Source organism: Glutamicibacter sp. JL.03c (genome assembly GCF_025854375.1).
GTDB lineage: Bacteria > Actinomycetota > Actinomycetes > Actinomycetales > Micrococcaceae > Glutamicibacter.
In genome coordinates this window covers 2,468,736-2,582,293 of record NZ_CP107575.1, presented here as the reverse complement: position 1 = coordinate 2,582,293, position 113,558 = coordinate 2,468,736, and the positions used below count along the sequence as shown (strand labels likewise).

General features: G+C 59.9%; 105 protein-coding genes, 4 tRNA genes and 1 riboswitch (2 of these 110 cut by a window edge). Of the genes, 67 read left to right on the top strand and 42 right to left on the bottom strand.

What is annotated here, in order from left to right; translation table 11 throughout:
- Window positions 1-460, top strand: the 3' portion of a protein-coding gene (locus OF385_RS11975) for a phosphoribosylaminoimidazolesuccinocarboxamide synthase (protein ID WP_264275560.1). 446 nt of this gene lie to the left of the window's left edge; only the last 460 of its 906 coding nucleotides appear in the window; its start codon lies beyond the left edge, outside the window; the stop codon is at window positions 458-460.
- Between the two features lie 82 nt (window positions 461-542).
- Here OF385_RS11975 and OF385_RS11970 read toward each other — a convergent pair whose 3' ends face one another.
- From OF385_RS11970 to OF385_RS11955, 4 genes are all read right to left on the bottom strand, one after another.
- Window positions 543-2,351 carry an ABC transporter ATP-binding protein gene (locus tag OF385_RS11970; protein ID WP_264275559.1) on the bottom strand — a complete coding sequence of 603 codons (1,809 nt, stop codon included), beginning with the start codon at window positions 2,349-2,351 and terminating at the stop codon, window positions 543-545.
- A gap of 2 nt (window positions 2,352-2,353) precedes the next feature.
- Complete coding sequence (locus tag OF385_RS11965) at window positions 2,354-4,171, bottom strand: ABC transporter ATP-binding protein (RefSeq protein ID WP_264275558.1); 1,818 nt, start codon at window positions 4,169-4,171, stop codon at window positions 2,354-2,356.
- A gap of 172 nt (window positions 4,172-4,343) precedes the next feature.
- Window positions 4,344-5,297, bottom strand: coding sequence for a metallophosphoesterase (locus tag OF385_RS11960; protein ID WP_264275557.1), 954 nt, complete (start codon window positions 5,295-5,297; stop codon window positions 4,344-4,346).
- Between the two features lie 135 nt (window positions 5,298-5,432).
- Window positions 5,433-7,865 carry a transglycosylase domain-containing protein gene (locus OF385_RS11955; protein ID WP_264275556.1) on the bottom strand — a complete coding sequence of 811 codons (2,433 nt, stop codon included), beginning with the start codon at window positions 7,863-7,865 and terminating at the stop codon, window positions 5,433-5,435.
- A 225-nt stretch (window positions 7,866-8,090) separates the two neighbouring features.
- Between OF385_RS11955 and OF385_RS11945 the strand changes: the two genes are divergently transcribed.
- Entirely contained in the window at window positions 8,091-8,567 is a 477-nt protein-coding gene (locus OF385_RS11945; protein WP_264275555.1) for a RidA family protein, read from the top strand.
- A 61-nt stretch (window positions 8,568-8,628) separates the two neighbouring features.
- Entirely contained in the window at window positions 8,629-9,543 is a 915-nt protein-coding gene (locus tag OF385_RS11940; RefSeq protein ID WP_413467994.1) for an NUDIX hydrolase, read from the top strand.
- A gap of 77 nt (window positions 9,544-9,620) precedes the next feature.
- Here OF385_RS11940 and OF385_RS11935 read toward each other — a convergent pair whose 3' ends face one another.
- The gene (locus tag OF385_RS11935; protein ID WP_022874282.1) at window positions 9,621-10,298 is read right to left on the bottom strand and encodes a Crp/Fnr family transcriptional regulator; all 678 of its coding nucleotides are present in this window, start codon (window positions 10,296-10,298) and stop codon (window positions 9,621-9,623) included.
- Between the two features lie 204 nt (window positions 10,299-10,502).
- Here OF385_RS11935 and OF385_RS11930 point away from each other — a divergent pair, with 204 nt between their 5' ends.
- Window positions 10,503-11,693 carry a MarP family serine protease gene (locus OF385_RS11930; RefSeq protein WP_264275553.1) on the top strand — a complete coding sequence of 397 codons (1,191 nt, stop codon included), beginning with the start codon at window positions 10,503-10,505 and terminating at the stop codon, window positions 11,691-11,693.
- 10 nt (window positions 11,694-11,703) lie between these two features.
- On the opposite strand, the gene aroQ is transcribed toward OF385_RS11930, so the two are convergent.
- Window positions 11,704-12,156, bottom strand: a complete 453-nt coding sequence (aroQ, locus tag OF385_RS11925) for a type II 3-dehydroquinate dehydratase (protein WP_264275552.1) — start codon at window positions 12,154-12,156, stop codon at window positions 11,704-11,706.
- Window positions 12,157-12,284: 128 nt separating this feature from the next.
- Entirely contained in the window at window positions 12,285-14,282 is a 1,998-nt protein-coding gene (acs, locus tag OF385_RS11920; RefSeq protein ID WP_264275551.1) for an acetate--CoA ligase, read from the bottom strand.
- 199 nt (window positions 14,283-14,481) lie between these two features.
- Between acs and nth the strand changes: the two genes are divergently transcribed.
- Together nth and OF385_RS11910 are read left to right on the top strand one after the other, a co-directional pair.
- The gene (nth, locus tag OF385_RS11915) at window positions 14,482-15,258 is read left to right on the top strand and encodes an endonuclease III (RefSeq protein WP_264275550.1); all 777 of its coding nucleotides are present in this window, start codon (window positions 14,482-14,484) and stop codon (window positions 15,256-15,258) included.
- The gene (locus tag OF385_RS11910; protein ID WP_264275549.1) at window positions 15,255-15,932 is read left to right on the top strand and encodes an NUDIX hydrolase; all 678 of its coding nucleotides are present in this window, start codon (window positions 15,255-15,257) and stop codon (window positions 15,930-15,932) included. The genes nth and OF385_RS11910 overlap by 4 nt, the downstream gene beginning before the upstream one ends.
- A gap of 11 nt (window positions 15,933-15,943) precedes the next feature.
- On the opposite strand, the gene OF385_RS11905 is transcribed toward OF385_RS11910, so the two are convergent.
- Entirely contained in the window at window positions 15,944-17,593 is a 1,650-nt protein-coding gene (locus OF385_RS11905; RefSeq protein ID WP_264275548.1) for a bifunctional 3'-5' exonuclease/DNA polymerase, read from the bottom strand.
- A gap of 87 nt (window positions 17,594-17,680) precedes the next feature.
- Here OF385_RS11905 and OF385_RS11900 point away from each other — a divergent pair, with 87 nt between their 5' ends.
- From OF385_RS11900 to OF385_RS11870, 7 genes are all read left to right on the top strand, one after another.
- Window positions 17,681-18,802, top strand: coding sequence for a hypothetical protein (locus tag OF385_RS11900; protein WP_264275547.1), 1,122 nt, complete (start codon window positions 17,681-17,683; stop codon window positions 18,800-18,802).
- On the top strand, window positions 18,799-20,049 hold the full coding sequence (locus tag OF385_RS11895; protein WP_264275546.1) for a TadA family conjugal transfer-associated ATPase: 1,251 nt from the start codon (window positions 18,799-18,801) through the stop codon (window positions 20,047-20,049). The genes OF385_RS11900 and OF385_RS11895 overlap by 4 nt, the downstream gene beginning before the upstream one ends.
- Window positions 20,043-20,711 carry a type II secretion system F family protein gene (locus OF385_RS11890; RefSeq protein WP_264275545.1) on the top strand — a complete coding sequence of 223 codons (669 nt, stop codon included), beginning with the start codon at window positions 20,043-20,045 and terminating at the stop codon, window positions 20,709-20,711. Before OF385_RS11895 ends, OF385_RS11890 begins: the two co-directional genes overlap by 7 nt.
- Entirely contained in the window at window positions 20,708-21,244 is a 537-nt protein-coding gene (locus OF385_RS11885) for a type II secretion system F family protein (RefSeq protein WP_264275544.1), read from the top strand. Before OF385_RS11890 ends, OF385_RS11885 begins: the two co-directional genes overlap by 4 nt.
- A gap of 141 nt (window positions 21,245-21,385) precedes the next feature.
- Window positions 21,386-21,568, top strand: a complete 183-nt coding sequence (locus tag OF385_RS11880; RefSeq protein WP_022874271.1) for a DUF4244 domain-containing protein — start codon at window positions 21,386-21,388, stop codon at window positions 21,566-21,568.
- 3 nt (window positions 21,569-21,571) lie between these two features.
- Entirely contained in the window at window positions 21,572-21,907 is a 336-nt protein-coding gene (locus OF385_RS11875; protein WP_264275543.1) for a TadE family type IV pilus minor pilin, read from the top strand.
- A complete protein-coding gene (locus OF385_RS11870) occupies window positions 21,904-22,317 on the top strand; it encodes an Rv3654c family TadE-like protein (RefSeq protein WP_264275542.1) in 414 nt (137 codons plus the stop codon). Before OF385_RS11875 ends, OF385_RS11870 begins: the two co-directional genes overlap by 4 nt.
- On the opposite strand, the gene OF385_RS11865 is transcribed toward OF385_RS11870, so the two are convergent.
- Both OF385_RS11865 and OF385_RS11860 read right to left on the bottom strand, forming a co-directional pair.
- On the bottom strand, window positions 22,318-24,648 hold the full coding sequence (locus OF385_RS11865; protein ID WP_264275541.1) for a DEAD/DEAH box helicase: 2,331 nt from the start codon (window positions 24,646-24,648) through the stop codon (window positions 22,318-22,320).
- Window positions 24,649-24,749: 101 nt separating this feature from the next.
- Window positions 24,750-25,406, bottom strand: a complete 657-nt coding sequence (locus OF385_RS11860; RefSeq protein ID WP_264275540.1) for a GNAT family N-acetyltransferase — start codon at window positions 25,404-25,406, stop codon at window positions 24,750-24,752.
- Window positions 25,407-25,569: 163 nt separating this feature from the next.
- On the opposite strand from OF385_RS11860, the gene OF385_RS11855 reads away from it, so the two are divergent.
- Entirely contained in the window at window positions 25,570-26,469 is a 900-nt protein-coding gene (locus tag OF385_RS11855) for a rhodanese-related sulfurtransferase (RefSeq protein WP_028268361.1), read from the top strand.
- A 70-nt stretch (window positions 26,470-26,539) separates the two neighbouring features.
- Here the strand turns inward: OF385_RS11855 and OF385_RS11850 are convergent, their stop codons facing one another.
- On the bottom strand, window positions 26,540-27,118 hold the full coding sequence (locus OF385_RS11850; RefSeq protein ID WP_264275539.1) for a GNAT family N-acetyltransferase: 579 nt from the start codon (window positions 27,116-27,118) through the stop codon (window positions 26,540-26,542).
- 73 nt (window positions 27,119-27,191) lie between these two features.
- On the opposite strand from OF385_RS11850, the gene OF385_RS11845 reads away from it, so the two are divergent.
- The 6 genes from OF385_RS11845 to proC all read left to right on the top strand — a co-directional run bounded on the left by OF385_RS11845 (window position 27,192) and on the right by proC (window position 35,146).
- Window positions 27,192-28,781 carry a methyltransferase gene (locus OF385_RS11845; RefSeq protein ID WP_264275538.1) on the top strand — a complete coding sequence of 530 codons (1,590 nt, stop codon included), beginning with the start codon at window positions 27,192-27,194 and terminating at the stop codon, window positions 28,779-28,781.
- 23 nt (window positions 28,782-28,804) lie between these two features.
- On the top strand, window positions 28,805-29,455 hold the full coding sequence (locus OF385_RS11840) for an ArsR/SmtB family transcription factor (protein WP_264275537.1): 651 nt from the start codon (window positions 28,805-28,807) through the stop codon (window positions 29,453-29,455).
- Window positions 29,456-29,603: 148 nt separating this feature from the next.
- On the top strand, window positions 29,604-32,363 hold the full coding sequence (gene topA, locus OF385_RS11835; RefSeq protein WP_264275536.1) for a type I DNA topoisomerase: 2,760 nt from the start codon (window positions 29,604-29,606) through the stop codon (window positions 32,361-32,363).
- A 32-nt stretch (window positions 32,364-32,395) separates the two neighbouring features.
- Window positions 32,396-33,415, top strand: a complete 1,020-nt coding sequence (locus OF385_RS11830; RefSeq protein ID WP_022874261.1) for a Ppx/GppA phosphatase family protein — start codon at window positions 32,396-32,398, stop codon at window positions 33,413-33,415.
- Window positions 33,416-33,474: 59 nt separating this feature from the next.
- Window positions 33,475-34,299: a sugar phosphate isomerase/epimerase family protein gene (locus OF385_RS11825; RefSeq protein ID WP_264275535.1), complete on the top strand. Its 825-nt coding sequence runs from the start codon at window positions 33,475-33,477 to the stop codon at window positions 34,297-34,299.
- A gap of 4 nt (window positions 34,300-34,303) precedes the next feature.
- Window positions 34,304-35,146 (top strand): pyrroline-5-carboxylate reductase, encoded by an 843-nt coding sequence (gene proC, locus OF385_RS11820; RefSeq protein WP_264275534.1) that lies wholly within the window; start codon window positions 34,304-34,306, stop codon window positions 35,144-35,146.
- An 84-nt stretch (window positions 35,147-35,230) separates the two neighbouring features.
- Here the strand turns inward: proC and OF385_RS11815 are convergent, their stop codons facing one another.
- Together OF385_RS11815 and OF385_RS11810 are read right to left on the bottom strand one after the other, a co-directional pair.
- Window positions 35,231-35,902, bottom strand: a complete 672-nt coding sequence (locus OF385_RS11815; RefSeq protein WP_022874258.1) for a potassium channel family protein — start codon at window positions 35,900-35,902, stop codon at window positions 35,231-35,233.
- On the bottom strand, window positions 35,895-37,328 hold the full coding sequence (locus OF385_RS11810; protein ID WP_264275533.1) for a TrkH family potassium uptake protein: 1,434 nt from the start codon (window positions 37,326-37,328) through the stop codon (window positions 35,895-35,897). The genes OF385_RS11815 and OF385_RS11810 overlap by 8 nt, the downstream gene beginning before the upstream one ends.
- Before the next feature lie 207 nt (window positions 37,329-37,535).
- Between OF385_RS11810 and OF385_RS11805 the strand changes: the two genes are divergently transcribed.
- The 5 genes from OF385_RS11805 (at window position 37,536) to OF385_RS11785 (ending at window position 41,495) form a co-directional block, all read left to right on the top strand.
- Window positions 37,536-38,705 carry an acetoin utilization protein AcuC gene (locus OF385_RS11805; protein WP_264277915.1) on the top strand — a complete coding sequence of 390 codons (1,170 nt, stop codon included), beginning with the start codon at window positions 37,536-37,538 and terminating at the stop codon, window positions 38,703-38,705.
- A gap of 102 nt (window positions 38,706-38,807) precedes the next feature.
- Window positions 38,808-39,245 (top strand): ArsR/SmtB family transcription factor, encoded by a 438-nt coding sequence (locus OF385_RS11800; protein ID WP_264275532.1) that lies wholly within the window; start codon window positions 38,808-38,810, stop codon window positions 39,243-39,245.
- A 189-nt stretch (window positions 39,246-39,434) separates the two neighbouring features.
- On the top strand, window positions 39,435-40,778 hold the full coding sequence (gdhA, locus tag OF385_RS11795; RefSeq protein WP_264275531.1) for an NADP-specific glutamate dehydrogenase: 1,344 nt from the start codon (window positions 39,435-39,437) through the stop codon (window positions 40,776-40,778).
- Between the two features lie 254 nt (window positions 40,779-41,032).
- The gene (locus tag OF385_RS11790; RefSeq protein WP_022874253.1) at window positions 41,033-41,257 is read left to right on the top strand and encodes a helix-turn-helix domain-containing protein; all 225 of its coding nucleotides are present in this window, start codon (window positions 41,033-41,035) and stop codon (window positions 41,255-41,257) included.
- A gap of 139 nt (window positions 41,258-41,396) precedes the next feature.
- On the top strand, window positions 41,397-41,495 hold the full coding sequence (locus tag OF385_RS11785) for a 30S ribosomal protein bS22 (RefSeq protein WP_005504750.1): 99 nt from the start codon (window positions 41,397-41,399) through the stop codon (window positions 41,493-41,495).
- A gap of 101 nt (window positions 41,496-41,596) precedes the next feature.
- Here the strand turns inward: OF385_RS11785 and OF385_RS11780 are convergent, their stop codons facing one another.
- Window positions 41,597-42,403 carry an HAD family hydrolase gene (locus OF385_RS11780; protein WP_264275530.1) on the bottom strand — a complete coding sequence of 269 codons (807 nt, stop codon included), beginning with the start codon at window positions 42,401-42,403 and terminating at the stop codon, window positions 41,597-41,599.
- A gap of 62 nt (window positions 42,404-42,465) precedes the next feature.
- Between OF385_RS11780 and OF385_RS11775 the strand changes: the two genes are divergently transcribed.
- Complete coding sequence (locus tag OF385_RS11775) at window positions 42,466-42,711, top strand: glutaredoxin family protein (protein WP_319019097.1); 246 nt, start codon at window positions 42,466-42,468, stop codon at window positions 42,709-42,711.
- Window positions 42,712-42,777: 66 nt separating this feature from the next.
- Window positions 42,778-43,413 carry a redox-sensing transcriptional repressor Rex gene (locus OF385_RS11770; protein ID WP_022874250.1) on the top strand — a complete coding sequence of 212 codons (636 nt, stop codon included), beginning with the start codon at window positions 42,778-42,780 and terminating at the stop codon, window positions 43,411-43,413.
- 94 nt (window positions 43,414-43,507) lie between these two features.
- Here OF385_RS11770 and OF385_RS11765 read toward each other — a convergent pair whose 3' ends face one another.
- Window positions 43,508-44,266 carry a hypothetical protein gene (locus OF385_RS11765; RefSeq protein ID WP_264275529.1) on the bottom strand — a complete coding sequence of 253 codons (759 nt, stop codon included), beginning with the start codon at window positions 44,264-44,266 and terminating at the stop codon, window positions 43,508-43,510.
- A 176-nt stretch (window positions 44,267-44,442) separates the two neighbouring features.
- Between OF385_RS11765 and OF385_RS11760 the strand changes: the two genes are divergently transcribed.
- From OF385_RS11760 to ccsB, 5 genes are read left to right on the top strand one after another with little or no spacing between them, the layout of a single operon-like run.
- On the top strand, window positions 44,443-45,105 hold the full coding sequence (locus tag OF385_RS11760; RefSeq protein ID WP_264275528.1) for a histidine phosphatase family protein: 663 nt from the start codon (window positions 44,443-44,445) through the stop codon (window positions 45,103-45,105).
- Between the two features lie 4 nt (window positions 45,106-45,109).
- The gene (locus OF385_RS11755; RefSeq protein WP_264275527.1) at window positions 45,110-45,733 is read left to right on the top strand and encodes a TlpA family protein disulfide reductase; all 624 of its coding nucleotides are present in this window, start codon (window positions 45,110-45,112) and stop codon (window positions 45,731-45,733) included.
- 8 nt (window positions 45,734-45,741) lie between these two features.
- The gene (locus OF385_RS11750) at window positions 45,742-46,497 is read left to right on the top strand and encodes a cytochrome c biogenesis CcdA family protein (RefSeq protein WP_028268355.1); all 756 of its coding nucleotides are present in this window, start codon (window positions 45,742-45,744) and stop codon (window positions 46,495-46,497) included.
- Window positions 46,497-48,125, top strand: coding sequence for a cytochrome c biogenesis protein ResB (locus OF385_RS11745; protein ID WP_264275526.1), 1,629 nt, complete (start codon window positions 46,497-46,499; stop codon window positions 48,123-48,125). The genes OF385_RS11750 and OF385_RS11745 overlap by 1 nt, the downstream gene beginning before the upstream one ends.
- Window positions 48,118-49,182, top strand: coding sequence for a c-type cytochrome biogenesis protein CcsB (gene ccsB / locus OF385_RS11740; RefSeq protein WP_264275525.1), 1,065 nt, complete (start codon window positions 48,118-48,120; stop codon window positions 49,180-49,182). The genes OF385_RS11745 and ccsB overlap by 8 nt, the downstream gene beginning before the upstream one ends.
- 147 nt (window positions 49,183-49,329) lie before the next feature.
- Here ccsB and OF385_RS11735 read toward each other — a convergent pair whose 3' ends face one another.
- Window positions 49,330-49,773: a PLD nuclease N-terminal domain-containing protein gene (locus tag OF385_RS11735; protein ID WP_264275524.1), complete on the bottom strand. Its 444-nt coding sequence runs from the start codon at window positions 49,771-49,773 to the stop codon at window positions 49,330-49,332.
- A 53-nt stretch (window positions 49,774-49,826) separates the two neighbouring features.
- On the opposite strand from OF385_RS11735, the gene OF385_RS11730 reads away from it, so the two are divergent.
- Entirely contained in the window at window positions 49,827-50,114 is a 288-nt protein-coding gene (locus tag OF385_RS11730; protein ID WP_264275523.1) for a DUF4229 domain-containing protein, read from the top strand.
- A gap of 111 nt (window positions 50,115-50,225) precedes the next feature.
- Here the strand turns inward: OF385_RS11730 and OF385_RS11725 are convergent, their stop codons facing one another.
- The 3 genes from OF385_RS11725 to OF385_RS11715 form a co-directional block, all read right to left on the bottom strand.
- Window positions 50,226-51,110, bottom strand: a complete 885-nt coding sequence (locus OF385_RS11725; RefSeq protein WP_264275522.1) for a 1,4-dihydroxy-2-naphthoate polyprenyltransferase — start codon at window positions 51,108-51,110, stop codon at window positions 50,226-50,228.
- A gap of 75 nt (window positions 51,111-51,185) precedes the next feature.
- A complete protein-coding gene (locus tag OF385_RS11720) occupies window positions 51,186-52,313 on the bottom strand; it encodes an AMP-binding protein (protein ID WP_264275521.1) in 1,128 nt (375 codons plus the stop codon).
- A gap of 28 nt (window positions 52,314-52,341) precedes the next feature.
- Window positions 52,342-53,304, bottom strand: a complete 963-nt coding sequence (locus tag OF385_RS11715) for a 1,4-dihydroxy-2-naphthoyl-CoA synthase (RefSeq protein ID WP_264275520.1) — start codon at window positions 53,302-53,304, stop codon at window positions 52,342-52,344.
- 136 nt (window positions 53,305-53,440) lie between these two features.
- Between OF385_RS11715 and OF385_RS11710 the strand changes: the two genes are divergently transcribed.
- Genes OF385_RS11710 through OF385_RS11700 form a run of 3 tightly spaced genes read left to right on the top strand, consistent with a single transcriptional unit; the run spans window position 53,441 to window position 56,335 of the window.
- Window positions 53,441-54,664: a thiolase family protein gene (locus OF385_RS11710; protein WP_264275519.1), complete on the top strand. Its 1,224-nt coding sequence runs from the start codon at window positions 53,441-53,443 to the stop codon at window positions 54,662-54,664.
- A gap of 1 nt (window position 54,665) precedes the next feature.
- The gene (locus OF385_RS11705; protein WP_264275518.1) at window positions 54,666-55,460 is read left to right on the top strand and encodes an enoyl-CoA hydratase/isomerase family protein; all 795 of its coding nucleotides are present in this window, start codon (window positions 54,666-54,668) and stop codon (window positions 55,458-55,460) included.
- A 2-nt stretch (window positions 55,461-55,462) separates the two neighbouring features.
- Window positions 55,463-56,335: a 3-hydroxyacyl-CoA dehydrogenase family protein gene (locus OF385_RS11700; protein WP_264275517.1), complete on the top strand. Its 873-nt coding sequence runs from the start codon at window positions 55,463-55,465 to the stop codon at window positions 56,333-56,335.
- An 80-nt stretch (window positions 56,336-56,415) separates the two neighbouring features.
- Here the strand turns inward: OF385_RS11700 and OF385_RS11695 are convergent, their stop codons facing one another.
- The gene (locus OF385_RS11695) at window positions 56,416-57,318 is read right to left on the bottom strand and encodes a serine protein kinase RIO (protein WP_264275516.1); all 903 of its coding nucleotides are present in this window, start codon (window positions 57,316-57,318) and stop codon (window positions 56,416-56,418) included.
- A gap of 140 nt (window positions 57,319-57,458) precedes the next feature.
- Here OF385_RS11695 and OF385_RS11690 point away from each other — a divergent pair, with 140 nt between their 5' ends.
- From OF385_RS11690 to OF385_RS11680, 3 genes are all read left to right on the top strand, one after another.
- Window positions 57,459-58,181: a tyrosine-protein phosphatase gene (locus tag OF385_RS11690; protein ID WP_264275515.1), complete on the top strand. Its 723-nt coding sequence runs from the start codon at window positions 57,459-57,461 to the stop codon at window positions 58,179-58,181.
- Window positions 58,182-58,296: 115 nt separating this feature from the next.
- Window positions 58,297-60,420, top strand: coding sequence for a phenylacetic acid degradation bifunctional protein PaaZ (gene paaZ, locus OF385_RS11685; protein ID WP_264275514.1), 2,124 nt, complete (start codon window positions 58,297-58,299; stop codon window positions 60,418-60,420).
- A gap of 680 nt (window positions 60,421-61,100) precedes the next feature.
- On the top strand, window positions 61,101-62,519 hold the full coding sequence (locus OF385_RS11680; RefSeq protein WP_413468156.1) for a carbohydrate-binding module family 20 domain-containing protein: 1,419 nt from the start codon (window positions 61,101-61,103) through the stop codon (window positions 62,517-62,519).
- A 55-nt stretch (window positions 62,520-62,574) separates the two neighbouring features.
- Here the strand turns inward: OF385_RS11680 and OF385_RS11675 are convergent, their stop codons facing one another.
- The 6 genes from OF385_RS11675 to OF385_RS11650 form a co-directional block, all read right to left on the bottom strand.
- A complete protein-coding gene (locus OF385_RS11675; RefSeq protein ID WP_264275512.1) occupies window positions 62,575-63,315 on the bottom strand; it encodes a nicotinamide mononucleotide transporter family protein in 741 nt (246 codons plus the stop codon).
- Window positions 63,316-63,507: 192 nt separating this feature from the next.
- Complete coding sequence (locus OF385_RS11670; protein WP_264275511.1) at window positions 63,508-64,125, bottom strand: TetR/AcrR family transcriptional regulator; 618 nt, start codon at window positions 64,123-64,125, stop codon at window positions 63,508-63,510.
- Window positions 64,126-64,157: 32 nt separating this feature from the next.
- Window positions 64,158-65,477: a phenylacetate--CoA ligase family protein gene (locus OF385_RS11665; protein ID WP_264275510.1), complete on the bottom strand. Its 1,320-nt coding sequence runs from the start codon at window positions 65,475-65,477 to the stop codon at window positions 64,158-64,160.
- 37 nt (window positions 65,478-65,514) lie between these two features.
- Window positions 65,515-65,955: a hydroxyphenylacetyl-CoA thioesterase PaaI gene (gene paaI / locus OF385_RS11660; RefSeq protein WP_264277913.1), complete on the bottom strand. Its 441-nt coding sequence runs from the start codon at window positions 65,953-65,955 to the stop codon at window positions 65,515-65,517.
- Window positions 65,956-66,069: 114 nt separating this feature from the next.
- The gene (locus OF385_RS11655; RefSeq protein ID WP_264275509.1) at window positions 66,070-67,083 is read right to left on the bottom strand and encodes a GNAT family N-acetyltransferase; all 1,014 of its coding nucleotides are present in this window, start codon (window positions 67,081-67,083) and stop codon (window positions 66,070-66,072) included.
- Window positions 67,084-67,103: 20 nt separating this feature from the next.
- On the bottom strand, window positions 67,104-69,257 hold the full coding sequence (locus tag OF385_RS11650; RefSeq protein ID WP_264275508.1) for a S9 family peptidase: 2,154 nt from the start codon (window positions 69,255-69,257) through the stop codon (window positions 67,104-67,106).
- 201 nt (window positions 69,258-69,458) lie between these two features.
- Between OF385_RS11650 and OF385_RS11645 the strand changes: the two genes are divergently transcribed.
- The 9 genes from OF385_RS11645 (at window position 69,459) to OF385_RS11605 (ending at window position 77,096) form a co-directional block, all read left to right on the top strand.
- Window positions 69,459-70,925 (top strand): ABC transporter permease subunit, encoded by a 1,467-nt coding sequence (locus OF385_RS11645; RefSeq protein WP_413467990.1) that lies wholly within the window; start codon window positions 69,459-69,461, stop codon window positions 70,923-70,925.
- A complete protein-coding gene (locus tag OF385_RS11640; RefSeq protein ID WP_061954893.1) occupies window positions 70,922-71,677 on the top strand; it encodes an amino acid ABC transporter ATP-binding protein in 756 nt (251 codons plus the stop codon). The genes OF385_RS11645 and OF385_RS11640 overlap by 4 nt, the downstream gene beginning before the upstream one ends.
- A 201-nt stretch (window positions 71,678-71,878) precedes the next feature.
- Entirely contained in the window at window positions 71,879-72,328 is a 450-nt protein-coding gene (locus OF385_RS11635; RefSeq protein WP_264275507.1) for a DoxX family protein, read from the top strand.
- Between the two features lie 141 nt (window positions 72,329-72,469).
- The gene (paaA, locus tag OF385_RS11630) at window positions 72,470-73,456 is read left to right on the top strand and encodes a 1,2-phenylacetyl-CoA epoxidase subunit PaaA (RefSeq protein ID WP_264275506.1); all 987 of its coding nucleotides are present in this window, start codon (window positions 72,470-72,472) and stop codon (window positions 73,454-73,456) included.
- Window position 73,457: 1 nt separating this feature from the next.
- Window positions 73,458-73,748, top strand: a complete 291-nt coding sequence (gene paaB, locus OF385_RS11625) for a 1,2-phenylacetyl-CoA epoxidase subunit PaaB (RefSeq protein ID WP_264275505.1) — start codon at window positions 73,458-73,460, stop codon at window positions 73,746-73,748.
- A complete protein-coding gene (paaC, locus tag OF385_RS11620) occupies window positions 73,745-74,605 on the top strand; it encodes a 1,2-phenylacetyl-CoA epoxidase subunit PaaC (protein WP_264275504.1) in 861 nt (286 codons plus the stop codon). Before paaB ends, paaC begins: the two co-directional genes overlap by 4 nt.
- Before the next feature lie 31 nt (window positions 74,606-74,636).
- On the top strand, window positions 74,637-75,134 hold the full coding sequence (gene paaD / locus OF385_RS11615; protein ID WP_264275503.1) for a 1,2-phenylacetyl-CoA epoxidase subunit PaaD: 498 nt from the start codon (window positions 74,637-74,639) through the stop codon (window positions 75,132-75,134).
- Window positions 75,131-76,291 carry a 1,2-phenylacetyl-CoA epoxidase subunit PaaE gene (gene paaE, locus OF385_RS11610; protein ID WP_264275502.1) on the top strand — a complete coding sequence of 387 codons (1,161 nt, stop codon included), beginning with the start codon at window positions 75,131-75,133 and terminating at the stop codon, window positions 76,289-76,291. Before paaD ends, paaE begins: the two co-directional genes overlap by 4 nt.
- Window positions 76,292-76,310: 19 nt before the next feature.
- A complete protein-coding gene (locus tag OF385_RS11605) occupies window positions 76,311-77,096 on the top strand; it encodes an enoyl-CoA hydratase/isomerase family protein (RefSeq protein WP_264275501.1) in 786 nt (261 codons plus the stop codon).
- Between the two features lie 133 nt (window positions 77,097-77,229).
- Here the strand turns inward: OF385_RS11605 and OF385_RS11600 are convergent, their stop codons facing one another.
- Window positions 77,230-77,682 carry an Lrp/AsnC family transcriptional regulator gene (locus OF385_RS11600; protein ID WP_022874216.1) on the bottom strand — a complete coding sequence of 151 codons (453 nt, stop codon included), beginning with the start codon at window positions 77,680-77,682 and terminating at the stop codon, window positions 77,230-77,232.
- A 224-nt stretch (window positions 77,683-77,906) separates the two neighbouring features.
- Here OF385_RS11600 and pdhA point away from each other — a divergent pair, with 224 nt between their 5' ends.
- The 4 genes from pdhA (at window position 77,907) to OF385_RS11580 (ending at window position 82,847) form a co-directional block, all read left to right on the top strand.
- The gene (gene pdhA, locus OF385_RS11595; protein WP_264275500.1) at window positions 77,907-79,070 is read left to right on the top strand and encodes a pyruvate dehydrogenase (acetyl-transferring) E1 component subunit alpha; all 1,164 of its coding nucleotides are present in this window, start codon (window positions 77,907-77,909) and stop codon (window positions 79,068-79,070) included.
- A gap of 1 nt (window position 79,071) precedes the next feature.
- Window positions 79,072-80,154, top strand: coding sequence for an alpha-ketoacid dehydrogenase subunit beta (locus OF385_RS11590; protein WP_264275499.1), 1,083 nt, complete (start codon window positions 79,072-79,074; stop codon window positions 80,152-80,154).
- A complete protein-coding gene (locus tag OF385_RS11585) occupies window positions 80,155-81,597 on the top strand; it encodes a dihydrolipoamide acetyltransferase family protein (RefSeq protein WP_264275498.1) in 1,443 nt (480 codons plus the stop codon).
- Between the two features lie 242 nt (window positions 81,598-81,839).
- Entirely contained in the window at window positions 81,840-82,847 is a 1,008-nt protein-coding gene (locus OF385_RS11580; protein WP_264277910.1) for a DUF3093 family protein, read from the top strand.
- Between the two features lie 8 nt (window positions 82,848-82,855).
- Here the strand turns inward: OF385_RS11580 and OF385_RS11575 are convergent, their stop codons facing one another.
- Window positions 82,856-83,719 (bottom strand): phosphatase PAP2 family protein, encoded by an 864-nt coding sequence (locus tag OF385_RS11575; RefSeq protein WP_264275497.1) that lies wholly within the window; start codon window positions 83,717-83,719, stop codon window positions 82,856-82,858.
- Window positions 83,720-83,799: 80 nt separating this feature from the next.
- Here OF385_RS11575 and OF385_RS11570 point away from each other — a divergent pair, with 80 nt between their 5' ends.
- From OF385_RS11570 to menD, 3 genes are all read left to right on the top strand, one after another.
- Window positions 83,800-84,795, top strand: coding sequence for an o-succinylbenzoate synthase (locus OF385_RS11570; RefSeq protein ID WP_264275496.1), 996 nt, complete (start codon window positions 83,800-83,802; stop codon window positions 84,793-84,795).
- 123 nt (window positions 84,796-84,918) lie between these two features.
- Window positions 84,919-87,024: a PhoX family protein gene (locus tag OF385_RS11565; RefSeq protein WP_264275495.1), complete on the top strand. Its 2,106-nt coding sequence runs from the start codon at window positions 84,919-84,921 to the stop codon at window positions 87,022-87,024.
- A gap of 147 nt (window positions 87,025-87,171) precedes the next feature.
- A complete protein-coding gene (menD, locus tag OF385_RS11560; protein WP_264275494.1) occupies window positions 87,172-88,869 on the top strand; it encodes a 2-succinyl-5-enolpyruvyl-6-hydroxy-3-cyclohexene-1-carboxylic-acid synthase in 1,698 nt (565 codons plus the stop codon).
- An 85-nt stretch (window positions 88,870-88,954) separates the two neighbouring features.
- Here menD and OF385_RS11555 read toward each other — a convergent pair whose 3' ends face one another.
- The 4 genes from OF385_RS11555 to OF385_RS11540 all read right to left on the bottom strand — a co-directional run bounded on the left by OF385_RS11555 (window position 88,955) and on the right by OF385_RS11540 (window position 92,953).
- Window positions 88,955-89,737: an amino acid ABC transporter ATP-binding protein gene (locus OF385_RS11555; RefSeq protein WP_264275493.1), complete on the bottom strand. Its 783-nt coding sequence runs from the start codon at window positions 89,735-89,737 to the stop codon at window positions 88,955-88,957.
- A 14-nt stretch (window positions 89,738-89,751) separates the two neighbouring features.
- Window positions 89,752-90,543: an amino acid ABC transporter permease gene (locus tag OF385_RS11550; protein WP_264275492.1), complete on the bottom strand. Its 792-nt coding sequence runs from the start codon at window positions 90,541-90,543 to the stop codon at window positions 89,752-89,754.
- A 111-nt stretch (window positions 90,544-90,654) separates the two neighbouring features.
- Complete coding sequence (locus OF385_RS11545; protein WP_264275491.1) at window positions 90,655-91,443, bottom strand: ABC transporter substrate-binding protein; 789 nt, start codon at window positions 91,441-91,443, stop codon at window positions 90,655-90,657.
- Window positions 91,444-91,615: 172 nt separating this feature from the next.
- Window positions 91,616-92,953 (bottom strand): isochorismate synthase MenF, encoded by a 1,338-nt coding sequence (locus OF385_RS11540; protein ID WP_264275490.1) that lies wholly within the window; start codon window positions 92,951-92,953, stop codon window positions 91,616-91,618.
- 290 nt (window positions 92,954-93,243) lie between these two features.
- Between OF385_RS11540 and OF385_RS11535 the strand changes: the two genes are divergently transcribed.
- On the top strand, window positions 93,244-94,341 hold the full coding sequence (locus tag OF385_RS11535) for a polyprenyl synthetase family protein (RefSeq protein ID WP_264275489.1): 1,098 nt from the start codon (window positions 93,244-93,246) through the stop codon (window positions 94,339-94,341).
- Between the two features lie 81 nt (window positions 94,342-94,422).
- Here OF385_RS11535 and OF385_RS11530 read toward each other — a convergent pair whose 3' ends face one another.
- From OF385_RS11530 to OF385_RS11520, 3 genes are read right to left on the bottom strand one after another with little or no spacing between them, the layout of a single operon-like run.
- Window positions 94,423-94,935, bottom strand: a complete 513-nt coding sequence (locus tag OF385_RS11530) for an HIT family protein (protein WP_264275488.1) — start codon at window positions 94,933-94,935, stop codon at window positions 94,423-94,425.
- Window positions 94,935-95,369: a hypothetical protein gene (locus tag OF385_RS11525; RefSeq protein WP_264275487.1), complete on the bottom strand. Its 435-nt coding sequence runs from the start codon at window positions 95,367-95,369 to the stop codon at window positions 94,935-94,937. The genes OF385_RS11530 and OF385_RS11525 overlap by 1 nt, the downstream gene beginning before the upstream one ends.
- A 19-nt stretch (window positions 95,370-95,388) precedes the next feature.
- The gene (locus tag OF385_RS11520) at window positions 95,389-96,792 is read right to left on the bottom strand and encodes a PucR family transcriptional regulator (protein WP_264275486.1); all 1,404 of its coding nucleotides are present in this window, start codon (window positions 96,790-96,792) and stop codon (window positions 95,389-95,391) included.
- A gap of 114 nt (window positions 96,793-96,906) precedes the next feature.
- On the opposite strand from OF385_RS11520, the gene OF385_RS11515 reads away from it, so the two are divergent.
- The 3 genes from OF385_RS11515 (at window position 96,907) to gabT (ending at window position 100,210) form a co-directional block, all read left to right on the top strand.
- Window positions 96,907-98,514, top strand: a complete 1,608-nt coding sequence (locus tag OF385_RS11515) for a sodium-dependent transporter (protein WP_264275485.1) — start codon at window positions 96,907-96,909, stop codon at window positions 98,512-98,514.
- Between the two features lie 2 nt (window positions 98,515-98,516).
- Window positions 98,517-98,669, top strand: a complete 153-nt coding sequence (locus tag OF385_RS11510; protein ID WP_022874198.1) for a methionine/alanine import family NSS transporter small subunit — start codon at window positions 98,517-98,519, stop codon at window positions 98,667-98,669.
- A 197-nt stretch (window positions 98,670-98,866) separates the two neighbouring features.
- Window positions 98,867-100,210 carry a 4-aminobutyrate--2-oxoglutarate transaminase gene (gene gabT, locus OF385_RS11505; RefSeq protein ID WP_264275484.1) on the top strand — a complete coding sequence of 448 codons (1,344 nt, stop codon included), beginning with the start codon at window positions 98,867-98,869 and terminating at the stop codon, window positions 100,208-100,210.
- 92 nt (window positions 100,211-100,302) lie between these two features.
- Here the strand turns inward: gabT and rarD are convergent, their stop codons facing one another.
- Window positions 100,303-101,241, bottom strand: a complete 939-nt coding sequence (gene rarD / locus OF385_RS11500) for an EamA family transporter RarD (RefSeq protein WP_264275483.1) — start codon at window positions 101,239-101,241, stop codon at window positions 100,303-100,305.
- Between the two features lie 258 nt (window positions 101,242-101,499).
- Here rarD and htpX point away from each other — a divergent pair, with 258 nt between their 5' ends.
- Complete coding sequence (htpX, locus tag OF385_RS11495) at window positions 101,500-102,378, top strand: zinc metalloprotease HtpX (RefSeq protein ID WP_264275482.1); 879 nt, start codon at window positions 101,500-101,502, stop codon at window positions 102,376-102,378.
- Window positions 102,379-102,501: 123 nt separating this feature from the next.
- On the opposite strand, the gene OF385_RS11490 is transcribed toward htpX, so the two are convergent.
- Window positions 102,502-102,990: a YajQ family cyclic di-GMP-binding protein gene (locus OF385_RS11490; RefSeq protein ID WP_022874194.1), complete on the bottom strand. Its 489-nt coding sequence runs from the start codon at window positions 102,988-102,990 to the stop codon at window positions 102,502-102,504.
- Between the two features lie 181 nt (window positions 102,991-103,171).
- Here OF385_RS11490 and OF385_RS11485 point away from each other — a divergent pair.
- Window positions 103,172-103,253: transfer RNA gene (locus tag OF385_RS11485), tRNA-Tyr, on the top strand.
- 136 nt (window positions 103,254-103,389) lie between these two features.
- A complete protein-coding gene (gene trxA / locus OF385_RS11480) occupies window positions 103,390-103,764 on the top strand; it encodes a thioredoxin (protein WP_264275481.1) in 375 nt (124 codons plus the stop codon).
- 22 nt (window positions 103,765-103,786) lie between these two features.
- Here the strand turns inward: trxA and OF385_RS11475 are convergent, their stop codons facing one another.
- On the bottom strand, window positions 103,787-104,749 hold the full coding sequence (locus tag OF385_RS11475; protein ID WP_264275480.1) for a DNA-3-methyladenine glycosylase family protein: 963 nt from the start codon (window positions 104,747-104,749) through the stop codon (window positions 103,787-103,789).
- A gap of 138 nt (window positions 104,750-104,887) precedes the next feature.
- On the opposite strand from OF385_RS11475, the gene OF385_RS11470 reads away from it, so the two are divergent.
- Window positions 104,888-106,252: a cystathionine beta-synthase gene (locus tag OF385_RS11470; protein WP_264275479.1), complete on the top strand. Its 1,365-nt coding sequence runs from the start codon at window positions 104,888-104,890 to the stop codon at window positions 106,250-106,252.
- A 25-nt stretch (window positions 106,253-106,277) separates the two neighbouring features.
- Window positions 106,278-107,435: a cystathionine gamma-synthase gene (locus tag OF385_RS11465; RefSeq protein ID WP_264275478.1), complete on the top strand. Its 1,158-nt coding sequence runs from the start codon at window positions 106,278-106,280 to the stop codon at window positions 107,433-107,435.
- Window positions 107,436-107,517: 82 nt separating this feature from the next.
- Here OF385_RS11465 and OF385_RS11460 read toward each other — a convergent pair whose 3' ends face one another.
- Window positions 107,518-107,934 (bottom strand): hypothetical protein, encoded by a 417-nt coding sequence (locus tag OF385_RS11460; protein WP_264275477.1) that lies wholly within the window; start codon window positions 107,932-107,934, stop codon window positions 107,518-107,520.
- Between the two features lie 306 nt (window positions 107,935-108,240).
- Between OF385_RS11460 and OF385_RS11455 the strand changes: the two genes are divergently transcribed.
- Entirely contained in the window at window positions 108,241-110,142 is a 1,902-nt protein-coding gene (locus OF385_RS11455; protein WP_264275476.1) for a DEAD/DEAH box helicase, read from the top strand.
- 113 nt (window positions 110,143-110,255) lie between these two features.
- Here OF385_RS11455 and thiC read toward each other — a convergent pair whose 3' ends face one another.
- Together thiC and OF385_RS11445 are read right to left on the bottom strand one after the other, a co-directional pair.
- Window positions 110,256-111,998, bottom strand: a complete 1,743-nt coding sequence (gene thiC, locus OF385_RS11450; RefSeq protein ID WP_319019093.1) for a phosphomethylpyrimidine synthase ThiC — start codon at window positions 111,996-111,998, stop codon at window positions 110,256-110,258.
- A riboswitch (TPP riboswitch) is annotated at window positions 111,994-112,103 on the bottom strand. Its footprint overlaps the gene before it by 5 nt.
- Before the next feature lie 176 nt (window positions 112,104-112,279).
- Window positions 112,280-112,351 (bottom strand) — tRNA-Thr (locus OF385_RS11445).
- 519 nt (window positions 112,352-112,870) lie between these two features.
- On the opposite strand from OF385_RS11445, the gene OF385_RS11440 reads away from it, so the two are divergent.
- Together OF385_RS11440 and OF385_RS11435 are read left to right on the top strand one after the other, a co-directional pair.
- A tRNA-Thr gene (locus tag OF385_RS11440) sits at window positions 112,871-112,942 on the top strand.
- A 47-nt stretch (window positions 112,943-112,989) separates the two neighbouring features.
- Window positions 112,990-113,063: transfer RNA gene (locus OF385_RS11435), tRNA-Met, on the top strand.
- Between the two features lie 123 nt (window positions 113,064-113,186).
- Here the strand turns inward: OF385_RS11435 and OF385_RS11430 are convergent.
- Window positions 113,187-113,558, bottom strand: the 3' portion of a protein-coding gene (locus OF385_RS11430) for a GTP pyrophosphokinase family protein (protein WP_264275474.1). 351 nt of this gene lie beyond the right edge of the window; the window shows 372 of its 723 coding nt (coding positions 352-723); its start codon lies off the right edge, out of view; it ends in the stop codon at window positions 113,187-113,189.

The following is a 113,558-nucleotide window of genomic DNA, read 5'->3' as shown; positions in this document are numbered from 1 at the left end:
CACCCCATCGGCGAAGGCCGAGGTAGGGGAGCACGACGAGAACATCACTTATGAGCAGACAGTTGAGCGCGTTGGCAGCGAAGTTGCCGAGGCCCTGCGCGAGAAGACCGTGGCACTTTACGAGCAGGCTGAGCAGATTGCCCGCGCCCGCGGGATCATCTTGGCGGACACCAAGGTCGAGTTCGGCGCAGATCCTGCCACTGGCGAGGTCACCTTGGGCGACGAAGTGCTGACCCCGGACTCCTCGCGTTTCTGGGACGCCACGGCGTACCAGCCAGGCCAAGCCCAGCCGAGCTTCGACAAGCAGTTCGTGCGCGACTGGTTGACCAGCGAGGCATCTGGCTGGGACAAGAACTCCGGCGAGCAGCCTCCGCGGCTGCCCGCTGAGATTGTCGAGAAGACCCGTGCCCGGTACATCGAAGCCTATGAACGCCTGACTGGCAAGAGCTTCACTGCCTAGTTCCGGCAGGACGCATCAAAGCAGCCCCTTGGCGGCTCAGAAATTCTCTGAGCCGCCAGGGGCTGCTTCTATCTGGGCTTGCCTAGACCAGCGAATCCGTCCACGCCTTGTGCAAGGCGGCGAAATGGCCATTATCGGCAATCAACTGCTGCGGGGTGCCATCCTCTGCGATCTTGCCATCGTGGACTACCAGGACGCGGTCAGCGATTTGAACCGTCGAGAGGCGGTGGGCGATGATCAGCGCCGTGCGATTGCCAAGCAACGTCTGCAGGCCGCGCTGAACCGCACGCTCCGAAGGGATATCAAGGGAGCTGGTCGCTTCATCCAGGATCAAGACCGCGGGATCTGCCAAGAAGGCGCGGGCAAAGGAGATCAGCTGTCGTTGTCCTGCCGAGACGCGTCCGCCGCGCTTATTCACATCGGTGTCGTAGCCCTCGGGAAGATCCAGGATGAACTCGTGGGCGCCCACCGCTAGTGCCGCGGCGTGGATGTCCTCCATCGAAGCACCAGGCCGGCCCAGGGCGATATTTTCGGCTACTGACCCGGAGAACAGGAATGCTTCCTGGGTCACCATGACCACATGCTGGCGCAGTTCCTTATTCGACAGCTCCTTGATCGGCACTGAATCCAGATTCAATGTGCCCGATCGCAGGTCGTAGAAGCGCGCAATCAGCTTGGCGAGCGTAGATTTGCCGGCACCGGTTTGACCCACAACAGCAACGGTCTGACCCGCTGGAATGTGCAGATCGAATTCCTCCATGATGATGGGGCCGTCACCGTAGCCGAAGACCGCATCCTTGAACTGCAGATCGCCGGACACCTTGCGAATGCTCTTGGGATGTTCTGGCTCAAGCACGGTGGGTTCTTCTTCCAGGAGTCCTGAGACCTTTTCCAAGGCTGCAGTTGCGGACTGCAAAGACGAGTAGAACATCGCAATGTGCTCAACGGGTTGGAAGAGCCGCTTGGAAGCCAGGAGGATGGCCACCATGGCACCGACTTCCATGGAGCCGTTCATGATGCGGAATCCGCCGTAGGCAAGAAGCGCCGCGACCGCAAGGTTGCCAATCAGGACCAGGCCTGGCTGCAAGATGCCAAAGAGGTTGAAAGAGCGTACCGAATTATCACGGTACTTCTCAGCGATGCCTTGGTAGTTTTCATCATTGGCACGTTCGCGGCGAAAGGCCTTCACTGCGCGGATACCGGTCATGGTTTCCACGAATGTCGAGATGACCTTGGCGGAAACGACACGGGATTCACGGTACAAGACCTCGGAACGGCGCTGGTACCAGAAGAACAGGATGGCTACCGGAACGGCGGCGATGCAGACCACGAGTCCGCTTTGCCAGTCCAGCAGGAAAATCGAAATCAGCGTGAAGACGATGAAGACGCAGGAGGACGCCAATTCCGAGACGCCCTGGTCCAACAATTCCCGCAGGGTTTCCAGATCAGAAGTCTGGCGGGAAATAATGCGTCCCGATGTGTAATTCTCATGGAATTCAAGACTGAGCCGCTGGGTATGGCGGAAGACCTGCTGGCGCAGATCCAGCAACATGGCTTGCGAAATCTTTGCGGCGGAATTGATATACCAGGCCAGCAAGACGCCGCTGAGAATCGCGCACACGATGTATCCCGCGCCAGTGATCCCCAAAGCGCCCCAGTTGCCCTCGCGGACCTGTGGCAGGGTCCAATCGATGGCAAAGGCGATGATGATTGGCAACAGCACGCGTGCCGCGTTGGAAACCAGGACCAACACGACTGTGAGGATGAAGAGCTTCTTCTGCGGCAAGGCGAGGGCAGCGAGCAGGCGGAAAGATCGCTGGCGCACGACCTTGCGATCAGCAGCGGAAAGCTTGATGGAGTCCTCGTTGGCGACACCTAGTGGCTTACTCATCTTCAGGCCTCCTCGGTGGTTGATAGTTCTTCGTCATCCAGGCTGGCAATGACAAATCGGTAATGTTCGTTCGTGCTCAGCAGGTGGGTGTGGCTGCCCACCGCATCAATGCGGCCGTCGCGGAGCAATGCCACGCGGTCTGCCAGCATCACGGTGGAGGGGCGGTGCGCCACGATCAGGGTGGTGGTTCCGGCGAGGACCTCGCGCAGCTTTTCGGTGACTAGTTCTTCGGTTCGCACGTCGAGTGCCGAGAGCGGGTCATCGAGGACCAGCACTCTCGGACGGGCCGCGATGGCGCGAGCCAGGGCGATACGCTGGCGCTGTCCGCCGGAGAGGGAGAGCCCTTCTTCTCCGATGAGCGTGTCGACGCCTTGGGGCAGAGAGTAGGTGAAGTGGGCTTGGGCGACGTCGAGGGCCTCAGCGAGCAGTGCTTCGCGTTCTTCCCCATCCAGGGATTCCGGCGCGCCCAGCAGGACGTTGTCCCGGATGGTGGTGGAGAACAGCGTGGTGTCTTCGAAAGCCACCGCAATCTCGGTGCGCAGCTGATCGAGGTCCCAGTCCTTGACGTTCTGTCCATGGATCAAGACCTCGCCGGCGGTCGCTTCATGCAATCGGGGAATCAGGTTCAGCAGGGTCGATTTGCCCGACCCGGTGATGCCGACCAGGGCCATGGTTTCGCCCGGGCGGATCTGAAGATCGATATCGGCCAGGATCGGCCGATGCGTGCCAGCGGTGTCGGCGTAGGCAAAGCGCACATGGCGCAGGGCCACAGTGCCATCAGGCTGCTGCGGGACCTTGGGCTGTTCGGGGGAGACGATGTCGTTGGCCGCGTCCATGACTTCAAAGTGGCGGTCCAGCGCGGTCTTGGTGCTCAGCGTCATTCCCAGCAGCATGCCCATGCCTTCGACAGGCCCGGCGATGACGGCGGCGATGGCAAAGTAGGCGACCAGGGAACCGACGCTCAACGTTCCGCTGGCGACCTGGGCGATGCCGATGAACAGGCCGATACCCAAAATGGTTTCCGGGACTGCGACGACGGTGAGCAGGAAGGTGGCCAGGGTTTTGGCTTTGGCGATTTCCGTTTCCTGCAGCGACTTGGCCTGGGTGTTGAAGCCTTCGAAAATGTGCGGCCCGCGGCCAAAGGCCTTGATCACGCGAATGCCGTGCACGGATTCTTCTACCGCTGTGGCGAGATCGCCGGCTTGGTCTTGGCTCAGGCGGCTGGCGGCGCGGAACTTATTGCGGAAGCGGTAGGCCTGGATGGCTATGGGGATCGAGCCCAAAAGGTAGAGCAATCCCAGAATCCACGAGTGGGTGAACATCAGGATCAAGCCGGTAATGACCGTGACGGTTTCCACGACGAGCATCATCGCGCCGAAGGCGAGCCAGCGCCGCAGCAGCGAGAGATCCGACATGGAGCGCGAGAGCAACTGGCCCGATCCCCAACGCTCGTGGAATGCAACCGGGAGGCGCTGAAGGTGCCTGTAGAACCGGATGCGCATCTTTGTTTCCAGGCCGGCGGCCGGGGTCAGCACGAATTGACGGCGCAGGTAGATCAGCAGTGCTTCAACAAAACCCAAGGCAGCGACGATGGCAACGGAAATCCAGACCTCGGAGGAGTCGCCGTCTCGGTGCAACACGGAGTTCACGAGCCATGCCAGCACCTGCGGGATGACCAAGGCCACGATTCCGGCACCGAGCGCGCAGAGGAATCCGCAGAACAGCCGGGGGAGTATTGGCTTCACAAACGGGTAAAGCCGCTTTAGCGTTGCGGAGAGCGGAACCGGGTCCTTAGAGTCGACCTGTTGTGCTTGCGCCACGGTACCCCGCATTCATCCAGAAGTTAGACAGAGCTTCAGCTTACCGTCAGTGGTTGAGAGAATTCAATCAATTTTCTCATTTAGGAAAGAACTGCTTCAGATGAGGATTAAGCGAATCCCGGCCCGGCACGATAATCCGTGCAAGACCGGGATCTAGAAGATGATTTTGAGGCTAATTGCGTCCGGTGAGCGTCACCAGAATTGCCTCTGGCGGGCAAGCAAAGCGAATCGGCGCAAAGCGTGAGGTTCCCAATCCGGCGGAGACATTCAGGGGAACAGAGTTGCCTGCGTAGTCCCAATCGCTCAGGCCCCGGGCGCGCCACGTTGGCAGATCGCAATTGGACACCAGTGCGCCGTAGCCGGGGATGCAGACCTGTCCGCCATGGGTGTGCCCGGCAAAGATGACATCGGCCTTCGCTTCGGTGAACTGGTCCAGGACCCGCTGGTATGGAGCGTGCGTCAACGCGATGCGAACATGGGGAGCCTGGTCGCTGGTCGAGGAACCGCGTGGCCAGCCTGCGAAGCGGTCGCGATTGATATGCGGATCATCCACGCCGCTCAAGTCCAGGCGCAGCCCGTTCAGGACCATTGAATGCGAACGGTTGGACATATTCACCCAACCGGCGGAGCCGAAAGCCCGGTGCATGTCTTCGAAGGGAAGCTGATCCCGCGAGGACGGATTGGGGATGCCCTCGTTGCGCGCGAAGTACTTGAACGGGTTCTTGAGCTTGGGCGCGTAGTAGCAGTTGGACCCGGGTACGAAGGCGCCGGGGAAGGCCATAAGGGGCTCCAGTGCCTTTAGCAACGAAGGAATTGCTTTTCGGTGGCTGAGATTGTCGCCGGTGTTGATCACGAAGTCAGGTTCGAGGTCAGCCAGTTCCCGCAGCCATTGGATCTTGGTTTCCTGTCCCGGAACCATATGGATGTCCGAGAGGTGCAGTACCTTGATGTCGGCGGCACCTCGGGGTAGGACGCCCAGGGTTTCGCGGCGAAGACCGAACTTCTGGGTCTCCAGCATTCCATAGCCCAGGAGTGCACCACCCAAGGCCACAGCGCCACCAGCCGCCAGAGCAGTTGTGCCGGCCGCATGACGTAGTGATGCAGCAAATGTTTTGTGTTCAACCATGACTTGTTTGCCATCGTCCTTTCGTGCCCCGGGGCAACTTCTGGTGAAGTCCGCTATTGCCAATCTAAACCGAAAGGCCGCGTCCAACCAAAGTTGAACGCGGCCTTTCGCAGGAGCAGCTAGTTGGTCACCCGGCTAATCGGAGGACTTCGGAGGGTTGGGCTGGGAAGACTTCTGCGATTTCTTCTTGTCTTCCTCGGCTTCCTTCTTCTTTTCTTCCGCTTCCTTCTTCTCCTCCTCGGCTTCCTTCTTTTCCTCGGCTTCCTTCTTCTCTTCTTCAGCCTTCTGCTTTTCCTCGGCTGCCTTCTGCTTAGCCTCAGCCTCTTCGCGCGCTTCAGCTTCGGCCCGCTCGCGGGCCTCTGCGGCGGCCCTAGCCTTGGCAGCTGCTGCGTCTTCCTTTTCGCCATCAGACATTGCGCCATCTGGAGTGTCCGGAACTACCGGATCCGGGCGGTTGCCAGCTTTGCCAAAGCCCTTGCGCTCGTATTGGAGGACTGCTTCCTCCATGAAGTCGACCCACAACGGGGCTGCATAGGTCGAAGAGTCAACCATGGCAGGAGCTTGCTCATCATTGATGATTGCGCCATGCAGCTCGTTCGTTTCGTTTGCGGCCTTGCCATTCAGGCGGCCTACCCAGGTAGCGGTCGCGATGCCGGTGGTGTAACCAACAAACCAAGTCGAAGTGGCGTAGTTGTTAGTACCGGTCTTGCCTGCGATCGGGCCTTCAACGCGACCCTTCGAAACGCGCTTGGTAGCAATCTTCTTCAGCGTGCCGTTTAGATCTGCGACGTAGGCCGGATCAATTTCCTGGGAGCAGGTTTCCTGGGGAACCTTGTACTCGTTGTTGTCCTTGTCGACGACGCTGGTCATTGCACGTGGCTTGCAGTATTCACCCTTGTTGGCGAAGGTCGCAAAAGCTGCTGCCTGCGAGAGCGGAGTGATGTTGGCTGAACCGATGATGAACGATGGGTTGGCTGGGCTGATGGGGCCCGGCTGGCCATTGTCTGCATCCTGGTCCAAGACGCCCAAGCGCTTGGTGTAGTCGGCGATGGTGCACAGGTCGGTTCGGAACGCTTCCTGGACTGTCGCGGTGTTGATGGACCAGTAGAGGCCGGTGTCAACGGTCATGCGGCGGTAGAAGCCCGGGGAAGCGTTTTTTGGCTCCCATTTGCTGCCAACTGTTGCGGTGCCACCAGGAAGGCAGGATGCGCGGAACTTGGTTCCTGGCTGGAAGGCCTGCTTCTTCGCGTTGATGGTATCGCTCATGCGGTTGCCCTCGGTGAGCCAACCCAAGGTCGTGTAAGGCTTCATGGTCGAGCCGCCCTGGAAGCCACCAGCGCCACCCAGCGAGCGTTCCACTGCGAAGTTGTAGTAGGTGCTTGAACCGGAGTTCTTGCTGTCCGGACCATAGGTGGTGTTCTGTGCCATGGTCAAGATGTTGCCGGTACCGGGCTGAACCGAAACAATCGACGAGTGGATGTCCTTGTTGGACTTGGCGTTCGGATCAATAGCCTTGCGAGCATCGGCGGCAGCCTTCTTGTTCAGCTCGCTGTTCAAGGTGGTCTTGATCGTCAGGCCGCCACGGTACAGAAGACCTTCGCGGTCTTCCTTGGTCTTGCCGTAAGTGTCGTCGCTGAGAATCAAGTTGACGACATAGTCACAGAAATACGCGTTGTCCTCAGCGGAAGAGCAACCCGATGGTGAAGTGCTTGGCTTGAGCTCAAGCCCGGACTTCACCGCATCGTCGTATTCTTTCTTGCTGATCGCGCCGGTGCGGTACATGTTGCCCAGCACCTTGTTGCGACGGTCAAGGGAGCGCTCTGGATTGTTGATCGGGTTGTAGACATTCGGCAGCTGGACCATGCCGGCGAGCATGGCGGACTGCTGGACGTTCAAGTCCTTGGCATCAACAGAGTAGAAGCGCTGGGCTGCGGCCTGAACGCCGTACTCGCGACCCGAGAACAGCACCAGGTTCAAGTAGCCTTCAAGGATTTCGTCCTTGGACATTTCCTTTTCGATAGCCACCGCGTATTTGAGCTCGCGGATCTTGGCCGCGTAATCCTTCTGACCGGAAATGGTCGATTCCTCAGAGCCAGTGAGCTCCTGGTTGTTCACCAAGAGGTTGTTCACGTACTGCTGAGTCAGCGTCGATGCACCCGAACGGGAAGACGAGGTGAGGTTTCCGACGATGGCACGGGCGATGCCCTGGGGGTCAACACCCTTGTGCTCGTAGAAGCGTTCATCTTCCACGGAAACGATGGCCTTGCGCATATAAGGCGAGATGTCATCAATCTTCACGGGTTCGCGATTCTGCTGATAGAAATTCGCGATGGTCTTGCCGTCGGCATCGAGGATCGTCGAAGGCTCCGAAATCGGAAGCTTTTCGAACGAACTCGGAAGCGCGCTAACAATGTTGTTACCGGTGGTCAAACCGGTTTTTGCGATCGCCGCAACGGGCACGAGCATGCCTGCTGCGAGCACACCACACAGGGCGCTGATTCCGAAGAATGCAACGACTTTCCCAAGGGTGGTGGCGGTATCAAAAAAGGGGGACTTCTTGGCTGCCATACCCACTAGTTTACAAGGACGCGATAACGTATCCAGTATGACTAAATGGGAATACGCCACTTTGCCGCTTTTGATCCACGCAACAAAGCAGATTTTGGACCAATGGGGGGATGATGGTTGGGAGCTGGTAACCGTTGTTCCTGGCCCTAACGGTTCATCGCCAGTGGCATATATGAAGCGTCCAAAAGAGTAAAGAAAACACACTTCCTTAAGGAGAGAAAGCCCATGCAAGATGCGACTTCCTCGCGTGTCGAAGCACGACTGACCGAACTGGGTTACACCCTGCCAGACGTTGCCAAGCCCGTTGCTGCGTACCTGCCAGCAGTCACCACCGGCAACTATGTTTACACCTCTGGTCAGCTTCCGCTGATTAAGGGTGAACTCCCAGTTGTGGGAAAGGTTGGCGCTGAGGTTTCAGCAGAAGAGGCCAAGGCCCAGGCACAGGTTGCCGCACTGAACGCGCTGGCTGCCATCAAGGCCGAGATCGGTGACCTAGATCGCATTAGGCGCATCGTGAAGGTTGTCGGATTCGTGGCGTCGGCACCGGCGTTCACTGGACAGCCAGGAGTCATCAACGGCGCGTCCGAATTCTTCGGTGAAGTGCTCGGGGATGCAGGCCTGCATTCACGTTCCGCAGTGGGTGTAGCAGTGCTGCCGCTGGACGCTCCCGTCGAGGTTGAGGTCATCGCGGAATTTGAGTAGTTCATTCCAATTGCCATCTATGCGGCCCGCCAAGGCTTTTCCTTGCGGGCCGCGTAGCGGCATGGTGCGCAGGATCTTTGAGCTGCCACCACACCAGATCCCCACAGCCGAGAATTGGTTCACCTTCGGCTCCCGCACGCCCAGGAGTCCGCGCCGCGCATCCTCGGTGTGCCTCGTAAGGGACTGTTCGAAGGGCGTGGAGACTTACCTGACCTTCCGGCCCGGCGGCTCCCCGCTGGGCAACGTGGCCTTTCCGGGAGGCAGTCATGAAGCCAGCGACCGGGCCGGCTACCAGTGGTTCGGCCCGAGCCTGTCACAGTGGTCCAAGCGGATGGACGTCCTGGACCAGCAGCTGGTCCAAGCGCATATCGTGTGCGCCATTCGAGAGCTCTTCGAAGAAACCGGAATCCTGCTGGCCGGCACCGACGAGCAATCCATTGTCGAAATGGCTGATCCCGAAGAGTGGATGAGCGCCCGCGAAGCGATTGCGGGCCAGGATCTCTCCTTCGACGAATTTCTCCGCCGCCGCGGCCTGGGCCTGCGCACGGACTTGCTGCGCCCCGTCTCGCACTGGCTGAATCCCAATTTTGCGCTGCGCAGATTTGATACGTGGTATTTTGCTGCCACCGTCCCCAATCGCCAGGAACCGTCGTTGCTCCGAGGCAAGGGCAAGTGGGGCCGCTGGCAAGTGGCCAGCAAGGTTTTGGCGCAACGCAATACCAGCGAGCTGGGCGATGAGGTGGGACAGCCGAACACCGTAGGGCTGAACCTGTCGAGGATCAGCTATCCAGCGGTGGAAATGATGCTCGAAGCAATGTCCGACGCCAACGGAGTCGTCGCATATTTGTCGCGGGCACGCTCCCTGGATTTGAAACATCCTGACTTACTGGTGCGTGACGGCATTTATTATCTGGAAGTTCTCGGCTCAATGAGTGCCGAATCGTCCCGTCCATGGCAAGCTACCGCGGGCCATTAAACGCCAGTTAATTCAGCTTGAAAATAGTGTGGGCCGAATATCCAAAAGGATATTCGGCCCACACTATTTTGCTTGGGTTAGCGTGAACGCTGACGCAGACGCTGGATGTCCAGGATCACGACGGCGCGTGCTTCCAGGCGTAGCCAGCCGCGCTGAACGAATTCAGCCAAAGCCTTGTTTACGGTTTCACGCGATGCGCCAACCAGCTGGGCCAGCTCTTCCTGGGTCAGCTCGTGAGCTACCAGGATGCCGTCGGTTGCCGGGCGGCCGAAGCGGTCAGCAAGATCAAGCAGAGCCTTGGCAACACGGCCAGGAACATCGGAGAAGACCAAGTCCGCGAGGGACTCGTTGGTGCGACGCAGACGGGCAGCCAGAGCCTGCAGCAGCTGGATCGAGACCTCAGGGGAGTTCAGGATCGCCTTGCGCATGTTCTCGTGGCTCAGGCCAGCCAGTCGGGTTTCCGAAACAGCGGTTGCCGTTGCATTGCGTGGGTGTGGATCGAATAGGGCCATCTCGCCAAACAGTTCGCCTGGGCCAAGAACAGCAATCAGGTTTTCGCGACCATCCGAAGAGGTGCGGCCCAGCTTGATCTTGCCCGAAACGATGAAGTACAGGCGGTCGCCCTGATCGCCTTCACGGAACACCGATGCACCGCGGGACAGATCAACCTCGGTCAATTCTTCGGTGAGCGCGGCGAATACTTCATCACCAAGCGACGCAAACAGTGGCGCGCGACGCAGTACCTCGATATCCATTAAATCTCCTGTCAACAGTAGTAGGCGCTTACTTCATTGTGCCGTATCCGGTAACAATGTGACAGTTTCCACACGTGGTTTTACCGAGAAAATGTTGAACGTCACGCTCATTCGGTCAAAACTCGCGAATATGCTCGCAGAAATCCATCAGCTTCTAAGGGTACCTTGGGTTAATACAAAGTACTTGAACGCATTGGAGTCTTGGTGCTCGGAATTTTCAGCTGGCTCGACGTAGTCATCTGCGCTGTTTTGCTGACCTTTTTCATCATCGGACTCCGCCGCGGTTTCCTGCTGACCGTAGGCGACATGGTGGGCCTTATCCTGGGAGGCGTCGCAGCATTCTTTGCCATTCCGCTGGTATCCACCTTCGCCAGCAACCCATGGTGGAGAGTAGCGCTGATGGCCGGTACCGCGGCCGTGCTGATCATCCTTGGCCAGGCACTTGGCCGGGTCATCGCTACCCGCATTCGCCACTGGATGAATGTCGACTTCCTGCGCTCCGCGGACCGCCTCGCTGGTGGTGTGCTCTCGGTGCTGATTACCGCCACAATCATTGGCGCGCTGGCCTTTTCCACCGCCAGCATGGGTATTCCGAGGCTCTCTTTGGAGATCGGCAAGTCCAACTTGATCACGGCCATTCGCGGCGCAACCCCGGCCTTCGTGAACTCGGCGATTTCCACCGCCCGCTCCAAGGTCATCGCAGAAACCCTGCCAGCATTTCTGGAGCCCTTCGCGCCATCGGTGGAGCAGCCCGTGGACACCCATTGGGAAGCTTCGGACCTGCAGCTAGCTGCTGCGCAGTCGGCGGCCAAGGTCTCAGGCACCGCAGTGCAGTGCGGTGTGAACCTGACCGGTTCCGGTTTTGTCGTGGCACCCGAAATGGTGATGACCAACGCCCATGTCGTGGCCGGTTTGGGGTCGGCGACGGTGGAGACCGGTCGTGACGAAGTTCACCGTGGAAAAGTGGTTTACTTCGATCCCGTGACCGATATTGCGCTGCTGTACGTGCAGGGCCTTGAAACTCCGGCCATCGATCTGGCCGATGATGACCTGACCCGCGGGGACGCCGCCGCGTTCATCGGCTACCCGGCAGGTGGTCCGCAGCAGATCGGCAGCGCGCTCATCGCTTCGCGGGCCAATGTCTCCATTGCCAACATCTACGGCACCGATCCGTCGCGGATCTCCGTCTACCAGCTCACCGCCGAAGTAGCCCAGGGAAATTCCGGGGGACCGCTGCTGGATGAAAACGGCGACGCGGTCGGATTGATCTTCGCCAAGTCGCGCAGCGACGAACAGGTCGGCTTCGCGTTGAGCCTCGAAGAGATGGAACGCGCCATGGAGCGCGGCGGCTCGCAGCGCAGCACGGTGAAAACCGGGGACTGCATCGCCAACTAGCCCAGGCGGACTAGTTGTCCAGCAGGTACGCCAGCTGCTCCACCGCCAGCTTGTAGCCGTTGACCCCCGCTCCCACGATGATCGAGCTGGCGACGGGGGAGACGTACGAGTGGTGGCGGAATGACTCGCGCTGGTGGACATTGGAAATGTGCACTTCGATCAGGGGCAACTGCACGCCGCTGATCGCATCGGCGATGGCCACCGAAGTGTGGGTGAAGGCTCCCGGGTTCATCACGATGCCCGCCGCGCTGGTTCGAGCCTCGTGAATGGCGTCGATGAGCACCCCTTCATGGTTGGACTGCAGGGCGCGCAATTCGAAACCATGGGCGGCTGCGGTATCACGAGCCAGCTGTTCAACATCGGCGAGGGTGTCATGTCCATAGATCTGCGGTTCTCGGGTGCCCAGCAAGTTCAGGTTGGGCCCATTGAGCAGCAGAATCGTGCGTGATGCGTTCTCAGTCATGGACTCAAATCTAGTGCACAGCGCCGGCAACCTCGGCAATTGTTTATTGATGAACGAGAAAAACACTGCCGCCGTGCAGAACGTCAACCACGTTCCGCACGGCGGCAGTGCCAATACCCGAGTGTTGGCTATTTGCCCATGGATTGAGCGATCTGGCTCATCACGGTCGAATCCGAGAGCGTCGTCGCGTCGCCGACCTCGCGGCCCTCGGCCACGTCCTTGAGCAGGCGGCGCATGATTTTGCCCGAGCGGGTCTTGGGCAGTTCGGGTACCACCAGCACATGCTTGGGCTTGGCGATCGGGCCGATGTCCTTGCCAACATGGTTGCGCAGCGTGGCCACGACATCCTCGCCCTCGGCCGGTTCGGTCTGCAAGATGACGAACGCGACCACGGCCTCGCCGGTGGTCTCATCCTTGGCGCCAACCACCGCGGCTTCAGCCACATATGGGTGGGCCACGAGAGAGGACTCGATTTCGGTCGTGGACAGGCGGTGGCCGGACACGTTCATCACGTCATCCACGCGGCCCAGCAGCCACAGATCTCCGTCGTCGTCCTTCTTGGCGCCGTCGCCGGCGAAGTACGTGTTCTCGAAGCGGGACCAGTAGGTTTCCTTGTACCGTTCCATGTCGCCCCAGATGCCGCGCAGCATCGATGGCCATGGCTCGCGGATGACCAGGAATCCGCCCTCTCCATTGCCCACCGGCTCGCCGGCCTCATCCACCACGTCGATGCTGATTCCCGGGACAGCAACCTGCGCCGAGCCCGGCTTGGTGTGCGTGACACCGGGCAGCGGAGCGATCATATGCGCACCGGTTTCGGTCTGCCACCAGGTGTCCACGATCGGGGTGGGGTGTTCCTTCTTCTCGCCGTTTTTGCCGTTGTTGGTGCCGATGACATCGCGGTACCACATCCAGGCTTCGGGGTTGATCGGCTCGCCGACGGAACCCAGCACCCGCAGGGAAGACAGGTCGTAGCCATCGGGGATCTCGCGGCCCCACTTCATGAAGGTTCGGATGGCGGTTGGCGCGGTGTACAGGATCGAAACGCCGTACTTCTCCACCAGCTCCCACCAGCGGCCCTGATGCGGGGTATCCGGGGTGCCTTCGTACATCAGCTGGGTGGCGCCGTTGATCAGCGGCGCGTACGTGACGTAGGAGTGTCCGGTGATCCAGCCGATATCGGCGGTGCACCAGTACACATCGGTTTCCGGGTGCAGATCGAAAGTATCGCGGTGGGTGACGGCGCCCTGGGTGAGGAAACCGCCGGTGGTGTGCACGATGCCCTTGGGCTTGCCGGTGGTGCCCGAGGTGTAGAGCACGAACAACGGGTGCTCGGAATCATGGGCCACGGCGGTGTGCTCGGTCGAGGCCGCATCCAACACGTCGTGCCACCACTTGTCCAGCGGACCGAATTCCACTGGCTCGGCATTGCGCTTGACCACCAGGACGTTTTCCACGGTGTGCCCCGGCTCGGCCAGCGCGCCGTCCACGGCGGCCTTCAGCGCCGATGGCTTGCCGCGGCGCCAGGTGCCGTCTGCGGTGACCACGAGCTTGGCATCGGCATCATCGATGCGGCTGCGCAGCGCGTCAGCGGAGAAGCCTCCAAAGACCACCGAATGGATGGCGCCAATGCGGGCGCAGGCCAGCATGGTGATAACCGCTTCGGGAATCATCGGCAGGTACACGGCCACGCGATCGCCCTTGGCCACGCCCAGGGACTCGAAGGCGTTGGCTGCCTTCTTGACCTCTTCGGTCAGCTGGGCATAGGTGTAGCTGCGGGTATCGCCGGGTTCGCCCTCGAAGTAGATCGCCACCCGATCGCCCAGGCCGTTTTCCACGTGGCGATCCAGCGCGTTGTAGGCGGCGTTGAGCTTGCCACCGACAAACCAGCGAGAAACCGGTGCCTGCGACCAGTCCAGGGTTTGCGTGAAATCGGTATCCCAGGAAAGCACCGTGCGGGCCTGATCAGCCCAATACCCCAGGCGATCAGCCTGGGCTGCCTCATAGCTGGCCGAGCTGGCGACCGCCTGGTCACTGAACTCCTTGCTGGGGGCAAAGGCACGGGTTTCATTCGACAGGTTATCCAAGGTCTTCGAATCGCTCACGGGCTTCGCATCCTTCCGCATAGTCAGAAATATTCTCTGTGATCAAAGTTACATGCTTTGGGACTGCTGATTGTGGTTTGTGTCACCAGCGACCGGGAATCAGGGTAATTTCTGCGCCCAACGGTCACAGCACTGCGACGAACAGCATCGCCTCACGACGTCCGAGGGTGAAAAGTGCCCGAACACATGACACGATCTATGCGTGGCGAATAAAGCGAAAATGGAAACCGAATTGGGGCTCAAGCGACGGGCGCGCAAGATCAATCGGGTACTGGCAGACACCTACCCCTATGCCGTCCCCGAACTGGATTTCGAGAACCCCTTCGAACTGCTGGTCGCCACGGTGCTCTCGGCCCAGACCACCGACGTGAGGGTCAACGCGATCACCCCGGCGCTCTTCACCCGGTTCCCTGACGCGCTGGCGATGAGCCAAGCCGATCGTTCCGAGCTTGAGGACCTGATCCGCCCCACCGGGTTCTTCCGGGCCAAAACCGACTCGCTGCTGGGGCTGTCCGCTGCCTTGGTGCAACGTCACGACGGGCGGGTGCCCCCGAAGATCGGGGAACTGGTCAAGCTTCCCGGGGTGGGGCGCAAAACTGCCAATGTGGTGCTGGGCAATGCCTTCGGTGTCCCGGGGATCACCGTGGATACCCACTTCGGGCGCCTGGCCAACCGCTTGGGCTGGACCGATGAAACCGACCCGGTGAAGGTCGAGCATGCGGTAGGGGAGCTGTTCGAGAAACGCGATTGGACCATGCTCAGCCACCGCGTGGTCTTCCACGGCCGCAGGATCTGCCATGCGCGCAAACCGGCCTGCGGCGTCTGCCCGATCGCCAAGCTGTGCCCCTCAAACGGGATCGGCGAGGAAATACCAGCCAAGGCAAAACAGTTGCTTAAGTATGAGCTTGCTCCCGGGCGGGAGGATCTGCTGGCAAAAATGCAGGCAGGCGCGACCCGGAGGCAGCTGAGAGCCGAAGGATATGGACTAGACGCATGAGCGCACGCAGCGAGTTGAAACAGGTTATCGCCAGGCATTCGGTGACCGCCGGGGCCACCCGGAAACTGCCCAATGAGTGGATCGACATGGATCTTGAGGGCAACCCGGCGCGCAAGGCCGCGGTGCTGATCCTCTTTGGCGCGGCCGGCAACACCCCGCTCGCCGAACAAGCCGGCGCCCAGGACCTGGACCTGCTCTTCGTGGAACGCGCCACCACCCTGCGCAAGCATGCCGGACAGATCGCCTTCCCCGGAGGCGGCATCGACCAGGAGGATTCCAGCGTCGCCGATGCCGCGCTGCGCGAAGCCTGGGAGGAAACCGGCGTGGACACCAGCGGCATCGAGGTGCTGGGCCATCTGAGCGAAACCGAGCTGCCGGTCTCCAACTTCCTGGTCACCCCGGTGCTGGGCTGGTGGCATACCGAATCCACAGTCCACGCCGTTGACCCTGCGGAAAGCGCCGGCGTCTTCCGCGCCCCGGTGTCCCAGCTGCTGGATCCGAAGAACCGCTTGACCGGGGTGGTGCAGCGCAACGGGCAGAAGTTCACCTCGCCCGCCTTCCAATTCGGCGAACGCATCATCTGGGGATTCACCGCGATCGTGCTGGACCGGCTGTTCACCGACCTGGGCTGGACCCGCGAATGGAACCCGCAACGCGAACTGCGCATGGCCTGAAACCAGGTGCGCTACTTGGCGTCCCCGTAGTTGGGGGAAACCGCGACGCTGACCGGGAAGTGCGGGGACGCGGCACCAAAGAGCGTGCGGCCGGCCAGCAAGGCGGCATGCTGGATCAGCCGCTGCAGCTGCTCGGCCAGCTCCTCGGGGCATTCGAAGACGATCTCGTCGTGCACGAAGAAGACCTGCTGGCAATCCCGGCCCCACCCCGCCTGATGGATCAGGTGGCGGGCATGGCCCATCCACACCAGGGCCCATTCGGCCGCGGTCGCCTGGACCACGAAATTCCGGGTGAATCGCCCACGCGCCCGGGCCGCGGCGTCGGCAGAGCGCTGGGAGGCCTCATCGGCGGTCTCGCGCTGGGCCCGCAACCACTGCTCATCTGCCGGCGGGCAGCCGCGGCCCAGGAAGCTGCGAACGCCGTCGCCCTGCTGCCCGGCCAGCGCCGCTTGCTCCACGAAGCGCATTGCCGTGGGGAAGCTCTTGGTCAGCGCGGCGCCGACCGTGCCGCTGGCTCCGCCGCCACCGCCATAGATCACCGAGAGCATTCCCAGCTTGGCGTCTTGGCGGGTCGAAACCAGCTTCGCATCCAAGAGCCACTGATACAGGTCATCCTGCTGGCCGGCCTGCTGCAATTGCTGGTCATGGGAGATCGCTGCCAGGATGCGCGGTTCCAGCTGCCGGCCATCGGCGACAACAAAGGTGCGTCCCGGATTGGTGCGCACGACCTGGCGGATAGCATGGGGCAGCTGCAAGGCGCCGCCTCCGGAGGCAGCCCACCTCCCGGAGACCACGGTGCCCAGGACGTAATGCGGGTGGAAGCGGCCGTTTTTCACCCACTGGTCCAGCCACATGTCTCCGTGGGCGCTGGCCAGTCGCGAGAGCTTCTTGTACTCCATGACTTGCTGGATGACCGGGTGGCTGATCTGCTCCAGCTCCCAGGCACGCACCGAACGCACCGCGAACCCCGCCTTGTGCAGGGCCTTGAGCAGTTCTTGGGGCGAGTCGGGATTCAGCCCGGGGGTCTTCAGCGCGGCCGCCAATTCCTGGGCTTTGGCCGCCAGCTTCGGCGGGCGGGCGTACTCCGAAACCCGCTCACCGAGCTGCTCTCGCAAAAGGGCCCGGTGCCCGGCTTCATCCCATGACAGTCCCGCGTGCTCCATTTCGCAGGCGATCAGTGCCCCCACGGATTCGGCATGGATCAGCAATTCCAGGCGCTTGCGGGCTGCCGGATCCTGGGGCAGCGCCCGGCGCTGTCGGGTGTACAGGGTGATGACATCTTCCAGGGAATCGCCAAAGGCCGGCGCATCAAACAACGCATCCTGATTGAAGCGGTCGGTGGCTGGCGCCGGGTGCTCAAGGTCGAAATCCTCGACCTGTTCCGCGGCGAGCGGAGTGCGGTGCATGATGCGCTGGGCCAACGAGAGCACATAGGCCTTGGCGAGGAAAACGCCGGCGGAAATCAGCGGCTGCATCCACGGGGCGGTCCGAAGCATGGCCCAGCGAGGCTCGAATTCGGTCTCGATCCGCGTCACGACTCGCGCGAAGTCTTCGCGGGATACCGACAGGACTTCACGCAGCGGCTGCCCCGAATCGCTGTCCCGCAGATCTATGAGAGCGTAGCCATCGGGATCGGATGCAAGGAAGGCAAGGGCACTCATAACTACATTGTGCCGTGCCCAGGGCAGATATCCCCATTCGGGCCGAAGCCTGCACCGGAGCCAGCGCGCCGATGCCACGCTCAAGAAATGAAATGGCTAACCGACACTCCAACGGCTGTTGAGCCGCAGAAGAACAATCGCTTCGTGATGACGAACCTTGATGACCTCGCCTCCGTCATGCCAACAACACAGTCGCCTGCAGCCGGGCAAGCAACCACCCAGGAACCGGTATGCACCATCGTCAGCGCGGATCCGCGGATCGTAGAGTCCTGTGCCGCCATTGCGGTGGGTGCCGCGGTGCGCATCATCCAGTGCACCGACCCTGAAACGCTTCGGCTCACCGCTGGAGGCCCAGTGCTCTGGGGCAGCGACCTGGCTAGGCTGGCGGACAACGACGGGCATCGAGTGGATGTGCTGGTGGGACCCGAAACAGAAGCCAGCCACTTATGGTCGCAGGCCAGCAGATTCCCCAAAGCCCGGGTAGCCCTTTTGCCTTCTGCAGGTCAGTGGCTCGGGGAATACCTGGGGTTGTGGGCCATGCGTGCAGGCCATGGCCATACCCTGGCATTCACTGCTACCGCCGGTGGGCTGGGAACCAGCACCCTTGCCCTGCTCGTTGCCCATGCAGGAACGCTCACTGGCTTGCGCAGCGTGGTCATTGATATGGATCGGCATTCCCAAAGCCTGTGGCCACGGGCCAGCACGAGGCCGCCCACAGGTATCGGCTGGGAAGAGCTGCAGCACTCCGGCGGCCGGCTTGCAGCGCATCAGCTTGCCGAAACCCTGCCGCAACTTCGGAGCACCTCGGTGCTGACCTGGTCAGGGAGCAGCGAGCACGAGGCGGTCGAGGAACAGCTGATCATCCGGCTGCTCGCTGCCGCACGCCAGGGTTTTGATCTGGTGGTCTTGGATACCGGTCGCTACCCGCACCCCTTGCAACCGGTGATCAATCAATTCATTGACCGGCAGGTCTTCACCGCGCAGGCCTCCAACCTTCCGCCGCATGGCGAGGTAGTGCTCTGCGGGGAACAACGCGCGCGTTGTGAACCAGCGATCAGTTCGGAAATACTGGGTTCCTTTCCCATCTCATCGCGCATCCTCAAGGCGGATCAACGAGGTGAATTGCTCGACAGCTTCAAGTCACGCCGTGTGCGGCAGTCGCTGGCCGACCTCTGCCTGATTCCGCAGGTTCAAGGCCAGAGCTCATGAACACAGGAAGGCACAGCAAAGACAAAGAGGGCGGGTTCATGGCTGATGTCCTGAACGCCAAGATCCTGGAATCTGTCCGGGAACGGGCGCTGGCCTCCGGCGGACAACTCGATGCCATCGCGTTGGCTGGCGCCGTCCATGATTCCGGAGCCGCGCTGGGTGCACAGGGCGCAGCACAATCGCTGGAGTCCCTGCAGCACGAGGTCGCCGGCTTGTCAGTCCTGGAACCCTTCGCCAGGATCCCTGACGTGACCGATGTTCTCGTTGACGGGCAAGGCCAGGTCTGGACGGACTCGCCGCGTGGTTTGGAGCTCATGGAATTCAGGTTTCCTTCCGCCGAACGAGTTCGGGAATTGGCAGTGCATCTGGCCACGCTGGCCGGAAGGCGGCTGGATGCCGCTAGCCCGTTCATGGATATGAGCTTGAAAAACTATCGAGTCCACGCAGTGCTTCCGCCCATTGCCACCCAAGGCCCGCTGATTTCGATACGCGTCAAGCATGCGGGCCGACTGGGACTCGAGGAAGTCCTGCAATATTCGCCGCCATTTTGGACCCCGTTACTGCGCAGCGTCGTCCAAAGGCAGATGAACTTCCTGGTGACTGGAGGCACCGGCAGTGGCAAGACGACCTTGCTCCAAGCCATGCTCGCCGAAGCCGATGGGCAACAGCGGCTGGTGGTGGTTGAAGATTCCCAGGAACTGCAAATCAACCACCCGCACGCGGTCTCCTTGCAGACCCGCTCGGCGAATGTGGAAGCAGCTGGTCTTGTACAGCTCAAGGACCTTGTTGTTCAAGCTTTGCGCATGCGTCCAGACCGGCTGATTGTCGGGGAATGCCGCGGAGAAGAAATCAGGGACTTCTTGGCCGCAATGAATACGGGGCATCAAGGGGCAGCTGGAACATTGCATGCCAATAGCGCGGCCTCTGTCCCGGCGCGACTCGCAGCGCTTGGTGCCTTGGCGGGCTGGAGTGTCCAGGCCACGTCGTTGCAGGCTTCCAGCGCGTTGGACCTGGTGATCCACATGAGCCGCGGCGAGCGGGGACGGCGTGGGCCGATGTCCTTGGGCGCTCTGGAAACCGACGACTCAGGGCGCATGCGCGTGCGCACGCTGATCGACTTGCACAGCGAGCATCCGCTATCTGCAGGCGCGCATCAGATGCTGAAGCAAAAATTCGGGTCCACGCTCACCTCTGCACTTTCAGAGCAGTTGGAAGAGTTGAACGGCGCGGGGGAGATCCCATGTTGATCCTGATCTTGAGCGCCATGGCCCTGTGGCTTTGGCTTCCGGCCAGCAAGGAACAGGGAATCCTCTTCGTGAAAAATTGGAGGATCTGGAAAGACTCCGACCGGCGAACACAGCAGACTCATCATTCCCTGGATGACGACGCGCGCGTCATTCGCGAGCTTTCAGCATTACTGCGCAGCGGCCTGGGTTTTCATCCCGCTGTGGACGCGCTCCTGGAAGTCGAAAATGAGCCGGGACCTATTGCGCAGGCTCTCAAGGACCTGCAGGCAACCCATCGCTTGAATAATCAGCAAAGTCTTCACACATCAACAGAGCACTCTTCAGTGCAGCGTCTTCATTGGTGCCTGCAGATCTCACAGCGCAGTGGCGCGAGCCTGGCGGATGTGCTTGAACGACTGGCCGAAGATCTTGAGTCTGCTCTGGTGGCCCAGCAATCATTCGACGCGGCGATGGCCGGGCCCAAGGCCACGACGAAACTGCTGACCTGGCTGCCGCTGGTGGGGTTCGGCTTCGGCCTGCTCGTTGGCATCGATGTCCTGGGGACCCTGGCTTCTTCATGGGCTGCGCAATTGAGCGTCGCTGTTGGAGCAGGACTCTGGGCAGCGAACAGAGTGTGGTGCCAGCGCCTGATGCGGACAACAACGGCGCAGGCGTTGTCATGAACCTGCTGATTATCCTTTGCATTGCGCTCGCCGGTGTCCTGGGCTTCGGCGTGGGCTTTTCAGGGCGAACGGCGAAGCCGGGGAGCCCGATAATGCCGATGCGCAAGCATAAGGCCGAGGCGCAGCCCATCGAATTGGTGCTGGACTTGAGTGCCAGCCTTTTGGATTCTGGAATGCCCATCACCGACATCCTCGACCTGCTTGGCAGCAGCATCGAGCAGTGCCGGACCCTTCGCAGCGTAGCTAGATGCCTGGAAATGAATCTGTCCTGGGACAAAGCCTGGGAAGCCGCCCCTGGGTGGTTATCGCCCTTGCAAAAGGCGTTGCACTTCGCCCATAGCACTGGAGCGCCGGCCGCGACATTACTGCGCAATACCGCAGCCCTGCAGCGCAGGGAACACACCCAAAAGGTGGCTCGGCTCGGTGCGCAGTTCGGTACACGGCTTGTGCTGCCGCTGGGCGCCTGCGCTTTGCCAGCGTTCATCGCCTTAGGTGTAGTGCCGCTGATCATCGCGTTGTTCCCCAGCATGTAGTGCCCAGCCCATGGCTGCTCGAAGAAGTTATACCCAAATCGCTGCGAAGCGCAGAGCGATATCCCGCAGCTGGCTGACAGTGGGATTACGTCGTCAACGGCATCCAGGCCGTCGACAAGAAAACCAAGAAAGGTCAAAACAATGAACCGACAATTCCGCGAGATCATGGATCAGCTGGAGGACGAGCAAGGCTCCACCACCGCCGAATTCGCTATGGTCACCCTGGCAGCCGTGGCTTTCGCCGGGCTGCTGATCAGCATCCTTTCCAGCGGTGATGTACGTGGAATGCTGATGGGCCTGATCACCAAAGCCTTGTCGCTGTAGGCCATGAAGTTCAGTGACGACAAGGGGAGCAGCACCGCGGAGTTCGCGGTGCTGCTCCCCGCGGTCGCGTTGATGCTTTCACTGCTGTTGTGTTTGGGGACGTTGGGAATACAACAAATCCAGGTCCAACAGGCCGCGGGCGCCATGGCCAGGGAACTGGCCCGCGGCGAAGACCAGGCGACAGCGCGCTCCAGCGGTGTTCGACTGGCCGGGAATAAAGCCAGTTTCGCTATTTCCCAGGGTGGAGGGTTCGCCAAGGCCACTGTTCGAAAAACGGTGCGGATTCCCATCGTGGGAGGAATCCAAATTCGTGGCGAGGCGAGTGTGGCAGTCGAATGAACCAGTATTTTTCGCTTCTGAAATCTCCGAGGGGCAGCGGCACTGTTGTCACTGCCGCCTTGGTGATCGTTGCTCTGCTTTTGGCCGGGGCAATTCTCGCGTGGGTGGCCGCGGTACAAGCGGCGATGAATGCGGCAGCCGCCGCCGACTTGGCTGCCTTGGCCGGGGCAGACACCGCGCGGGGATTGCGTCCGGGGAATCCCTGCGAGGTCGCCAGTTCTTTGGCCCAGGCGAATCAAGCGTCCCTTGAAACCTGCATTGTTGAACCCGACGGGCAAACGGTCACGGTTTCTGCCAAGGTCCCGGTGTCATTCCAGGCCTTGGGTCTCGAGCTTTATTCCGCGACGGCCAAAGCCCGGGCAGGAGCACCGCCGCTGGATCAGGCTGAGCGAGATGGACAAGCCAGATGACTAGCGGTGGTGACGTGGTTCCACATCATCCAAGACGGCGCTCAGGAGCGTGATGGCCCCGGCTTTATCCAGCGGGTTATTTCGATTGCCGCATTTGGGTGATTGCACGCAGCTAGGGCAACCATGCTGGCACTCACATGATTCGATGGCGTCCCGTGTTGCCCTGACCCAGTCGGTAAATCGTTCGAAGCCGCGCTCGGCAAAACCCGCTCCACCGGGCTGGGCATCATAGACGAAGATGGTCGGGTGCCCAGTATCCATATGCAGCGCTGTGGAAACGCCACCGATATCCCAACGGTCGCTGGTCGCAACCAGCGGCAATAAGCCAATCATCGCGTGCTCGGCAGCATGCAACGCACCGGGGAACTGGTCGACGGTGAGCCCGGCGCGCAACAGTCGCTGCTCGGTCATCGTGAACCACACGGATTTGGTGTTCAGGTCGCGGGCCTCCAGTTCCAAGGGCTCCTCAGAGAGCACCTCATTGGAGGCGACGGACTTCCGCTGGAACGAGACAACCTGGGTGGTGACAGTGACTTCACCGAAATGGATATTCAGATCACGGTGGCAGCTCTTGCGCTCCTCGGCTTCCACGGCGACGGTAGTCAGGTCCCGTGCTGTGGTGTAGTAGTCAGGGTTCACTCGGGCCACCACCACTACATGGTTTTGCTCGTCCAATTCCTCGACGTGGTAGCTGGCGCCTTGATGGACGTAGATGGCCCCGGGGTGCGCTTGGTAATGAGTTTGCGGCGAATCCATGGTTCCCAGCAATGCGCCGGTATCCGCATCAATGATGTCCACTGGGCCTCCGCCGTCTGCACGGATGGAGAACATCGCAGCCGCATGCTGGGGGTGGGTCCAGAACCAGCCGGCCGGGCGGCGCCTGAGGTAGCCGCGTTGGACCAGTGATTCCAAAAGCTCTTCGGTGTGAGGTCCGAAAAGCTCGAGCTCCTCCGGACGCAACGGGGATTCTTGGGCTGCCGCGCACAGGTGACCACTGAGCACGTATTTATTGTGAGGATCAAAAACTGTCGCCTCGACGCCCAAATCGAAAATGGCCTCGGGATGGTGGGCAAGGTATGTATCCAGTGGATCTTCCCCGGCAACGAAGATGGCCAAGGCATCCTGCCCCGAACGGCCTGCGCGACCGATTTGCTGGAAGAACGAGGCACGTGTGCCTGGCCATCCTGCAACAACCACTGCATCGAGCCCGGCGATATCAATGCCCAATTCCAGGGCCGAGGTAGAGGTAACGCCAAGAAGCTCCCCGCTGCGAAGCTGCCTTTCGACTTCACGGCGTTCAGTAGGAAGGTAGCCGGAACGATAGGCCGCTAGGCGAACCGAGAGCTCGGGCGCGAAGCGTTCAAGATGCTTGCGCGTGAGCGTGGCGATGGTTTCGGCGCCCCGACGCGACTTGATGAAGACGATGGTCCGGACGTGGTCTGCCATGAGGTCGGTGAGAATGGAGGCGCTTTCGGCAATCGCCGTGCGGCGCACTGGAGCCCCGTTTTCGCCGCGGTGTTCCGTCAGCGGAGGTTCCCACAAACCGATGACAAGTTCCCCGCTGGCCGAGAAATCATGGGTAACTGCCTGGGCTGGAGCACCGATAAGCCGGCCGAATGATTCTTCCGGATCGGCGCTTGTGGCGGAGGCTCCAATAAAAACAGGGGAGTTGCCGTAGTGCGCGCAGATCCGGCGCAGTCGGCGCATGAGGTTCGCCACGTGCGCCCCGAAAACCCCGCGGTAGGAATGGGCCTCGTCGATGATGATGTACCGCAACCGCTTGAAGAACCTAGACCAGGCCGGATGATTCGGCATGATCCCTCGGTGCAGCATATCGGGATTGGTGAATACGAAGTTCGCGTGCTGGCGGACCCAGGTCCTTGTCGCCTGGTCGGTGTCGCCATCGTAGGCGGAGGCGCGCACGCCGGCGATATCGAGGGCCTGCACCGCCGAAAGCTGGTCCGCCGCCAGGGCCTTGGTCGGGCAGATGTAGAGGATTGATGCCGCGGAGTCCGCGTCATTGAATCCGCTGTCCCGGGTTTTGAACAGGACATCCAGGCTTGGCATCAGATAGGCCATCGATTTTCCGGAGGCTGTGCCGGTGGAAACGATGGTGTGCTGGCCCTCGTGGATCAGGTTGGCGGCTTGGGCCTGGTGCAGCCAAGGGCGCTGGATTCCCAAGCCCTGGAAAGTCTCAACCAGTTCTGTGCTCAACCATTGGGGCCAGTCGCTGGTGATTTCATCCTTGGCGGCCCGGGAACGGCGATGCAGCACGGCCTCGGGATCATTGCTCCGGTCATACGGATCCAATAGAGAACGCACTGACTTCACGTGGACGCCTTTCGGAACCAAAAATCGCTGAAGTTAAAGACTATCGCCGTACCCAGCGGTTTGATGCGCTGGATACGGCGAGAGGAAAAATACTGGAAGGCTTAGCCCTTGAACATCACGACTTTGCCCAGGGAGGTCCATCCCAAGGAAGCATAGAGCTGCTGTCCATCGACCGAAGCGATTAGCAGTCCTTCATCAACGTCGTGTTCCTGGGCCAAGGAAGCCAAGGCGCGCATGATCAAGGTGCCAAGGCCCTGGCGGCGGAAGTCGGCGCCGGTGATGATGCGGTCGAAGATGGCGAAGCCACTGACTGCAGACACATGACCCGAAGCGGCAACAAGTTCTTGGTTGTCCTCGGGGTGCAGTGAAACGTATGCGTGGGTGCCGTCGCGTTCAATCTGGAAGACGAAACCGTCAGCAGGCAGTGGAACCTCGACGTCATGCACAGCCAGCTCGGTGACCATCAGTGCTTCGTCATCGGAGGTGACCTGCAAGCCAACTTCATTGGCGATTGCGACCAGGTTCTCAGCAGAAGCGTCGAAGGCGGTCAGTCGACGATTAGGGTGCTTCTTCAAGGTTTCGGCGACCGCGGCTAGTTCTTCTTTGGAGGGGCCGTAGATTACGTATTCCCAGTCCTCAGTAGTGTCGTGGCGCAGAGCAGCGTGGACGCGTCCCTCATTGCGAGTTTCATAGCCACGGGCTCCTGCCCAGCCGGTTACCCAGGTGCCGATCAGTTCATCGCTTGCGTTTGATGCCATAATTTGACCCTACCTTGTCTTTCCTAGGAATTTGCTGACATTGAACCAATCGTTGCCTACTTGAAACTATTGGACTACCGGAGTGCCGGAAAAACGGGACAAATCAGTGTGACGTTGCTCTTTTACTCGGCGTTTCGCGACCAGAAGCTACTAATATTGTATGGTGGCCATTCATCGCATTGTTCTGTATTACGCATTTACTCCGCTCCCTGACCCAGAAGCTATTCGCCTGTGGCAGCGTTCATTACTGGAGCGCTGGGGACTGCGCGGACGAATCATCATCTCCAAAGACGGCATCAACGGCACCGTCGGTGGTGAGATCTCTGCCGTCAAGGCTTATGTGAAAGCTACTCGCGAGCTTCCTGCCTTCAAGAAGATGGATATCAAGTGGTCCGAAGGCTCCGCCGAAGACTTCCCCCGCATCTCGGTAAAGGTCCGCGACGAGATCGTCACCTTCGGCGCGCCAGGAGAGCTCGAAGTCGATGAGAACGGTGTTGTCGGCGGCGGCACGCATCTGCGCCCCGAAGAACTGCACGAGCTGGTGGACACCAAGAAGAAGTCCGGTGAAAAGGTCCATTTCTTCGATGGGCGCAACGCTTTCGAGGCGCAGATCGGCAAGTTCAAGGACGCTATCGTTCCCGAGGTGGACACCACGCGCGACTTCGTGGCCGAGCTGGACTCCGGCAAGTACGACCACCTGAAGGATCAGCCTGTGGTCACCTATTGCACCGGCGGAATCCGCTGCGAAGTCTTGTCGGCCCTCATGGTCAAGCGCGGCTTCCAAGAGGTCTACCAGATGCAGGGCGGCATCGTGCGCTATGGCGAGAAGTACGGTGACGAAGGCCTGTGGGAAGGCTCGCTCTACGTCTTCGACAAGCGCATGCACACCGAGTTCTCCGAGAACGCGGCAACCATCGGCAAATGCGTGGGCTGCGAGGGCCCAACAAACAAGTTCGAGAATTGCTCGAACCCAACCTGCCGCAATTTGCGCTTGTTCTGCGAAGACTGCGCGAAGGACGAAAACCTTCGCCGCTGCCCGGATTGCAGCAGCGTCGACGCCTAGAAAGCGCCACTAAATGTGCATCGGCACCAGCTTTCATTCATGATCGCTGGTGCCGATTTCTTTTTGCTGATTATGCGGCTGGTTCAGGCCACAGACCCATCGAAGCGTCGCGCACCTGCGAATCCTCGGCTTCGGTGCGATAGATCTTCAGCCCCCGGGCCTGATAGTTCGGCAGGGCCGCGGGCCCATCGAGGGAACAGGTATGAAGCCACACGCGGGTGATGCCGGGAAGCCCGGGCCAGCGCGTTGCAAGGCTCCAAGCGCGGTCCAGCGCTTCGGTGAGCAGTACGCCTCCGAGCCCCTGGCCGGTGGCTTCCGGGAAAAGACCGAAGTAGAAGATCTCGACCTCGCTGCCTGTGGCCCCGCTAGCGGTGACGAGCTCAAAATATCCCTTGGGTGAGCCATCGAGATAAAGGACCCAGGTTTCGGAACCTGGGCGTTGCAAGACTTCATTCCATTGCTCGCGTGTTGAATCCAGCCTGTCGGCCCAATTCAATTCGCTGCCTACGCATTGGTAGAGGAACCGCGAGTACTCCGGGGTGATCCCGGCCGCCAATTCGATGCGGGCAGTGCCCGGCAGGGACCGGGAGGAGGGGATGACTTCGCTGGGGCTCAGCTGCTGGAGAAAGGTGACTGTCACTTGCGTCATGTCCATATCCTAGTGTCGCCGTGGCGCGATCGCCTATCTTCCGGCGGTTGCGTGACTAGGTAGACTGGAAGGTGTGAATGCCGCTGAATTTTCTGCCCTAGACGATACCCCTCAGAGCGCCGACCAAGCCCTGCTCGACTTGCTTGCAACGGATTTGGGCAACGTGGACTACCGCTACGAGCCGGTTGCCGAATTGCTCGGCGAGGAAGCGGCGGCGGCTTTCGCGCGAGATCAGATTCATCCTGCGTTGCGGATCCTGGACCGGCAGAAGCCGGATACCGACTTGGTGACCGTGGTGCGGCTCTTCCAGTTGGGGCAGACCGCAGATGAATCCGCCATCAACACCGCCTTCAGCGAACTGAAAACCGAGGGCCTGCTCAAGCTGGGACTCATCGAGTCTTGGGCCAATGGATTTCGTGCCACCGTCGCGTTGGCGCTGCATTCCTCCGATGCCGATGGCGAACTGTGGGTGGCCCATGATCTCGGCGCGCACCAGCGCCCAGGGGTCCTTCGCACCGATCACGTTCTGGGAATCGGGCAGGCTTCACTGACGCTGGCCCAGCTGACCATTCGCGCCGATGTCGAACGCGCCCTTGATCTCGGAACCGGCTGCGGCATCCAGCTCTTCCACTTGCTCTCGCACACCCGGCACGTCACGGCCACCGACCTGTCCAAGCGCGCGCTGGGATTCGCCCGCTTCAACCTGCTGCTCAACCACCGCGCGCTCAAGCTCGATCCGCAAGACCTGGAATCACGGGTCACGCTGCTTCAGGGCAGCTTGTTCGAGCCGGTAGCTGGCCAGCGATTCGACCTGATCGCCAGCAACCCGCCGTTCGTGATCACTCCGCGCAGATCCACCGAGCGAGCCAAAGACCGGTTCACCTACCGCGATGGCGGCATGGCGGGGGACCGGCTGGTAAGCACCCTGATCGAGCAGGCTCCTGAATTCCTGAACCCCGGTGGCTCGATGCAGATGCTCTCCAACTGGGAGATTCCTCGCCTAGAAGATGATTCGAACGCCGCATGGGATGCACGGGTGCGCCAGTGGTTCGGCGACAGGCTGGATGTCTGGGTGATCGAACGCGAGCAGACCACGCCCAGCGGCTATGCCGAAACCTGGCTGCGCGACTCCTCGCAGACCGAAGACCAGAACTCGTACATCGCCGCGTACAACGCCTACCTCGACGATTTTGAGTCTAGGAATGTCGCTGCCATCGGCTTCGGTCTGGTGTACTTCCGACGTCCTGCAGGCCAGCGCCCGGTCCTCCAAAGCTATGAGCAGATAACGCATCCGGTCGAGCAGCCTTTAGCTCCTACCTTGCAGCGCGACATTTCGATGGCTGATGCGCTGGCCGAGGCCGGGGAAGACTTCAAGCAGTGGCATTTGCTGGTGGCTGATGACGTCACCGAAGAACGCCATCAGCGTCCTGGCGCGGAGCATCCTGGAGTGATTCTGCTGCGCCAGGGAGCGGGGCTGCGCAGGACTGAATTACTTGATACTGCGCAGGCAGGATTTGTTTCGGCGTGCGACGGCGACTTATCGGTATTTCAGCTAGTCAACGCGCTAGAATCGTTGATCGGAGAGGAGCAGGAGGATTTTGCCGAGCTGCTTTATGAAGCAGTGAAGCGCCTCTTGCTACACGGCATGCTTCGTAAAATGTGAAACAAGCGCTAAAGTTTTTGCCTATGACACGCAACACAATTGAGGAACAGGCTGAGGTTGCCTCGACGGTGGAGAGCGGAATTCCGCATCTAGTTTCCATCACCGACCCGCAAGCCATTCGAGCGTTGGCCCATGACGCTCGACTAATCGTCCTGGATGAGCTCTTCGCTTCCCAGACGACGCGTACCGCAACCGAACTCGCTTCGTTGTGCGCGCTCACACCCAGCGCCATGAGTTACCACCTGCGAGCTCTGGAGAAGTACGGCTATGTGATTCGCGCCGCCAGCGAAGGGGACGCTCGCGAACGCCGCTGGCGCGCCGCCGGCGAGCGGTTGGAGCTGAACACGCAGATCGACTCGACCAATGCAAAGACCGCGTACCTCAACGTGCAATTAAACGCATTCAGGACACGACTGAACGCTGAGGTGCAGCGACGCGAGACTGAGGCGAAGGCCGGGATCACCCCGGATCCGGATCGCCCTCCCATGCTCACCAGCGGCCTGGTCTTCCTTTCCGAGGAAAAGCAGCGTGAGTTCAACCGCAGGATGTTGGACCTTGTCTACGAGTACGAGGCGAAGGCTACTGCCGAGGAACGCAGTATTGACTCGCGTCGTATGTTCTACTTAATCTCGTTGCTTCCCGAATATCAGACGTCCGGGGAGGCAACAGCGTAAGATGCCTGGCTCAAAGCACAGCAATTCTTCGGTGTAAGATCATCGGGAAATGTGGCTATAGAGTAGGCACAAAGAACGAAGCTGTGATGTCGGATTGGATATGGGCCTGGCGAAGGTCCTGAGAATCCGTACTGTATAAAGGAGTGCTGTGCCCCCGAAGGCCAAGGAAAAGACTGGTAAGAAACTCGTAATCGTAGAGTCTCCTGCCAAGGTGAAGTCAATCGCCAAGTATTTGGGCGAGGGCTTCGACGTTGATGCTTCGGTGGGGCACATCCGCGATCTTCCACAGCCATCCGAACTTCCCACCGAGCTCAAGAAGACCTCGGTGGGCAAGTTCGCGGTTGATCTGGATAACGACTTCGAGCCGTACTACATGGTCTATCCGGACAAGAAGAAGCGAGTCTCCGAGCTGAAGGCCAAGCTAAAAGAGGCCGACGAACTCTACCTCGCAACCGATGCGGACCGCGAAGGCGAAGCCATCGCGTGGCACCTGCTGCAGGTGCTCAAGCCCAAGGTTCCGGTACGCCGCCTGGCCTTCACCGAAATCACCAAGGAAGGCATCGCCCGCGCACTGGAGAACATGCGCGAACTGGATACCGACCTCGTTGACGCCCAGGAAACCCGCCGTGTCCTGGACCGCCTCTACGGCTATGAAATCTCTCCAGTGCTCTGGCGCAAGGTGGCTCGCGGCCTGTCTGCCGGCCGCGTGCAATCGGTGGCCACCCGTCTGGTGGTCGAGCGTGAACGCGAACGCATGGCCTTCATCCCGGCAGGATACTGGGATGTCAAGGGAAACTTTGCTACGAGCAATGGCGAAGCCTTCGAAGCCAAACTTGCCGCCGTTGACGGTGCCCGTGTAGCTTCCGGCCGCGACTTCGATGACCGAGGACAGCTCAAGTCCTCGCGCAATAAGCTGGCACACCTGGACCAGGAATCCGCCCAGTCGCTGGTGACAAACCTTTCGGACACCGACTTCGCCGTCACCTCGGTGGAGGACAAGCCGTACACCCGCCGCCCGGCAGCGCCATTCACCACCTCGACGCTGCAGCAGGAAGCTTCCCGCAAGCTGCGCTGGAGCTCCAAGATCACCATGCAGATCGCTCAGCGACTGTATGAAAACGGCTACATCACCTATATGCGTACCGACTCGGTCTTCCTCTCGCAGGAAGCCACCACCGCGGCGCGCAAGCAGGCCACCGAGCTGTACGGTGCCGACTCCGTACCGGCCAAGCCACGGGTCTACAAGGCGAAGTCCGACGCGGCGCAGGAAGCCCACGAGGCCATTCGTCCCGCCGGCGATATGTTCCGCCGCCCGAAGGACGTGCGCCCGTCGCTGTCCAAGGACGAGTACGCGCTCTACGAGCTGATCTGGAAGCGCACCGTCGCCTCCCAGATGGCCGACGCCAAGGGATTCACCGCAACCATCAAATTGCAGGGCACCGCCAGCGATCGCCGTGTCGCCGAGTTCTCGGCTTCGGGAACCGTGATCACCTTCCGCGGATTCCTTGCCGCCTATGAAGAAGGCAAGGACGAGCAGGCGCTGGAAGCAGGCGCCCAGGATGCCGAAGCCCGACTGCCCCAGCTCACCGTCGGCCAGCACCTGGCTGGCGACGAGCTGCTGGCCTTGGGACATGAGACCACCCCTCCGGCGCGCTACACCGAAGCGTCGATCGTCGCCGAGCTGGAAAAGCGCGAAATCGGCCGTCCATCGACCTACGCCCCGACCATCTCCACCATCATGGATCGCGGCTACGTGACCAAGCGCGGCGGAGCCCTCGTGCCAAGCTGGATCGCCTTCTCGGTGATCCGCCTGCTCGAAGAGCATTTCGCCAAGTACGTGGACTACGACTTCACCGCCCGGTTGGAAGACGACCTGGATGAAATCGCCAAGGGCCACCGTGCACGCACCGACTGGCTGAATCTGTTCTACTTCGGCAAGGGCGCGGAAACCGCGGCCGAGGGCCTGAAGCACGTGGTCGACAATCTCGGCGACATCGATGCGCGCGCCATCAACTCGATTCGCGTCACCGATGACATCACGTTGCGCGTGGGCAAGTTCGGGCCATATCTGGAACGCGCCATCCCGGAGGGCGCCGAGGAAGGCACTGAGCCGCAGCGCGCCAACGTGCCGGAGGACCTTGCCCCGGATGAGCTGACCGCGGCCAAGGCCGAGGAGCTTTTCGCCACTTCGCAGGTGGCCGAGAAGGAGCTGGGCAACGATCCGGAGACCGGTCGGAAGATCGTGGCGAAGGATGGTCGCTATGGCGCCTATGTCACTGAAATAATTCCGGAGCCAACGGCCGAGGAACTGGCCGCCCAGCCTGTGGAGTACTACAAGAACGGCAAGCCGAAGCCGCCAAAGAAGCCTGTGAAGGTCAAGCCTCGCACCGCATCGCTGTTCAAGTCGATGACCGTGGAAACCGTGACCCTGGATGATGCGTTGAAGCTGATGAGCTTGCCTCGCGTGCTGGGCGCTGACGCCGAGGGCGAAGAGATCACCGTGCAAAATGGTCGTTTCGGTCCGTACCTGAAGAAAGGCAGCGACTCGCGCTCCATCGAAAGCGAAGACCAGATCTTCACGATCACCTTGGACGAAGCCTTGGAGATCTACTCGCAGCCAAAGCAGCGTGGCCGTCGAGCCGCGGTGCCGCCGCTGGCAGAGTTCGGCGTGGATCCTACCAGCGAGAAGAACATCGTGGTCAAAGATGGCCGTTTCGGTCCGTACATCACCGACGGCATCACGAATATCACCGTTCCCCGCGGAACCTCGCTGGAGGAGTTGACTCGTGAAAAGGCCATCGAGCTGTTGGCCGATAAGCGAGCCCGTGGTCCGGTCAAGCGCACTGCCAAGAAGGCCCCGGCTAAGAAGTCCACGACCAAGAAGACCACCGCAAAAAAGACTGACTAACAGTTCTTGCACGGCCAAATGAGGAGCGCACCATGAGACTAGGTGTCCTGGATATCGGTTCGAATACCGTTCACCTTTTGCTCGTCGATGCATACCCCGGAGCCCGCCCGGTTCCCTACGCGTCGCACAAGCGTCCACTGTCCTTGGTGCGCTACCTCAACGAATACGGTGCGATCACCGAAGAGGGCCAGCAAGAACTGATTTCGTTCATCAATGAAGCGGTGAAGTTCGCTGGCAGCCATCAGGTTGAGGACTTCATGGCCTTCTGCACCTCGGCCATCCGCGAATCCTCCAATGGTGCAATCGTGCTGGACCGGGTGAAAACCGAGACAGGCGTGAGCCTGATGGAACTGACCGGCGAAGAAGAAGCCGGGATGACGTTCTACTCGGTACGCCGCTGGTTCGGCTGGTCTTCCGAGTCCATCCTGAATCTGGACATGGGTGGAGGTTCGCTGGAACTGGCGTGGGGGACCGACGAGTTCCCGCAGGCGGCTTTTTCGGTTCCGCTGGGCGCTGGCCGCCTGACCCGCGAATGGTTGCCTAACGACCTGCCTTCCATCAAGGAAGTTAAGGAACTGCGCACCTACGTCCGTGACGTTCTCAGCGACCCCGCGACGGAGCTGCGCCAATACGGCAAGCCGACCTTGGCCACTGCCACGTCAAAGACTTTTCGTTCGCTCGCCCGCATCACTGGCGCTGCTCCGAGTGATGAGGGCCCGTACGTCAAGCGCGTCTTGAATCGGGAAGCCCTCAAGCTCTGGACCAACCGCTTGACCGCGATGAGCTGGGCTGAGCGTGCCGAACTGCCCGGCGTGTCGGAGATCCGTGCTCCGCAGCTGCTGGCCGGTGCGATCGTCGCCCACGAGGCCATGAGCGCGCTGAAATTGAAATCAGTGCGAATTTGTCCGTGGGCAATTCGTGAAGGTTTGATGTTGCGACGCTTTGATCACGTGATGTTTGACTCTGCGACACCGCTCAGTAGTAGCGTTGGTGTTGGGGAAGTTGCGCTGGCTCATGAGAAACATCAATTTCTCGCCGAGCCGAGCAACTAGACTTTCCCGGTGATACAGGTGTCCCATTCAATGGGGGACACGGTAACAGGAGGCAGGGCATGGAAGACCAGAAGAGTTCTTATAAGGTGCCAGTCACCTTGTCCAGCGCGTCCGTCTATCCGCTGAGTGTTCATGATGCCTTCGCCATGGCCAAAGACGTTGGATACGATGGCATTGAAGTGCTGGTTACCGGCAATGCTGCGAGCCAGTCGGCCGGCGCGCTCAAGGGGCTGATGGACAAATACCAGCTGCCCATCATGGCTATCCATGCTCCAACCTTGCTGCTCACCCAGCAGGTGTGGGGTGCGGCCTGGGCCAAAATCGAGCGATCGGTGATCCTCGCCCAAGCCGTGGGAGCCAGTGTCGTGGTGGCCCACCCACCCTTCAGGTGGCAAGGATCCTACGCCGAGGACTTCGGCGAAGGCGTGCAACGCCTGATCGACACCACCGGGATGAAAATTGCCGTGGAGAACATGTACCCATGGCGCGCTCGTGGCCGCGAGGCCAAGATGTACCTTCCGCACTGGAATCCCGTCCCTCAGCCTTATCAGCACGTCACTTGGGACTTCTCACACGCTGCCATCGCCAATATGGATTCGCGGCAGGCCGTGGAGGACCTAGGTCATCGGCTGGCCCACGTGCACCTGTGCGACGGCCTGGATAACGGAAAAGATGAACATCTTGTGCCTGGTTTGGGCACTCAGCGCGTGGCAGAATCCCTGCATTATCTGCGAGACGTCCAGTGGGACGGGACGCTGGCGGTGGAAGTTTCCACTCGCAAAGCCAAAAACGCCGGCCAGAAAGAAGAATGGCTGGGAAAGACCCTTGAATTTGCTCGTGAGCATTTATCTGCGAGCTCCGACCGCGATCCAATGAAACAATGAATTCATGAGTGAAGCAACAAATAATCTGAAACTGTCCTTCCTCGGCGCAGGCTCGATGAATGGCGCCATCCTTCGCGGCATCATCGCTTCGGGTCACGACCCCAAGCTGATTACCGCCACCGTGCGTAGCGATACGCGCGCGCAGGAGCTACGCGCATTGGGCATCCACGTCCTCGTCAGTGATCAGGAGCCGGAAGCCAACCGCAAGGCCGCTGCAGCGACCGACATCATCTTCCTCGGAGTGAAGCCTGTGGGCATCACCGAGTTGTGCGACGAAATCTCCGGCGCATTGACCGCCGAGAAGGTCGTCGTTTCCGTCGCCGCGGCCATCACCCTGGAGAGCATGCAGGCGCATCTTCCTGCCGACCAGCCGGTGATTCGCTCCATGCCGAATACCCCATTGATGGTTGGTGCTGGTGTCGTGGGCATCAGCCCGGCTGCCAGCGTGAGCGATGAACAGACCAGTCTGGTAACCGAGCTGCTCTCCGGCTCAGGCGACGTACACCTCATCGATGAAGAGCAGCAGAACGCGCTGTCGGCTATCTCGGGCTCCGGCCCTGCCTATGCCTTCTACCTGGCCGAAGCAATGGCTAACGCCGGCGTGGCCATGGGACTGGACGAGAAGCTAGCCATCGACCTGGCACGTGCCACCGTCGCGGGCGCTGGCAAGATGCTTTCGGATCCCCAGGCCATCCCTGGCGAGCTGCGCAAGGCCGTCACCAGTCCCAAGGGGACCACCGAGCAGGCCATCAAGACCTTTGACGAGCAGGGCATCCCGAAGATCATTGCCGCCGGCACGCAGGCAGCTGCGGCCCGCGCAGCACAGCTGAGCGACGAGCTTGGCTAAAGACCAGCCGGAACCTAACTGAAAACGTGGCCGGTACTCCTTGAACCAGGAGTACCGGCCACGAGAGTTTTCGGAGGAGGGAACCTACGGCCTTGCGGCGAAGCGTTCGAGCAGGTCAACGTGCCCGGAAACAATCAGCACGTCTCGGCGGGTCACGATGGTGTCGGGAACCGCATACGTGAAATCCTCGCCCGGCGACTTCACGCCAACGATGGTCACGCCGTACTTGGAACGCACTTGCGACTGGGCAAGGGTGAATCCCTGGGTTTCCTTTGGGGGATACATCTTGACGATGGCGAATCCGTCATCGAACTCAATGAAGTCCAGCATGCGCCCGCCCACGAGGTGCGCGGCACGGACACCGGCATCAGCCTCGGGGTAGATCACGTGGTTGGCGCCAATGCGGGTCAGGATCTTGCCATGCGAAGGTGTAATGGCCTTGACCCACAGATGCTCAATGCCAAGATCCACGAGGTTCACGGTGATCAGCACGGAAGATTCGATCGAGGTGCCCACGCCGACGACGGCGGAAGAGAATTCCTGGGCACCGAGCTGGCGCAGCGCATCAATGTTCGTGGCATCCGCGGCGACAACGTGGGTCAACGTGCTGGCCCACTGTTGCACCAATTCCGGGCTGCGTTCAATAGCCAAGACTTCGCGGCCCTGCTTGACCAGGGTCTCAGCGACGGAGGCGCCGAAACGGCCCAGCCCTATGACGAGGACTGGGGCATTGTGATCTATATTCTTGTCAGCCAATGAGCGGCCTTTCTTCCGGAAGCTTGAATAGTGAATTGCGATGGCGCATGGTCAATGCGCTAGCCAATGTGATGCTGCCAATGCGTCCGGCAAACATCAGGATACTCAGAACGTATTTGCCCGCCGGCGGCATCTCTTGGGACACGCCGGTACTCAGACCCACGGTGGCGAAGGCCGAAATGGACTCGAAAAGCGCCCGCGAGAACCCGACCGATTCATCGATGGTGACCAAGGCTCCGGTGGCCACCATGACCAGAGAACCGCCCATGGCGACCACGGAGATCGCAACGCGCATGGTGCCCTGCGGAATCTGGCGGCCAAAGGCCTTCACATCCGTGTCGCCTCGGACTTCGGCCATGATGGCCAAGAACATCACGGCGATGGTCGTGACCTTGATGCCGCCAGCAGTGGAGGCCGAGCCGCCTCCGGCGAACATCAGCGCGTCCGTGAGCAGGACCGTGACCTGATGGATGTCGTTCTGGTCAACGAGATTGAAGCCGCCCGAACGTGTCATCGTCGAGGCGAACATGGCGTGGATGACTTTGTCGCCCACGGTCATCTCGCCCAAGGTGCGCGGGTTCGACCATTCGAAAACAAGCCAGAGGAAGGCACCGGCAAAGAGCAGGATCGTGGTGACCAGCATGGTCAGTTTGGTATGCAGATTCCATTTTTTTACGTTGAACTTATGAGCCAGCAACACCATGATGACCGGGAAGCCCAGTGATCCGGCAAAGACTCCGCCCATGAGCGGGATCAGGATCCACAGGTCGGTTTCGTAGGGGACCAGACCGTCGGAGTGCGGGGTGAAACCGGCGTTGTTGAAGGCCGACACCGCATAGAAGATGCCGTGCCACACCGAGGACAGCACGCTTTCACCCAGCACGTAGAAACGCGGAATCAGGAACAAGGCGATCAGCCCCTGCAGGCTGATGGCGGTCAAAATGACAATGCGCAGCAGCGAGCTGACCTCGCCCAGTGCGGAAGCGCCGGAGCTGTCCATGGATTTCTGGGCCATGAGCTTGGCCCTGACACCCAATTTGCGGGAAACCGCCAAGGACATGATTGACGCCAAGGTCAGAATCCCCAGGCCGCCCATGAAGGCGGCAATGAGCATGATCAGCTGGCCGACAAATGACCAGTGCACTGCCGTGGAAACAGTCGTGAGACCGGTGACGCACACGGCGGAAACAGCGGTGAACAATGCGTCGTGCAGCGGTGTGGCTTCTCCGGTGGCGGAGGAGAACGGCGCAGCCAGCAGCGAAGTGAAGACGGTAATGGCCAGGATGAAGACCCCGAGCGTCAGACGCGCGGGGGAGCGCACAGTGAAGTCGGCAAGGGACATGCGGAACGTCAGCCATTTTTTGCGACGCTGTTCGCGCAGTTCAGCTGCCTGGGCCCGAGGGCCCAGTTCACTGGCAGTGCTCATCGGTAACTCGCCGTTTCTTCGGGACAGGTGGATAACAAAAGCGGAAGTTGAAGTCCTTCTAGTAATTTACGCGTTTCGGGCGCTAAACGCTTGCCTTGCCGGCCTAAAGAATCGCAAGGTCGCCGAAAGCGCCATAAATTCATGAGTTGGATCACTATCGGGTAGCCTGAAACGGTGTTAGATCCGCAACAGGCCCCTCGGCCTACCATGGTCATGTGGGATGAAAAGTACCTGAAGTATAAATTCAGCGACTGGCATCCCATGCACCCGGCAAGGCTCGAACTGACCTATCGGCTCAGCAACGAGCTCCAAGTGCTGGACGCAGAGAACGTGAGCGTTCACGCGCCGGAGATTGCCAGCGATGCGGTGATCGGCACGGTTCACGAGCAGAGCTACATTGATCAAGTGCGCCGCGTGAGCGAGGATCCAACTCTGATTGCCGAGGATTTCGGCCTGGGCACCGAGGACGATCCGGTCTTCGCCGGGATGCATGATGCTGCCGGCCGCATCGTGGGTGGTTCCATTATCGCCGCCGAGGCGATCATGAACCAGGACACCGTGCGAGCCGTGAACTTCGCCGGTGGCATGCACCATGCGGCCAAGAACAAGGCAAGCGGCTTCTGCATCTATAATGATGCCGCGGCGGCGATCCAGCGGATGCTGGATCAAGGCGCGCAGCGGGTGGTCTACATCGATGTTGATGCCCATCATGGCGATGGCACCGAATCCATCTTCTGGGATGACGAGCGGGTGTTGACCATTTCCCTGCATGAGTCAGGGCTTTCGCTGTTCCCGGGGACAGGATTCGCCAACGATATTGGCGGCAAGCAGGCCCAAGGCAGCGCTGTGAACGTCGCCTTGCCGGCGATGACCGGGGATTCGGGTTGGATGCGGGCCTTCCACGCAATTGTCCCGCAGCTGGTCCACGCCTTCAAACCGGAAATCATCGTGTCCCAGCATGGTTGCGATGCCCACCGGGATGATGACATGACCAATTTGAAGTTGTCAGTCGATGCGCAGCGCCAGGCAGCGCTGGATATTTCCCAACTGGCCGATGACGTCTGCGAGGGGCGTTGGCTTGCCACCGGTGGCGGCGGATACAACGTCACTGCCGTAGTGCCTCGAACCTGGACCCATTTGACGGCAATCGTTGCCGGCAAGCCGGTGCCGCTGCGCACCTATGTTCCGGAGACGTTCCGCCGCTATGTTCTGGAACGATATGGTCGCGCGATGCCGTACCTGATGGGCGATGACGCACAGCTATGGTGGCGGAACTGGGAAGTTGGATACGACCCTGCTGATCCGGTGGACCGCACGATCATTGCCACACGCAAGGAAGTCTTCCCGCTCTTCGGCCTCGATCCTTGGTTTGACTGAATCCGGGATAATTACGCCGAAATCATTCGAGGTTGGAATTTCCTTCCGGAACCAGCCGCTAAATCAATGGCCCCGTGCTCATATGCCGTTAGGGTTATGTATGTGGCAATTGATGAAGTATTTTCGGCGTTGGCAGAGCCAACCCGTCGCAAGATTATTGAAGCGCTCAAGACCGAGCCAAAAGCCGTAGGTACCCTGGTCACCGAATTGGAGATCTCGCAGCCTACGGTTTCCAAGCATCTGAAGGTATTACGCGAGGCTCAGCTGGTGAGCATGGCGGCTGCTGGCCAGCGCCGCATCTACAGCATTGACACCTCTGCGCTCGAAGACCTGGTGCATTGGTGTGCCGATCTGGTTCCAGTGCCAGAATCTGAAGCGTCGGTCGACGAGCAGCAGCCGAATTCGAGTACGCAGCTTTCTGCCGGAGCCAACCCGACCGCCCAGCAAATCAGCCGCAGCGTCGGACGCGGACTGGAGCAAGTGACCGGCCGAGCCCAGGAGTTCCTGGAGCGGCTTCCCCGTTTTGGGCGCCGCCGCTAGCTGAATGCCCTATCCTCTCGGGCACCTCCGATCAGAATGGCCAATGAATCACGTTACGGCCGTGTTTCTGATTTATAACAAAGGATTTTTCCTCGTGGTGCCCAGCGTGGCATTCTCATGAACGGGGCAGTGACGCCGGGTGCGAGGTTCCTCAGGCGCTTGTTCCTGTCCCATGATGAGGAGAGAAACTTGGACAAGCACTTAGCTACGATTCGCGACGAGGTCTTCCGCCGCAATCCTGGAGAAGCAGAATTCCACCAGGCCGTCACCGAAGTTTTCGACAGTCTTGAAGCGGTTTCGCTCAAGCACCCAGAATACGCCGAGGCCGCCATTCTGCAGCGCTTGTGCGAACCCGAGCGACAGATTATTTTCCGCGTGCCATGGGTAGATGACCAGGGCCGCGTCCAGATCAACCGCGGCTTCCGCGTCGAGTTCAACTCCGCACTGGGCCCATACAAGGGCGGACTGCGCTTCCATCCCTCGGTCTACCTGGGCATCGTGAAGTTCCTCGGCTTCGAGCAGATCTTCAAGAACTCCCTGACCGGTATGCCTATTGGCGGCGGCAAGGGTGGTTCGGACTTTGACCCGCGCGGCAAGTCCGACGGGGAAGTCATGCGCTTCTGCCAGTCCTTCATGACCGAGCTGTACCGCCACATTGGCGAGTACACCGACGTTCCCGCAGGCGACATTGGCGTAGGCGGCCGCGAAATCGGCTACCTCTTTGGCCAGTACAAACGCATCACCAACCGCTACGAATCCGGTGTGCTCACCGGCAAGGGCCTAAGCTGGGGCGGTTCACTGGTTCGCCCGGAGGCCACCGGCTATGGAGCGGTGATCTTCACCGAGGAGATGCTCAAGACCCGCGGCCAGTCCTTCGATGGCCAGCGCGTCATTGTTTCCGGTTCGGGCAACGTGGCCATCCACGCCATTGAGAAGGCCCAGAACTTGGGTGCCAAGGTGGTGACCGCATCCGATTCCGCCGGGTTCATCGTCGATGAGGGCGGCATTGATCTGGCGCTGTTGCGCCAGATCAAGGAAGTCGAACGCGGGCGCATTTCCGAATACGCGCAGCGCCGGGGCACCGGCAAGGTCAAGTACGTCGCCGGCGGCAGTGTTTGGGATGTGGCCGGCACCGTGGCGTTGCCTTGCGCCACCCAGAATGAACTGGGCGAGGAAGCAGCCAAGAGGATGGTGGCCGCTGGCACCATCGCGGTTGCCGAAGGTGCCAATATGCCGACTACTGCCGAGGCCACTGCGATCTTCCAGGATGCCGGCGTGCTGTTCGGCCCTGGCAAGGCTGCCAATGCCGGTGGCGTGGCCACCTCCGCACTGGAGATGCAGCAGAACGCCAGCCGCGACGCCTGGACCTTCGAGCACACCGAGCGCCGCTTGAGCGAGATCATGGTGGGCATCCACGACAGCTGTGCCGCCACGGCCGACGAGTACGGCATTCCAGGCAACTACGTTGCCGGTGCCAACATCGCAGGCTTCGTGAAGGTCGCTGACGCCATGCTTGCACAGGGCGTGATCTAAGAAATTTTGCTGCAATGATCCGCACGGCACCCCTAGTTGATCTGGGGCTTGCCGTGCGGATTGTCTCGTTTCAGCAACAAAATATTGATTCTGAAGAGACCTGAAGTGTTTCGTGATGCAAAAGTTACTATAGTGCGATTAGACTAGGACAAAGCGAACGTGAACCAGATCGCCGATGTTGATCCAAAGTCGTGTAAGTTCACCTTCGCTAGTAACGCGACGAAATAGAGATCAGCGTCAGGAGAATATCCCGCATGACGGATAAACAGAATTTTGCAGGAGCCCGTTTCATGACGGTGGCCGAAGTGGCTGACATGATGCGTGTTTCCAAAATGACGGTTTATCGGCTGATTCACGCAGGCGATCTGCCTGCCGTTCAGTTCGGCCGCTCCTATCGCGTTCCAGAGAACGCTGTGGAATCCTACCTCAGCGCTGCGGCTATTGATCCGCAGCACGGTACCGGTTCGTACGGCCGATAGTCCGCGCGATGGTCAGAGCATGGCCGAAAAGCGGGTAATCTATTAAGGAACGTTTAACGTCCGGTCAACCTTGTCCTTTTGCTTGCGTGCAAGCAGGTACTTTGGGTTGGCGCATTTAATTAGTTTGTGAGGAACCATTATGGGCTCTGTTATCAAGAAGCGCCGCAAGCGTATGTCCAAGAAGAAGCACCGCAAATTGCTTCGTAAGACTCGCCACCAGCGTCGCAACAAGAAGTAAATCTACTTCGAGCACTTTGCCGCCAGGCAATCATCGCCACCGATTAGCAGTTCAACTGCAAACGGTGGCGATTGCTTTATCCGAAGCCTGCCGGTGGCCCGCTAAGAGCCGGAACGGCGCAGGATTGAGCGCCGTGCAGCCCACAGTGCCCCGAGCACGCCAGCGGCACGCAAGCCGAACTTGGCGGCCCGCTGGCCCGTTCGGAAGTCATAGACCTGCCAGCCGCGGCGCTTGGCGTAGGCGCGCAAGCGGGCATCTGGATTAATGCAGACCGGATGGCCGACAGCTTCGAGCAGCGGAACATCGTTATACGAATCCGAGTACGCCCAGGAACGCGACAGCGAGATCCCGCGAGCCTTCGCCAGGGTCCTGACAGCCTGGGCTTTTTCCGCCGCGTGCAGGATCGGGCTGGCCAACGCACCGGTGTATAAACCATCGCGGCTTTCCACCACCGTGCCCAATGCGCCCGAAAGTTCGAGGCGATGTGAAATGACATTCGCCACTTCCAGGGGAGTGGCAGTCACCAGCCATACCTCGCGGCCGACACGTAAATGCTGGCGGGCAATGGCCACAGTGCCCGACCACAATTTCGGCTCGATGTACTCGTCATAGATCTCATTGCCGATTTGCTCGATCTCAGCCACCGGAATACCGCGCACCATCATCAACGCACGGTCACGGATCTGATGGATATCTCCCAGATGCTCGCCGCGGGCAGCGAAACGCAGCTGCTTCAACGCGAACCAGAGGATTTCCCGGAAACGGAAGAAGCGGTGCTCACGCAGCTTGCGCGCCAGCAAATACAGCGAGGCCCCGCGAACCAAGGTGTTGTCCACATCGAAGAAGGCGGCAACTTTTCCGGGTGCCGGGGCGGCCGGTTGAGCGGTGGTGTTATCGGTGGAAGGCATTTGACCCAGTTTATTTCATCGTAAAGTTCAAGCGCGGTTACGGCTCGTGAGATTATAGTCAGGTGAGTACATTGCATCAGATCCAGCTGTTGGTTCGAAAAGACTGCCATCTATGCCATGCAGCACGGGCAACAGTTGCTGAGGTAACGAGCCGATTGAATATGGAATTCTCCGAACTCGATATCGACGAGCATCCGGACCTTCTGGCCAAGCACCACGAAGAAGTGCCGGTGCTGTTCATCGACGGACAAGTCCGGGATTTCTGGACTATCGACCCGCAACGCCTGGAAAGACTGCTCAGCAACTAGTCGCAGCCATGAGAATGACGACGCGTCATGCTCGAATAGCCCAATGGAAAGAGCAGGAGAATCAAGATGTCTGAGCTTGAAGCTCGTGTCCTGCCTGAAGCAACGTTGGCTCGACTTACCCAATACCTGCGTGCGCTCAACGCCCTGGAAGCCCAGGGGTTGGAACGGACCAGCTCCGGAGTGCTAGCCAAGGAAGCCGGTGTGAACCCTTCAATTCTGCGCAAGGACCTGTCCTGGCTGGGATCCTATGGAACCCGCGGGGTCGGCTACGTGGTTCGCGAACTAGCCGAGCACATCAGCCGGACCCTGGGTTTGAACCAGGACTGGAAAGTCGCCATTGTCGGCGCCGGTAACCTCGGCCGTGCCTTGAGCGGCTACGCCGGATTCACCTCGCGCGGATTCAACGTCAAAGCCATCTTGGATGTTGACCCGAACCTGATCGGCGAATCTGTCGGCGACTTGCGCGTGGAATCGATCAGCGATCTTGCCACGGTGGTTGCCCGCGAAGAGATCAATATTGCCGTGCTTGCCGTGCCCGGCGACGCAGCCCAGGACCTGGTTGATTCGCTCGCGGATCTTTCGGTGCGTTCGGTGCTCTCATTCGCGCCCAAGCCGTTGAAGGTACCGGCTGGCATGAATTTGCGGCGGGTCGACCTGTCGACCGAATTGCAGATTTTGGCGTACTTGGCAGTGCAGGGCTAGATCGTCCCGATACGCAAAAGGCGTTGTTGTCTCCGTCGTGATTGACGAAGACAACAACGCCTTTTCTTGCCTTGAGGACCTTTAGGACCTGTCTTTACCGGTAGCCGGCGCGACGAGCCATGCGACGCTGGGCGATGTAGTCCGAGGAAGGACGCAACCACGAGAAGACCACGCCTGCCACACCGAGCAGGACGCCGATGACGTATACGGCGTTCAACGCGCCAGCCTGGGTGTCGGCAAACATGCTGATCATTGGAACCGTGGAGAACAGGCCCAAGAGCGAGAGCACCGCCAGGATAGTGGCGATGATACGCATGGCACCTATGCCGCGGCCCACGAAGAAGCCGACCAGGAAGTACAAGATCACGGAGATCACGGCACCGACCAAGGCGAAGCTGGTCATCATGGTGTTTGCTTGGGAGATGAATGCTTCGGGGCTGCTCATCATCTGCTGCAAGGTCGGATCCTGAGCCATCTCAGGTGTCGACTGCATCTGGTTCTGCAGTTCCTGCTCGACCAGGGCCCACTGCGAGGACACCATGTTCCCGAACATGTTCGAGGTGGAGATCATCCAGCTGGCAATCGCTCCGACAATGCCCGAAAGCAGGATCAGCAGGAAAGCGATCTGCAGGGTCTTGGGGCGTTCCGCAGGCGGCTGCACGGCTGCGTAGCCGCCCTGGTTCGGGTACTCATTGAAGCCTGGTGCCACAGGGGACTGCCCGTAGGGATTCTGGCCGTACGGGGACGGCTGTTGCGCGTAGGGGTTCTCCCCATACGGGTTCGGATGCTGGTTCTGACCCGCAGAGTCCGGATTGTAGGGTTGGCCCGGTTGATTCGGATCGTAGTTGCTCATGTTTCATCATCCTTTAGGTCAAATTGCCTTTATAACTAAGAGTAGTGGCATGGCTTTGTGAGCAAGCCCTCCGAAAGGATGGTTTTTCCATATGGGAATCCCATGCATGCGCTGTGAATAGTTGATGGTGGACACAATATGTCTATTTCGCACCGAATATTTGAGACACTGGAAGCATGCCTTTAACGACCGTCCATTTGTTGCGCCACGGGGAAGTTTTGAACCCCGACCGTATCCTCTACGGACGGATCCCCGGCTTCGGGCTTTCGGAGCTCGGTTTCAAGATGGCTGATGCCGCCGGCGAGTTCTTCGCACAACGCCAAGGCGAAGGGGCCAACGTGGTTCGCCTGGTTGCTTCGCCGTTGATCCGCGCGCAGCAAACCGCGGCGCCCACCAGCCGCCTGCTCGACTTGCCCATTTACTCTGACGATCGCGTCATCGAGGCAGGAAATAAGCTGCAGGGCCTGTCGAAGGTGGCCGAGCACTTGCGCCAGCCGAAGTACTGGCCGTTACTGGTCAACCCGCTCAAGCCGTCATGGGGTGAGCCATATGCGCAGCAGGTGCAGCGCATGCGCGAAGCCATGGACGAGCACCGTCGTGCCGCTGTGGCAGAGCATGGCGAAGGCTCCGAGGTCATCATCGTGAGCCACCAGCTGCCGATCTGGGTAACCCGGCGGGCGGCCGAAAAGAAGCCGCTGTGGCATGACCCGCGCCAGCGCGAATGCACCCTAGCATCCGTGACCAGCTTTGATTTCGAAGGGGACGAGTTGGTCTCCGTGCGTTACACCGAACCAAGCCCCGAGCTATTGGCCGGTGCCGCGAATATTCCAGGAGCCTAAGGACATGACTGATCCTGTGACTAATCCCCGCAATCTGAGCCGACGCACGATGTTGCGCTCGCTGATGGTGGCAGCCGCCATTGTTCCGCTGGCTGCCTGCAGCGGCAAGGAAGATTCCTTGACGGCGCAAGCCAACAGCGGTGACGGGAAAAACTACATCGCCGGCGATGGCGCCGTCGAAGAATACGATGTCGCCCAGCGGACCGATCCTGTGGATCTCAAGTCGAAGACCTACCACGGCACCGATGTCGACTTCAGCCAGTGGGAAGGCAAGCCAGTGGTCATGAACTTCTGGTACGCCGCCTGCGCGCCATGCCGCATTGAAGCGCCGGATCTGAAGAAGATCGCCGACAACTACGGCGACAAGGTCGAATTCATCGGCATTAACGTCCGTGATGAAGCCGAAGCGGCCAAGGCCTTCGAGCGCACCTTCGACCTTCCCTACGAGTCCATCCAGGACACCAATGGCGATGTCCAGCTGGCCATGACCAAGTACGTGCCGCTGCAGGCCGTGCCTTCCACGCTGGTTCTCGACCGCAAGGGACGGGTCCGCGCGCGCGTTATCGGCGCTGTGGATCCGGGCACGTTGAAGTCGCTGATCGATACAGCTCTGACCGAAAAGTTGTGATCCCTGCGGTGAGTTCTAATCCATTTGCTGACATCGTCCTGGACGGGTCGCTCGTACTTGCCGCGCCCGTGGCCATGTTGGCGGGATTGGTTTCTTTCCTTTCTCCCTGCGTTCTTCCCCTCGTCCCGGGATACCTCGGTTATGTCACCGGGCTGACCGGGGCGGACTTGAAGGAACACCGTCGCGGGCGGGTGATCCTGGGGATCCTGCTCTTCGTCTTGGGATTCTCTGTCGTCTTCATTGCCGCCGGCGTGCTCTTCAGCCAGGCGACGGCGTGGCTGAGATTTAACGGTTCGTGGGTCACCCAGGTCCTGGGACTCGTCGTGGTGTTCATGGGCGTGGTGTTCATGGGCGGATTCTCCTGGATGCAGCGTGACCGCAAGATCCACAAGAAGCCGCCTGCAGGCTTGTGGGGCGCACCGGTGCTGGGGCTGACCTTCGGCCTGGGCTGGGCCCCATGCATCGGCCCGACTCTGAGCGCCGTGCTGATCATGTCCACCGGAACCGATGCGAATGTGGCCCGGGGAACCCTGCTGACGGTGTTCTATTGCCTCGGACTTGGATTGCCTTTCATCCTGATTGCCTTGGGATTGCAGCGGGGAATGCAGGCACTGGCGTTTTTCCGGAAGCATCAGTTGTTCATCATGCGTTTTGGCGGCGCCCTGCTCATTGCCCTTGGCCTGGTCATGGTGACCGGCCTGTGGGGCACGTGGGTTTCAGAACTGCAAAACTGGTTTGCCAATGAAGTGAGGTTGCCAATTTAATGGCGAAACAACAACGGAAACTCAAAGGCTCCCAGGACGCTCCGGCGTTGGGATTCGTAGGGTTCATGCGGTGGATCTGGACCCAGCTGACGTCCATGCCAACAGCATTGTTTTTGCTTTTGCTGCTGGCCGTTGCGGCAGTTCCGGGTTCCATTTTCCCGCAGCGGGCATCCAATCCCGAAACGGTCGTGCAGTATCTGGACCAGCACCCTGTTGCTGGTCCATGGCTTGACCGTTTCCAGATGTTCGAGGTGTATTCCTCGGTCTGGTTCTCCGCCATCTACATCTTGCTGTTCGTCTCCCTGGTGGGCTGCATCGTCCCGCGTGTAAAGAAGCACGCCCAGGCGCTGCGCACCCCGCCACCGCGCACCCCGGCGCGGCTCGATCGCCTGCCGCAGTATGCATCGCATGAAATCCTCGAAGGCGAATCGGATACTCCGGATGATGACCAGGTCATCGAGGACTCATACAAGATTCTGAAAAAGCGCGGTTACCGCGTGGAACGCCGCGAAGATGCCAGCGGCCGGTCCGTGTCGGCCGAACGCGGCTACACCCGTGAGATCGGCAACCTGGTCTTCCACATTTCGCTGATCGGGGTACTGATCTCGGCAGCGATCGGCGGTGCCTTCGGCTACACCGGGCAGCGCGTGCTGGTGGAAGGGGAGACCTTCGTCAACTCGCTGGTGGCTTATGATTCGTTCACCCCGGGTACCACCTTTAATGCCGATAAGCTCCCGGGCTACTCGGTGAAGCTGGACAAGTTCGATATTGTCTTCGACCGTGAATCCGAGTCGCACTTCGGCCAGCCACTGGACTTCACCGCCCATGTGCAGGTGCGCAAAACTGCCCAGTCAGATCCGGTCAAGCAGGAACTGAAGGTCAACCACCCGCTGCGCATCAACGGCGCCGATGTCTACCTGGTCGGCAACGGCTACGCTCCGGTCATCACCGTGCGCGATGGCAAGGGCAACGTCTCCTATTCGGGCCCCGCGGTTTCGGTTCCGCAGGACTCGGTCTACACCTCGATGTTCGTTTTGAAAGTTCCCGATGCCAAGCCCGATCAGCTCGGTTTCCAGGGCTTCCTGCTTCCTACCGCTCTGGTCGATGAAAATGGCTTCGGCATTTCCGGTGACCCCAATGCGATCAACCCGCAGCTGCACCTGAACTCGTTCTACGGGGACCTGGGACTGGATGACGGCAATCCGCAGAACGTCTTCGTCCTGGACACCGAGAAGATGAAGAAGCTCAATAGCCGCGAGCTGGATGCCGGTGGCATCATCCTCGAAGCCGGCCAGACCTACCAGCTGCCAGACGGCAAGGGCAGCATCAGCTTCGATGACCTCAAGCGCTATGTCGCCCTGGATGTGAACTATGATCCGGGCAAGCTTCCGATCGGCATCTTCGCAGCGTTGGCCCTGCTCGGCCTGGGAGTTTCATTGTTCACTCCACGTCGCCGCGTCTGGGTCAAGCTGAAGCACGAAAATGGCAAGCGTACTATCGAATATGCGTTGTTGGCCCGTGGCGAGGATCCACGGCTTGAACGCGAAGCGGCAGAACTACAGAAGATCTTTGACAAGGCTTGGCCATTGGCGAGCCAGGAGCAAAACCAAGGAGCAGTAAATGGGTAACGCTGGGGCATTAGCACCGATCAATGAATCGTTGGGTGAATACAGCCAGCTGTTCATGCTGCTGGCAGCCATGGTCTACGGAGTAGTCTTCATCATCTTCGCCTTGGACTTGGCCAAGACCAACAAGTCGATCTCGGAAATGGACTCTGCAGCGCTCAAGCGCGACGAGGAAATGCTGGTTGGCGCCAACGGCGCGGTCACCGGAAGCGGACGCAAGCGCCGCGGCGAATCCGAGCGCGCGGATCACATCAGCGACGATATCGTGACCGACAAGATGAACTATACCGAGTTCTCTTCCAAGCGTCCGATGGCTCGAATCGCCGTGGTCCTGATGTGGCTGGCAGTGGCCCTGCATGGCTTTGCCGTGGTCTCTCGCGCCTTGGCTGCACACCGCGTGCCATGGGGCAACATGTACGAGTTCTTGACTACCGGCGCGTTCGTAGTTGCCCTGGTGTACGTGGTGGTGCTCATCGTCAAGGACCTGCGATTCATGGGGTCCTTCATTTCGGGGCTCGTCACCCTGATGCTCTGCGCCGCGACCATCGGCTTCCCAACGCCAGTTGGCCACCTGGTTCCCGCCTTGCAGTCGCCATGGATCGTGATCCACGTGTCCATCGCTGTGCTGGCCTCCTCGCTGTTTGCCATCAGCTTCGCCATGAACGTGCTCCAGCTTCTGCAGCACTCCCGCATGCACCGCTTGGCGGCAGGCCAGAGCGACAAGCTGCCATTCATGCGCGTCGTACCTGGTGCTGGCGCGCTGGAGAACTTCGCCTATCGCATCAACACCATCGCCTTCGTCATGTGGACCTTCACCGTGATGGCCGGAGCCATCTGGGCCGAAGCCGCGTGGGGACGCTACTGGGGCTGGGATCCAAAGGAAGTATGGTCCTTCGTGATCTGGGTTGTGTACGCAGGCTACCTGCACGCACGCGCCACAGGCGGCTGGACTGGACCACGTTCGGCATGGCTGTCGATTGTCGGCTTCCTGTGCGTGATCTTCAACTTCACCATCGTGAACATCTTCTTCGACGGCCTGCACTCCTACGCCGGAGTCTAGGTTTTAGAACCCAGTAAATAAGCAATGAGCGATACCCCTGATGGGGTATCGCTCATTGCTTTAAGCAGAATTGGGCGCCAGGCCTTGAACGGGCCTAGGGCTGGGCTGTCGGCTCAGGTTGCCCTGCGCAAGCAGTGGAACGGGGTTCTAGGCCTTGGCGTCGGGAGTGTCGCTGTCGGTGTCCTCCGGCTTGGGTGAAGGCTTCTTAGAACCGGTTGAGTCGTCAGGCTTGGGCTTCGCGGTGGAATCGTTTTCCTTGGAATCCTTGGCCTGGGATTTGAGTTCTTGCTCACGGGCTTTTGCATCGGCTTCCCGCTGCTGCTGGCGGCGCCAGACTTCGAGCTGTCGAAGGAAATCCTCGTCGTCATCCGGCGCGGTTTGCTGCGTTGCCTGCTGGTTGCGCTCGTTGACGGGCCGACCCAAAATGAACCACAATACAGCGCCGACCAGTGGCAGGATGATGATCACCACGGCCCATGCCGACTTCGGCAGCGAGCGCACGAGATGCTTCGGCGCACGGCTGCATTCGATCAACGTGTAAATCATCAAAGCGACCGAAACTACTGCTGCGAATATGAGAATGCGGACCATGATTCCATTCTAGTGATAATCCGGTACACAGCTTCATCGGTAAACTTGAAGCTATGCAGTTTCTGAAATATACAGTTCTTCGCCTGGGCATTTTCTGCGCGGTATTCCTGGGCCTGTGGCTTGGCTTGAACTGGCCAATTTTTGTTGCCGGAATCATTGGATTGATTTTCGCCTTCGCCATTTCCTACTTGTTCTTCAACAAGCTTCGGCTCAAGGCGAACGAGGATGTGCGCAGGGCGTTCAATAAGACCTCCGCGAATAAGACCAGCAAGCAGCTGGAGGAGGAAGCCATCGAAGACGAATTTGACGAGTCCCAGCGCAAGACGCAGCCGCCTGCCTAGAGATTTTGCCGCCAGCCTTGGCACACAACGAGAAAAGCCTTGGCTTGCCAGTACCAATTCAATGGACTGACAAGCCAAGGCTTTTTGCTGCTCGGGAGGATCCGAAGCGACTTAGAAGTACACGTCGAGGACGATCGCCAATGCGAAGAGAACGGCGTAGACCATGTTCAGCACGCCCGTTTGCTTCAGCACCTGCACCAGCTTGGGGAGCTCATGTTCACGCAGCATCAACATGGACGGGGAGATCGCGGGAATGAAGGTAACCAAGATCAGCCAGAGCCAGGGGAAAGTGCCGGTTGAAAGCAATGGCAGCAAGATGGCCACCGCGAGCATCAGGACATAGCTGAGCCGGGCATTGCTTTCGCCCAAGCGGACTGCGAGGGTAATTTTCCCGACCTCTTTATCGGTGGGGATATCTCGCACGTTATTGGCCATGAGCAGTGCACAACCGATCAGGCCGGTGCCGATGGCGCCCCACAACGAGGTGAGGGTCAGTTCATTGATCTGGGTGAAGGTAGTACCCAAAGTCGCGACGAGTCCGAAGAAGATGAAGACGTAGATATCGCCTAAACCGCGGTAGCCGTAAGGATTCTTGCCTCCGGTGTATCCCCAGGCCGCGAAGATCGCGGCGACGCCCACCAACAGCAGGGGCCACGATGATGAGATGATCACCAGGGCCAGTCCGCAGGCCGCTGCCAGGCTGAAGCACGCGAAGGCGACATTGCGCACGTTCTTCGGATCGGTGAGCTTGGAGCCGGTCAAGCGCAGCGGCCCCACTCGCTCATCGTCGGTGCCCCGGATGCCGTCTGAGTAGTCGTTGGAGTAGTTCACTCCGATCTGCAGCAGCAGGCCGACCAGCAACGCGAGAACACAGCGGATCCAATGAATGGTTCCGGTCTCGCCCAGGGCGGCCGCGGTGCCGATGACTACCGGGGCAATGACGATAGGCAAGGTGCGCAGGCGGGCACCCGAAACCCATTGGGAAAGTGTGGCCACTTTCAGTCCTTTCAGGGCAAAAGAAAACTCGTACCCTCTAGTTTCCCGCGATTAGGCGGGCAAGGCGAATCGAGGCTAATCCCGGACCGCTAATTCATCAATGATCAGGCGGCGATTGAACTTGCCGTTGGGCAGCAGTGGCAGGCCCTGCGGGTAGTGGCGCACGTGCTTGGGCACCGCTTCCTTGCCCAAGGTGCGGCGCACCGCATCGAAAGCATCTTCGGTCTTGGTGGGGCCGGAATAGGCCAGGCCAACGCTTTGGCCCCATTGGGGGTCTGGCACGGAGACCACCAGGGCCTGGGTGAAGAACTCTTCCAGGAGCCCCTCGATTTTCGACGCTGACAGCTTGATGCCGCCGGTATTGATGACATCGTCAATGCGGCCCACGATGCTCAAGCGCGACCCCTGCACGGTGCCCAGATCGTCGGTGACATACCAGCGCCGGCCGTCATGTTCCACGAAGTGCTCGGCGGTGGCCTCCGGAGCATTGGCGTAGCCATCGGCCAGCATCGGGCCGGAAACCCAAATGCGCGAATCATGCTCGGCCAGCTGTACGCCGGGAAGCGCGGTGCCGTTGTAGGCCAGTCCACCGGAGGTTTCCGAAGAGCCATAGGTCTGGAAGATCTTCAGCCCATGATGTCGTGCGCTGACCATCAGATCCTTGCTGGCCCGTGCCCCGCCCAGCAAGATGGCGTCAAAACGCTTCAGAGCCTGCAAGGTGGCCGGGGCCGGGTTATCGAGCAGCCGAGCCAACTGGGTTGGCACCAGCGAGGTCAGCCGGCGGGTTTCGACCATCTGGTCGGCGGCCTGGGTGAAAGCGGTAGCCGAAAAGCTTCCGTCCAGGTCCATGATCACGGGCTTGGTTCCGGCGAAGAGCGAGCGGGTGAGCACGCTGAGCCCGGCGACGTAGTGCACGGGAAGAGCCAGCAGCCATTGGCCCTCGAAGCCCAGGAATTCGGCGGTAGCCTGCGCGCTGGAAGCCAAGGCTTCGACGCTGAGCACCGTGCGCTTGGCCCGGCCGGTGGAACCCGAAGTCCGGACCACGGCCATGGGCTGCTCGAAGCCGGGCAGATCCTCCTGGCTCAGGTACTCGATGCGCCAGCCGGCCTCGGTGGAGTCATCGATGATGACTTCCACCGCTGGCCCGTTGTCGTTGGCGGCGCTAGCCAAGGCGGCGAGCAATTCTTGGTGCAGTGCGTCCATGTAGTTGTCCTTGTGCCGGTGCTGACGCTTAGAAGTAGTACGGGTAGCCAGACCAGTCGGGGTCGCGCTTGCCCAGGAACGCGTCGCGTCCTTCTACTGCCTCGTCGGTCATGTAGGCCATGCGGGTCGCTTCGCCGGCGAAGACCTGCTGGCCCGCCAGGCCGTCATCGGCCAGGTTGAAGGCGAACTTCAGCATGCGGATTGCCTGGGGCGACTGCTTGGCGATATCCGCAGCGTATTCCAAAGCGACCTCTTCCAGGCGCTCGTGCTCCACAGATTCATTCACTGCGCCCATGCGTACCATATCGTCGGCGGAGTATTCGCGGGCGAGGAAGAAAATTTCGCGGGCGGTCTTCTGGCCAACCTGGCGGGCCAGCAGGGCAGAGCCATAGCCGGCGTCGAAGGAGCCCACGGTGGCATCGGTCTGCTTGAACTTGCCGTTTTCCTTGGAGGCGATGGTCAGGTCCGAGACCACGTGCAGGGAATGCCCGCCGCCGGCGGCCCATCCGTTGACCACGCAGAGCACCACCTTGGGCATGGTGCGCATGAGCCTTTGCACCTCAAGGATGTGCAGTCGTCCGGCGCGGGCTGGGTCGATCGATTCGCGGGTTTCGCCCTCTGCATAGCGGTATCCGTCGCGGCCGCGAATGCGCTGGTCTCCACCCGAGCAGAAGGCGTGTCCGCCGTCCTTGGGGGACGGGCCGTTGCCGGTGAGCAGCACCGTGGCCACATTGCTGGTCATCCGCGCGTGATCCATGGCGCGGTAGAGCTCGTCCACGGTATGGGGGCGGAAGGCATTGCGCACCTCGGGGCGGTCGAAGGCGATGCGCACCGTCGGGAGGTCTCGCACGATGGTGCCCCGGTCATCGCGTTCCACTTGGCGGTGGTAGGTAATGTCGGTGAAATCGAAGCCTTCGATCACTCGCCAACGAGTGGGATCAAAGACGTCGGAAACCTTCTGGGGCAATGCTGAATTATTCTGGCTACTCACCCTATGAATGCTAGTCGGTTTCCCTCCGATCTCTAAGAATCTGAAATAGCTGAAGCCCATGACTTTATTATTGAACGAATGGTCGGTAAGTTTAGGTGTTGAGGATCACCAAGCAATTTTGGCCCAAGGAGTACACATGACTGAAGCATTTCTCGTCGGCGGGAGCCGCACCCCGGTAGGGCGCTATGGGGGAGCCTTGAGCTCAGTGCGCCCCGATGATCTTGCCGCACTGGCGATCCGCGATCTCATCCAGGACTCCGGAATCGACCCGGCAGCGGTTGATGAAGTGATTCTCGGCAACGCCAACGGCGCCGGTGAAGAGAACCGCAATGTTGCGCGCATGGCATCGCTGCTGGCGGGATTGCCGGTAAGTGTTCCTGGCATCACCGTCAACCGCCTTTGCGCGTCGGGAATGAGCGCCATCACCATGGCCAGCCACATGATCAAGGCCGGAGCCGCCGACGTGGTGATCGCCGGCGGCGTGGAATCAATGTCCCGCGCCCCATGGGTCATGGAGAAACCCGATAAGCCTTTCGCCAAGCCCGGTGCAGTCTTCGACACGTCCATCGGCTGGCGCTTCACCAACCCGCAATTCCTTTCCGGGCAGCTGTCACGAGATGGCAAGGCGACCTACTCCATGCCGGAGACCGCAGAAGAAGTGGCCCGCGTCTACGGAATCTCCCGCGAGGACTGCGATCAGTTCGCTGTTGATTCCCACGCCAAGGCCATGGCCGCCATAAAGGCCGGCCACTTCCGCGACGAAATCGTGCCGGTGGCGGTCAAGCACCGCAAGGGGGAAACCATCGTGGATACCGATGAGGGCCCGCGCCCGGGAACGAGCATGGAAGTGCTCTCCGGCCTGCGCCCGGTCGTGAGCGGCGGCGAGGTGGTGACCGCTGGGAATGCCTCCTCGCTGAACGATGGCGCCTCGGCCATCCTGGTGGTTTCAGAACGCGCCCTGGAAAAGTATTCGCTGACTGCGCGTGCCCGCATCATCGACGGGCAGGCCGCCGGCCTGGAACCGGAGATCATGGGCATGGGACCGGTGCCGGCAACCCGCAAGGTGCTCGACCGCGCAGGGCTGTCGATCGGGGAGCTCGGCGCCATGGAAATCAACGAGGCCTTTGCCAGCCAATCCCTGGCCAGCATGCGCGAGCTCGGCGTGGACCCGCAGATCGTGAACCGCGACGGGGGCGCCATTGCATTGGGCCATCCGCTGGGATCCAGCGGATCGCGCATCGTGATCACCTTGCTGGGCCGCATGGAACGAGAGCTCGCGACAGCGCAGCGCAAGCTGGCGGTTGCCACCATGTGCGTCGGCGTGGGGCAAGGATCGGCCATCTTGCTGGAAGGAGCCTAAAGTGGGAAGCCTCGATAACGGATTCCAGACTCTCAAGCTGAACGAAACCGATGACCGGCTGTGGGTCCGGCTCCACCGGCCCGAGGTGCGCAATGCGATCGACCAGACGATGGTCGATGAGCTGCATGTCGTCTGCGATGACCTGGAAAGGAATCCCAAAATCCTGATCCTGGCAGGCACAGCCAGCCAGGCGCCCAGCGATGCGAATCCCAAGGGAAGCAAGGGGATCTTTGCATCCGGTGCCGACATCTCGCAATTGCGAGAACGCCGCCGTGATGACGCGCTCGCTGGGATCAACTCCGGGATCTTCGATCGTGTCGCCAAATTGCCGATGCCCGTGATCGCCGCACTTGACGGATTTGCCCTGGGCGGGGGAGCCGAGCTGGCCTACGCCGCGGATTTCCGCATCGGCACCGAAGAGCTGCGCATGGGCAACCCCGAAACCAACCTTGGCATCATGGCCGCGGCCGGGGCGACCTGGCGGCTCAAGGAGCTGGTGGGCGAACCCCTGGCCAAGGAGATCCTCCTGGCTGGCAAGGTGCTCACCGGCCAGCAGTGCCTGGAAGCAGGGCTGATCACTGAACTGCACCCGGCCAGCGAACTGGACGCGGCGGCTGAGGCACTGGCTGATCGCATTGCGGCCCAGGATCCTTTGGCTGTGCGGATCACCAAGTCGGTATTCCACGCTCCACGTGAAGCCCATCCGGTCATCGACACCTTGGCCCAGGGAATGCTTTTCGAATCCCAAGCCAAGTTTGATCGCATGCAGGCATTCCTCGATCGAAAGAAGAAGTAACCATGAGCGCAACCAATAACTTTTTGACGGGCCAGCTACCCCAGGACAGCGGCGTGCTCGGAGGCGGCCGCATGGGCGCAGGCATCGCCCACGCCCTGCTGATCAGCGGCAGCACGGTGGTTGTCGTCGAGCGCGACGAGGCCTCCGCGCAGGCTGCCTATGAGCGGGTCACCGAGTCCGTCGACAAGTCCATCGCCCGCGGGGTCGTGCGCGAATCCAAAGACGAGCTCATGCAGCGTTTCTCGGTGAGCACGGACTACCAGCAATTCGCCACCGCTCAACTGGTGATCGAGGCCGTTCCGGAGATCTGGGACCTGAAGGTCTCCTCGCTGCAGGCCGTAGAGCAGGTGCTGGCTCCGGAGGCAGTGCTGGCCTCGAATACTTCCTCCCTATCGGTCAACGGGCTGGCCAAGGAATTGGCCCGGCCTGGCAAGTTCCTCGGGCTTCATTTCTTCAACCCGGTGCCAGCCTCGACGCTCATCGAAGTGGTCATCGGCGAGCAGACTGAGAAGAACCTGGTTGATGCATCGCGCGGCTGGGTGCAGGCGCTGGGCAAGACCGCCGTGGTGGTCAATGACGCTCCGGGCTTCGCTTCCTCGCGCCTGGGCGTTGCCATCGCCCTGGAAGCCATGCGCATGGTGGAAGAAGGCGTGGCCAGCGCCGAAGACATCGACAATGCCATGGTCCTGGGTTACAAGCACCCGACCGGCCCGCTGAAAACCACCGACATTGTCGGCTTGGATGTGCGTCTGGGAATCGCCGAGTACCTCCATGAGACCCTGGGGGAGCGATTTGCTCCGCCGCAGATCCTCAAGGACATGGTGGCTGAGGGAAAGCTGGGCCGCAAGAGCGGCCGGGGCTTCTACAGCTGGTAGGAAACCCGCCATGCAAGCTTCAGCGACGAGGGCCTCCGCCAGTCAGCAATGACCGGCGGAGGCCGTCGTGCTTCAGGAGCCTAGAAGAGATGTCCTAGCAGTGAAGCAAAGAGCTCATCTGGGTCTTGCGGCAGGCCCTTGGAATCAAACCACTCGCACAGATTGACGCAGTCGCGGTGCAAGAAGTCCATGCCTTGCGGATTTCCCGCCAGATCCACGCACTGCGGAACATCGATGACCACCAGGCGCTCGCCGGAAACCAGGAGGTTGTATGCGGACAAGTCGCCATGGGCAATCCCCATTCCGGCGAACTTCTCCAGGGCGTCAGTGAGTTGATCCCATAAAGCGGGAAGCCGCGGATCAAAGCGCGCAAGCTGTTGCAAACGGGGTGCTGCCGCCAGCGGATTGTCCGGGTCGGCAATAAATTCCATGAGGATCTCGGTGCCGTCAATCTGCACCGGATATGGCACGGGAATGCCGGCTTCGTAACAGCGCAAGAGATAGGTCCATTCCGCGTTGGCCCACTGCAAAGCGGCGATGTCCCGGCCGTAGGCGGAATTGTTGCTGATGGCTCGCTTATCGCGCGACCGCCGGGCAGACCTGCCATCGCTATAAGCTTGCGAACGGCTGAATTGCAGGTGGTCGCGGGAGCGATAGCGTTTGGCGGCCAACAGGCTTGAGCGCTCCTCCGTTGCTCGTTCCAGCAGGAAGACGTCGCCTTCTTTGCCGGTTTTGAGGATGCCCAATTCGGTGTCCATGGCAGCGGCGTCCTCAATCAGCCACAGCGGGTATGGCTGCGGCCCGCGCATGCCCTTTTCGATAAACGGCCAGGTGGAGTAGCGCTGGCCAGCCGATGGCTCATCTGAGGATGATTCGTTCCACACGGGCTTGTGCCTGCGGAATTTGAGTTTGGTATCAGCGTCAGTGAAGTTGGACGAGATTACCTGCGAGCTGGTGGTTGGTTTTCCAGCAGGAAAATGCATTGGGATAAGTCCTTAGAGAAAGAGATCAATGACCGGGAATGGCGGTAAGCAATCATCGTTACCCCTCCTTCAATAGACTCATTGGCAATTGCCAATGACTAGAACTCTACAACAGTCAATCAGTATGTTGCAATGGGTAAATGAGCCAGGGCCTGAACTATCAAAAGCAAAGCGGAGATCTGGAATGGGAAGGATCCGTGAATGCGCGGCACATTTGCGGAGCCTTTTATCGAATGGGCCGCCACGAGTGGCTTAGCGTCCAAGGTTGGCAGCAAATGCACGAGGACGGCATCGGCAAGGTCGTGGACCTGCGCAACCCCGATGAGATCCACCGACGCGAGCATGACCCCGCGGTGCCCCAAGCAACGTTCTCCGGCATTGAACTGGTGAACCTTCCACTGGAGACGCCCGGCAATACGAGATTCGAATCCATCGCCGTGCCATATATGAATCACACCGGCATGTACCGATTGGTGTGCGAAGAATTCGGCGACCAGCTGCGCGCAGTCTTCGAGAATTTGGCGGATTCCCAAGGCTCAACCGTGATCCACTGTTCGGCAGGCCGCGACCGCTCTGGCTTGATCGCCACCATGCTGCTGGATCTCGCAGGCTCCCGGGATCAGATTCTCGCCCATGATGAGCTGGCGGTGCGCGGCATCAACGAATGGCATCGCGTCTCGCCCAGGAAGCATCCCTATGAGAGCTATCAGAGTGAAGGGGAACTGCGGGAAATCATTCGAGGCAGAGCCGCAGCCCTATCGGAATTCTGTGCATGGCTTGGTTCGGCCCGCTCCTATTTGCTGGCCCAGGGCGTGAGCGAGAAGAGCCTGGAGCGATTGAGTGCTCTGGCGCGGAATTCCTGAGTGGCGGGAGGGGCGAAGAATTCGCGCGGAGGGCAATTTGAGGTGTCCCCGGTCACGCTCTTGCTGATAAGGTTAAGTCTAATACTGACCGACCGTTCAGGAGGGAATTGTGTCAATGTCGACAAAAAAGATCAGCGTGGTACCCAGCTTTATCGCCGGAGAATGGCGGACCCCGCAATCCGAGGGCGGAACAGAAGTCCGCGACGCCAACACCGGAGAACTTCTAACCACCGTCACTAACGACAAGCTGGATGTTGCAGCGGCCGTGGACTACGGCCGTGGCACCGGGCATCAGGAGCTGGCCAAGCTTTCCTTGCATGAGCGCGCGCTCAAGCTCAAGGAACTTGCGCTGTATCTAAACGAGCGACGCAAAGACCTTTACGAGATATCCTTCAAGACTGGCGCCACCAAGACCGATTCCATGGTGGATATCGATGGAGGAATCGGCGTTCTGTTCACGTTCTCTTCCAAGGGCCGCCGCGAGCTTCCCAATAGCAATGTCATCCTGGACGGGCCAACAGAACCGCTGAGCAAGGACGGCTCTTTTATCGGCACGCATGTCTACACCGCAATGAGTGGTGTCGTGGTGCAGGTCAACGCGTTCAACTTCCCGGTATGGGGCATGCTCGAGAAGTTTGCCCCGGCGTTTATTGCCGGTGTTCCCACCATCGTCAAGCCAGCGACTCCAACGGGCTACCTCACCGAAGCGGCTGTGAGGCTAATGCTGGAATCAGGCATCCTTCCCGAGGGTTCCCTGCAGCTTCTCTCGGGATCAGCCCGCGACCTGATGGACCACCTCGACTACCGTGACATGTTCGCCTTCACCGGCTCGGCCGCCACGGCCAGCAAGTTGAAGTCCCATCCAAATGTCATCGACGGGGGAGTGCGCTTCGCGGCAGAAACCGACTCCCTCAACGCGGCCATCCTCGGTCCTGACGCGGAAGAAGGAACAGCGGAGTTCGAGGCCTTCATCAAGGTTGTCGTCACTGAGATGACCTCCAAGGCTGGCCAGAAGTGCACCGCGATCCGCCGCAACATCGTGCCTTCCCGCCTGGTTGATCCGGTCATTGCCGCCATCGGCCGGCGAATCGACCAGCGGGTCGTCATTGGCGACCCCCGCGTCGAGGGCGTGACCATGGGCGCCCTGGCTTCCATGGAGCAGCTGGCTGATGTCCGTGCCGCAGTGCAGGACATGATTGATGCCGGAGGTGAGCTAGCCTATGGCCGCCTGGATGCCCCGGCCGTACGCGTGGCGCCAGAACGCGACGCCGTGGCCGAATCCGGTGCCTTCATGTCTCCTGTGGTTCTACGTTGGGCCGATGCCCGCAATCCACTGGTGCACTCCCGCGAGGCTTTTGGCCCGGTCAGCTCCGTCATTGGTTATGAGAACCTGGACGAAGCCGTGCAGCTGGCCGCCATGGGTGCAGGCTCGCTGGTGGCCACCGTGTGCAGCAACGACGCCGACGCCGTGCGTTCACTGGCCCTGGGGATCGCGGCCCACCATGGTCGCGTACACATCCTGAACCGGGAAACCGCGCGATCAACGACCGGCCACGGTTCACCAGTTCCTCACCTGGTCCATGGAGGTCCGGGACGCGCCGGTGGTGGCGAGGAGCTGGGAGGAATCCGATCGGTGAAGCACCATATGCAGCGCACTGCCGTTCAGGGCTCGCCGAATATGCTCACTGCGCTCAGCGGCGTGTGGCATAGCGGCGCTGAACAGCGCCTGGCCGGATGCGAAAAGTTCGGTGGCCAAGCGCAATACACCCACCCGTTCCGCAAATCGCTGGCCGAGCTGCAAGTGGGCGATGGCTTCGCCTCTGATCTGCGTGTAGTGAATCTTGAAGAAATCAGCGAATTCGCCGAGAAAACCGGCGACACCTTCTACGCGCACACCGATGCAAAAGCTGCCGAAGCGAACCCGTTCTTCCCTGGGATTGTCGCCCACGGGTACCTGCTCGTGTCGTGGGCTGCCGGCCTCTTCGTAGAGCCAGCTCCGGGGCCTGTGCTAGCCAACTACGGACTGGAATCCTTGCGCTTCATCACCCCGGTCGCAGCCGGCGATTCGATTCGCGTGACCCTTACGGCCAAGAAAATCACGTCGCGAGTCACCGATGAATATGGCGAGGTCGCGTGGGACGCGATCTTGCACAATCAGAATGATGAGATTGTCGCGACCTACGATGTCTTGACCCTGGTGGAGAAAGAAGACCTCACCTACGCCAACTTCGGTAGCTAAAACGCAACTCCAGCAAGGGTGGATGCCGTCAACCGCGGCATCCGCCCTTTTTGCATGCTCGGAGTTGGGGCGGAATTGCCGGATAGCAGTGTAAACGTTTCCAACTATGGCAATGCCTGGCGCAGGATGAAAATTTTTTTTGGCAATCCAAGTGGGCATTTGCGCGGATTTAAGGTATTTACAAAAATTTACTTATTGGAGAGAGCTTAGAAAACGCTTACAGTTGTGTCGCAGGTCACGCGTTGATGGGGGGCGTGTGGTTGAGCGATCCCGACCCCGCGTCGGCCAATCGCAGCCAGATCATCACAACAAAGGAGTTATCTGTGGGACTTTTGCCATCAAGCGCCAAATCAACACGACGCCGGCGCCGCGCCAGGACGGTGAAGCCAGTCGCGGCACTCGGCGCCTCGCTGGCCCTGCTCGCCGCACCGTTGTTCGCAACGCCCGCCCAAGCCGCCACCCCATCCAATGACGGCAAGGATGTCATCCTCAACTTGTTCCAGTGGAACTGGAATTCGGTGGCCCAGGAATGCAAGTCCAGCATCGCCCCAGCAGGATATGGCTACGTCCAGGTCTCACCTCCCGCCGAGCATTTGCGCGGCACGGCATGGTGGACCTCCTACCAGCCGGTGAGCTACAAGGTGGACTCGAAACTGGGCCACCGCGAAGAATTCTCCGCCATGGTCAAAAGCTGCAATGACGCAGGCGTCAAAGTGATCGCAGATGCCGTGGTCAACCACATGACCGGAGCCGGGCAGACCGGTACTGGAACCGCAGGCTCGGCTTACTCCGACGACAACTTCCCGGAGTACTCCGCTCAGGACTTCAACGATTGCCGCACCAACATCACCAACTATGCCGACCGCTGGCAAGTGCAGCACTGCCGCCTCGTGGGCTTGCAGGATCTGAAAACCTCCAGCAGCTACGTCCAGCAAAACATCGCTGACTATCTTGATGATCTCGTATCGCTTGGCGTATCCGGATTCCGCATCGATGCCTCGAAACACATTCCCGCAACGGACCTCGAAGGCATCAAATCCAAGATGAAGAACCCCGGAGTGTACTGGGTCCACGAGGTGATCGGGGCGTCGGGTGAACCGATCCAGGAAAGCGAATACCTCGGCAGTGGAGACTCGCACGAATTCGACTACTCGCGACAGCTCAAGCATGACTTCGACGCGCAAATCGCCAACTTGCGCTTCATCGGCGACGGCAAGCTGACCAGCGACCGGGCCGGTGTTTTTGTCACCAACCACGACACCGAACGCAATGGCGAATCCATGAACTACAAGTGGGGAGCGAAGTACCTGCTGGCCAATGTCTTCATGCTCTCCTGGCCTTACGGATCGCCCACCGTGTACTCCGGATTCGCCTTCACCGACAAGGAAGCAGGCGCTCCCGGCGCCAGCGACGCATCGGTCCCCAATGCCAGCTGCGACTCCTCCGCCTGGACTTGCGAGCAGCGGCAAGATGAAATCACCGGAATGGTGGGCTTCAACAACGTCGTCGGCGACGCGGCTGTCAGCAATTGGTGGGACGACGGCGGCAACCAGATCGCGTACGGCCGAGGCAACAAGGGGTTCGTAGCCATCAACAACACCTCGGCAGCAACCACCCGCGAATACACCAGCACGCTGGCCGCCGGCACCTATTGCGATGTGGTGGCCGGAGGTGATTGCTCAAGGACCATCACGGTAGGTGACGACGGTAAGTTCACCACTACACTGCCTGCCTACGGCGCCATGGCCCTGCACGTCGGCGCCGTATCTGATGCAGGATCGGGAACCCCGGAGCCGGTCGAGGACACCGCTGACGTCAGTGTCGCTATCACAGCCCAAACCGTCATGGGGCAGAACATCCGCATGGTCGGCGACCAGCCGGAACTAGGCAGCTGGGATCCGGCCAAGGCGCCTCAGCTATCCGCTGTCAACTACCCGAGCTGGACCGGAACGGTGAACCTTCCGGCAGAAACGCGGTTCGAGTACAAGTACGTCACGTACGACCAGAGCGGCAATGCCACGTGGGAATCAGGGGCTAATCGCACCGCAACCGTGAATGCGGACGGTTCCCTGAACCTTGACGACAGCTGGCGCAATTAGCCATAAGAATGATCCCGCCCCAGTTCACACTGGGACGGGATCACTCTAGGTTCAGCTATTTTTCGGTCTTGGCATTCAGCTTGTCCAAGGTTGCCTGCTTGGCTTTTTGCAAGGCCAGCTCTTCCTCGTCCAGCTCGTCCTGCACCGGACCGGCAGCCTGGGCAGGAAGGCTGCGCCACAGGAAGTAGCCGTACGCTGCGGCCAGGGCGATGAAGACGTAGAGGCCGAGCATGCCCAGCATTGGCGAAATCAAGAAGTACACCACCAGGTCTGCGATAGCGGCTACAGCCAGCAACAACCAGCCTTCGCGCACGCCGCGAGCAATCATGACGAAGGAAGCGAAAATAGCGGCGTCAGCGAAGTACATCACCCAGACTTCCGGGGTGGCGGTCAAGAAGCCGGAGTTGAAGAGGAATGGGCCAAAGCGCAAGGCCACTAGTAGGATCAGGCCGACAACCATGCCTACGGCAGACCAGGGGGTAACCGGGGTTTTGGTCACTTCACGAGTGAACTTGCCGTGGAGCTTGAATTGCGAAAAACGCCATAGGCCGAAAATCGGCAGGAGCAGCAGCGGGATCGCGTAGATCAGACCCAGCAGGTCATACTGCAAGGCCGAGATCATGGGGCCAACAAATACCGAGAGGATCAGCGTCCACCAACCCAAATCATTGCGGTGCGCAAGAAGGATTGCGGAGACGAAAACTAGCAGCATGCTAGCGGCTGACAGCAGGATCTGGACGTAGGAACTACCGCTGTCTGCAGTAGCCATGAACAGGGTTTCTAAGAAGGAATCCACGGTGCTCTTCACTCGATCGATTGGCAACGACAGGTGCACAAGGCACCCCTTAGATGCTAACGGTGATTCCTGTGAGTCCGTAAATTCCCATAGGTTGGATACGCCACAGCGATCAAGCGCAGAATCCGCATCAACTCATTGAGGCTCCCTGCCCAAAAAGCAAGGAGCCTCAATGATGAGAACTGAGTGCTCCTACTCCACTACGGTGTGCAGGCCGTGGAAGAGCAATGACACCGCTTGTTCTTCCAGAGCCGAAGCCTCCAGCGGGCCATCTACCCGGTACCAATCCACTACCGAGTTGATCATGCCGAACAAGAGTCGGGCCGTGGCGCGTGGCTCCAAGTCATCTCGAAGCTTCCCGTCGCTTTGCGCGGCCGTGACCAACTCAGCGAGCTGGCGGTCCATGGCACGGCGGCGATCCAGTGCTTGGCGCTCCAACTCGGTGTTGCCACGCAGACGCAGCAGCAAGGTCACATAGGGACGCTTTTCGATCAGGATGCGGATGGTTGAGCGCAAGAAGAATTCCAAACGCTCGTCGGCACTGCCCTCGTGTGTGCGCACCTCGGTGATGACCGCTTCCAAGGGGAAGAGCGCTTCGTCCAAGGCGAGGCGCAACAAGTCTTCTTTGGAAGGAACGTGATGGTAAATCGCGGACTTGCTGATCCCCAAGCGGTCGGCAAGCCTGCCCATGGAGGTCGCGTCGTAGCCGTATTCGTTGAATGCCTCGACGGCAATTCTCAGTACGGTTTCCTGGTCGTATCCGGGGCGCCCGCGTTTCACCGGGTGGCTGGCAGTGTCGGTTGTGTCCATGATGAGTCGATTATTCCATGTCCCTGCGCATATTACTGATTACGCTGATCATAGATTCGCTTGAGCTTGCCCATTGATCGCTCCAGCGACTCCGGCTCAACGACATCGATGGCGCAGGACGAGCCGATGTGGATCTTGATGAGCTTGGCCAGTTCCTTCCCTGCATGCTCAGCCTGCTCGGCCGTCGCATCCATGCGGCGTTCGACTTTCACTGCTAGTTGATCCATGCGGTCGGGGCGCGTAAGGATGAGCTGGAAGTGAGGGGAGAGGCCTGGCACCTTGAGGATCAGCTCTTCGATCTGGCTGGGGAAGAGATTTACTCCACGCAGAATGATCATGTCATCACTGCGCCCGGTGATACGGCCCATTCGACGGTGCCCGGGGCGGACGCTGCCAGGTAGCAGGCGCGTGAGGTCATGGGTCCGGTAGCGGATGATCGGCAGGGCTTGCTTGGTCAGCGAGGTGAAAACCAGCTCGCCATGTTCTCCATCACCCAGGACCTTGCTCGAATCGAAGGCATCGATGATTTCGGGGCGGAAATGGTCTTCCCAGATGTGGCTGCCGTCCTTGCGTTCATTGGATTCGCCAGCAACGCCTGGGCCCATGACCTCGGAGAGTCCGTAGATATCGCAAGCATCGATATTGAACATCTCTTCGAGTTCATGGCGCATTTCTTCGGTCCATGGCTCGGCGCCGAGAACCGCGACCTTCAGCGAGGTGCTGCGCGGATCGAGGCCCTTGCGCTGCATGGCATCGCCGATGGTCAGCAGGTAGGTCGGGGTGCACAGAATCGCGTCGGGGGCGAAGTCCTGGATCAGCGAAATCTGCTTATCGGTTTGCCCTCCGGACATGGGGATGACCGTTGCGCCAAGCTGCTCCGCAGCGGCGTGTGCTCCCAGCCCGCCGGTGAACAAGCCATAGCCGTAGGCGTTGTGCACCTTCCAGCCCGGCTTCACGCCGGATAGCCGCAGGCATCGTGCGCCGAGCTTGGCCCAATCAGCCAGGTCCTGCTGGGTGTAGCCGACAACCGTTGGCTTTCCGGTCGTGCCCGAGGACGCATGGATTCGGGAGACCTCGTGCTGCGGCACGGCGAACATGCCAAAGGGATAGGTCTTGCGCAAATCCTCTTTGTCCGTGAAGGGGAACAGCGCGAGGTCGCCCAGTTCCTTGAGATCCTCGGGGTGGACTCCTGCCGCATCGTATTTCTCTTTGTAGTGCGGGACGTTGGTGTAGGCATGGTGAAGGGTTTCCTTCAGCCGTTCAAGCTGGATGGCTTCAATTTGATCGCGGCTCATGGTCTCTTCCGGATCCAGGGGATTGGGAAGAGCGTCGCGGTTGGAAGTCTGAGACATGTTGAAACTTTCGTGTCGAGTGGACTGAAGGGCGGCCTTAGCGTGGCTTGGGCACAGTGCGGGAACGTCCGCGGAATTCGGCTACGACTTCGCTGCCCCCGTCGCTGGATTCCTGGGTCACCGTGATGTCATAGACCCCGCTACGTCCTTGTTGCGAGACCCGTTGGCCGGTGGCGGTAAGCGTTCTTCCGGGAATGGCAGGCCGAAGGAAATTGATATCCGCTCCGGCGGCGACGGTGATGTTCTCATCGGAGCCTTCTACGGGGTTGCAGCTCAAGGCAAAGGCGGTGTCTGCCAAAGCGAAGATCATTCCGCCGTGGCCGATTCCAAAACCGTTGAGCATTTCGGGGCGCAGTTCCATGGTGATGACCGCATGCCCTTCGCGAACTTCGACGACGTTGATGCCCATCCATTGAGTCGCATAGTCATTGCGGAGAATGGCGTGGGGCATGGGTTCTTCTACCTGGGTATTTGTCATCATTGTCCTTCGCCGATTTATTTACCGAACGATCATTAGGTAATAACAAAATGTGAGCTAAGTCAAGTTGCGTAGCGGTAAGCAAGGATCTGTTGCGAAGCGCAATACCGGAAGCTACGAGGCGAACAGCTTGTGATGCAAGGCCACGATGAACGGCTCCTTGATCCGGTTGTAATCCATGACTAACCCATTCTCGCCCTGCTCGGCCAGCAGCTGGGCCGCGGCCTTTCGCTTGACCCTCGCGTAAGCCTGGCGGTCAGCAGCATTGCCCTTGAGATGCTCACGGAAAAGAACCATGCGCACGTACTCCGGGCTGCCGGCGGAAAACACATGGACGTTGGCATCGACGCGACTGCTATCGGCAGCCGGCTTGAACATGCGGTGTGCGTACCAGCCAGGCTCGCGATGCCAGAACACCAAGCCAATGCCCTCCAACACCGGAGCGTAGCTGGGCTCGTCATTGGCGTCGGGGACCAGCAAGCAGATGTCAATAATCGGTTTCGCCGGAAGCCCCGGAACCGACGTGGAGCCAGTATGTTCAATGGCCAGGGCCTGCGGCCCCAAGGCGCCAGCGATCCGCTGTGCTAGCTCCTCGAAGTCCCTCGGCCAGCTCGGCGAGGGCTCGTCAATGCGAATATTGCCCCGGGTCAGCTGGCCATTGACCGCCTCGTACTCCGGGTCTTCCGCCGGCTGGCTGTGCAGCAAAGGAAGATATGGCGCGGTGCACAAGTACCGCGCGACACCAGGCCACCGGGGATCCTCGGCGGAATTGGAAATGACGCAGCCCATTGCCCGGTAGAAATCGACGGCATCATCATGTGTCGTGGCCCAGACATTCTTGCGGTGAATCAAGCGCAGTTCCTCAATCAGGGCCCGGCCTAATCCACGTTGCTGGAATTCGGGCAGCACCGCAAGATATTCCAAGCACAGCGAGTACTGATCGCTGTGCCGATAGGCCGCCAACGCATCGATGGTCCCGTCCTCGGCGCTATGCGCCAGAACCTTCAGCTCCTGGCACTCATCGAGCAGATCTTCCAGGCCTTGTTCGCCTGCGGGATCGGCGGCCAGCACCAATAACCGGCGAACCGACGAATCGTCACGATGGTTCTTGATCTTGATGTGGCGCATGGCCGCCTTCCTGACGCGAGTTAGATGAGCTTGATGCAGCCCAGGGCATCCAGGGCGAAAGCATAGTCCCAAGCCCGTGATTTCCAGGATTCATAACGGCCCGAGGCCCCGCCGTGGCCACCGTCCATCTCCGTCTTGAGCACGATTGGCTCTTCACCGGTGCCCACTTCACGCAGCTTGGCGACCCACTTGGCCGGCTCGACGTACAGTACGCGGGTGTCGTTCAGCGAAGTGACCGCCGCGATCTTCGGGTAGGCCTGAGCCGTGACGTTTTCATAAGGAGAGTACGACTTCATGTAGTCATAGACTTCTTTGCTCTCAATAGGATTCCCCCACTCTTCCCATTCCAAAGCAGAAAGCGGAAGATCCGGATCCAGGATGGATGTCAGCGCATCCACGAAGGGAACCTGGGCGATGATTGCGGTGTACAGCTGCGGAGCCATATTCGCGATGGCGCCCATGAGCAGGCCGCCGGCCGATCCGCCCAGGGCGACGATCCGCTGGGGATCGGCAATGCCCGCCTCGATGAGGTGCCTTGTGGAATCGATGAAGTCGGTAAAGGTGTTCTTCTTATGGAGCTTCTTGCCGTTCAGGTACCAGTCGCGACCCAGCTCGCCACCGCCACGAACGTGGGCAATGACAAAGATAACGCCGCGGTCCAGCACGCTCAAGCGCGGGATGCCAAAGCCCGGGTCCATCGATGCTTCGTAGGAACCGTAGCCATAGACCAGCACCGGCTGCGGCACGGAGACATCAAGATCAGCGCGGCGCATGATGGTCAGCGGAATCCTGGTTCCATCCGCAGCGGTGGCCCAATCGCGGGTGGAGAGGTACTTGGAAGCGTCGTAGTTGTTGACCGGGGTCTGTTTGCGCAGGTCCAGCGTCTGGCCATCAAGCCAGAGGTCGTAGACGCGGGCCGGCGTGAAGTCAGCGGTGTAGCTGATGCGGATCAGCGGCGCATCAAGTTCGGCATAGGCCAGGGAAGCGGTGAACAGCTCATCCTCGAACCCGGGCTCGATGGCTGGACCTTGCGCCGCGGTGCCCAAGCCCTGAAGCGGAAGCAGCTGGACTCGTTCGCAGGTGTCGCGGCGCACTGAAAGGATCACGTGCGATCCGGTCAAGGCCGTGCCTTCCACCTTGACCGTATCTTCGTGGGCCACCACGGTCTGCCACTGTTCTGGCTTGGTACCCTGGCCCAGCTGTTCCACATCAGCAAGCGAGACCATGTTATTCGGTGCTTGGAAGTCGTGGGTGATCAGGGCTTGGCCTGTGCCTGGCATCAGATCGATGCCATGGAGCAGTCGCAATTCGCGGGGAACCAGCAGGGTCACCTCGGCCTGGTCCGTGGCCAGATCCAGCATGCTGGTCTCAGAGTATTCGGAGTTGCCGCTGGAAATCATCAGGGTCTTGCGATCCGGGCTCAGATCGAATCCGAGCCACATCCCTGGATCGTTCTCTTCGAAGACCAGCTGATCCTGGGCCGCGTCGGTGCCAAGGCGGTGCGCGCGAACCTGGTTCGGGCGCCACGTCTCGTCCACCACAGTGTAGAAAACGGTCGAGGAGTCGGGGGAGAACGCCAAGCCGTAGAAGATGCCTTCAATGACATCGGGCAGCAGCTGCCCAGTGGACAGATCCTTGATGTACAGGGTGAAACGCTCGTCGCCGGCATTATCAACGCAGTAGGCCAGCAGGTTGCCCTCTTCGTTCAGCGCCATGCCGCCAAGGGAGAAGAATGGCTTGCCCTCGGCCAACGCGTTGCCATCGAGCAATACCTCTTCGGCCGGCAGGCTGTGTTCTGGATCGATCACGGGGGGAGTCCAATCAGCGACCTGGTCCGGGGAATCGGTGGCCTTGACCCGGCACTGCACGGTGTACGGCTTGCCCTCGGCGGAGCGGGTGAAATACCACCAGCCGCGTCGGCGCACGGGAACCGACAAGTCGGTCTCCACGGTGCGGGCTTTGATCTCATTGAAGAGGTCGTCGCGCAAGGGCTGCTGTCCGGCAGTGACTGCGTCAGTGTATTCATTCTCGGCCTTGAGATGCTCGAGCACCTCGCGGCTGGACTTCTCGCGGAGCCACTCATAGTTGTCGATGAAATCATCACCGTGGAAGCTGCGGGTGGTCGGACGCTGTGCGGCCTGCGGGGGATTGGCGGTCAACGATGGATCAGTCATATCCCTATTCAATCTCACCTCCGGGCACTATGGGCGCAAGCTATGCTCAGCGCGGACAGAACGGCCTAGTCCAGCGACGGAAACCTGCGGTAACGAGGAGCCAAGGGTACCGGCTAGACTTTATTGCGCTTAGGCTTGCTGGAATAGGAATTTATCTGCAGCTTGGGCCATTCGCCCTTCAGCACGAGAAAGCGATCATCAGTGGAAAAGAAACAAAGAGCAGCCCGCGCCGGGCGCCTGAGGCGGTGGGTTGCCGCCGCAGCCATCGGCCTGATGGCCCTGGTCATCGGAGCGCCGTCGGCTATGGCCCAAGGCAGCGACAGCGTCGAAGGGAAAACCTTCGTCATCGGCACCGATACAACCTTCGCCCCCTTCGAATTCCGCAAGGATGGCGAACTGACCGGCATCGACATGGATATCCTGCAGGCGATTGCCGAAGACCAGGGATTCAAGGTCGAGGTCCGCTCCCTCGGTTTTAGCGCCGCGCTGGCGGCCCTGTCGGCTAATCAGGTCGATGGCGTGATTGCGGGTATGTCGATCACCGATGAGCGCAAGGAAATCTATGATTTCTCCGAGCCTTACTTCGAGTCCGGCGTCCAGATGGCCGTGTCCCAAAAAGACGAGGACATCAAGGGCTATGAGGATCTGGACGGCAAAACCGTAGTAGCCAAGACCGGTTCAGAAGGCGAGGCCTACGCCAAGTCCATTTCCAAGGAATACGGGTTCAAGGTCAAGTCGCTGGATCAGTCGGCAACCATGTACGAGTCGGTGAAGTCCGGTTCGGCGGTGGCGGTATTCGATGATTATCCGGTGCTGGCATACGGCATCGCCCAGGGCAATGGCCTGAAGACCGTCACCGACAAAGTTCCCGGCGGCTCCTACGGTTTCGCCGTGAACAAGGGCGAAAATACTGCCCTGCTGGCGGCCTTCAATGACGGCCTGGCCGAGTTGAAGGCCAATGGCGAATACCAGAAGATCTTGGACGAGTACCTTGCTGACCCCAGCGCCGCGGTGCCAAGCAACTTCTTTGATCTGGTGGCCAAGTCATTCCCGGCCTTGATGACCGGTTTGTGGCACACCCTGCTGGTCACCGCCATTTCCTTCGCTATCGCCATGGTGCTGGGTCTGGTCTTCGGCTTCCTGAAGATCTCGCACAACATCGTCCTGCGCGGCATCGCAACGACCTTCGTGAACATTTTCCGCGGCACTCCGCTGCTGCTTTGGGCCTTCATGTTCTACTTCGGCCTGCCGCAGTTGACCGGTTGGGAAATCTCGGTCTGGACCGCTGGCGTACTGACCTTGTCGCTGAACGCCGGTGCCTATGTCGCGGAAATCGTTCGCGGTGGCATCCAGTCGGTGGATCCAGGGCAGCTCGAAGCATCGCGCTCGCTGGGCTTGGGCTATGGCAAGTCCATGCAGAAGGTCGTGGTTCCCCAGGCTTTCAAGATGATGACGCCATCGTTGATCAACCAGCTGATCATCAGCTTGAAGGACTCCTCGCTGCTGTTGGCCATCGGCTTCGCCGAACTGCTCTACCAGGGCCAGCAGATCTACGCAGCGAACTTCCGCGTGACCGAGACCCTGCTCATCGTAGGTGTAATCTACTTCATTGCCATCATGGCCCTGACCAAGCTGGCTAACTACGCCGATCGGAGGTTCAACAAGTGAGCGCGGTAACCGAGCAAAGCTCCCAAGTGAAGATTCAGGTCAAGGACCTGCATAAGTCTTTCGGCTCCAACAATGTGCTCAAGGGCATTGACCTTGATATCCGTGAAGGCGAGGTCGTGTGCGTGATCGGGCCTTCTGGTTCCGGCAAGTCCACCTTGCTGCGCTGCCTGAACAAGCTTGAGGACATCACCTCCGGCAAGGTCGTCGTTGACGGTTTCGACGTGACCGATCCCAAGGTGGATATCAATGAAGTCCGCCGCCACGTGGGCATGGTCTTCCAGCACTTCAATCTCTTCCCGCACATGTCGGTGGCCGAGAACATCATGCTCGCGCCGGTTGAGCTGAAGAAGATGAACAAGGCGCAGGCTCGCGAGCGGGCACTGGAACTGCTGGAACGCGTGGGCCTGAGGGACAAGGCCGATGCCCGTCCGGCTTCGCTTTCCGGCGGCCAGAAGCAGCGTGTTGCCATTGCCCGCGCACTGGCCATGGCTCCAGGCATCATGCTCTTTGATGAGGCCACCAGCGCGCTGGACCCGGAGATGGTGGGCGAGGTGCTGCAGGTCATCAAGGAGCTGGCTGAGTCCGGCATGACCATGGTGCTGGTGACCCACGAAATGGGCTTTGCCCGCGAAGTGGGGGACCGCGTGGTCTTCATGGCTGATGGCGTGGTCTGCGAACAGGGCGAGCCGGAACAGCTCTTCGGCAACCCGCAGCAGGAACGCACCCGCGACTTCCTCTCCAAGGTCCTCTAGGGTCCGGCCCGCGGCAGCGATCAAGCCGTGCCGTCCGTTCCAGCTTTGGCTGGCAACGGACGGCACGGCTATTTTGCGTGATGAAGCTTACTGGCTTGAAACGTCAATGTGCTTGAAGCTTCAACTTATGGCACATAGTGTGGAGTAGGAAATCGAGCAGGAAGACCCCCTGGCCGGAAGTCCTTACCTAGGAGCTGGATAATGACCGCACTGGAAAACAACCCCCGCTTGCTCGCCTCGGCGCAAATCGTCTTGCGCTTCGCGATCGGTTTTCTCTTCGCTGCCCACGGCTGGCAGAAATTCTCGCAATTCACCCTCGAGGGCACTGCTGCCAGCTTCACCCAGATGGGCGTCCCGGCTGCCAGCATAGTCGCACCGGTCATCGCGACCTTGGAGCTTGTGGGTGGCATCGCATTGATCTTCGGCCTCGCAACGCGAATCTTCGGCGCGCTGCTGGCGCTGGATATGGTCGGAGCCATCGTGATGGCCCACGCGCAAGCCGGCGTATTCGTTGCTGATGGCGGGTTTGAACTGGTGCTGGCTCTCGGCGCTGGCGCGGCCGCCCTTGCTTTGATGGGTCCAGGAAGCTGGGCTCTGGATCGCTTGTTTGCTGGCCGAAAGAGCGCTCGGCGCGAATCGGTCAACGCCTAGAACCAAGCGTTTGCGACCAGCCCCAAGGAATCATCCTTGGGGTTTTGTCGTATCCCGGGAACTCATGTTGACGTGATGGAGCGCACTCTGACATACTGAACGAACGGTCAGTATGTAATTTGTAATCGATGAGGTGAACCCATGGCTGAGAGAACACCGCAGGAACCGGGACTAAGTGCCGTTCCGAGCTACGAAGAAGAGCAATCGCAAGCTCGCTTTGATGTCTTGATTGACCAGGACTCCCGCGTGGAACCACGCGACTGGATGCCTGAGCCCTACCGCAAGACCTTGACCCGCCAGGTATCCCAGCATGCCCACTCCGAAATCATCGGCATGCAGCCCGAAGCCAACTGGATCACCCGCGCTCCATCATTGAAGCGCAAGTCCATTTTGATGGCTAAGGTTCAGGACGAAGCAGGCCACGGATTGTACCTTTACTCGGCCGCTGAAACCCTGGGGACTAGCCGCGACGAGCTCAACGACCAGCTGCTGACCGGTCGTGCCAAGTACTCTTCGATCTTCAATTACCCCGCCCGCTCATGGGCCGACATGGGTGCCATCGGCTGGCTGGTCGACGGCGCCGCCATCGCCAACCAGGTCCCGTTATGCCGTGCATCCTATGGTCCCTATGGCCGCGCGATGGTCCGCATCTGCAAGGAAGAATCCTTCCATCAGCGTCAAGGCTTCGAGATCCTGCTTGCGCTGTCCCGCGGCACCGACGCACAGAAGAAGATGGCCCAGGACGCGATCAACCGGTTCTACGAGCCATCGCTGATGATGTTCGGCCCACCCGATGACCAGTCGCCCAACTCCCAGCAGTCCATGGCATGGAAGATCAAGAGATTCTCCAACGACGAACTGCGCCAGCGCTTCGTTGGAATGATCGCAGAACAAGTCAAGGTACTGGGAATGTCCCTGCCGGACCCAGAGCTGCACTATGACGAAGACAAGAAGCAGTGGATTCACAAGGATTTGAACTGGGATGAATTCATGGCAGTGATCAAGGGCAACGGCCCAGTCAACTCCCAACGCCTGGAACGCCGCCGCGAGGCGCATCGCGAGGGCGCATGGGTACGAGAAGCAGCATCGGCATACGCCGCAAAACAAGTACAGAGCGAGGTCGCCTAGCATGAGCCAGCAGAGCAATTGGCCCCTGTGGGAAGTTTTTGTCCGTTCCTCCCGAGGACTCTCGCATGTGCACGCGGGGTCCCTGCACGCGCCGGACCATGAGATGGCCGTGCGCAACGCGCGCGATCTCTACACCCGCCGTAACGAAGGCGTATCCCTTTGGGTCGTCAAGTCCACGGACATCATCAGCTCCGATCCCGACGAGAAGGATTCATTCTTCGAATCTCCCCAGGGCAAGGACTACCGCCACGCCACCTACTACAAGGCCAGCGAGGGAGTGAAGCACCTGTGAAGCACGACGAACTGGATGCCGCACTGGACAGCTTCGGCGACGCCTTGGCCTCGGCTACCCGCGTCACGCCAGGCAACGCATTGCGACCGGAGGACATCGCCGTCGATGGCGTGGCACCAAGCGAAGAAGTCGCCCAGTACGCGCTGACCCTGGGTGATGACGCGCTGATTCTGGCCCAGCGCCTGGCGCACTGGATCTCGCGCGCTCCGGAATTGGAAGAGGATGTTGCCCTGGGCAATATCGCCTTGGATATCCTGGGCCATGCCCGCTCATTCCTCACCTACGCCGGTCTGGCATGGGGCAAGACCGAAGACGATTTGGCGTACTGGCGCGAGGAAGAAGAATTCACCTCGTTGTGGATCGTGGAGCAACCCAATGGGCACTTCGGTGTCACGATCATCCGGCAGCTCATCGTCTCCGTATTCCAGCACCTGATCTACCAGCAGTTGACTACGTCCCAGGACGAAACCCTGGCGGCCATCGCGGCCAAGGCCGTCAAGGAAGTGGACTACCACCGCGACCATGCCATCCAGTGGACCATCCGCTTGGGGCAAGGGACCGAGGAATCGGCGGAAAAGATGCGCCATGCCCTCGAAATCCTCTGGCCTTACGTTGACGAAATGTTCCGCGACGAAGCGGTGCACCAGAACCTGGACTCGATAGCCGTGCGCCCCTCGACCTTGCGCGAAGCCTGGCAGGAAGAAATTTCCGCAGTGCTGGCACAAGCAGGCTTGCAGATTCCAGCCACGGGCCAAGCCATGGCCTTCGGCCGACGCGGGGAGCATTCCGAACATCTGGGCTACCTTCTCGCGGAAATGCAGGTACTGGCCCGTAAACACCCCGGCGCAAGCTGGTAACCATTCATCAGGCCCGAGAGGGGGAGCAGTCATGAGTAAGACGATCGCCGGCACGACCGAGCTGTTCGCCATCGCAGCGAAGGTCAATGACCCGGAAATCCCGGTGCTGTCCATTGCGGACCTCGGGATTCTGCGCGAGGTCAACCTCGATGATGATGGAACAGTGCAAGTGCTGATCACGCCAACGTACTCCGGTTGTCCTGCCATGGATGTGATCAGCGAAGATCTCTACCAGGCATTCACTCAAGCCGGATACGAGAAGGTGGATATCAAGCTGGTGCTCACACCGGCCTGGTCCACCGACTGGATGAGCGATGAAGGCAAGAAGAAGCTAGAGGAATACGGCATCGCTGCGCCGACCGGGCGCGGACATGCAGGGCGCGTCACCCTGGGGATGAGCGTGAAATGCCCTCGCTGCCACTCGCTGAACACTCGTGAATTGTCACGATTCGCTTCGACTTCATGCAAGGCGCTCTACACCTGCAAAGACTGCTTGGAACCCTTCGACTACTTCAAGGTACTCTCATGACCGAACAACAAACCTCCACCCGCCGCAGGGCTTCATTCCACCGGCTAAATGTCTCCAACGTGCGACGGCTGACCAAGGATTCCATCGAAGTCACTTTCGCCATTCCCGAGGAACTGCGCGATGAGTACGACTACGTGGCTGGACAGTACGTGGCGTTGCGCAAAGAACTGCCCAACACCGAGGGAGAGCTCGTCGAGCTGCGACGCTCCTACTCGATCTGCGCAGCCCCGACTGGTGACGAAATCAAGGTGGCGATCAAGCGGGACCTCGGTGGGCTGTTCTCCACCTGGGCCAATGAAGAGCTGACCGCGGGAGATCAAATCGACGTGATGAGCCCCGCCGGCGCTTTCATCTCCAAGCACCGGATCACCGAAATCAATGATCCATCGCAAATCAATACCACCAGCCAGGACCGGTTTGTCGCGGTCGCTGCCGGCTCGGGGATTACACCGGTGCTGGCCATTGCCCGCACAATTCTTGAAGCCAATGACCATAGCCGCTTTGATCTGATCTACGCCAACAAGGCCGCCATGGACGTGATGTTCCTTGAAGAGCTGGCAGACCTCAAAGACCGCTACCCGGCGCGGCTGGCCCTGCACCACGTGCTCAGCCGGGAACAACGGATTTCACCGCTGCTTTCCGGCCGCATCGATGCCCAGAAGCTGACCGTGCTGTTGACCAATGTCGTCCAAGCGCCATCGGTGGATGAATGGTTCTTGTGCGGTCCGTTCGAATTGGTGCAGCTGGTGCGCGACCAGCTCACTGAGCTTGAAGTTCCAGCGGACAAGGTGCGCTTCGAGCTATTCAGCACCGGTGAGCCGAATAAGCCGCAAGGCCATATCGGGCGTCCGGTCATCGTGGATGAGAATGAGGCAAGCTATGAGATCAGCTTCAACCTTGACGGCCTCAAGGGCGAAGTCAAGTCCCCGGTACGTGCCAACGAAACGGTATTGAACGCCGCCTTGCGCGTGCGCCCGGATGTGCCATTCGCCTGCGCTGGCGGCGTGTGCGGCACCTGCCGTGCCAAGGTGACCCGCGGATCGGTAACCATGGCTGAGAACTATGCGTTGGAACCCGAAGAAGTGGATGCCGGCTATGTGCTGACCTGTCAGTCGCACCCGACCAGCGACAAGCTCACCGTCGATTTCGACGCATAGGAAAGGCCGGCGAATAATCATGATCGAACTGACCATTGCCGATTCGATAGCCCGGGTGGTGCTCAACGCTCCGCAAAAGATGAACTCCTTGGATGAGGCGGCCTTGGCTGAGCTCTCCGAAGCCTATGATACGGCGGCCGCCGGGGCGGCTGATGGCAGCGTTCGAGCCTTGGTGCTCACCGGCGAAGGCCGGGGCTTTTGCGCGGGACGGGATATCTCAGGAGTGAATCCTGCCGATGACGATGTGATCGGCTACCTCGAAGGCAAGGTCCAGCCGTTGCTGGAAAAGATGTCCAATTTCCCGGCGCCTACCTTCGCCCTGGTGCAGGGTGCCTGCCTTGGCGTGGGACTGGGCTTGGCGATCGCCACCGATGTCGTTTACGTAGCGGAGAACGCGAAGATCGGTTCTCCTTTCGCCAACCTCGGGGCAACGTTGGACTCTGGTGGCCATTGGCTATTCACAGAGCGTCTTGGCGCCCATCGGACCCTGGACATGATCTACACGGCTGAATTGATTTCAGGTGCGGAGGCCGTGCGCTCGGGGCTGTTCTCCCGCGCTTTCCCGGCAGGGGAACTAGTTCCCCGCAGTGAAGCGCTGATTGGAAGGGTCGCGCAGGGAGCAACTCAAGCCTTCGTCGCGTCCAAGGCGCTGGTCCAGGAAATCCGCAATCAGCGGGCTGGACTGTGGGCATCGATGAAGAACGAAAACCTGGCCCAAGCGGCATTGTGCGATACCGCGGATTATGCCGAAGGGTTCCAGTCCTTCCAGGAAAAGCGCCCGCCGGTGTTCACCGGAAAGAAGTAATCCCGAAGAACCCAATAACTCGCAAAAACACAAAGCTGCTCCCTTGGCCGCCGGTTCGGAATGAACCTGCAGCTAGGGTGCAGCTTTTGTTTTGTCGTCAAGCCAGCGTTGCCGCAGCGCGCTGCGGTGGGGCTTAGCGGGTGTCGGTGTCCTCGAAGATCAGGTGGGTCTGCGTATCAAGCACCGTGGGCAGGGCCTGGAGTTCTTCGAATACGACCCGTCGCAAATCCAGATTGTCCTTGGCACGCACCAGAAGAATCACGTCGAAGTTCCCGCCCACCAAGCCGATGTGCTGGACCTCGGGGATGGAGGCAAGATGGTCGCGCAGCTCGCGCCAGGAGTGCTGGCGAAGTTTCAGCGTGACATAGGCGCTGGCCTTGAGCCCTGCCTTCACCGGGTCGATGACCGCCGTGTATCGTGTGATCACCCCGGCATCTTGCAGCTTGGCAATGCGCGAGTAGGCGTGGGCACGGGACACGTGGACTTTCTGGGCAACTGTAGTTACCGACTGCCGTCCATCCTGGGTCAGCTCCGCCAAGATCGCGCGGTCAACCTCGTCAAGTTTCAGCTCCGCTTCCGCGGCCATGATTCTCCTTTTCAATGTGTCTGACGTCGCAACGTCAAACACATTTTATTGAAACATTTCGTCCACAAGTATACGTATCTCATTCGCAACTTTCCACAATTCTCAGGCCGAGTGGATACAGAATGCAATCACTACGCATAATTGATTGCAAATGATGTTTAGGTGAACTGAGTCACAGGGGCGTGCGCCCATGGACTGAGCCCAAAGTACGAAAGGTGGGGAACATGAGCGCAGAAACAACCTCGGATCGCATGTCCGAAGTCAGCAAAAAGTTCGGCATCAGCCCAGAAGATTACATGCTGCCAGCACGGCACATGATCAACTTGCTCAACCCGGATGGAACACTTCGTCCGGAAAATGAGCAGGGGACCGAACCGGGACACGAGTACCCGCTGCCTAGCCCGGCCCGACTCATGGAAGCCTACGCGTCCCTGGTCACCGGCCGTCGCGTCAACGACCAGAACTCCGCCCTGGTTCGCCAGGGCCGCATGGCCGTTTACCCCTCAAGCCACGGCCAGGAAGCCTGCCAGATCGCCGCGGCCTTGTGCCTGGAAGAGAACGACTGGCTTTTCCCTACCTACCGTGACACCGTTGCAGTGCTCACCAAGGGCGTAGCCCCGATGGAAGTCATGACCAGCTTCCGCGGCGAATGGCACTGCGGGTACGACCCCAAGGCCTACAAGTGCGCGCCGATGTCCACGCCGCTGACCACCCAGTTGCTGCACGCCGTCGGCGTAGCCCACGCGGCGAAGCTTCGCGGAGAAAATACTGTCGTTGTAGCCATGTGCGGCGACGGTGCCACTAGCGAGGGCGACTTCCATGAAGCCCTGAACTTCGCTGCGGTGTTCAACCTTCCGGTGATCTTCTTCGTGCAGAACAACAAGTACGCCATCTCCGTACCGCTTTCGCACCAGAGCGCGGCACCGTCGCTGGCGCACAAGGCTGTGGGCTATGGCATGGCCGGCGAGCGCGTTGACGGAAATGACCTGATGGCATTGATGGCCATCATGACCCGGGCCGTACGCATGGCACGTGAGGGCAATGGCCCGCTGCTGATTGAAGCCCACACCTACCGCATGCAGGCGCACACCAACGCGGACGACGACAAGCGCTACCGCGAGGATTCCGAGGTCCAGGCCTGGATCGCCAAGGACCCGGTGACTCGCATGAAGGCCTATCTCGAAGACGCCGGACTGCTGACCGATGCCGCCGCCGCGAAGATCGCCCAGGACGCTGAAGTTGTGGCTAAGGCCCTGCGAGATGGCATGAACCAGGATGCCAACACGGATCCTCGTGAACTTTTTGAACATGTTTATTCCACCAAGAGCACCCAGCTCGCCGAGCAGCAGGCCCTGCTTGTTGACGAACTAGACCGCGAGGAGGCCTAGGATGACTGCCACGACATCGCGCGTGAACCCTAATGTGAGCGCAGCTACCGCGCGTGCGGCCGCCAAGGCTGCCAATGAAAACCAGCCGGTGACCTTCGGAAAGGCGCTGAATACGGCGCTTGCCGACGGGCTGCTGGCCGATGACTCGGTCGTTATTTTCGGCGAGGACGTAGGAACCCTTGGCGGCGTCTTCCGCATTACCGACGGGCTGACGGCGCGCTTTGGGGCCCAGCGCTGTTTTGACACCCCGCTGGCCGAATCCGGCATCGTGGGCATGGCCGTTGGCATGGCCATCAATGGCATGCGCCCGGTTATCGAAATGCAGTTTGACGCATTCGCCTACCCGGCTTTCGAACAGGTCGCTTCGCATGTGGCCAAGATGCGCAATCGCACCCAGGGCAAGCTGTCCTTGCCACTGGTGATCCGCATTCCCTATGCCGGCGGTGTGGGCGGCGTGGAGCACCACTGCGATTCCTCCGAAGGCTACTATGCGCATACCCCGGGGTTGAAGGTCTTCACTCCTTCCTGCGTGGAGGATGCCTACCTGATGCTGCGTGAAGCCATTGACTCTGATGATCCGGTGGTCTTCTTCGAGCCCAAGAAGCTGTATTGGTCCAAAGAGCAGGTGGATCTCGAACAGCTGGCACGTGATTACGAAGCGAAGAAGAGCGCGCCAACAGAAGGAAGCGCGCGTATTGCCCGCGCCGGGAGCGACGCCACGCTGATCGCCTATGGCCCGAGCGTTTCGACGGCTTTGGAAGCAGCCAAGGTGGCTGCCGAGGAAGGCATCAATCTAGAGGTCGTCGATGTGCGCAGCATCGTTCCCTTTGACGATGAGACCGTGTGCGCGTCGGTGCGCAAAACGGGACGTGCCATCGTAGTGGCCGAAGCCCAGGGCTTTGCCTCGGTCGCCAGTGAAATCGTTGCCCGGGTGCAGGAACGCTGCTTCCACTCCCTGGCGGCTCCGGTGCTGAGGGTCACCGGTTTTGATATTCCTTATCCTGCCCCGACCTTGGAAAAGTACCACCTGCCCAGCGCCGAACGCATTCTGGATGCTGTTGATCAACTTCAGTGGGAGGCATAAATGACCGTCAAGACTTTTTTGCTGCCAGACCTTGGCGAGGGACTGACCGAGGCGGAACTTGTCCGATGGATGGTTGCTGCCGGGGACGAAGTGGCGGTGGATCAGCCGATTGCAGAAGTTGAAACAGCCAAATCCCTGGTGGAGATCCCTTGCCCCTTTGAGGGTGTTGTTTCGACCCTGCATGGTGAAGCCGGCCAGATGATGCTGGTGGATGAACCTTTTATTTCCGTGAATACCGGCGGGAACGAGGATGCATCGCCAGCGGCGCCTGAGATTGAGCGTGCGCAGTCCTATCGTGAAGAGGAACTGGCGGGAACCCGGGAGCCGTCGAGCGAAGCCGAAGCCGAGGTCGAGTCCGATGCGGATGAAGGCAGCGGCAATGTGCTGATCGGTTACGGCACTGGTTCTGCCCAGCGCAAGGCTAGTCGCCGGCGGAAGCCACGTGGCATGGGCGCTGGCGCTGCGCTCGCGGTCCAGGAATCCAGCGAAGCGGTGCGGGTCATCAACCCGCTGGTGCGCAAGCTGGCGCGGGAAAATGCCCTGGACATTAATTCAGTCAAGGGCAGCGGCCCTCAGGGATTGATCCTTCGCGCTGATGTTGAAGCCGCGCTGGCGCGACCTGCCTCGGAGCAGCCAGCGAGCGTTCCTGCGATTCAAGAGACGATGCAGGCCGCACAGGCAGCTGGGGCAATACCAGGGCCGGTGGCAGTTGGCGGCGAGAAGGACTCGCGAACTGGTCTGCCAGTTGCCTCTTCGCAGGTTCTCGCCGGCGTCCGCAAGACCATCGCGAACGCCATGAGCACCTCGCGCAGGGAAATCCCTGAAGCTACCGTCTGGGTCGACGTGGATGTCACCAAGCTGCTGAAGCTGCGTTCCAAGATCAAGGCGGCAGAAGGCCAAGCACCGAGCATCATGGCACTGGTTTCACGGTTCGCAGTGGCCGGACTCCAGCGCTTCCCGGAACTCAATAGCCGGATTGACGTCGAGGCCAACGGATCCCTTCGCCACACTCTCTTTGACGGTGTGAACCTGGGTTTCGCCGCGCAGACCGACCGCGGTCTGGTGGTCCCGAATGTGCGCGATGCCCACAAGCTCAACGCCCGCGAACTCTCAGCCGAATTCGCTCGCCTGGCATCCGTGGCCCGCGAAGGCAAGGCCGGGGTGGCTGACCTCTCGGGCAGCACCTTCACCATCAATAACTATGGCGTCTTCAACGTTGATGGCTCAGCTGCGATCATCAACTACCCGGAGGCCGCGATTCTCGGACTGGGCCGCATCATTGAAAAGCCATGGGTGGTCAATGGAAAGCTCAAGGTCCGTTCGATCTGCGAATTGACGTTGAGCTTTGATCACCGGGTCTGTGATGGCGGGACGGCAGCAGGATTCCTGCGATACGTCGCCGATGCGATGACCGACCCGAAACGAGCCCTCGCGACGCTGTAGATCCATGGCTAGGAGCTTGGCTAGTGTGAAGCCTGGATGATGCCCGCCGAACCTTCGCGGTTCGGCGGGCATCATCCTTTTTGCTGATATTTGAGTCTCGGTCGATCATTTACCAGCATGTCAAGATAGAGTTTTGTTTATAACTAGGCACATAGTTCCTTGATCGGAGCCAATGTAGAAGTGTGGGGTTCCGCTAGCCAAGGAGCCATTCAGTTGGGGTAGAGGATGAGATGAAAGTGGCTATGCATACAGTGAAGAATCGTCCGTGGCTGTACGTCGTGCTGATTCTCCCCGTCATCATCGTGCTCGGAATCTATCTTCCGCTGGCCAGCCGGCTTCCAGAACTCATAGCGACCCACTGGTCATCAACCTATCCCGACGAATTTACCCGGACCGAGATTTTCGTCCCCATGGTAATTGGCCTGAGTATCGTGGGGAGCCTCATCGGCTTGAGCTCGTTGGCTCAAACGAGGCGGCCGGCCCTACTGCTAACGCTCCTGTTTGTAGGTTCGCTGTTGTCGTGGACCACCGCAGGAGTCTTCATCGGCTCGGTGATTCCGACAGCACTGGCGGAAACTCCCCAGACAGCAGTCATCGGCATCTGGATGCTTCCGATGGCTGCCTGCACCCTGCTAGCACTCAGCCCGCTCTGGATCAGCGGCGTCTACCAGTCATATTCGAAGCAGCAACAAGCACAACGTCAAGCACGCATGAGCGAGGCCCAGGGAAATACCGCTCTAGTGCCGCAGGGCACTGGACTGCCGGAGAACGTCGAATTCAGTGAAACCATGAAGGCTCCCTGGTGGCTGTGGATGCTCGGGCTCGTTGTTGCCGGCATCGGCATTTTCGCACTGATCGATAGCTACAACAGGTCTGGACAGGCCAATTGGACCGCGACGATCATCAGCCTAGTTGTCTGCCTGATTGTCTGCCCCTTGGTGCTGGGACTGTGCCGGATCCGCGTGAGCATTACCGAACAGCGCACCAAGGTGACCTCGGCGCTTTTTGGCTTCCCCTTGCGGACCATCAAACCCGAGGAGATCGAATCGGTCACCAGCACTGAAATCGACCCGATGGCCTGGGGCGGCTGGGGATGGCGCTTTTTCCCGGGCGGGTCAGCGGTGGTTCTTCGGCGGTATGAAGGGTTGGCGTTCGAGCTGAAGAATTCGTCGAGATTTGCCGTGACCATTCCCAATTCCCATGAGGGCGCGGAGCAGCTGAACGCGATCATGCGGAAGAACGGATCTTGACAGCGCTTCTACTTCTGGAACGTCCGCATCGGTCCGATCACGACAGAGCGCAAAGCCAGCGATGAGATCAATGATGCCGCGATCACGTGAAGGATTCCCAGCACTGCGTACGCCAGTTGCAAGCTATCGGGGATCCTCTGAATGTGCGGGTGCGGCAGGATGAACGACAAGACAACAACAATGGCCCACACGATAATGCTGGCGGTCCCGATCCCACGGGACCACCCGGTATTAGGCACCTCGTGGCTCAAAGGCTGAATCCGCTGCAAAACCGCACTAGCCAGCACCATCCAGAAGGCAGCCACCAGAAAACCAGCGGCAATGTCACTGGGACGGTGCCAACCGCACACCAAGGTGGCGACACCGGTAACTGTAGCGAACAGCCAGGCAATAGGTTGCACCGCGGGACGCAACTTCGGCGGAGCAATGACGAACATCAACCCCATCGCGGCCGCGGCCGCCGTGGTGTGACCCGAGGGGAAAGAATTGCCCGTCGTACCGAAGTTGAAATCCGGTCGGATCAAAACGCCGTGCTTCAGCAGCTGGGTACTGGCCAGCGCCGCAGCGCAAGCCAGAAGCGCCACCGTGGCACGCAAGAATCGCCTATCCCTGATCACCCGGTACAATAGGAAGACCGCGGCAATCGCACCACAAATTACCGGCAACAGGTCCAGGAATTGACGGACTGGATCCAGCAGTTCAGTACGCGGCCACCACTGGGACCATGCCACGAAGCCAGCCTGATCTGCCCACTGCCCGGGGCGCAAGTGCACGAAGAAGAAATACTCCACGCAGAAAAAGGCAACCAACAGCAGCAGAGCCAACCACCACCGAAGATGGTGTGGACGTGCAGGTGCTGTATGTCGAGGCATATCTCTAGCCTTGCACAACTTGCCGGGTAAATGTCAGCCGATGGCAGTGTAACCATGCCCACGCTCGCTAGGCTTAGATCATGAGCAATGAACTTCCACCGCTGGCTGAAGTGCTGGCCAACAGCCATGTAGTCCGCCTTCCCATGCGAGTCAAATTCCGGGGGATCACCCAGCGCGAAGCACTGCTCATCAAAGGTCCCGCAGGCTGGGGAGAATTCTCGGCCTTCGTCGAATACGCTCCAGCCGAGGCCTCGCGCTGGCTGGCTGCCGGCATCGAATCGGCCTACAAGCCATTCCCGGAACCTCTGCGCGCCACCATTCCGGTCAACGCAACCCTGCCAGCGGTAGCGGCCAGTGAAGTCGGAACGGTACTGGAAAAGTACGACGCACCGCACACCATCAAAATCAAAGTCGCGGAAAAAGGCCAGGGCCTTCAGGATGACCTCGCCCGAGTGGCAGAAGCGCGTCGTTTGTATCCGCAGGCGGCATTGCGCGTCGATGCGAATATGGGCTGGAATATTGGCCAAGCGGTCCACGCACTGAAAGCCCTCAGCGACTACGAGCTGCAATATGCTGAACAGCCCGTGCCAGGCATCACCGGCTTGGCACAGGTGCGAGAGCAGTTGCGCAACGACGGGATCACTTTGAAAATCGCTGCCGATGAGGCCGTGCGCAAGCACACCGACCCATTGGAAGTCTCACGACTGGGTGCGGCAGATCTGATGGTCATCAAAGCCCAGCCGCTGGGCGGGATCACAGCGGTCCTTGACATTGCCCAGCAAGCGGAACTTGATGTTGTCGTTTCCAGCGCCTTGGATACCTCGGTGGGCCTGGCCCAAGCCGCGGCTTTGGCCAGCGCCCTGCCAGAACTGCCCTATGCCTGCGGACTATCCACCGGGACCCTTTTCTCCGATGATGTCTGCAGTGAACCGCTGCTGGCTACTGCCGGGTATCTTTCGGTGAGGCGGGTTCATCCGGATAGCGAAAAACTCAAGCGGCTTCGTCCGGATCAGCAGCGGGTTGACTGGTGGTTACGCAGAGTCGAGCAATGCTACGAACAGCTAGCCAATGCCTGATTCTCGGTACTCATCTATTTCCCCGCAGTTAACTTAGGCGTTGCATTTTGCACACTTCCGGGTGAAAACCTCATATCGCGTCGTTCCCCTGACAGCGAGCCCTAACTGAGGAAGTGATGGATCATGAATCCGACCCGTACCCTTTTGCCAATGCTAGGCCATACCCGCGGCGGACGTTCCGCAGCTACTTGCCACTTTAAATGTGGAGATGCCTGCGTTAAGCCGGATTGCAACACCTCGACCAACAGCTATTTCAAGGACATTGCCGACAAGTCCCTGTCCCGCCGCAGCATGCTCGGCTTGGGCGCTGTAGGCGCCTCCGCCCTGGTCGTTGGGCCACAGTTCTTTGGCGCGCAGGACGCCGTGGCAGCACCATTGGTGCCGCTGAAGAACGGAAACAACGCCGGTGGCCACCTGTCCTTCGACGCTATTGAGCCGGTGTCGCGTTCAGTCGATAACGTCAGCGTGCCAGAAGGCTATGACTGGAACGCCATCATCCGTTGGGGCGACCCGCTATTCAAGAACACCGCGCAGTTTGATGCCACCAGCCAGAGCGCACGCAAGCAGGCTGAACAATTCGGCTACAACTGCGACTACCTCGACATCATTGTTGACAAGTATTCGGGCCGCACCGGCGTGCTGGTGGCAAACCACGAATACACCAACGAGGACATGATGTTTGACGCCGCCTGGTTCGAAGCGAACAAGGACGAGGCCCGCCACATCGCCATGAACGCCCACGGCTTCAGCGTGGTCGAGGTCAAGCGCAAGAAGAAAGACAAGAAGTGGACCTACGTCCAGGGCGGCGAACGCAACCGCCGCATCACCGCGCAGACCGAATTCAGCATCGACGGCCCGGCAGCAGGTAGCGACCTGCTCAAGACCGTTGCCGACCCAACCGGCACCAAGGTCCTTGGCACCTTGAACAACTGCTCCGGCGGCACCACCCCATGGGGCACCATCCTCTCCGGTGAAGAGAACATCGACCAGTACTTCAGCGGCAAGGGCACCGCCGAAGAAGCACGCTACGGCATCGGCACCGGCGCCACCGAACGCGGCTGGGAAGACACCGAGCCACGCTTCGGCCTGGCCAACGAAGGCTACGAAAACGAAGCAAACCGCTTCGGCTGGGTCATCGAGATCGATCCGCAGGATCCAAAGTCCACCCCGGTCAAGCACACCAACCTGGGACGCTTCAAGCACGAGGGCGCCAATGTGCGCATTGCCAAGAACGGCAAGGCCGTGGCCTACTCGGGTGATGACTCGCGCTTCGAATACCTGTACAAGTTCGTCTCCAAGGGCACCTACTCCAAGCACGACCGCAAGGCGAACATGTCCCTGCTTTCCGAGGGCGACCTGTACGTCGCTCAGTTCACCGGGAACTCGCCAGCGGGCGACTTCGACGGCAGCGGCCAGGTCCCATCCGATGGCGCCTTCGACGGCACCGGCACCTGGCTGCCACTGGTCAAGGGTGGTGCTTCCATGGTCGATGGCATGAGCGTTGAAGAAGTCCTGGTGTACACCCGCTTGGCAGCTGACAAGATCGGCGCCACCAAAATGGACCGTCCGGAGGACGTCGAGCCAAGCCCGATCTCCGGCAAGCTCTACGTGGCCCTGACCAACAACTCGGACCGTGGCAAGGCTGGCAAGGAAGGCGCCACCGAGCCAAACCCACGGATCTCCAACCGCGATGGCCACATCATCGAGCTCACCGAAGCTGGCAATGACGCAACGAGCACCAAGTTCACGTGGAATATCCTGCTGGTAGCCGGTGATCCCAAGGTCAACGGCTCCACCTACTTCTCCGGATACCCCACCGACAAGGTTTCGCCGATCTCCTGCCCGGATAACCTGGCTTTCGATTCCAAGGGCAACCTGTGGATCTCCACCGACGGCGCGCCAAGCACTATCGGCTACTCGGATGCGCTGCACAAGGTCACGTTGACCGGCAAAGACCGTGGCCGTGTCGAGCAGTTCCTGGCCGTGCCAACCGGTGCTGAGACCTGTGGCCCGTTGATCCACGACAAGGACAACTCGGTCTTCGTCTCGGTCCAGCACCCAGGTGAAGGCGGCACCTTCGCAGCACCGACTTCGCTGTTCCCCGACTTCCTGAACAGCTCCGCTGTCTCGGGCGCCGGCCAGTTCTACGGCCCGCGTCCCAGCGTGGTGCAGGTCTTCAAGGAAGACCCCAACCCAGGCAAGGGCAAGGGCAATGGCAAGAACAAATAGCCTGTAGCCATCCGTGCATCAAGGCGCCGGAGTGATCAGCACGCTGATTGCCCCGGCGCCTTCGCGCATCCCCATACATGGTGAGCACGGATCAAGGCATAGACTGGGAGCACTGCCTTAGTTCAGGAATCGAAGGAGCCGCACCGCGTGGGATCGCCGCAACCAGATCAGCAATTAGCCATCACCACGGCCCGAACGGTGCTCGGCACACTGATTCAAGCTGGCATCCGAGATCTGGTTATTTCACCCGGCTCGCGCAGCGCGCCCCTGGCCTATGCGGCAGCCGAAGCCGAGCATGCCGGATTGCTGAAGATCCACGTGCGCATCGATGAACGCTCAGCAGCCTTCATGGCACTTGGCCTGGGTCAAAGCACCCGAACGCCGGTTGCCGTGGCCGCTACCAGCGGTACCGCTATTGGCCAGATGCTCCCGGCAGTCATGGAAGCCAACCACACCGCTACTCCGCTGCTGGTTCTATCCGCGGATCGCCCCGATGAACTGCACGGAACCGGCGCCAGCCAGAGCACCAAGCAGAAGAGCCTTTTCGGTGACCACGTCCGACTCGCCCTCAATGTGGCAGCCGGGCAGCAACCGGCGACGTGCCTTGAACATGCACTGCGGGCGTTGCAAGGAGATGCGCATCTTCCTGGCGGCCCAGTTCAACTGAATCTGCAATTCAGGGATCCGCTGACTCCAGCAGGCAACGAAAGCATCAGCAATCCCTACTGGGCAAGTATCACGCCGGGTACTTGGCCGGTAACACGAGACTCGCAGCCGGCAGTACCGGCGCAAGTGCGCGAAGGGCTGGCCATGCGCAGAACTGTGGTGGTGGCCGGACACGACGCGGGACCGCAGGCCCAGGAATTCGCGCACCAGCTGGGCCTGCCGCTCTTTGCCGAGCCTTCTTCCAACGCCCGATTCTCGGATCATGCCATCACCCACTACCGGCCGCTGATATCCGTGGGGATAGAACACATTGAACGTGTAGTGCTCTTCGGGCGCCCCACCCTCAGCCGACCGGTGGCAAGACTCCTGGCTGACGCGTCGATTTCCTCAGCCATCTGGCAGCCTGCCCCGGCGGCCTGGTACGAAGCCGGACGCCGCCGTGAATCGCCTATCGGCAACTGGCAGGAATTACAGGAGTTCGCCGGCAGCGCGCCTGCAGGCTGGCTGGCCGCCTGGCAAGAACTCGATGCCCAGGCCCTCGGGCTTCGCAACGACATCTCGCGCAAGACCAGCATCAACGGCCTGTTGGTTGCCGAAGCGATCTGGGAGCACCAGCCCGAGGTCCTGCTCCTGGGATCCTCGAATATCGTTCGCGATTTCGACCTCGCGGCCCGCCCCAGCGATGGCATCGCCGTGTACGCCAATCGCGGCTTGGCCGGCATAGACGGCACCATTTCGACGGCGCTCGGATTGGCTGTGGGAAGCCGGAGGTGCACGATAGCGGTGATGGGGGACATCACCTTCGCCCATGATGCTAGTTCACTGTCGTGGACACCAGGGGAGTTGAAGCCTGAACTGGACGTTGTCGTGTACAACGACGGCGGCGGCGCCATCTTCTCCACCTTGGAGCATGGAGCCGTGGCCGACTCGGGACGGTATGCCAATGCGGTGGAACGGCTGTTCTCCACACCGCAGGACTTCGACATCGAGGCACTGGCCAAGGCCTACGGCTGGGAGTACGAGCGCGTGGATGCAAAGGAAGAACTGGGCAGCCTGCTGGGTCGCCGCGGGGGAGCAGCACTGCGTTTGATAGAAATCTGCGCGTCGAGGGATCATCTGCGGGCGGAGAACCAGTCGCTGAATGAGAAGATCGGACAGCTGAGCTGGCCTGGGCAATGACCAGATGACCAGCCTTAAGCGGCTCATCCCCTGCACCGGGTGCCAAAAGGGACCCAGTGCAGGGGATGAGCTTTCACTACTCTGCCTAGATATCGACGTGGGTCGGATCCAAGACGCGACGCAGGAAGTCCTGAGTACGCGGCTGCTGCGGATTGCCAATGACCTCCGCGGCTTTGCCTTCTTCTACCACGACGCCACCGTCCATGAAGACCACGCGGTCAGCGACCTCCTTGGCGAAGGCCATCTCGTGGGTCACCACCAGCATGGTCATGCCGGCCTGGGCGAGGCTCTTCATGATGGCCAGAACTTCACCGACAGTTTCTGGATCCAACGCGCTGGTTGGCTCGTCGAAAAGCATCAGGGTTGGTTCCATGGACAGGGCACGGGCAATAGCCACGCGCTGCTGCTGTCCGCCAGAGAGCTGGTCAGGGTAGCGCTCGCCGAAGTCGCCTAGTCCCACACGTTTCAAGTGGCGTTGTGCGATTTTCACCGCTTCAGCTTTCTTGCGCTTGAGCACCTTGATGGGGGATACCGTGCAGTTCTCCAAGACCGTCAGGTGGGGGAAGAGGTTGAACTGCTGGAACACCATGCCTACCTGCTGGCGCATCTTGTCCAGGTTGACCTCTGGGTCTGTAACATTGAAGCCACCGACCATGACGGAGCCACCGTTGGGCTGCTCCAGCAGGTTGACGCAGCGCAGCAGCGTTGACTTGCCGGAGCCAGATGGGCCGATCAGGCAGACAACTTCGCCGGGGGCAACCTTCAAATCAATGCCTTTGAGCACCTCATTGCTGCCGTATGACTTACGCAAGCCGGTAATATCCACACCCGCGGCGTGAGCCGAAAGTTCACTAGTTTCAGTTGACATTTTCCACTGCCTTTCTAGCGCTTGGTCTTTGCCGTGCGGGATTCGAATTTACGGGCCACCAAACTCAACGGAATGGTAATCACCAGGTAAAACAGACCCGCAACAACTAGCGGTGTGATACCAGCGTCCAACTGCGTAATGCCGTCGCGACCAAATTTGGTCATTTCATACTGGGAGATCGTTGCACCAAGAATGAAAGCCAACGAGGTGTCCTTGGTGAGCAGGATGATCTCGTTGGTCATTGGAGGAAGGACGATCTTGAACGCCTGTGGAATCACAATGGTGACCATGGCACGCCAGGCTGGCATGCCCAGAGAACGGGCTGCCTCTGTCTGTCCCTTCGGAACAGCCTGCAGGCCCGCGCGCAGGGTTTCTGCGATGTAGGCGGCCGAGACCAGACCCAAGGCGCACATGACGTTGATCGACTGTGGCCACTGGGTGCCGAATGCCTGTGGCAAACCCAAGCCAAAGGCCAGCAATACCAGGATGGCTGGAATGCCGCGGAAGAATTCGATGAATGCAGTGGCGAACCAGCGGTAGGGGGCGAAGCTGGCCATCTTCATCAGGGCCAGGATCAAACCCAGCGCTAGACCGAAGGCGAAGGAAATGATGGTGTAGAAGATCGTATTCTTCAGGCCCACCAGGATCATGTCCGGGAACATCGGACCGAGCTTGTCGAATGAGAAGAACGCGTAGGACGCTTTCTTCCAGTCCACAAGCGCGGCGAGAGCGATGATGATGACAAAGAAGAGCACAATCTGAATGGTTTTGCTCATCCGGGCGCGCTGACTTGTAGTCATTGCCATTGGTTTGTACCTCTCGTAAAGGTAGCGGGGGTTCGGGCAGCAAGTATGCCGATGGGCATGATTTGCGTGGCGAACCCCCGCTCGGTAGATCAATCCGTGTTCAGAGGAGAATTACTTCTCGCCGAACCACTTCACGGTCAGCTCTTCCATGGTGCCGGCATCGGTCAGGCGCTTGAGGGTGCCATTGACCAATTCCAAGGTGTCAGCCTGGTCCTTGGGCACGGCAACACCGAGCTGCTCGCCGGTCTTGAAGTTAGCGACAGCCTTGTAGTCTGACTTGTCCTTCACCGCGTAGCCGAGCACCGACTGGTTGCCCAAAACTGCTTCAACCTGGTTGGCCAGCAGGGCCTGGGTCTGCAGACCGGCATCTTCGAAACCGACCAGGTTCTCCAAGCCGTTTTCCTTGCCGTACTTTTCACCGGTGGTGGCCTGCTGGACGCCGACCTTCTTGTCCTTGGCGGATTCAAGATCGGTGATGCCCGAACCGTTCTTCGCAATCAGAACCAGGTCATCATCCATGTAAGGGGTGGAGAAGTCCATCTTCTCCTTGCGTGCATCGGTGATGGAGATCGAAGAGATGGCGATGTCGCACTGGGTGCTGAACAGTCCCGATTCGATGGAGTCGAAGCTGGCATCGATGACGTTCAGATCCAGCTTGGCGTCCTTGGCGATTTCTGCAGCGACGTCCATGTCGAAGCCTACGTTCTCGCCGTCCTTGACGAATTCGAAGGGCTCATAAGGGATGTCCGAGCAGATGGTCAGCTTGCCCTCGTTGAGCGGGAAGGAAGCGCCTTCGGACTCTGAGCTGGAGCCGCTGCTGGAACCGCAGGCGGTCATGGCAAGAACTGCTACGGAGCTGAGCGCGATGGAAGCGGCGAATTTTTTCTTGGGGCTACGCATAGGATCAAAACCTACTTTCGGGTCATTGCGAGTGGATCACTGCGATGCCCCAATCATAACCGCGCTTACACCAGCACGAGACGCACTTCACATACGTGTCATTGAGAGCAAGGAAAATTTACGCTAATGAAATATTCGCCCGACATCTGGCTTTGCCCTACTCGGCAAGGAACTATTCGGCGCCCAGCGCTTGGCGCATGGGTCGCATTTTCGCCCATGACTCGGCCAGCTCATCCTCCGGAACAGAACCGGGCACGATGCCGCACCCTGCATACAGGCGCATCAGTTTTTCGTCTTCCAGGATTCCGCCACGCAAGGCAATACCGAATTCGCCGTCGCCGCGGCTATCAACCCAGCCCACCGGCCCGGCGTAGGGGCCGCGATCCATGCCTTCCAGCTCCCGCAGCAGGACTCCAGCTTTTTTCGTCGGAGTGCCGCAGACGGCTGCCGTTGGGTGGAAGATCTCGGCGACATCCAGCGCGGAAGGCAATGCTCCGGAGGCATCGGCCCGCAGCTGGGCTCGCACGTCGCTGGCCAGATGCCACACATTGGGCAGCTGCAAGATGAACGGCTCTTCCGGAGCGCTCATGCCATGGGAAATCGGATTCAGCGAGTCGGTCAGCGAATCAATGGCCAGCTGATGCTCGTTGCGCTGCTTGGGGTCTTCGAAAAGATGATGCTGGGCGAAGCCCGGCTCATCCGCCCCGGCCGCAGCGCGGTCCAAGGTGCCGGCCAAAACGCGGGCTTCGGCCAGGCCATCGGTGACACGCACCAGCATCTCCGGGGTAGCGCCGACCAGCCCGTCAACGCTGTAGGTCCAGCAATTGCCATAGCGTTCGGTCAGCGCGTGGACGACCTTGGATAGATCGATCGGCGTGCTGCTGTGGGCGAGCACATCGCGGGCCAGCACCAGTTTCGAAATGCCGCGCTCTTCGAAATGGCCCAGGGCCTTGTGGACCGCCTGGACGTAGGAGCCCGCGGTCAGCTGACCGCTGGTGAGCTTGATGCTTCCCGCACCGCTCTCGGTGATAGCGGCATCGTCCATGGCGGCGTTCGCGCGGGCGAGGGCCTGCTCGAAGGTGGCGCCTTCGAGTTCTTCGGCGGTGCCGGTGAGCGTTATCCAGGCGGTGTGCTCATCGCGGCCGATGACCAGCTGCGGAATGATCATGCGCGATTCGAAGACGCTGGTGAAGGAGAAAGCAAAGGAGCCGAAGCTGACCAACCCGGTGCCAGGGCGATGGAGCGGATCCGTGATCGCGGCGTTCTCGATGACCTGTGCAAACCAGGCGCGGGCACGGGCGAAGCGTTCCTCGCCGTGGGTGTGCAGGCGCGCGGCCGTGCCGAATCCAACTAGGCCATGCCCGTTGCGGGTCCAGACGAGGCTTCGGTGACGCAATGAGTCGTCAAGCAAGCTCGGGGGAGCATCAACATATTCAAAGGTGACACTGGTGAGGCTAGGAGCCGAGAGCTGATGGGCGCTGGCGCTGAGGACGGGCGAATCTGCAGACATGATAAGGCTAAGCCTACCGCGCAATGCCGGGGAAAATGCCGTGCAGGTGTCCCCAGTCACGACTGTGAGATATGGCGGGTCTGGTGATAACTGCTGGCTTCAGCCGGTAAACTCTAGAGCGAACTGCTAGGTCGCTGGCCCGCCTGCACGTGCGCGTTGCGACCGTGCCAGCAACCAGTGGCGGACAGCATCGGCTAGAGTGAAGAGATGTTTGTCTGCATGATGCAGGCAGTAAAGTCTTCGCATACCGCGATGGCCACCCCGATGAAAGATAAGTAAGCCGTAGAACAGTGACTGATTCGAAGAGCAACTGGACCGCAGCCGGACATGAAGTGTCGGACTCGATTGAGCTGAATCCTGAAACCGCTGCATTAGCTGCGGCGATCAATCTTCCCTCGGGCTTTGCGATGCTTGCCGAGGACCCGGACTTCGGGCCGGCGATTTCCATGGGCATGGCGAAGGTTGAAAAGCTGCTGCGCGATGCGCTGGCCAATTCCGATCCATTGATCGATGCCTCCAGCAGGCACTTGGTTGAAGCCGGCGGCAAGCGGGTACGCCCGTTGCTGGTGCTGCTCACCTCCTTGCTCGGCCACGGTGTGACCGACGAAGTGATCAAGGCCGCCGCCGTGGTGGAATTGACCCACCTGGCAACCCTGTACCACGATGACGTGATGGATTCGGCTCCACTGCGCCGCGGTGCCCCCACCGCCCATGAGGTCTGGGGCAACTCCGTGGCCATTCTTGCTGGCGACCTGATCTTCGCCCGCGCGTCGGTCTTCGGCGCAGACCTGGGCCCCGAGGCTGTCATGTGGCAGTCGCGGACCTTCGAGCGCCTGTGCCTGGGCCAGCTGCACGAATCCATCGGACCGCGTGATGGCGATGATGAAATCGAGCACCACCTGCAGGTCATCAGCGACAAGACCGCTTCCTTGCTCTCCACCTCGGGCGCTTTCGGAGCCCGCTTCGGTGGCGCGCCGCAATTCATCGAGGTATTGCGCGAATACGGCGAAAAGATAGGCGTTGCCTTCCAGGTTGCCGATGACGTCATCGACCTCGCCTCGGACAAGGTCGACTCGGGCAAGACCCCGGGCACCGACCTGCGCGAGGGCGTTCCAACCCTGCCGATCCTGCTGCTGCGCCAGGCCGCGGCGGACGGGGACGAACAGGCGGCACAGGCCATCTCACTGGTTGATGCCGACCTGTCCACCGACGAGGCGCTGGCCAAGGCCGTGGAAGCAGTGCGCGCCCACTCGGCCGTGCACGACGCGTGGAAGGCCGCGCGCCAGTGGGCCGATGACGCGATCGCATCGCTGGCTCCGCTGCCCGAGGGCACCGTCAAGCAGGCGCTGATTTCCTTTGCCGATGCCGTGGTGACCCGCGAGGCCTAGGCGGAAATAGGAACCAAAGAGAAGAGCGGCTCATGAAGATCAAAATCTTCATGAGCCGCTCTTCTTTTTCGTCTTGGAAAATCAGCGGATGATCTGTGAAGCCTGCAGTGGTTCGGGATGCTCTGGGGAGAACAACGCCTGACGCAGTTGCGCAGCCTTCACCGCCCGGTCCTGCACCGAGACCCGGTGGCGCAGCTGCCGGTACAGTTGGTCATCGTGATAACGGGGGAACACATGCTGGTGATAATGCCACACGTGCTGGTTCCCGGCCGGCTCGTTGTGCTGCCGGGTGCTGGTGCCTTCCGGATCCCAGGCCAGTTTCATGGCCAGGGCCACGCGCCTGGTTTCCTTCATGATGGCCGCTCCGGTGGCATCATCCAGATCGTAGAGCGCTTCCAGATGCCTGGTGGGGATGATCATGGCATGCCCACCGTAATTTCCGAACCCATCACAGGCCATGATCGCTGCCACCAATTCGGTCTGATAGATCAGATCGGTAGGCGCGCAGAGATTGTCCTGGCTATAGGGCAGGTCCTGTACCAATTCGCAGAACGGGCACTGGTAGCCGGCCGGTTGATGGGATCGGTGGAGCACTAGTCCTCCAGCTCGGCAGCCAACTCGTCAAAGACCCATGCGAACATGTCCAGAGTGAATTCGCTGAACGTGCCTTCCTCGCTGGTCCAGGTGCCCTTGGCATTGTTGCGGCGGTAGACAATGGGATCGGGGACATCGAGTTGCGAGGCTTTGAATGCCCAGACGAACTTTTCCTCTTCGTCTTCGAGGAACAGCAGATGTCCGTCTTCGATTTCCAGTTCTTCGGGGTCGAAGAAGTAATGGTAGGCCTCCATGAAATCTTCATTGTTGCCTAGTGCGAGGTAGAACTCCTCGAGCACAAACGGGATGGAGACCTTGGACTGGGCTAGGGCTTCTCGCAGTTCTTCACTGCTCAGCCCGTCGGCTTCATCCCACTGGTCATCCAGATATTTGGGGACCAGGGAGCGGAACTTCTCTAGAAACATGTCAGCCATGTGTTAATCCTATTCGAGATTAGCCAAGCTCAAGTGCGCTCAACGCGATCCACAGCTGGACTCGGTCGCTTGTCACATTCGGGTCGTAGCCCGAAAGCTCCGAAATCTGCTGCATGCGATAGCGCACGGTATTGCGGTGCAAGCCCAGCGCTTCGGCCACGGTGCCGACTGATCCGTCGCGATTGAGGTATTCGCGCAGGGTCAGCAGAAGGTCGGAATCGTGAGTGGCATCGAAATCCTGAAGCGGGCCCAGGGCCTCGGCTGCAAGGTCTTGCAGCGGCACATCGCGTGCCGCCAAGAGCAGCGACGTGAGGGAGAGCTTGGTGGGGACATTGATCCGTTCGCCATGGCGCAGGGATTCAAGGGCCTCAAAGTAGCTCCAGCGGATTCCCGTGGTATTCGAGTAGCGGCCACCGTAGCCCACCCGGGCCGGGATCCCGGCGGCTTCCAGATACTCATCGAGGTGCTTGATGGACAACTGCACCTTGCTATGCGCGACAATGACCGCCAAACGGCCTTCCATCATTGCCGAGACCTGCGAGGAAAGATCCGCAGGCAAGGGCAGAGTCTGCAGCCGATCGGCCTGGGAGGAGGCCTGCACCAGGATCACCGAGTGCTCGCGCTGCGGGTTCAGGCCCAAGGCGCCAAGGCGTCCGGCGGCATCGGCGCCCACAAGCGTCCCGGCAGCGAGGTCGGCCAGGACCTGCCCGTTGGCCTGGCGCTGCGAGGCGCGCAGCCGGGATTTATTGGCCATCTCCAAGCCGATGAGGGATTGGGCATAATCCACCACAGGGTCATGGACATAGGGTTCAGCCAGGTGCAGGATGCACTTATCGCGCAGGCCGGTGGCTACCGGCAGCTCGTGCCAGCTGCGCTCCGGGTCGTAGTCGCCGCTGATCACTTCGCCGTGAAGGCTCAGTGCCACCTCGGTGCCGAGCATCCGGGAAAGTTCATCGAGCATGCTGTCGAGGTCGGAGGAGAGCAGGGACCGGGCCAGCTTCTGGTGGGATTTGAGCAGGTTCTCCACGCGCTTGAGGTGATCGGCGTTCATGGCTTCGGCGATCAGCCGGGTAATGGCAGCGAAAGGAACCTGGTAGGGGACTTCGAATACCGGAAGCCCTACTTCGCGGGCGGCGATGATCGTGGCTTCGGGGACCGTAGCGTGTTCCAAGCCGGTGCCGAATCCGAGGGCTACCGCATCATTGGCGGCCAACACGCGCACGAACTCACGCTGGGCGGCCTTCGTTTTCTGGCGCACACCGGTGGTCAAGACGATTTCGCGTCCGGTGAGGAATTTCGAGGGATCGAGCAACTCGGTGATGGCTGACCAGGTGATGACCATGTCATCACGGTGGGTGTGTTCGGTCATCGGGCGGAGATCGAGCTCGTCATGCTCCAGAAGTCCGCGTAAACTAATTGCCATGGAGCCATTCTAGTTGGCAGACAGAAAGTTCCCATTTCAGCAAAATGCTCAAATAATGGACACACGTTATCCAAAATTGACCAGAATGTGAACTTTTTGCAGTAGCTTAGACACATGAGCTCTCCATCTTCGAAACAGGGCGCTCCACTCGCATCGGAAAAGCGTGAGACTTTCAGTTCACGAAAGCTCTTCATTCTTTCCGCGGTTGGTTCGGCCGTTGGTCTGGGAAATATTTGGCGTTTCCCATACGTCGCCTACGAGAACGGTGGCGGTGCATTCCTGATCCCCTACCTCGTAGCTATCCTCTGCGCAGGTATTCCACTGCTCTTCCTCGACTATTCGATCGGGCACCGCTATCGCGGTTCGGCCCCGCTGGCTTACCGACGGGCCAATCGCAAAACCGAAATGCTCGGTTGGTGGCAGGTACTGATCTGCTTCATCATCGCCATCTACTACGCCGCCATCATCGCGTGGGCTGCCATGTTCTGCTGGTTCTCGATTACCAAGGCTTGGGAGAAGAACCCCGACGGAGCCGAAGGCTTCTTCATGAATGACTTCCTGCAAGTCTCGGATACCGTGGGCATCTCCTTTGACTTTGTCGGAAATATCTTCACGCCGATGCTGTTCGTCTGGCTGATCGCCATCGTGATCATGGTCGCCGGCGTGAACAAGGGCATCTCGCGCGCTAACGGCATCTTCATGCCGCTGCTGATCGTCATGTTCGTGATCCTCGTGGTCCAGTCGGTCTTCCTGCCCGGTGCAATCGACGGCCTGAACGCCTTCTTCACCCCGAACTTCGAAGCGCTGCAGGACCCCGCAGTCTGGGCGGCGGCCTTTGGCCATATCTTCTTCTCGCTGTCCGTTGCCTTCGGCATCATGGTGACCTACTCGTCCTACATGAAGCGCAAGAGCGATTTGACCGGTTCGGGCTATGTGGTGGCTTTCGCCAACTCTGGCTTCGAACTGCTCGCCGGTATCGGGGTTTTCGCAGCCTTGGGCTTCATGGCGCATAACGCCGGCTCCAGCGTTGACGATGTGGCAACCAGCGGCATCGGCCTGGCATTCATTGCCTTCCCGACCATCGTCTCGCAGGCTCCGCTGGGTTCGCTGATCGGCGTGCTGTTCTTCGGCTCGCTGGTCTTCGCAGGCCTGACCTCGCTGATCTCGATCCTCGAAGTGATCGTCGCGGCCTTCCAGGACAAGCTGGGCTGGAAGCGCACTCCGGCCACCTTGGTTGTTGTCCTACCAGTGGCCGTGATTTCGATGCTGCTCTTCCCGACCACCACGGGCCTGTACCTGCTGGATACCATGGACGCTTTCGTGAACCAGTTTGGCATTCTCGCCTGCGCCCTGGTCTTGGTCATCGTCTTCGGCGCCGGACTTGGCATGCTGCCAAAGCTGGCCAAGCACATGAACCGCCACAGCTCCATCAAGCTGAGCACCGGATGGAAGGTCCTGGTGGGCGGCATCGGTCCAGCGGCCCTGGGCTACATGCTGATCAACGAGGTTCAAGCCAAGATCAACGAGTCCTACTCCGGCTACCCGCTGTGGTTCAACGGAGTGTTTGGCTGGGGCATGGCAGGTCTGCTGATCGTCGGCGCCCTGGTCCTGTCCCTGGTTCCGTGGAGCAAGAACTCCAAGATCAATGACCCCGAGTTCGAGCAGCATCAGCGAAACGTTGAGGCCGAGGAACTCTCGGAAACAGCCGGAAAGGAATACTAGCCATGAGCGGCATCGCTATTGTCTTCATGATTATTTCCATGCTGACCATCTGGGGCGGCCTGGCCCTGGCTTTGATCAACCTCTCGCGCCACCCCGAAAAGGACGACGACGATGTGATTGAAACCGCTGGAACCGCAGGAAGCAACAACCTGTAATTCCATGACCCAGCAGCAAATACCTCCTCGTGTCGAGCATCACTTGGCACGGGGAGGTATTTTTCTGTGCAGATGCACTATTGATCCCGGAGCTGGTTGTGCCAATTCTGGTGGTCGCAAAGGGCCACGGAGAATATTCTTCTTGTAAGAACACGTCGAGCCACGCGCTCGTAAAACCATAGTGAAAGGACAAGCAGGTGGACGTTAGCTACCGCATTGAACAGAAGCGCAAGATCAACGGGCCATTCCCCGGCCCAAAGTCGGAAGAACTCGCCGCACGCCGCGCCAAGGCAGTTGCCGCCGGCGTAGCTTCCAGCCTGCCGGTCTACGCGGCAGACGTTGACGGCGGCATCATCGTTGATGTCGACGGCAACCAGCTGATCGACCTGGGCTCGGGCATCGCCGTGACCACCGTGGGCGCTTCCAACCCAGCTGTGGCCCAGGCTGTGGCAGAGCAGGCCCAGCGCTTCACCCACACCTGCTTCATGGTCGCTCCGTACGAAAACTACGTCGCGCTGGCTGAGAAGCTCGCTTCGATCACCCCGGGTGACTTCGAGAAGCGCGCTGTCTTCTTCAACTCCGGTTCCGAAGCAGTCGAGAATGCCATCAAGGTAGCCCGCATCGCCACCGGCCGCCAGGCAGTTGTCGCCTTCGACCACGCCTACCACGGCCGCACCAACCTGACCATGGGCCTGACGGCCAAGGCAGCCCCATACAAGCGCGGCTTCGGCCCCCTGGCGCCGGAGATCTACCGCATGCCAATGAGCTACCCATTCCGCGAAGAGAACCCGAACATCTCCGGCAAGGAAGCCGCAGAGCGCGCCATCCTGGCCATGGAGAAGCAGATCGGCGGCGACCAGATCGCTGCGATCATCATCGAGCCAATCCAGGGCGAGGGCGGCTTCATCGTTCCTGCCACCGGCTTCCTGCCACGCGTTGCCGAATGGGCCAAGGAGAACGGCATCGTCTTCATCGCTGACGAAGTCCAGGCTGGCTTCGCCCGTTCCGGCGCATGGTTCGCTTCGGACATCGAGCAGATCGAACCGGACATCATCACCGTTGCCAAGGGCATCGCCGGCGGCATGCCGCTGTCGGGCATCGTCGGCCGCGCCGACCTGCTGGACTCGGTCCACGGTGGCGGCCTGGGCGGCACCTACGGTGGCAACCCCGTAGCTGTTGCCGCAGCGCTGGAGACCATCAAGTTCATGGAAGAGCAGGACCTGCCAGCTCGTGCCCGCGAGATCGAAGAGAAGTTCTTCGCCCGCTTCACCGCCTTGCAGTCCGCCTTCCCATCGATCGGTGAAGTTCGCGGCCGCGGTGCCATGATCGCCCTAGAGTTCGTCAAGGCTGGCGGCAAGGAGCCAGATGCTGATCTGACCAAAGCCATCGCAGCCGAGTGCCTGGCCCAGGGTGTTGTCATCCTGACCTGCGGCACCTACGGCAACGTTGTTCGCCTGCTGCCACCGCTGGTCATCGGCGACGAACTGCTCAATGACGCATTCGACGTTCTGGAATCGGCGATCCGCAAGTTGGCCGCCTAGTATCTCGGTTCCAATCACAAGAACTCGGGCTTCGGTCTCCCAGGAGGGAAACCGAAGCCCGAGTTCGTTAACGGCCCGACAGGCGGTGGTGCCTAGTTGATTTTCTTGGGCTCTGGCAGGCGGCCTGCCCTCGGCGCGCGAAGCATATCGATCAGGACGAAGATGACCGCGATCCACACCAGGATGAAGCCCATCCAGCGCTCAACGGGCATATGCTCTCCGAAGACCAGGACACCGAGGATGAACTGGAGCAGGGGAGCGATGAACTGCAAGGAACCCACCGTGCTCAGTGGAAGGCGGCGGGCCGCGCCACCGAAGAGCAGCAGCGGGACCGCGGTGATGATGCCGCTGGAGGCCAGTAGCAGGACGCTGGCCCAATTGCTGTCCAGCAAGGTGGAACCGGATGTCTGGGAAAGCCAGATGACGTAGATGATCGACAGCGGGGTCAGCCACAGGGTTTCGATGCTCAGCGCTCCCAGGGCGCTGCCCTTGGTGCCCACCTTGTTCTTGACCAAGCCGTAGAAGCCGAAGGAGAAGGCCAGTCCCAGGGAGATCCATGGCACGCGCCCCAGGCCTACGGTCAGGACGATCACCGCGACGGTGGCCAGGCCAACCGCGGCCCACTGCAGCGGGCGCAGCTTCTCCTTGAGCACAATGACTCCGAGCAAGATCGCGACGATCGGATTGATAAAGTAGCCCAGCGACGCCTCCAGCACATGCCCGGTGAGCACCGCGAGAGCGTAAAGCACCCAGTTGGCTGCGATCAGGACACTCGCGAGAGCCAACTGCCCCATGGTCTTGGTGTCGCGGAACATCGTAGCGAATTGGCGGATCTGAGAAGTCGCGGCCAGCAGGATGAAACAGAAGATCAGTGAGAACAGAACACGTACCGCCACGAACTCCACCGCGGAGATCTGCGGGAGCAACAGGAAGTACGCGGGGAGCAGTCCCCAAATGAGGTAGGCCGAAGTGCCTTGGATCAGCCCGTAGCTGTGTTCAGAGCGGACGGGTGTGGTGGTGCTTGATGACATTCAGGATGTACGCTTTCGAGCTAATGTGATTCAGATTAGGCGGATCTCACGTGCAAAAATTTCACTTCTCAACTACTAAGCTACAACGTCGCAGGGCCAGCTTTATTCCCCGCTGAGCGTCATCTGCACGCTCAATCGAGTTCCATGCATCGCACGATTCAGCAGATGTTCAAAAGCCGGAACCAGCACAGGCTTCCATCCGTTGACTAGACTAGGAATCACCATCTTGGTCTTTGTCATTTAGGGGAGTGCGTTAAGGTGCATGGACATAACAACGGACTGAAAACAGCATTGCTGCTTGGCGGAATGTTCGCCTTGCTCTTAGCTATCGGTTCGCTCATTTCTGCCGGGACCGGCAGCTCGATGTTCATCTGGGTTTTCGCGCTGATCGGCCTGGGCACCACGGCGTACGGCTACTGGAACAGCGACAAGCTTGCGCTGCGTTCCATGCATGCCTACCCGGTGAGCGAAGCCGAGAACCCGATGATGTACCGCATTGTGCGCGAATTGTCGATGAACGCCCAGCAGCCGATGCCGCGGCTCTACATTTCGCCTACTTCATCGCCCAATGCCTTTGCTACCGGACGCAACCCGCAGAACGCGGCCGTGTGCTGCACGGAGGGCATCTTGCAGCTGCTCAACGAGCGCGAATTGCGCGGAGTGCTGGGCCATGAGCTGATGCATGTTTATAACCGCGACATCCTCACCTCTTCGGTGGCTGCGGCCATCGCGGGAGTGATCACCTCTATCGCCCAGTTCCTGATGTTCTTCGGTGGCGGTGGCAGCAATGAGAACCGCAACGTCAATCCGATCGCTTTGATCGCCCTGTCCTTGCTGGCTCCGCTGGCCGCCTCCATTATCCAGATGGCCGTGAGCCGCACCCGCGAATACGATGCCGACGAAGATGGCGCCAAGCTGACCAACGATCCGTTGGCCTTGGCCAGCGCGCTGCGCAAGCTCGAATCCGGGATCTCCCAGGCGCCGCTGGCCTCCAGCGACCAGAAGCTGGTCAACAGCTCGCACTTGATGATCGCCAACCCTTTCGGTTCGCGACTGAAGCAGATGTTCTCCACGCACCCGCCGATGGACCAGCGCATAGCCCGTCTTGAAGCGATGGCCGGGGGCCGCCAGTACTAAGAGGCACAGGACTTCAACGTCTGCGCCGAGATAGCATGACGTTAAATAAGCAGTGGAGGCGGCTTCCCCGATAGGGAAGCCGCCTCCACTATTCTCTCGGCACGTTTGGTGCCGATGCCATGTCTAGCGGAAGTTCACGAACTGCAGGTCTGCTTCTTCGAAGTCACGCAGCAAGGCCATGGTGGCCTGCAGGTCGTCGCGGGACTTGGAGGAAACGCGCAGCTCGTCGCCCTGGATAGTCGACTTGACGCCCTTAGGGGCCTCATCGCGAATCAATTTGTTGATCTTCTTGGCGACATCCTGAGCGATGCCTTCCTTGATGCTTGCTTCGATGCGGTATTCCTTGCCCGAAGCGAAAGGCTCGCCGGCATCCAAGGACTTCAGCGAGATGCCGCGCTTGATCAACTTGGTCTGGAAAACGTCGAGGACCGCATTGACGCGCTCTTCGGAGTTAGCTTTCATCAGTATCTTCTCGCCGCTGAAATCTACTTCAGCACCGACGCCCTTGAAGTCGTAGCGCTGGGAGATTTCCTTTTGCGCCTGGTTCATCGCATTGGCGACTTCCTGGCTATCAACCTTGCTGACGACGTCGAATGTGGAATCACTAGCCATGTGAATACTCCTAGCTGTAACGGGTCTGATTCGCTACATAGCCTACCGGTTTTGCGCCCTGAAAACGGGCTGTGATCAGGCTTACAGGGAAAAGAGCCCCCTCGATTTCACTTCGTCGAAAATCTCCTGTAGAGTTATTTCTCGTTCCGACAAGAACAAATGTTCTTGAAAGAGCAATCTCGGCAGATTACCCGAGTGGCCAAAGGGGGCTGACTGTAAATCAGCTGGCTATGCCTTCACTGGTTCGAATCCAGTATCTGCCACAAACAACTCCCGGATCCTTGATCCGGGAGTTTTTTGCATTCCGGACAAGGATTCATTGTGATCCGGATCTATTCCCGCTCTCAATGAAGATCACCTTTCTACGTATTTCATCTGAAATTCGGCTACCGTATAGGCATGGCAACTCGAAATGTGAGCGAAGACGACTTCGCGAAGTTGATTGAAGACAACGACATCGTCCTCGTGGACTTCTGGGCTGATTGGTGTGGACCGTGCAAGCAGTTTGCTCCGGTTTATGATCAGACTTCGGACAAGTTCACCGATGTTGTTTTTGCCAAGGTGGATACCGAAGCCGAGCAGGGCCTGGCGCGTGCAGCCAACGTGACCTCGATTCCTACCATCATGGCGTTCCGCGAACAAGTTCTCGTCTTCTCGCAGGCCGGTGCCTTGAACCAGCCGCAGCTCGAAGACTTGGTCACCGCGGTCAAGGGTATTGATATGGGTGAAGTACACAAGCAGATCGCCGAGGAAGCCGCCCAGGCCAACTCCTAAGAAAGCTTGTGGGCTTCGGGCCCTACCTCTGCCGGTGATCCAGCGGAGCGTAGCGGGGCCCGAAGCTTTGTTTTTTCTGTCCAGAAAGTCCCAGCAACCGGACGACCCGCTGCCGATGCGGGGCGTAGGGCGCCATGAGCGCCAGCATCTGCTGATCGGTCATCCGGCGCCCGGTGAGCACCTGGCCAACAAAATCAGCCAAATGGAAGTCACCCACCGATATGTGGTCGGCAGAGCCATGCGAGCGCTGCAATGTTTCGGCAATGGTCCATGGACCGATCCCAGGAACAGAACCCATGGCCGCTTCAAGGGTTCCCGGAGCTTTTGCCGTCGGCCTTGGCTCGTTGAGCGGCTTATCGGCCCACCAGTCCAGGGCCCCGGATACCTGGACGAATTTTCTGATGGTCTCCGCCCGCTTGCCTTCAACGCGGGCCGTCTGCCAATCCCAACGCTGCACTTGAGCAAGTTCCTGCGCCGAGGGAAATATTCTCAATCCATCAGGGACCGGCCCAGGAGCCGGATGACCCAGATTCCTGATCAGCCAACGCCATGCATAGTTCGCTTCAATGCCAGTGACCCGTTGCTCCAAAATCGCACCGATGGCATGTTCAAAGATCCTGCCGGTTTTAGGCAGCACGAGATCCGGATGCTCGGCGCGGGTGCGAACGACAATTTCCGGGAACGCGCCTGAGCAAACCTGCTCATCAAAATCGCTCCAGTCGTCTTCGGCACCCAAAAGCAGCGGCGCGCGTTCTATCGCCCATGATCCACCGGAGCCCCACGCTTGGAAGTCAGCCGGTCCATGGCGCTGCGGCATGGAAATGTGCAAGGTCGCCGGACCCTCGGGCGTGGCAAAAGCTAGCCAAGCCTCGGTTTCCGAAAGCTTGATGGTCGGGTCGCCTAGGCCGCGACGCAGGATTCCCAACGACTTGACCAGCGACACGGGCGATCCGGGGGAGAAACCTGCGCTCCAAGATTTCTGCATATTTCGCATCATATAGTCTGCGACAGATAGGAAGGCAACAGCGAGTCTCTAGCACTGATGAAAAGACCACGTCCACTGCATGACGTTTCGCTACGTTCCGGAACGACATGTATGACGAGCGCCGGTAAAGTTCTTGACATGAAGTATGCGTCCACAGTTTTAGATCTGATCGGTAATACCCCGCTGGTGAAGCTCAACCACGTGACCGACGGCATCAAAGCCACGGTACTGGTCAAACTCGAATACTTGAACCCAGGCGGTTCCATCAAGGATCGTATTGCGTTGAAGATGGTTGAGCGCGCCGAAGAGCGAGGCCAGCTCAAGCCAGGCGGAACCATCGTGGAGCCAACCAGTGGCAACACCGGTGTCGGCTTGGCCATGGTCGGTCAACTCAAGGGATACAAGACGATCTTCGTTACCCCGGATAAGGTCGGCGAGGAAAAACGCGACGTGCTGCGCGCCTACGGTGCCAAAGTCGTCGTGACCCCTACCGCTGTCGCGCCGGACTCGCCAGAGTCCTACTACGGAGTCTCCGACCGCCTGGTCACCGAAATTGAAGGCGCTTACAAGCCGGACCAATTCTCCAACCCAGGGGCACCGGACAGCCACTTCGAAACCACTGGTCCGGAAATATGGAACGACACCGATGGCAAGGTCACCCATGCGGTGATCAGCGCCGGGACCGGCGGCACTATCACCGGCACAGGGCGCTACCTCAAGCAGATTTCCGCTGACCGCGATTCGGGGCCGGTCAAGATCATCGCCGCCGACCCGGATGGCTCGGTTTACTCCGGCGGCACCGGTCGCCCTTACTTTGTCGAGGGCGTTGGCGAAGACATGTGGCCGGGCAACTACGACCCATCGGTGCCCGATGAGGTCGAAGCTGTCACTGACGCCGAGGCTTTTGCGATGACCCGTAGACTGGCCAACGAGGAGGGACTGCTCTTGGGCGGGTCCTCTGGCATGGCCGTCGTGGCTGCGCTGCGTGCCGCCCGCAACCTGGGTGAAGATGACGTTGTCGTGGTGATCGCACCCGATGGCGGACGCGGCTATCTTGCCAAGATCTTCAACGACAACTGGATGATGCAGCAGGGCTTCACCACCGACGAATACTCCGCACTGGACTTCATCGGCTCCGCGCTGTCCAAGCAGGGATCCGGGACGATTAGCGAAGACGCCTCGTTGCTCGAGGCAGCCAAGGCACTGCGTGAACAAGGGGCCGACGCGCTGGTCGTTTCGGCAGCGGCTCTTCCAGCTCGCATCGGCGAGGTGCGAGGCGTCATCGGCGCCAGCACATTGACCGATGCCCTGCTCTCCGGCGCGGAGTCAACGAGCACCATCAAGGAACTGGGAAGCCTGCCCATGCCGCTGATCGGCGTGGCCGACACCTTGGATAACGCCCAGGAACTGCTCAAGTCCCATCCGGCCGTGCTGATCACCAAAGCTGGCGAAGTGATCGCCGCTGCCACCGCAGCAGACCTGCTGGCTTACTCGACTCGCTAGAGACTTCTCGAAAGGACTGATATCGATGACCGAAAATACCCAAGGCTCCAACACTCGCTTCGTCCATGCTGGACAGGAATTCGAGCCACGCACCGGCGCCGTCGTGCCGCCATTGCACTTCTCCTCGACTTACGCGCAGGACGGCATCGGCAACCTGCGCAGCGGCTATGAATACGGCCGAGGCGGCAACCCGACCCGCGATGCCTTGCAGGCACAGCTGGCCGGAGCAGAATTCGGCACCCACGCCTTCTCCTTCGGTTCGGGACTTGCCGCCGAGGACTCCCTGATCCGCGCCATCCTTCGCCCAGGGGATCACATTGTGCTCGGAAACGACGCCTACGGTGGAACCTTCCGCTTGATCGACCGCGTCCTGGGCGACTGGGGCATCGGTAATACGCCGGTGAACATGGCTGATGAAGCCGCATTGGCTGCAGCCATCGAGAAGAACAAGGCCAAGCTGGTGTGGGTGGAAACCCCGTCCAACCCGATGATGACCATCACCGATATTGCCAAGGTCGCCGACATCGCCCACGCAGCTGGCGCCTTGCTGGTCGTGGACAACACCTTCGCCAGTCCATTCCTGCAGCAACCGCTGACTTTGGGCGCTGACATCGTGGTGCATTCCACCACCAAGTACATCGGCGGGCACTCCGACGTGGTCGGCGGCGCCGTGATCGTCAAGGACGCTGCCTTGGCGGAAAAGATCGGCTTCATCCAGTTTGCCGTTGGCGCAGTGTCCGGCCCGATGGATGCCTTCTTGACCACCCGTGGCCTGAAGACACTGGGCGTGCGCATGCGTGCCCACTCGGAGAACGCGGCCCAGGTAGCCCAGTGGCTGCGCGAGCGCAGCGAGGTCGAACGCGTGCTGTACCCGGGCTTCGAAGACCACCCAGGCCACGAAATTGCCAGGAAGCAGATGAGCGGCTTCGGCGGCATGGTTTCGGTCCAGTTCAAGGGCGGGGAATCCGCAGCCCGCAAGATTGCCGAAAGCACCAAGCTGTTCACCTTGGCTGAGTCCTTGGGCGGCATTGAGTCATTGATGAACTACCCATCGGAAATGACCCACGCTTCGGTGAAGGGCACCGAGCTAGCCGTGCCGGTGAACCTGCTACGCCTTTCGGTGGGCATCGAAGATCCGGTGGATCTGATCGAGGACCTCGACAAGGCCTTCACCAACCTCTAAGCAGCACAAAAGGATGCGCGGAGCAGTTCATCACTGAATTGCTCCGCGCATCCTTCTTGGGCTTTCACATTCTCGTGCCGAGCTAGCGCTGTCTCTTGGCCGGCTTGGGCGAAACGATATTGAAGTAGCGGTTGCTGCTGGGGATCCACATCAGGGCCACACAGAACATGACAATCGCCGCCAGCAGGGAATAGCGTCCGAAACGCATCAGCAACGGCAAGGCGGTGATCACGCCCAGCCAGGTCAGATTGGTGCGTGCCGAGCGCTGGCCCATGAACAGCCGGTAGCCGAGCACCCCGCAAGCGCAGCCAGCGGCGGCAAAAAACAAGGCCAAGGCAATGGCTCCGAAGTTCAGCGAAGCATCGTCCCTGTGCTCATAAATCAGGAACCCTCCAAAGCCGAGAAACAGCACTCCGGCGAGGAGCCAAAGGAACTGGGCAATCTGCAGGCTCCCGGGGACGGGCTCGTCTGGGCGTCGCGGCAAGAGTGGTTTTTTCACACCTATAACACTACGTGCTTTGTCGCGGTGCCCGATCTCACACGGATTGAGCACTGACAATCAGAGGGGTTACACGTTAGTGTTAAGTGTTCGCGAACATCAGGTTTTTCCTTCGCATCCAGCCCAATTTTTGAGGCCGGAGCCTTCTCGTGTTGTATTTTCCGCAAAGTGTGTGCGGGTCTTTATGTCATAGGGGAGCGCTTGGTGAGCGTGACTTGTATCTGACTGTGCAGCCTATACGTCGTTTCTTTGGGGACGGCCAAGGCCCATCCCCAACGAATGAGGTAATTCTTCGTGTCTTCTGACATGCCCGTAAACACCGACGACAACCAGACCCCAGAAGAGCCAACGGTTGTTTTCTCCGAACTTGGTCTGGATGCCCGCGTGCTTGCAGCACTGGCTGACCTGGGCTATGAAAAGCCATCGCCAATTCAGGCCGCCACCATTCCAATGCTTCTCGAAGGCCGCGACGTTGTCGGCCTGGCCCAGACCGGTACCGGTAAGACCGCCGCCTTCGCGCTTCCTGCCCTGTCCCGCATGGCAGAGCTGGCTGATACCAATGGTCCAGCCCGCACCCCACAGATCCTGGTTCTGGCGCCAACCCGCGAGCTGGCCCTCCAGGTAGCTGAAGCTTTCACTTCCTACGCCAAGTACCTTCCTGACTTCACCGTCTTGCCAGTGTACGGCGGCTCCCCATACGGCCCGCAGCTCAACGGACTGCGCCGCGGTGCTCAGGTTGTTGTTGGTACTCCAGGTCGCGTAATCGACCACATCAACAAGGGTTCTTTGGACCTGTCCAACCTGCAGTACGTGGTTCTCGACGAGGCCGACGAAATGCTGCGCATGGGCTTCGCCGAAGAGGTCGACAAGATCTTGGAAGCCACCCCGGAAGAGAAGCAGGTTGCCCTGTTCTCGGCCACCATGCCACGCACCATCCGCCGCATCGCTTCGGAATACCTGCGCGACCCGCAGGAAGTTGCTGTCAAGTCCAAGCAGTCCACCGGCACCAACATCACCCAGCGCTACCTGCAGGTTATGGGTGCCCACAAGCTGGACGCCATGACCCGCATCCTCGAATCCGAGGAATTCGACGGTGTCATCACCTTCGTACGCACCAAGATGGCTACTGAAGACTTGGCTGACAAGCTGAAGGCCCGTGGCTTCACCGCCGCAGCCATCAATGGCGACATCCCGCAGCAGCAGCGTGAACGCACCGTCGAGAACCTGCGTTCGGGCAAGATCGACATCTTGGTCGCCACCGACGTGGCAGCTCGTGGCCTGGACGTGGAACGCATCAGCCACGTCATCAACTTCGACATCCCGCATGACACCGAGTCCTACGTGCACCGCATCGGCCGTACCGGTCGTGCAGGCCGCTCTGGCGACGCGATCCTGTTCATGACCCCACGCGAAAAGTACCTGCTGCGTGCCATCGAGAAGGCTACCCGCCAGCCGGTGACCCAGATGCAGCTGCCTTCGCTGGATTCGGTGAACAACCGCCGTATCCAGAAGTTCACTGATCGCATTGATCAGACCATCAGCGGCCAGGACCTGACCACCTTCCGTGAAATCGTCGAGAAGTTCGCCGCTGATCACGAAGACCTGGATCAGCTCGAAATCGCGGCTGCGTTGGCTCTGATGGCTCAGGGTGGCCGTCCATTGCTGATGACCGAACCAGTGATTCCTCCTTCGAAGAAGGCCCGCATGGATCGCGATCGCCCAGAGCGCGGCGACCGTGGCGATCGCGGCCCACGTGCCCGCAAGACCGCTGCCGAAGGCAACGCCATGTACCGTCTGGCCATCGGCCGACGCAACCGTGTGCAGCCAGGCTCGATCGTCGGTGCTTTGGCCAACGAAGGCGGCTTCAACTCCTCGGAAATCGGCGGCATTGAAATTCGTTCGGACCACACTTTGGTTGAGTTGCCAGCGGAGCTGAGCAAGGATCAGTGGCGCGCACTGTCCAAGACCCGCATTGGCGGCGAGCTGATCAGCATGGAGCTGGACTCCGGCCGCAAGCCACGTCGTGACGACGAAGGCGACCGCGGCGGCTTCCGTGGCGGACGCGGCGGGGACCGTGGTGGGTTCCGCGGTGGCCGTGGCGGTGGCTTCAACGACCGTCGTGGTGGCGGCGAGAAGCGCTTCGGTGGTCGCGGCGGCAAGGATCGCTTCAGCGATTCGGGCCGCAGCGGCGGACGTCGCGACTACTAAGCCAGCGCTTCCGCAGCTCACCAGCTGCACAGCGAAACGCCCCTGGATCAAGCTTGAGAGCTTGGCCAGGGGCGTTGCCCGTTTAAACCGCGGAAAGCGCGTCTGAACCAGGCCTACGAGGTGGTATTGCCTACCGGGATCTGGTCTCCGAGGTACACCGTTCCGCCGCTGTCGATGAATTCCTTGCTCTTCGCAGCCATTCCCGCCACGGCAGCCTGTTCCTGAGCAGAGCCGAACTCATCACGGATGTCCTGCGATATCCGCATGGAACAGAACTTCGGGCCGCACATCGAGCAGAAGTGGGCCGTCTTGGCGGGTTCCGCGGGCAGGGTTTCATCATGGAATTCCTGCGCGGTCACCGGATCCAGGCTCAACGCGAACTGGTCATTCCAGCGGAACTCGAAGCGCGCCTTGCTCAATGCATCATCTCGTGCGGTGGCCCCGGGATGCCCCTTGGCCAGATCTGCGGCGTGGGCGGCGATCTTATACGTGATCACACCGGTTTTCACGTCATCGCGATTAGGCAGTCCCAGATGTTCCTTGGGGGTGACATAGCAGAGCATGGCGGTGCCATAGCGGGCGATTTCGGTGGCACCGATAGCGCTGGTGATGTGATCGTAGCCGGGTGCGACATCGGTGACCAGCGGACCGAGCGTATAGAAGGGCGCGCCGTCGCACAGTTCCTGTTGGCGTTCCACATTCTCGCGGACCATATGGAATGGAATATGTCCCGGCCCTTCCACCATGACCTGCACGTCGTACTCCCACGCGCGCTGGGTCAATTCGGCCAGCGTATCCAGTTCAGCGAACTGGGCGGCGTCATTTGCATCGGCGATGGAGCCCGGACGCAGCCCGTCACCCAAGGAGAAGGCGACATCATACTGGGCGAAGATCTCGCAGAGCTCGTCAAAGTGGGTGTAGAGGAAGTTCTCTTCATGATGGGCCAGGCACCACCCTGCCATGATGGACCCGCCGCGCGAAACGATCCCGGTGACGCGGTTCGCCGACAGCGGGACATAGCGCAAGAGCACGCCGGCATGGATGGTCATATAGTCCACGCCCTGCTCGCATTGCTCAATAACGGTGTCGCGGAATATCTCCCAGGTCAGGGCGTTCGCTTCCCCATTGACCTTTTCCAGTGCCTGGTAGATCGGCACGGTGCCGATGGGGACCGGCGAATTTCGAATGATCCATTCACGGGTGGTGTGGATGTCATCGCCGGTCGATAGGTCCATCACAGTGTCTGCGCCCCATTTGGTGGCCCACTGCAATTTGGAGACTTCTTCTGCAATGGAGCTGGTCACGGCGGAATTGCCGATATTCGCGTTGATCTTCACCAAGAATGCTTTGCCGATGATCATCGGTTCGGATTCAGGATGGTTGATATTCGAGGGGATGATCGCTCGTCCGGCGGCAAGTTCGCTGCGCACCAGTTCGATATCGCAGTCCTCGCGCAGGGCAACGTAACGCATTTCCGGGGTGATGATCCCGGCGCGAGCGTAGTGCATTTGCGTCACCGTTGCCCCGTCAGCGGCCTTGAGCGGGGGAGCGGAGCGTCCTGCCCACTCTTCGCTTGCGGTGCCCCGTCGGACCGCTGAACGGCCATCGTCATGCAGGTTCCGTGCGCGCCCCGCATATCTCTGCACGTCTCCACGCTCAAGAATCCAGGATTCCCGAAACGGTGTCAGTCCTTGCGTTGGTTCGCTTCCCGGCCCGCTGGTGCGATACACAACCACTGGCTCGTTGGGCTGGCCATTGGGGGAGTCCGCAAGCTTGATCTGCGTAACCGGAACTGAAATCCCATCGGCTTCGCGAAACGCGAGAGAGTGGGCGGAATGCTGTTCAAATTGTTCCATTGAGAAACTCACTTCCTTCGCCGGCATTACCCGGACAGGTTCAACGGTCGCGGACAGCTGCAGTCCGATCTCAGCCCCTGCCATGGGGCTCCCGTGTGGTCGCAGATGACACTAGCACGAAAATTTCTGGTGGAGGCAACCAGAGTCCACATCGTGACTGCAACGCGATGAAGGGAACCGGTAAAAGAACGAAGAAAAATTGGCCCGTTTCGAGCCAGAAATAAAGTTCGCGGAGAACGAAAAGAGAGACAATCTGGATCCAGATTGTCTCTCTTATTTCGAGCCCCCTGCCGGAATCGATCCGGCGACCTCGTTCTTACCAAGAACGCGCTCTACCACTGAGCTAAGGGGGCAACGAGTAAATACTCTACACAGGTTTTTGGTGTTTGCAAAATCCTGAACGCATTTGTAGTTGAGGTCACAAGAGTCCTACTCAAGTCATGAATGAAGGCTATATGCCAAGCGCCATCCGGATGTTCATGATGGTCGGAATAATCGCGACGAAAGGCTCTCGATTTCCGATCAGCCAACGATGGAATACGGCGACAAGAGATTTATTGGCCAGGCGCATTGGATTTATCGCGCGGCTCCATTGGTCGACACTACCTGGCTTGGGAACGCGAGGTTTCAGGTATGGATTCGCTGGAGGAATGAACGGCGTATCCGGCTGGCTGTTATCTGGGATTGGCCACCAAATTCCGCTCAGTGAGCATCGTCACCCAAGCACTTTTGTGCCAAGGATCGTCCCGCCTGAACCAGAGGGTTTGGTAAAGCTCGTTCTGACTAGTAATTATTCGCGATTCAAGCCGTCGTTGGACAGCAAGATCTCGATTTTTGTTTGCACGAGAATCCGTGTAGAGTATTTACTCGTTGCCCCCTTAGCTCAGTGGTAGAGCGCGTTCTTGGTAAGAACGAGGTCGCCGGATCGATTCCGGCAGGGGGCTCTGAGTGAGAAGCCTTCTTGGCTTCTACTGGATTGCTTCTCACTTGTGGCGGCGTAGCTCAGCTGGTTAGAGCGCACGACTCATAATCGTGAGGTCCCGGGATCGAGTCCCGGCGCCGCTACAGATTTAGCCCCGGAATCCTGTTGGATTCCGGGGCTTTCTCGTCCCCGGAACTTCTGAAAATTGAAATGCCTCCGAGCGCATCAAATTTGCAGCCGGAGGCATTTCATCGTTCAGGGTGCAGCTACTCTTTCTCGCCCTGTTCCTTGCTTGTCGAGGCTTCCTTGGCGAGCATCAACAGACCTTGGATTACGTCAGAATCCACTTCTTGGCCCTCGGGTTTCTCGCTGTTGGCATCATGGCCATGAACTTCTGTGTGCAGCCGCTGCATCTGCATATCAAGCTTCGTGGCCACGGCCGCGGCGTCGGCGAGTTCTGTAGCCAAATGCGCTGGTACTTCACCATCGTATTTGTAGAAAATCTTGTGCTCCAGGCTGGCCCAGAAATCCTGGGCGATCGTTCTGATCTGCAGCTCGACGACGACATCGATCGGCCCGTCGGAGAGGAAGACGGGGATTTCAACGATGGCGTGCACGCTCTTGTATCCGCTGGGCTT

What these genes read in the sequence shown, in the direction of transcription:
- OF385_RS11970 (WP_264275559.1), bottom strand. Translation starts at nt 2,351, where the DNA reads ATGAGTAAGCCACTAGGTGTCGCCAACGAGGACTCCATCAAGCTTTCC.
- OF385_RS11960 (WP_264275557.1), bottom strand. Translation starts at nt 5,297, where the DNA reads ATGGTTGAACACAAAACATTTGCTGCATCACTACGTCATGCGGCCGGC.
- OF385_RS11955 (WP_264275556.1), bottom strand. Translation starts at nt 7,865, where the DNA reads ATGGCAGCCAAGAAGTCCCCCTTTTTTGATACCGCCACCACCCTTGGG.
- OF385_RS11945 (WP_264275555.1), top strand. Translation starts at nt 8,091, where the DNA reads ATGCAAGATGCGACTTCCTCGCGTGTCGAAGCACGACTGACCGAACTG.
- OF385_RS11940 (WP_413467994.1), top strand. Translation starts at nt 8,629, where the DNA reads ATGGTGCGCAGGATCTTTGAGCTGCCACCACACCAGATCCCCACAGCC.
- OF385_RS11935 (WP_022874282.1), bottom strand. Translation starts at nt 10,298, where the DNA reads ATGGATATCGAGGTACTGCGTCGCGCGCCACTGTTTGCGTCGCTTGGT.
- aroQ (WP_264275552.1), bottom strand. Translation starts at nt 12,156, where the DNA reads ATGACTGAGAACGCATCACGCACGATTCTGCTGCTCAATGGGCCCAAC.
- acs (WP_264275551.1), bottom strand. Translation starts at nt 14,282, where the DNA reads ATGCGGAAGGATGCGAAGCCCGTGAGCGATTCGAAGACCTTGGATAAC.
- nth (WP_264275550.1), top strand. Translation starts at nt 14,482, where the DNA reads ATGGAAACCGAATTGGGGCTCAAGCGACGGGCGCGCAAGATCAATCGG.
- OF385_RS11910 (WP_264275549.1), top strand. Translation starts at nt 15,255, where the DNA reads ATGAGCGCACGCAGCGAGTTGAAACAGGTTATCGCCAGGCATTCGGTG.
- OF385_RS11905 (WP_264275548.1), bottom strand. Translation starts at nt 17,593, where the DNA reads ATGAGTGCCCTTGCCTTCCTTGCATCCGATCCCGATGGCTACGCTCTC.
- OF385_RS11900 (WP_264275547.1), top strand. Translation starts at nt 17,681, where the DNA reads ATGAAATGGCTAACCGACACTCCAACGGCTGTTGAGCCGCAGAAGAAC.
- OF385_RS11895 (WP_264275546.1), top strand. Translation starts at nt 18,799, where the DNA reads ATGAACACAGGAAGGCACAGCAAAGACAAAGAGGGCGGGTTCATGGCT.
- OF385_RS11890 (WP_264275545.1), top strand. Translation starts at nt 20,043, where the DNA reads ATGTTGATCCTGATCTTGAGCGCCATGGCCCTGTGGCTTTGGCTTCCG.
- OF385_RS11885 (WP_264275544.1), top strand. Translation starts at nt 20,708, where the DNA reads ATGAACCTGCTGATTATCCTTTGCATTGCGCTCGCCGGTGTCCTGGGC.
- OF385_RS11880 (WP_022874271.1), top strand. Translation starts at nt 21,386, where the DNA reads ATGAACCGACAATTCCGCGAGATCATGGATCAGCTGGAGGACGAGCAA.
- OF385_RS11875 (WP_264275543.1), top strand. Translation starts at nt 21,572, where the DNA reads ATGAAGTTCAGTGACGACAAGGGGAGCAGCACCGCGGAGTTCGCGGTG.
- OF385_RS11870 (WP_264275542.1), top strand. Translation starts at nt 21,904, where the DNA reads ATGAACCAGTATTTTTCGCTTCTGAAATCTCCGAGGGGCAGCGGCACT.
- OF385_RS11860 (WP_264275540.1), bottom strand. Translation starts at nt 25,406, where the DNA reads ATGGCATCAAACGCAAGCGATGAACTGATCGGCACCTGGGTAACCGGC.
- OF385_RS11850 (WP_264275539.1), bottom strand. Translation starts at nt 27,118, where the DNA reads ATGACGCAAGTGACAGTCACCTTTCTCCAGCAGCTGAGCCCCAGCGAA.
- OF385_RS11840 (WP_264275537.1), top strand. Translation starts at nt 28,805, where the DNA reads ATGACACGCAACACAATTGAGGAACAGGCTGAGGTTGCCTCGACGGTG.
- OF385_RS11830 (WP_022874261.1), top strand. Translation starts at nt 32,396, where the DNA reads ATGAGACTAGGTGTCCTGGATATCGGTTCGAATACCGTTCACCTTTTG.
- OF385_RS11825 (WP_264275535.1), top strand. Translation starts at nt 33,475, where the DNA reads ATGGAAGACCAGAAGAGTTCTTATAAGGTGCCAGTCACCTTGTCCAGC.
- proC (WP_264275534.1), top strand. Translation starts at nt 34,304, where the DNA reads ATGAGTGAAGCAACAAATAATCTGAAACTGTCCTTCCTCGGCGCAGGC.
- OF385_RS11810 (WP_264275533.1), bottom strand. Translation starts at nt 37,328, where the DNA reads ATGAGCACTGCCAGTGAACTGGGCCCTCGGGCCCAGGCAGCTGAACTG.
- OF385_RS11805 (WP_264277915.1), top strand. Translation starts at nt 37,536, where the DNA reads ATGGTCATGTGGGATGAAAAGTACCTGAAGTATAAATTCAGCGACTGG.
- OF385_RS11790 (WP_022874253.1), top strand. Translation starts at nt 41,033, where the DNA reads ATGACGGATAAACAGAATTTTGCAGGAGCCCGTTTCATGACGGTGGCC.
- OF385_RS11785 (WP_005504750.1), top strand. Translation starts at nt 41,397, where the DNA reads ATGGGCTCTGTTATCAAGAAGCGCCGCAAGCGTATGTCCAAGAAGAAG.
- OF385_RS11780 (WP_264275530.1), bottom strand. Translation starts at nt 42,403, where the DNA reads ATGCCTTCCACCGATAACACCACCGCTCAACCGGCCGCCCCGGCACCC.
- OF385_RS11770 (WP_022874250.1), top strand. Translation starts at nt 42,778, where the DNA reads ATGTCTGAGCTTGAAGCTCGTGTCCTGCCTGAAGCAACGTTGGCTCGA.
- OF385_RS11765 (WP_264275529.1), bottom strand. Translation starts at nt 44,266, where the DNA reads ATGAGCAACTACGATCCGAATCAACCGGGCCAACCCTACAATCCGGAC.
- OF385_RS11760 (WP_264275528.1), top strand. Translation starts at nt 44,443, where the DNA reads ATGCCTTTAACGACCGTCCATTTGTTGCGCCACGGGGAAGTTTTGAAC.
- OF385_RS11755 (WP_264275527.1), top strand. Translation starts at nt 45,110, where the DNA reads ATGACTGATCCTGTGACTAATCCCCGCAATCTGAGCCGACGCACGATG.
- OF385_RS11745 (WP_264275526.1), top strand. Translation starts at nt 46,497, where the DNA reads ATGGCGAAACAACAACGGAAACTCAAAGGCTCCCAGGACGCTCCGGCG.
- ccsB (WP_264275525.1), top strand. Translation starts at nt 48,118, where the DNA reads ATGGGTAACGCTGGGGCATTAGCACCGATCAATGAATCGTTGGGTGAA.
- OF385_RS11735 (WP_264275524.1), bottom strand. Translation starts at nt 49,773, where the DNA reads ATGGTCCGCATTCTCATATTCGCAGCAGTAGTTTCGGTCGCTTTGATG.
- OF385_RS11730 (WP_264275523.1), top strand. Translation starts at nt 49,827, where the DNA reads ATGCAGTTTCTGAAATATACAGTTCTTCGCCTGGGCATTTTCTGCGCG.
- OF385_RS11720 (WP_264275521.1), bottom strand. Translation starts at nt 52,313, where the DNA reads ATGGACGCACTGCACCAAGAATTGCTCGCCGCCTTGGCTAGCGCCGCC.
- OF385_RS11710 (WP_264275519.1), top strand. Translation starts at nt 53,441, where the DNA reads ATGACTGAAGCATTTCTCGTCGGCGGGAGCCGCACCCCGGTAGGGCGC.
- OF385_RS11700 (WP_264275517.1), top strand. Translation starts at nt 55,463, where the DNA reads ATGAGCGCAACCAATAACTTTTTGACGGGCCAGCTACCCCAGGACAGC.
- OF385_RS11695 (WP_264275516.1), bottom strand. Translation starts at nt 57,318, where the DNA reads ATGCATTTTCCTGCTGGAAAACCAACCACCAGCTCGCAGGTAATCTCG.
- OF385_RS11690 (WP_264275515.1), top strand. Translation starts at nt 57,459, where the DNA reads ATGAGCCAGGGCCTGAACTATCAAAAGCAAAGCGGAGATCTGGAATGG.
- paaZ (WP_264275514.1), top strand. Translation starts at nt 58,297, where the DNA reads ATGTCGACAAAAAAGATCAGCGTGGTACCCAGCTTTATCGCCGGAGAA.
- OF385_RS11680 (WP_413468156.1), top strand. Translation starts at nt 61,101, where the DNA reads ATGGTCAAAAGCTGCAATGACGCAGGCGTCAAAGTGATCGCAGATGCC.
- OF385_RS11670 (WP_264275511.1), bottom strand. Translation starts at nt 64,125, where the DNA reads ATGGACACAACCGACACTGCCAGCCACCCGGTGAAACGCGGGCGCCCC.
- OF385_RS11665 (WP_264275510.1), bottom strand. Translation starts at nt 65,477, where the DNA reads ATGTCTCAGACTTCCAACCGCGACGCTCTTCCCAATCCCCTGGATCCG.
- paaI (WP_264277913.1), bottom strand. Translation starts at nt 65,955, where the DNA reads ATGACAAATACCCAGGTAGAAGAACCCATGCCCCACGCCATTCTCCGC.
- OF385_RS11655 (WP_264275509.1), bottom strand. Translation starts at nt 67,083, where the DNA reads ATGCGCCACATCAAGATCAAGAACCATCGTGACGATTCGTCGGTTCGC.
- OF385_RS11650 (WP_264275508.1), bottom strand. Translation starts at nt 69,257, where the DNA reads ATGACTGATCCATCGTTGACCGCCAATCCCCCGCAGGCCGCACAGCGT.
- OF385_RS11635 (WP_264275507.1), top strand. Translation starts at nt 71,879, where the DNA reads ATGACCGCACTGGAAAACAACCCCCGCTTGCTCGCCTCGGCGCAAATC.
- paaA (WP_264275506.1), top strand. Translation starts at nt 72,470, where the DNA reads ATGGCTGAGAGAACACCGCAGGAACCGGGACTAAGTGCCGTTCCGAGC.
- paaB (WP_264275505.1), top strand. Translation starts at nt 73,458, where the DNA reads ATGAGCCAGCAGAGCAATTGGCCCCTGTGGGAAGTTTTTGTCCGTTCC.
- paaD (WP_264275503.1), top strand. Translation starts at nt 74,637, where the DNA reads ATGAGTAAGACGATCGCCGGCACGACCGAGCTGTTCGCCATCGCAGCG.
- paaE (WP_264275502.1), top strand. Translation starts at nt 75,131, where the DNA reads ATGACCGAACAACAAACCTCCACCCGCCGCAGGGCTTCATTCCACCGG.
- OF385_RS11605 (WP_264275501.1), top strand. Translation starts at nt 76,311, where the DNA reads ATGATCGAACTGACCATTGCCGATTCGATAGCCCGGGTGGTGCTCAAC.
- OF385_RS11600 (WP_022874216.1), bottom strand. Translation starts at nt 77,682, where the DNA reads ATGGCCGCGGAAGCGGAGCTGAAACTTGACGAGGTTGACCGCGCGATC.
- pdhA (WP_264275500.1), top strand. Translation starts at nt 77,907, where the DNA reads ATGAGCGCAGAAACAACCTCGGATCGCATGTCCGAAGTCAGCAAAAAG.
- OF385_RS11590 (WP_264275499.1), top strand. Translation starts at nt 79,072, where the DNA reads ATGACTGCCACGACATCGCGCGTGAACCCTAATGTGAGCGCAGCTACC.
- OF385_RS11585 (WP_264275498.1), top strand. Translation starts at nt 80,155, where the DNA reads ATGACCGTCAAGACTTTTTTGCTGCCAGACCTTGGCGAGGGACTGACC.
- OF385_RS11580 (WP_264277910.1), top strand. Translation starts at nt 81,840, where the DNA reads ATGCATACAGTGAAGAATCGTCCGTGGCTGTACGTCGTGCTGATTCTC.
- OF385_RS11575 (WP_264275497.1), bottom strand. Translation starts at nt 83,719, where the DNA reads ATGCCTCGACATACAGCACCTGCACGTCCACACCATCTTCGGTGGTGG.
- OF385_RS11570 (WP_264275496.1), top strand. Translation starts at nt 83,800, where the DNA reads ATGAGCAATGAACTTCCACCGCTGGCTGAAGTGCTGGCCAACAGCCAT.
- OF385_RS11565 (WP_264275495.1), top strand. Translation starts at nt 84,919, where the DNA reads ATGAATCCGACCCGTACCCTTTTGCCAATGCTAGGCCATACCCGCGGC.
- OF385_RS11555 (WP_264275493.1), bottom strand. Translation starts at nt 89,737, where the DNA reads ATGTCAACTGAAACTAGTGAACTTTCGGCTCACGCCGCGGGTGTGGAT.
- OF385_RS11550 (WP_264275492.1), bottom strand. Translation starts at nt 90,543, where the DNA reads ATGGCAATGACTACAAGTCAGCGCGCCCGGATGAGCAAAACCATTCAG.
- OF385_RS11545 (WP_264275491.1), bottom strand. Translation starts at nt 91,443, where the DNA reads ATGCGTAGCCCCAAGAAAAAATTCGCCGCTTCCATCGCGCTCAGCTCC.
- OF385_RS11540 (WP_264275490.1), bottom strand. Translation starts at nt 92,953, where the DNA reads ATGTCTGCAGATTCGCCCGTCCTCAGCGCCAGCGCCCATCAGCTCTCG.
- OF385_RS11525 (WP_264275487.1), bottom strand. Translation starts at nt 95,369, where the DNA reads ATGGCTGACATGTTTCTAGAGAAGTTCCGCTCCCTGGTCCCCAAATAT.
- OF385_RS11520 (WP_264275486.1), bottom strand. Translation starts at nt 96,792, where the DNA reads ATGGCAATTAGTTTACGCGGACTTCTGGAGCATGACGAGCTCGATCTC.
- OF385_RS11515 (WP_264275485.1), top strand. Translation starts at nt 96,907, where the DNA reads ATGAGCTCTCCATCTTCGAAACAGGGCGCTCCACTCGCATCGGAAAAG.
- OF385_RS11510 (WP_022874198.1), top strand. Translation starts at nt 98,517, where the DNA reads ATGAGCGGCATCGCTATTGTCTTCATGATTATTTCCATGCTGACCATC.
- rarD (WP_264275483.1), bottom strand. Translation starts at nt 101,241, where the DNA reads ATGTCATCAAGCACCACCACACCCGTCCGCTCTGAACACAGCTACGGG.
- OF385_RS11490 (WP_022874194.1), bottom strand. Translation starts at nt 102,990, where the DNA reads ATGGCTAGTGATTCCACATTCGACGTCGTCAGCAAGGTTGATAGCCAG.
- trxA (WP_264275481.1), top strand. Translation starts at nt 103,390, where the DNA reads ATGGCAACTCGAAATGTGAGCGAAGACGACTTCGCGAAGTTGATTGAA.
- OF385_RS11475 (WP_264275480.1), bottom strand. Translation starts at nt 104,749, where the DNA reads ATGCAGAAATCTTGGAGCGCAGGTTTCTCCCCCGGATCGCCCGTGTCG.
- OF385_RS11470 (WP_264275479.1), top strand. Translation starts at nt 104,888, where the DNA reads ATGAAGTATGCGTCCACAGTTTTAGATCTGATCGGTAATACCCCGCTG.
- OF385_RS11465 (WP_264275478.1), top strand. Translation starts at nt 106,278, where the DNA reads ATGACCGAAAATACCCAAGGCTCCAACACTCGCTTCGTCCATGCTGGA.
- OF385_RS11455 (WP_264275476.1), top strand. Translation starts at nt 108,241, where the DNA reads ATGCCCGTAAACACCGACGACAACCAGACCCCAGAAGAGCCAACGGTT.
- thiC (WP_319019093.1), bottom strand. Translation starts at nt 111,998, where the DNA reads ATGGAACAATTTGAACAGCATTCCGCCCACTCTCTCGCGTTTCGCGAA.